Source organism: Allobosea robiniae, assembly GCF_900102525.1.
GTDB lineage: Bacteria > Pseudomonadota > Alphaproteobacteria > Rhizobiales > Beijerinckiaceae > Allobosea > Allobosea robiniae.
The window spans coordinates 220,291-304,556 of the sequence record NZ_FNBZ01000008.1 but is presented as its reverse complement, the minus strand read 5'-3'; the positions used below and the strand labels follow the sequence as shown (position 1 = coordinate 304,556).

General features: G+C 66.5%; 70 protein-coding genes and 2 tRNA genes (1 of these 72 running past the window's edge). 57 read left to right on the top strand and 15 right to left on the bottom strand.

The genetic code is table 11. From position 1 onward, the window contains the following. A partial coding sequence (locus tag BLQ70_RS22205) for a cyclic nucleotide-binding domain-containing protein (RefSeq protein ID WP_091861476.1) occupies positions 1–609 on the bottom strand: 609 nt, incomplete at its 3' end. 347 nt (positions 610–956) lie between these two features. Here BLQ70_RS22205 and napE point away from each other — a divergent pair. From napE to BLQ70_RS25745, 16 genes are all read left to right on the top strand, one after another. Then, on the top strand, positions 957–1,151 hold the full coding sequence (gene napE, locus BLQ70_RS22200; protein WP_061967144.1) for a periplasmic nitrate reductase, NapE protein: 195 nt from the start codon (positions 957–959) through the stop codon (positions 1,149–1,151). 10 nt (positions 1,152–1,161) lie between these two features. Continuing rightward, positions 1,162–1,674, top strand: a complete 513-nt coding sequence (gene napF / locus BLQ70_RS22195; protein WP_091861418.1) for a ferredoxin-type protein NapF — start codon at positions 1,162–1,164, stop codon at positions 1,672–1,674. Then, positions 1,667–1,954: a chaperone NapD gene (locus tag BLQ70_RS22190; RefSeq protein WP_091861415.1), complete on the top strand. Its 288-nt coding sequence runs from the start codon at positions 1,667–1,669 to the stop codon at positions 1,952–1,954. The genes napF and BLQ70_RS22190 overlap by 8 nt, the downstream gene beginning before the upstream one ends. Continuing rightward, positions 1,951–4,452 carry a periplasmic nitrate reductase subunit alpha gene (napA, locus tag BLQ70_RS22185; RefSeq protein WP_061967149.1) on the top strand — a complete coding sequence of 834 codons (2,502 nt, stop codon included), beginning with the start codon at positions 1,951–1,953 and terminating at the stop codon, positions 4,450–4,452. Before BLQ70_RS22190 ends, napA begins: the two co-directional genes overlap by 4 nt. Continuing rightward, positions 4,419–4,922 carry a nitrate reductase cytochrome c-type subunit gene (locus tag BLQ70_RS22180; RefSeq protein ID WP_091861412.1) on the top strand — a complete coding sequence of 168 codons (504 nt, stop codon included), beginning with the start codon at positions 4,419–4,421 and terminating at the stop codon, positions 4,920–4,922. Before napA ends, BLQ70_RS22180 begins: the two co-directional genes overlap by 34 nt. Before the next feature lie 9 nt (positions 4,923–4,931). Next, a complete protein-coding gene (locus BLQ70_RS22175; RefSeq protein ID WP_061967153.1) occupies positions 4,932–5,645 on the top strand; it encodes a NapC/NirT family cytochrome c in 714 nt (237 codons plus the stop codon). A 169-nt stretch (positions 5,646–5,814) separates the two neighbouring features. Beyond that, positions 5,815–7,470 carry a cytochrome-c oxidase, cbb3-type subunit I gene (gene ccoN / locus BLQ70_RS22170; protein ID WP_091861409.1) on the top strand — a complete coding sequence of 552 codons (1,656 nt, stop codon included), beginning with the start codon at positions 5,815–5,817 and terminating at the stop codon, positions 7,468–7,470. Positions 7,471–7,474: 4 nt separating this feature from the next. Continuing rightward, a complete protein-coding gene (gene ccoO / locus BLQ70_RS22165; RefSeq protein WP_091861406.1) occupies positions 7,475–8,209 on the top strand; it encodes a cytochrome-c oxidase, cbb3-type subunit II in 735 nt (244 codons plus the stop codon). A 4-nt stretch (positions 8,210–8,213) separates the two neighbouring features. Further along, entirely contained in the window at positions 8,214–8,384 is a 171-nt protein-coding gene (locus tag BLQ70_RS22160; RefSeq protein WP_061967157.1) for a cbb3-type cytochrome c oxidase subunit 3, read from the top strand. A gap of 3 nt (positions 8,385–8,387) precedes the next feature. Further along, the gene (ccoP, locus tag BLQ70_RS22155) at positions 8,388–9,266 is read left to right on the top strand and encodes a cytochrome-c oxidase, cbb3-type subunit III (RefSeq protein WP_091861403.1); all 879 of its coding nucleotides are present in this window, start codon (positions 8,388–8,390) and stop codon (positions 9,264–9,266) included. Continuing rightward, a complete protein-coding gene (locus tag BLQ70_RS22150) occupies positions 9,263–9,469 on the top strand; it encodes a hypothetical protein (RefSeq protein ID WP_091861400.1) in 207 nt (68 codons plus the stop codon). Before ccoP ends, BLQ70_RS22150 begins: the two co-directional genes overlap by 4 nt. A 14-nt stretch (positions 9,470–9,483) precedes the next feature. Beyond that, positions 9,484–10,269, top strand: coding sequence for a DUF2189 domain-containing protein (locus BLQ70_RS22145; protein ID WP_210184337.1), 786 nt, complete (start codon positions 9,484–9,486; stop codon positions 10,267–10,269). Continuing rightward, a complete protein-coding gene (locus BLQ70_RS22140; RefSeq protein ID WP_091861398.1) occupies positions 10,266–12,524 on the top strand; it encodes a heavy metal translocating P-type ATPase in 2,259 nt (752 codons plus the stop codon). The genes BLQ70_RS22145 and BLQ70_RS22140 overlap by 4 nt, the downstream gene beginning before the upstream one ends. Then, complete coding sequence (gene ccoS / locus BLQ70_RS22135) at positions 12,521–12,736, top strand: cbb3-type cytochrome oxidase assembly protein CcoS (RefSeq protein WP_061967166.1); 216 nt, start codon at positions 12,521–12,523, stop codon at positions 12,734–12,736. The genes BLQ70_RS22140 and ccoS overlap by 4 nt, the downstream gene beginning before the upstream one ends. Further along, positions 12,733–13,035, top strand: a complete 303-nt coding sequence (locus BLQ70_RS22130) for a DUF6522 family protein (RefSeq protein WP_091861396.1) — start codon at positions 12,733–12,735, stop codon at positions 13,033–13,035. Before ccoS ends, BLQ70_RS22130 begins: the two co-directional genes overlap by 4 nt. A gap of 163 nt (positions 13,036–13,198) precedes the next feature. Next, complete coding sequence (locus BLQ70_RS25745) at positions 13,199–13,450, top strand: hypothetical protein (protein ID WP_162260089.1); 252 nt, start codon at positions 13,199–13,201, stop codon at positions 13,448–13,450. A 54-nt stretch (positions 13,451–13,504) separates the two neighbouring features. On the opposite strand, the gene BLQ70_RS22120 is transcribed toward BLQ70_RS25745, so the two are convergent. Beyond that, entirely contained in the window at positions 13,505–14,368 is an 864-nt protein-coding gene (locus BLQ70_RS22120; protein WP_061967170.1) for a LysR family transcriptional regulator, read from the bottom strand. Between the two features lie 121 nt (positions 14,369–14,489). Here BLQ70_RS22120 and BLQ70_RS22115 point away from each other — a divergent pair, with 121 nt between their 5' ends. The 7 genes from BLQ70_RS22115 (at position 14,490) to BLQ70_RS26160 (ending at position 21,513) form a co-directional block, all read left to right on the top strand. After that, positions 14,490–14,963 carry a formate dehydrogenase subunit gamma gene (locus BLQ70_RS22115; protein WP_091861393.1) on the top strand — a complete coding sequence of 158 codons (474 nt, stop codon included), beginning with the start codon at positions 14,490–14,492 and terminating at the stop codon, positions 14,961–14,963. Beyond that, positions 14,960–16,516: a formate dehydrogenase beta subunit gene (locus BLQ70_RS22110; RefSeq protein ID WP_091861390.1), complete on the top strand. Its 1,557-nt coding sequence runs from the start codon at positions 14,960–14,962 to the stop codon at positions 16,514–16,516. Before BLQ70_RS22115 ends, BLQ70_RS22110 begins: the two co-directional genes overlap by 4 nt. Positions 16,517–16,527: 11 nt before the next feature. Then, positions 16,528–19,368 (top strand): formate dehydrogenase subunit alpha, encoded by a 2,841-nt coding sequence (gene fdhF / locus BLQ70_RS22105; protein ID WP_091861471.1) that lies wholly within the window; start codon positions 16,528–16,530, stop codon positions 19,366–19,368. A gap of 5 nt (positions 19,369–19,373) precedes the next feature. Then, entirely contained in the window at positions 19,374–19,601 is a 228-nt protein-coding gene (locus BLQ70_RS22100; RefSeq protein WP_061967178.1) for a formate dehydrogenase subunit delta, read from the top strand. Between the two features lie 58 nt (positions 19,602–19,659). Beyond that, on the top strand, positions 19,660–21,105 hold the full coding sequence (locus tag BLQ70_RS22095; protein ID WP_091861387.1) for an L-lactate MFS transporter: 1,446 nt from the start codon (positions 19,660–19,662) through the stop codon (positions 21,103–21,105). Between the two features lie 10 nt (positions 21,106–21,115). Further along, positions 21,116–21,274 (top strand): hypothetical protein, encoded by a 159-nt coding sequence (locus BLQ70_RS25740; RefSeq protein ID WP_170843496.1) that lies wholly within the window; start codon positions 21,116–21,118, stop codon positions 21,272–21,274. Positions 21,275–21,387: 113 nt separating this feature from the next. Next, a complete protein-coding gene (locus BLQ70_RS26160; protein ID WP_274532868.1) occupies positions 21,388–21,513 on the top strand; it encodes an MFS transporter small subunit in 126 nt (41 codons plus the stop codon). Positions 21,514–21,666: 153 nt separating this feature from the next. On the opposite strand, the gene BLQ70_RS22090 is transcribed toward BLQ70_RS26160, so the two are convergent. Continuing rightward, positions 21,667–21,987, bottom strand: coding sequence for a hypothetical protein (locus BLQ70_RS22090; protein ID WP_091861384.1), 321 nt, complete (start codon positions 21,985–21,987; stop codon positions 21,667–21,669). 525 nt (positions 21,988–22,512) lie between these two features. Here BLQ70_RS22090 and BLQ70_RS22085 point away from each other — a divergent pair. Together BLQ70_RS22085 and BLQ70_RS22080 are read left to right on the top strand one after the other, a co-directional pair. Next, positions 22,513–23,613 carry a TRAP transporter substrate-binding protein gene (locus tag BLQ70_RS22085; protein WP_091861381.1) on the top strand — a complete coding sequence of 367 codons (1,101 nt, stop codon included), beginning with the start codon at positions 22,513–22,515 and terminating at the stop codon, positions 23,611–23,613. 25 nt (positions 23,614–23,638) lie between these two features. Beyond that, entirely contained in the window at positions 23,639–26,356 is a 2,718-nt protein-coding gene (locus tag BLQ70_RS22080) for a bifunctional diguanylate cyclase/phosphodiesterase (RefSeq protein WP_091861378.1), read from the top strand. 106 nt (positions 26,357–26,462) lie between these two features. Here the strand turns inward: BLQ70_RS22080 and BLQ70_RS22075 are convergent. Together BLQ70_RS22075 and BLQ70_RS22070 are read right to left on the bottom strand one after the other, a co-directional pair. Then, positions 26,463–26,536, bottom strand: a tRNA-Gly gene (locus BLQ70_RS22075). Positions 26,537–26,598: 62 nt separating this feature from the next. Beyond that, entirely contained in the window at positions 26,599–28,752 is a 2,154-nt protein-coding gene (locus BLQ70_RS22070; protein WP_091861375.1) for a caspase family protein, read from the bottom strand. A gap of 374 nt (positions 28,753–29,126) precedes the next feature. Here BLQ70_RS22070 and BLQ70_RS22065 point away from each other — a divergent pair, with 374 nt between their 5' ends. The 3 genes from BLQ70_RS22065 to BLQ70_RS22055 all read left to right on the top strand — a co-directional run bounded on the left by BLQ70_RS22065 (position 29,127) and on the right by BLQ70_RS22055 (position 32,868). Then, a complete protein-coding gene (locus tag BLQ70_RS22065) occupies positions 29,127–30,683 on the top strand; it encodes a methyltransferase regulatory domain-containing protein (RefSeq protein WP_091861372.1) in 1,557 nt (518 codons plus the stop codon). A gap of 65 nt (positions 30,684–30,748) precedes the next feature. After that, positions 30,749–32,521, top strand: coding sequence for a transglycosylase SLT domain-containing protein (locus BLQ70_RS22060; RefSeq protein WP_091861369.1), 1,773 nt, complete (start codon positions 30,749–30,751; stop codon positions 32,519–32,521). Between the two features lie 68 nt (positions 32,522–32,589). Then, entirely contained in the window at positions 32,590–32,868 is a 279-nt protein-coding gene (locus BLQ70_RS22055; RefSeq protein ID WP_061967191.1) for a hypothetical protein, read from the top strand. A 51-nt stretch (positions 32,869–32,919) separates the two neighbouring features. Here the strand turns inward: BLQ70_RS22055 and BLQ70_RS25855 are convergent, their stop codons facing one another. From BLQ70_RS25855 to tssK, 6 genes are read right to left on the bottom strand one after another with little or no spacing between them, the layout of a single operon-like run. After that, the gene (locus BLQ70_RS25855; RefSeq protein ID WP_210184336.1) at positions 32,920–35,052 is read right to left on the bottom strand and encodes a serine/threonine protein kinase; all 2,133 of its coding nucleotides are present in this window, start codon (positions 35,050–35,052) and stop codon (positions 32,920–32,922) included. Next, on the bottom strand, positions 35,049–35,843 hold the full coding sequence (locus BLQ70_RS22045; protein ID WP_091861366.1) for a PP2C family protein-serine/threonine phosphatase: 795 nt from the start codon (positions 35,841–35,843) through the stop codon (positions 35,049–35,051). The genes BLQ70_RS25855 and BLQ70_RS22045 overlap by 4 nt, the downstream gene beginning before the upstream one ends. Before the next feature lie 10 nt (positions 35,844–35,853). Next, on the bottom strand, positions 35,854–36,561 hold the full coding sequence (tagF, locus tag BLQ70_RS22040) for a type VI secretion system-associated protein TagF (protein WP_091861363.1): 708 nt from the start codon (positions 36,559–36,561) through the stop codon (positions 35,854–35,856). 4 nt (positions 36,562–36,565) lie between these two features. After that, on the bottom strand, positions 36,566–40,204 hold the full coding sequence (tssM, locus tag BLQ70_RS22035) for a type VI secretion system membrane subunit TssM (RefSeq protein WP_091861360.1): 3,639 nt from the start codon (positions 40,202–40,204) through the stop codon (positions 36,566–36,568). Positions 40,205–40,216: 12 nt separating this feature from the next. After that, positions 40,217–41,662 carry a type VI secretion system protein TssL, long form gene (tssL, locus tag BLQ70_RS22030; protein WP_091861357.1) on the bottom strand — a complete coding sequence of 482 codons (1,446 nt, stop codon included), beginning with the start codon at positions 41,660–41,662 and terminating at the stop codon, positions 40,217–40,219. Further along, the gene (gene tssK / locus BLQ70_RS22025) at positions 41,659–42,996 is read right to left on the bottom strand and encodes a type VI secretion system baseplate subunit TssK (RefSeq protein WP_091861354.1); all 1,338 of its coding nucleotides are present in this window, start codon (positions 42,994–42,996) and stop codon (positions 41,659–41,661) included. The genes tssL and tssK overlap by 4 nt, the downstream gene beginning before the upstream one ends. Positions 42,997–43,175: 179 nt before the next feature. Here tssK and BLQ70_RS22020 point away from each other — a divergent pair, with 179 nt between their 5' ends. The 3 genes from BLQ70_RS22020 to BLQ70_RS22010 all read left to right on the top strand — a co-directional run bounded on the left by BLQ70_RS22020 (position 43,176) and on the right by BLQ70_RS22010 (position 44,951). Next, positions 43,176–43,685: a PAAR domain-containing protein gene (locus BLQ70_RS22020; protein ID WP_091861348.1), complete on the top strand. Its 510-nt coding sequence runs from the start codon at positions 43,176–43,178 to the stop codon at positions 43,683–43,685. Between the two features lie 133 nt (positions 43,686–43,818). Further along, on the top strand, positions 43,819–44,535 hold the full coding sequence (locus tag BLQ70_RS22015; RefSeq protein WP_139163617.1) for a hypothetical protein: 717 nt from the start codon (positions 43,819–43,821) through the stop codon (positions 44,533–44,535). A gap of 62 nt (positions 44,536–44,597) precedes the next feature. Then, on the top strand, positions 44,598–44,951 hold the full coding sequence (locus BLQ70_RS22010; RefSeq protein ID WP_091861342.1) for a RidA family protein: 354 nt from the start codon (positions 44,598–44,600) through the stop codon (positions 44,949–44,951). Positions 44,952–45,076: 125 nt separating this feature from the next. Here the strand turns inward: BLQ70_RS22010 and tagH are convergent, their stop codons facing one another. The 3 genes from tagH to BLQ70_RS21995 all read right to left on the bottom strand — a co-directional run bounded on the left by tagH (position 45,077) and on the right by BLQ70_RS21995 (position 49,043). Then, positions 45,077–46,462 carry a type VI secretion system-associated FHA domain protein TagH gene (gene tagH, locus BLQ70_RS22005; protein WP_091861339.1) on the bottom strand — a complete coding sequence of 462 codons (1,386 nt, stop codon included), beginning with the start codon at positions 46,460–46,462 and terminating at the stop codon, positions 45,077–45,079. 135 nt (positions 46,463–46,597) lie between these two features. Beyond that, complete coding sequence (locus BLQ70_RS22000) at positions 46,598–47,146, bottom strand: DUF6931 family protein (RefSeq protein ID WP_091861336.1); 549 nt, start codon at positions 47,144–47,146, stop codon at positions 46,598–46,600. Positions 47,147–47,183: 37 nt separating this feature from the next. Continuing rightward, the gene (locus BLQ70_RS21995; RefSeq protein ID WP_091861333.1) at positions 47,184–49,043 is read right to left on the bottom strand and encodes a type VI secretion system Vgr family protein; all 1,860 of its coding nucleotides are present in this window, start codon (positions 49,041–49,043) and stop codon (positions 47,184–47,186) included. A gap of 118 nt (positions 49,044–49,161) precedes the next feature. On the opposite strand from BLQ70_RS21995, the gene BLQ70_RS21990 reads away from it, so the two are divergent. The 9 genes from BLQ70_RS21990 (at position 49,162) to tssH (ending at position 60,523) form a co-directional block, all read left to right on the top strand. Next, positions 49,162–49,719 carry an OmpA family protein gene (locus BLQ70_RS21990; RefSeq protein ID WP_091861329.1) on the top strand — a complete coding sequence of 186 codons (558 nt, stop codon included), beginning with the start codon at positions 49,162–49,164 and terminating at the stop codon, positions 49,717–49,719. A gap of 70 nt (positions 49,720–49,789) precedes the next feature. Next, a complete protein-coding gene (locus tag BLQ70_RS21985; RefSeq protein WP_091861327.1) occupies positions 49,790–51,211 on the top strand; it encodes a type VI secretion system protein TssA in 1,422 nt (473 codons plus the stop codon). 122 nt (positions 51,212–51,333) lie between these two features. Beyond that, positions 51,334–51,864: a type VI secretion system contractile sheath small subunit gene (gene tssB, locus BLQ70_RS21980; RefSeq protein ID WP_082617389.1), complete on the top strand. Its 531-nt coding sequence runs from the start codon at positions 51,334–51,336 to the stop codon at positions 51,862–51,864. A 149-nt stretch (positions 51,865–52,013) separates the two neighbouring features. After that, positions 52,014–53,519 carry a type VI secretion system contractile sheath large subunit gene (gene tssC, locus BLQ70_RS21975; RefSeq protein ID WP_061967218.1) on the top strand — a complete coding sequence of 502 codons (1,506 nt, stop codon included), beginning with the start codon at positions 52,014–52,016 and terminating at the stop codon, positions 53,517–53,519. 138 nt (positions 53,520–53,657) lie between these two features. After that, positions 53,658–54,140, top strand: a complete 483-nt coding sequence (locus BLQ70_RS21970) for an Hcp family type VI secretion system effector (RefSeq protein WP_061967219.1) — start codon at positions 53,658–53,660, stop codon at positions 54,138–54,140. Positions 54,141–54,202: 62 nt separating this feature from the next. Then, complete coding sequence (locus tag BLQ70_RS21965; RefSeq protein ID WP_244512119.1) at positions 54,203–54,751, top strand: type VI secretion system baseplate subunit TssE; 549 nt, start codon at positions 54,203–54,205, stop codon at positions 54,749–54,751. Positions 54,752–54,753: 2 nt separating this feature from the next. Next, the gene (gene tssF / locus BLQ70_RS21960; RefSeq protein WP_091861325.1) at positions 54,754–56,715 is read left to right on the top strand and encodes a type VI secretion system baseplate subunit TssF; all 1,962 of its coding nucleotides are present in this window, start codon (positions 54,754–54,756) and stop codon (positions 56,713–56,715) included. Beyond that, entirely contained in the window at positions 56,712–57,776 is a 1,065-nt protein-coding gene (gene tssG, locus BLQ70_RS21955) for a type VI secretion system baseplate subunit TssG (protein WP_425284626.1), read from the top strand. Before tssF ends, tssG begins: the two co-directional genes overlap by 4 nt. Before the next feature lie 11 nt (positions 57,777–57,787). Further along, positions 57,788–60,523, top strand: coding sequence for a type VI secretion system ATPase TssH (gene tssH / locus BLQ70_RS21950; protein WP_091861322.1), 2,736 nt, complete (start codon positions 57,788–57,790; stop codon positions 60,521–60,523). An 8-nt stretch (positions 60,524–60,531) separates the two neighbouring features. Here the strand turns inward: tssH and glpD are convergent, their stop codons facing one another. Next, positions 60,532–62,067, bottom strand: coding sequence for a glycerol-3-phosphate dehydrogenase (gene glpD, locus BLQ70_RS21945; RefSeq protein WP_091861320.1), 1,536 nt, complete (start codon positions 62,065–62,067; stop codon positions 60,532–60,534). Positions 62,068–62,238: 171 nt separating this feature from the next. Here glpD and BLQ70_RS21940 point away from each other — a divergent pair, with 171 nt between their 5' ends. The 17 genes from BLQ70_RS21940 to fusA form a co-directional block, all read left to right on the top strand. Continuing rightward, positions 62,239–64,089: a TRAP transporter large permease subunit gene (locus BLQ70_RS21940; RefSeq protein ID WP_091861317.1), complete on the top strand. Its 1,851-nt coding sequence runs from the start codon at positions 62,239–62,241 to the stop codon at positions 64,087–64,089. 68 nt (positions 64,090–64,157) lie between these two features. After that, positions 64,158–65,432, top strand: a complete 1,275-nt coding sequence (pncB, locus tag BLQ70_RS21935; RefSeq protein WP_091861314.1) for a nicotinate phosphoribosyltransferase — start codon at positions 64,158–64,160, stop codon at positions 65,430–65,432. A gap of 100 nt (positions 65,433–65,532) precedes the next feature. After that, a complete protein-coding gene (tuf, locus tag BLQ70_RS21930) occupies positions 65,533–66,723 on the top strand; it encodes an elongation factor Tu (protein ID WP_091861302.1) in 1,191 nt (396 codons plus the stop codon). A 193-nt stretch (positions 66,724–66,916) separates the two neighbouring features. Further along, positions 66,917–67,816 carry a dihydrodipicolinate synthase family protein gene (locus BLQ70_RS21925; RefSeq protein WP_091861311.1) on the top strand — a complete coding sequence of 300 codons (900 nt, stop codon included), beginning with the start codon at positions 66,917–66,919 and terminating at the stop codon, positions 67,814–67,816. A 61-nt stretch (positions 67,817–67,877) separates the two neighbouring features. Next, positions 67,878–67,953: transfer RNA gene (locus BLQ70_RS21920), tRNA-Trp, on the top strand. A 55-nt stretch (positions 67,954–68,008) separates the two neighbouring features. Beyond that, positions 68,009–68,740, top strand: a complete 732-nt coding sequence (locus BLQ70_RS21915; protein WP_091861308.1) for a class I SAM-dependent methyltransferase — start codon at positions 68,009–68,011, stop codon at positions 68,738–68,740. Positions 68,741–68,901: 161 nt separating this feature from the next. Next, the gene (gene secE, locus BLQ70_RS21910; RefSeq protein ID WP_061966725.1) at positions 68,902–69,096 is read left to right on the top strand and encodes a preprotein translocase subunit SecE; all 195 of its coding nucleotides are present in this window, start codon (positions 68,902–68,904) and stop codon (positions 69,094–69,096) included. 14 nt (positions 69,097–69,110) lie between these two features. Continuing rightward, the gene (nusG, locus tag BLQ70_RS21905) at positions 69,111–69,644 is read left to right on the top strand and encodes a transcription termination/antitermination protein NusG (protein WP_061966724.1); all 534 of its coding nucleotides are present in this window, start codon (positions 69,111–69,113) and stop codon (positions 69,642–69,644) included. Between the two features lie 210 nt (positions 69,645–69,854). Next, positions 69,855–70,286 carry a 50S ribosomal protein L11 gene (gene rplK, locus BLQ70_RS21900; protein ID WP_061966723.1) on the top strand — a complete coding sequence of 144 codons (432 nt, stop codon included), beginning with the start codon at positions 69,855–69,857 and terminating at the stop codon, positions 70,284–70,286. A gap of 11 nt (positions 70,287–70,297) precedes the next feature. Beyond that, positions 70,298–70,996, top strand: a complete 699-nt coding sequence (gene rplA, locus BLQ70_RS21895) for a 50S ribosomal protein L1 (protein ID WP_061966722.1) — start codon at positions 70,298–70,300, stop codon at positions 70,994–70,996. A gap of 571 nt (positions 70,997–71,567) precedes the next feature. Then, complete coding sequence (gene rplJ, locus BLQ70_RS21890; protein WP_061966721.1) at positions 71,568–72,083, top strand: 50S ribosomal protein L10; 516 nt, start codon at positions 71,568–71,570, stop codon at positions 72,081–72,083. Positions 72,084–72,133: 50 nt separating this feature from the next. Further along, complete coding sequence (rplL, locus tag BLQ70_RS21885) at positions 72,134–72,514, top strand: 50S ribosomal protein L7/L12 (RefSeq protein WP_061966720.1); 381 nt, start codon at positions 72,134–72,136, stop codon at positions 72,512–72,514. Positions 72,515–72,795: 281 nt separating this feature from the next. Next, positions 72,796–76,947, top strand: coding sequence for a DNA-directed RNA polymerase subunit beta (rpoB, locus tag BLQ70_RS21880; RefSeq protein ID WP_061966719.1), 4,152 nt, complete (start codon positions 72,796–72,798; stop codon positions 76,945–76,947). Between the two features lie 109 nt (positions 76,948–77,056). Continuing rightward, positions 77,057–81,241: a DNA-directed RNA polymerase subunit beta' gene (gene rpoC, locus BLQ70_RS21875; protein WP_091861305.1), complete on the top strand. Its 4,185-nt coding sequence runs from the start codon at positions 77,057–77,059 to the stop codon at positions 81,239–81,241. A 597-nt stretch (positions 81,242–81,838) separates the two neighbouring features. Next, positions 81,839–82,210: a 30S ribosomal protein S12 gene (rpsL, locus tag BLQ70_RS21870; RefSeq protein ID WP_057189964.1), complete on the top strand. Its 372-nt coding sequence runs from the start codon at positions 81,839–81,841 to the stop codon at positions 82,208–82,210. Between the two features lie 73 nt (positions 82,211–82,283). Beyond that, positions 82,284–82,754, top strand: coding sequence for a 30S ribosomal protein S7 (gene rpsG / locus BLQ70_RS21865; protein WP_061966717.1), 471 nt, complete (start codon positions 82,284–82,286; stop codon positions 82,752–82,754). 33 nt (positions 82,755–82,787) lie between these two features. Continuing rightward, positions 82,788–84,266, top strand: partial view of an elongation factor G gene (gene fusA / locus BLQ70_RS21860; protein WP_061966716.1) — the 5' portion only. It continues 597 nt past the right edge of the window; 1,479 of the gene's 2,076 nt are visible here — the first part of the coding sequence; the start codon lies at positions 82,788–82,790; the stop codon falls past the right edge of the window.

The window sequence follows — 84,266 nt, the reverse complement described above, 5'->3', positions numbered from 1 at the left end:
CACCTCCCAGGCGCTGAGGATGCGGGAGACCGTGTGCAGCGTCGTGCCGGTCATCTCGGCGATGTCGCGCCGCGAGATCGGGAAATCGACGCGCAGGCCGGCCTCGACGGGCTTGCCGGCCTGCTCGACCAGCCGCAGCACGGCATGAGCCACGCGCCGCTCGACCTCCTCGGTGGACATCTCGCGGATGCGGGTATGGGCCTCGTCCAGACGCTGGCCGATGGTGCGGATCGCGTTCATCGCCAGATGCGGGTTGTCGGCGACGAAGACGTCCCAGGATTCGGTTGGCCAGCTCGCGACGAGGCTGTCGACCGCCGCTGTCGCGGTGCCCGGATAGTCGCTGCGGCCCAATGCCCGCGTGAAGCCGAACAGGTCGCCGGGATGGACGATGCGCACGATGATCTGCTGGCCGTCGCGCGTGACCTGCGTCACCTTCAGCCGGCCATTCAGCAGAAGGTAGAAGGCCTTGGCTGTCTCGCCCTGCTCGAAGACGGCCTCGCCCTGCGGGACCCGCCGTGCGCTGGCCTGCGCCGTCATGCGGTCGAGCTGGTCGTCGCTCATCGCGGCGAACAGCGGGACGCTGCGCAGCACGCTGCGGTCCATTCCCACGTGACAGCCTTTCCTTCGGACGGGTTCAGGGGCGCCCGCGATGTCCCGATCCGTCGGCGCGCGGCGCCGGATAAGACTGCAATCGATGGCCGCGTTCAAGTGCGGCACGGTGGCCCGCAGGGGAAAGGCGATGCCCATTCGAGAGCGTTGTAAGAAGGGCAATATCCGGGCCACCAGGACCGGATAGGTCGCATTCGGCGGACCTTGTTTGCGTTATGTCAAAGACGGCTGCGAAAGGGCAGCGCAGTGTGGCCCTTGACATGGACAGCACCCGGGAATCCATATTCTCTTTAGTCAATCTCTCAACACGAGCCGGTGCGATATGCGGCCGGCCGAAAGGGGTGGAGATGACGATCGAGACCGCGAAGACGGGCGGCCCGGAGGCCGCGCCCGAGAAGCCGACACGTCGCGCCGAACTCCTCGCCTTCCTGACGCTGGCTGTGCTGATCTGGCCGGTCGTGGCGGTCGGCGTCGTCGGCGGTTACGGCTTCCTCGTCTGGATGTCGCAAATCGTCCTCGGCCCGCCCGGGCCTCCGCGTTGAGGAGGCGGGCATGGGCGAGAATGCCATCGATCTCGGGCGGCGACGTTTCCTGACAGGCCGCTCCGCGCAGCCGCAGCCTCAAGGCGTGCGGCCGCCGTGGTCGCGCGCGGCTTCGGTCGCGGCGGCCTGCACCAGCTGCGGTGCCTGCGTGCCGGCCTGTCCGCAGCACATCATAGCGCAGGATGCCGGAGGCCGGCCGATCCTGAGCTTCGCCGAGAGCGAGTGCAGCTTCTGCGGCGCCTGTGCGGAAGCTTGCCCCGAGCCGGTCTTCGATCGCCTGCTGCCCGCCTTCGAGCACGTTGCGGCGGTCGGCGCCGATTGCTTCGCCGGACGGGGCATCGTCTGCCAGAGCTGCGGCGATGCCTGCCCGGAGAGCGCGATCCGTTTCCGGCCGCGGCTCGGCGGCCCGGCCTTGCCGGAGATCGCGGCCGATCGTTGCAATGGTTGCGGCGCTTGCATCGCCGCCTGTCCGGCACAGGCCATCGCGGTCAGTGCGCATTCGGCGGAGGCCGCCCATGCCTGAGCGTCCGCGCCAGCGCTTCCATCACATTTCGAGCGCCGTCGTCTCGGCCCTGCCGGCCAAGGTCGAGGTCGTGCTCGCCAGCATCGCAGAGCTTCCCGAGACCGAGATCCATCGGGTCGAGAACGGCAAGATCGTCATCGTGCTGGAAGGCTCCAGCACCGGCGTGATCGGCGACCGGCTGGCCGCCATCAGCCTGATCGACGGCGTGCTCTCGGCCAACATGGTGTTCGAGCAGATCGAAGACCTCGAAACCCTCGACGACCCCGGAGTGACCCCATGACCCTGTCCCGTCGCGAGATGCTGAAGGCGCAGGCGGCCGGCGTCGCCGCGCTCGCCGCCAATATGAGCGTGCCCGCCGAGGCCCAGCCGGTTGCGGGCGGCGTCGGCAGCCTGCAGATCAAATGGTCGAAGGCGCCGTGCCGCTTCTGCGGCACCGGCTGCGGCGTCATGGTCGGCGTCAAGGAAGGCAAGGTCATCGCCACCCATGGCGACATGAAGGCCGAGGTCAATCGCGGCCTCAACTGCATCAAGGGCTATTTCCTCTCCAAGATCATGTACGGCAACGACCGGCTGACCCAGCCGCTGCTGCGCAAGAAGAACGGCGTCTACGCCAAGGACGGCGAGTTCACGCCGGTGTCCTGGGAGGAGGCGTTCGACACCATGGCCGCCAAGGCCAAGGAAACGCTCAAGGCGAAGGGGCCGACCGCGCTCGGCATGTTCGGCTCCGGCCAGTGGACGATCTTCGAGGGCTATGCCGCGACCAAGCTGATGCGGGCCGGCTTCCGCTCCAACAATCTCGACCCGAACGCCCGCCACTGCATGGCCTCGGCGGCCTATGCCTTCATGCGCACCTTCGGCATGGACGAGCCGATGGGCTGCTACGACGATTTCGAGCATGCCGACGCCTTCGTGCTCTGGGGCTCGAACATGGCGGAGATGCACCCGATCCTGTGGACGCGGGTGACGGACCGCCGGCTCGGCCAGCCGCATGTCAAGGTTGCGGTGCTCTCGACCTATACCCACCGCAGCTCGGACCTCGCCGACATCCCGATCGTGTTCAAGCCGGGCACGGACCTGGCGATCCTGAATTACATCGCCAACCACATCATCTCGACCGGGCGGGTGAACACCGATTTCGTCGAGAAGCACACCACCTTCGTCAAAGGCGCGACCGAGATCGGCTACGGCCTGCGCCCCGATGATCCGCGCGAGGTCAAGGCACGCAAGGCGGAGGATGTCACGGCGACGACGCCGATCGACTTCGCGGCCTTCGCGGCCTCGGTCAAGGACTACACGCTGGAGAAGGTCTCTGCGCTGACCGGGGTCGAGCCCGGCTTCCTGCAGCAGCTCGCCGAGCTCTATGCCGACCCCAAGCGCAAGGTCATGTCGCTCTGGACCATGGGCTTCAACCAGCATGTGCGCGGCGTCTGGGCCAACCAGATGGTCTACAACCTGCATCTGCTGACGGGGAAGATCTCGGAGCCGGGCAACAGCCCGTTCTCGCTGACCGGCCAGCCCTCGGCCTGCGGCACGGCGCGCGAGGTCGGCACCTTCGCCCATCGGCTGCCGGCCGACATGACGGTGACCAATCCCGAGCATCGCAAGCATGCCGAGGAGATCTGGCGCGTCCCGCACGGGATCATCCCGGAGAAGCCCGGCTACCACGCCGTCGAGCAGGACCGGATGCTCAAGGACGGCAAGCTCAATTTCTACTGGATCCAGGTCAACAACAACCTGCAAGCCTCGCCGAACAGCAGCAACGAGGCCTATCCGGGCTATCGCAACCCCGACAACTTCATCGTCGTCTCCGATGCCTATCCGACGGTGACGGCGATGGCCGCCGACCTGATCCTGCCCGCCGCGATGTGGGTCGAGAAGGAGGGCGCCTACGGCAATGCCGAGCGGCGCACCCATGTCTGGCACCAGCTCGTCAATGCGCCGGGCGAGGCGCGCTCGGACCTCTGGCAATTGATGGAGTTCTCGAAGCGCTTCACCACCGACGAGGTCTGGCCGGCGGAGATCCTCGACGCCAACCCGAACTACAAGGGCAAGACGCTCTTCGACGTGCTCTATCGCAACGGCAATGTCGACAAGTTCGATGTCTCCGAGATCGATCCGGGCTATGAGAACCGGGAGGCGAAGGCCTTCGGCTTCTACGCGCAAAAGGGGCTTTTCGAGGAATATGCCGCCTTCGGCCGCGGTCATGGCCACGATCTCGGGCCCTATGACCTCTACCATCAGGTCCGCGGCCTGCGCTGGCCGGTGGTCGACGGCAAGGAGACGCTCTGGCGCTATCGCGAGGGGCTCGACCCCTATGTGAAGCCGGGCAAGGGCGTCGAGTTCTACGGCAACAAGGACGGCAAGGCCCGGATCATTGCGGTGCCCTACGAGCCGCCGGCGGAATCGCCCGACACCGAATACGATCTCTGGCTCGTCACCGGCCGCGTGCTGGAGCACTGGCATTCCGGCTCGATGACGATGCGGGTGCCGGAACTCTACAAGGCCTTCCCCGGCGCGCGCTGCTTCATGCATCCGGAAGATGCCCGCAAGCGCGGGCTCAACCAGGGCGCCGAGATCCGATTGATCTCGCGCCGCGGCGAGATGCGCACCCGCGTCGAGACGCGCGGGCGCAACCGCATGCCGCCCGGCGTGGTCTTCGTGCCCTGGTTCGATGCCAGCCAGCTCATCAACAAGACGACGCTCGACGCCACCGATCCCATCTCCAAGCAGACGGATTTCAAGAAATGCGCGGTCAAGATCGTTCCGGTCTCGGGCTGATGCGCTCGCGGACCTTGCTCGGGGCGGCCCTCGCGGCCGGCCTCGTCCTCGCCTTCGGTGCCGCCGTCTCGCAGGAGGGCGGTCCGATCAAGATCGTGCCGCGCCTGACCGGCACCGCTGATCCGATGGCGCTCGAACGCGTACCGGCGCTCGGCCGCCCGGTCGTCGACGATGTCCGGCGCATGCGCAACTATCCCGAGCAGCCGCCGGTGATCCCGCATGCGATCGACGGCTACCAGCTCACCCTGAACACCAATCGCTGCATGGACTGCCACAAGCGCGAGTTCACGGAAGGCTCGGGCGCGCCGATGATCAGCGTCACCCATTTCCAGGACCGCGACGGGCAGGTGCTCTCGGACGTGACGCCGCGGCGCTATTTCTGCACGGCCTGCCATGTCCAGCAGACCGATGTCCCGCCCCTGGTCCAGAATCGGTTCCAGGACGCCAAAGACATCGGCCGGAAGCCATAGGCGCGCATCATGGCCAGGCTCAAATCCTTCATTCTCTGGTGCTGGGGCGTCGTCGTCAGCTTCTGGCGCATCATCAGCCGGCCGAGCGCCTATCTGCCGCTCGGCCTGCTGACGCTCGGCGGCTTCGTCGGCGGCGTGCTGTTCTGGGGCGGCTTCAACACGGCGCTGGAGGTCACCAACACCGAGAAGTTCTGCACCTCCTGTCACGAGATGCGCGACAACGTCTATCAGGAGCTGCAGTCGACGGTGCATTTCTCGAATCGATCCGGCGTGCGCGCGACCTGCCCGGACTGCCATGTCCCGCATAACTGGACCGACAAGATCGCCCGCAAGATGCAGGCCTCTAAGGAGGTCTGGGGCAAGATCTTCGGCACGATCTCGACGCGCGAGAAATTCCTCAACATGCGCCTCGAACTCGCCAAGCACGAATGGTCGCGGTTGAAGGCGAACGACTCGCTGGAATGCCGCAACTGCCACTCCTCCGTCGCGATGGACTTCACCAAGCAGACCCGCCGCGCCGCCGAGATCCACAGCCGCTTCCTGACCACCGGCGAGAAGACCTGCATCGACTGCCACAAGGGCATCGCGCATCTGCTGCCGGACATGACGGGAATCGAACCCGGCTGGAAGGACGCGCCCGAGCTGCAGGGCAAGGGCAGCGCCTCCTGGCATGGGCCGGAGCGCGCCGTCCGCACCTATCTCGCGGAGATCGAGACGCGGTGAGATTCCGTTCCGCTGACGACCGCGTGGCGTGCCCTGCGTCAATCTTGCCTAGGGCATTATGTCCGATCTCCAGATCGGCAAATCAGGTATCTGAGATGATTCTTTTATGCGATATCCGTCGCGAAGGCGCGGGGCCGTCGGCGCGCGCCAGTCATGGAGAAGGTGAGCGATGATTGCGGCACTCACTGTCGCGGAGCGGCAGCGCGCCATATCGATCTCGGCGCTTCTGGCGCTGTGCGGGTTTGCCATGGCGATCGCCGGCCGTGACGACCTGTTCGCCGTGCATGGCGCGATCATCCTGCTGTTCGGGCTCGGCTGCATCGGCCTTGTCATGTCGAGCTATTTCGCGCCGGAGCCGTCCGACGAGCGCCTGACGCGCTATTACGACGATCCGACGCGGGTCGGCATCTTGCTCTCGCTCGGCTGGGCCGTGGCCGGCATGTTCTTCGGCGTCTGGGTCGCGGCGCTCCTGGCCTGGCCGGATCTCACCTTCGATGCGGGATGGGCGAGCTTCGGCCGCCTGCGGCCGGTCCATACCTCGGGCGTGATCTTCGGCTTCGGCGGCAATGCGCTGATCGCGACCTCCTTCCACGTCCTGCAGCGGACAACGCGGGCGCGCCTGCCGGACCAGTTCAGCCCCTGGTTCGTGCTGATCGGCTACAACCTGTTCTGCGTGCTGGCGGCCACCGGCTACCTGATGGGCATCACCCAGTCGAAGGAATATGCCGAGCCGGAATGGTATGCCGATATCTGGCTGGTCATCGTCTGGGTCACCTATTTCCTGATCTACATCCGCACGCTGCAGCGGCGGAAGGAGCCGCATATCTACGTCGCCAACTGGTACTACATGGCCTTCATCCTGGTCGTGGCGGTGCTGCACATCGTCAACAACCTGGCGGTGCCGATCTCCTTCGGCGAGGCCAAGAGCTATTCGCTGTTCTCCGGCGTCCAGGATGCGATGACGCAGTGGTGGTACGGCCACAACGCGGTCGCCTTCTTCCTGACCTCCGGCTTCCTCGGGATGATGTACTACTACCTGCCGAAGCGGGCAGGGCGGCCGATCTACTCCTACAGGCTGTCGATCATCAGCTTCTGGGGCATCACCTTCATGTATATGTGGGCGGGCTCGCACCACCTGCACTACACGGCGCTGCCGCAATGGGTGCAGACGCTGGGCATGACCTTCTCGGTCGTCCTGCTGGTGCCGTCCTGGGCCTCGGCCGGCAATGCGCTGGCGACGCTCAACGGCGCCTGGGGCAAGGTGCGCGACGACGCGACGCTGCGCTTCATGATGGTCGCCGCGGTGTTCTACGGGCTCTCGACCTTCGAAGGCTCGTTCATGGCGATCCGGGCGGTCAACTCGCTCTCGCATTATACCGACTGGACGGTCGGCCATGTCCATGCCGGCGCGCTCGGCTGGGTGGCGATGATCACCTTCGGCTCGCTCTACGCGCTGGTGCCGTGGATGTGGAAGGTCGAGCGGATGTATTCGCCCAAGCTGATCGAGGTCCATTTCTGGCTCGCTCTGGCCGGGACCGTCATCTACGTCTTCGCGATGTGGAACTCGGGCATCATCCAGGGCCTGATGTGGCGCACCTATAACGACAGCGGCACGCTGGCCTATTCCTTCATCGACAGCCTGGTCGCGATGCATCCCTATTACATCGCGCGCACCGTCGGCGGGCTGCTGTTCCTGATCGGTGCGATCGTGGCCTCCTACAATGTCTGGATGACGATCCGGATGTCCCGTTCGCAGGCTGCGGCGGGCGCCGGCGACAGCGACCTGCCGGCGCTCCAGGGCGCTGCGCTTCAGGCGGGGGAGTAAGCCGATGCGCGAGTTCTTTCATCGCAAGCTCGAACGCAGCGCGATCGGCTTCGTCCTCGCCATCATCGGCGTCTCCGCGATCGGCGGCTTCGTCGAGATCGCGCCGCTCTTCACCATCGGCGAGACCGTCGAGAAGGCGCCGGACATGCGCGTCTACACGCCGCTCGAACTGGCGGGGCGCAACATCTACATCCGCGAGGGCTGCTATGCCTGCCACAGCCAGATGATCCGGACGCTGCGCGACGAGGTCGAGCGCTACGGACCTTATTCGCTGGCGGTCGAGTCGAAATACGACCATCCGATGCTCTGGGGCTCCAAGCGCACGGGGCCGGATATCGCCCGGCTCGGCGGCAAGTATTCCGATGCCTGGCATGTCGCGCATCTGATCAACCCGCGCGATGTCGTGCCGCAATCGGTGATGCCGAAATACGGCTGGCTGATGCGCAACGAGCTGAAGACCGAGGATCTCGGCCGGCATCTCAAGGCGCAGCGCGCGGTCGGCGTGCCCTATACCGATGCGCAGATCGCCAATGCCGGCACGGATGCCTATGGCCAGGCGAGCCCCGACAGCGCCTATGCGGGCGGCGTCAGCGAGCGCTATGGCGAGGCGACGAACGTGCGCGCCTTCGACGGCGAGCCGGGGCGCCTGACCGAGATGGATGCGGTGGTCGCCTATCTCCAGGTGCTGGGCCGCCTGACCGATGCTGCGCAGAAGCAGACCGCCGCGGCGGAGAAGTGAGACGATGGATGTCGATCACCACACGCTTGTCGGTTTCGCCAAGAGCTGGGGGCTGTTCTACCTCGTGGCCATGGCGATCGGCGTGCTGATCTACGCGCTGTGGCCGTCGAACCGGAAGCGCTTCGATCGGGCCAAGAAGAGCATTTTCGACAAGGACGATAGGCCGGGGGACTGAGCGATGGCAGATGCGAGGCGCGACCCCGCCACGGGGACAATCACGACGGGCCATGAGTGGAACGGCATCGAGGAACTCGACACGCCGATTCCGCGCGTGGTGCTGTTCTTCCTGGCCGTCACGACCCTGTTCTCGATCGGCTACTGGCTGCTGATGCCGGCCTGGCCGCTGGGCGTGACCTATACCAAGGGCTTGCTCGGCATCGACCAGCGCCAGGTCGTGGCCGAGCAGGTGCGCGATGCCGCCACTGAGCGGGCGAGCTGGACCGCAAAGCTCGACAAGGCCTCCTTCGCCGAGATCGCCGCCGATCCTCAGCTGATGCGCCATGTCCGCGATACCGGCCGCACGCTCTTCGAGGATAACTGCGCCGTCTGTCATGGCGTGCAGGGGAAGGGAGGCCCGGGCTTCCCCAATCTCGCCGCCGGCTCCTGGCTCTGGGGCGGCAGCCCGGAGGCGATCGCCGAGACGATCCGCGTCGGCATCAACGGCACGGCGAAGGATACGCGCACCGGGCAGATGATGGCTTTCGGCCGCGACGGCATTCTCCAGCGCGAGCAGGTCCTGGCCGTCGCCTCTTATGTCCGCTCGCTGTCGGGCCAGAAGCTCGACGCGGCCGAGCAGGCGCGCGTGCCGGCGGGCAAGGAGGTCTTCGCGGCGAATTGCGTCGCCTGCCATGGCGAGAACGCCAAGGGCCAGCATGATCTCGGCGCCCCGGACCTCACCGACGCCAACTGGATCTATGGTGGCGACCTGCAATCGGTCGTGAACAGCATCCATGGCGGGCGGCAGGGCCATATGCCGAGCTGGGAAGGCCGGCTCTCGCCGACCGATATCAAGCTGCTGGCGCTCTATGTCGGCACGCTCGGTGAGGCGAAGCGATGAGCGCTTCAGCGGACGGCGAAACACGGCGGCGCGGTGGGCGGAAGGCCTTCTGGCTCGCGCTCGCCGGCGTGCTGGCGGGCGGGCTGATCCTCGCCAACGCCCATCTGGTCTATGTCGCCATAGGCTCGCAGCCGGACTGCGTGCCGCATGCAAAATCGGTGGGCGAGGCGGGCGGGTTCCGCGCCGCGCGCCCGTCCTGCTGAGGGAGGAGAAGCACATGGCTGCGATCGGGAACGGCCAGGAGATGCCGCTGCCACTCTCCGCCCAGCGACGGCGCAACCTGCCGGCGGGCGCGGCTCTGTCCTGGCTCGGCGCGGGCTGGCGCGATCTCTGGCGCAATCCGGGGCCGAGCCTGCTCTACGGGCTCGCGGTCTTCGCGGTCTCCGCCGTGATCGTCTGGGGGCTGTTCCGGCTCGGGCTCGACTACATCCTGTTCCCGGCGCTGGCGGGCTTCATGGTGATGGGGCCGCTCTTGGCGATCGGGCTCTACCAGAAGAGCCGCGCGATCGAGCAGGGCGAGCCGGTCAGCCTGTCCCGGATGATCTTCGTCAAGGCGGCCTCGGGCGGGCAGGTCTGGTACACGGGCGCGATCCTCTCGCTGCTGATGCTGGTCTGGATGCGGGCGGCCGTGATCATCTACGCGCTGTTCTTCGGGCTCAGGCCATTCCCCGGCCTCCACGAGGTCGCGGCGATGCTGTTCGGCACGCCGATCGGCTGGGCGATGCTGCTCGTCGGCACCGTGGTCGGCGGGCTGTTCGCGGCCTTCTCCTTCGCGATCAGCGCCTTCGCGATCCCGATGCTGCTGGACGAGCGGGTCGATGCCTTCACCGCGATGGGCACCAGCATCTCGATGGTCTGGCGCAACCTGCCGGTGATGATCGCCTGGGGAGCCATCGTGCTCGCCCTGTTCCTTGTCTCGGTCGCGACCGGGCTTCTCGGCCTGATCGTGGTCTTCCCGCTGCTCGGTCACGCGACCTGGCACAGCTACCGGGCGCTCAGGTGAGCTGCTGCGCGCCGCCGCTGGCTCTGGACGGCGCGTCCGACCCGTCGGCGGCGCGGCAGGAAATCCGCCTCGCCAGTCGCGATCTCGGCAATGGCCTGCGCCAGAGCGACCTCTCGGTGCCCGGCCTGCATTGTGCCGCCTGCATCCGAGCGGTCGAGACCGGCCTTGCCCGGCTGCCGGGCGTGGCGCAGGTCAGGGTCAATCTCTCGACCCGTCGCGCAGCGGTGCAATGGCGGGGCGAGGAGGCGCCGGAGCTGCTGACGGCGCTGGCCGGGCTCGGCTATCCCGGCCATCTCTTCGAGAGCGACGCGGAGGGCACGGACCCCGAGCGCGACCGGCTGATCCGGGCGCTGGCGGTCGCCGGCTTCTGCGCCATGAACATCATGCTGCTCTCGGTCTCGGTCTGGTCGGGGGCGGAGCCCGAGACGCGGCAGGCCTTCCACTGGATTTCGGGCGCGCTGGCCTTGCCCTGTCTGCTCTATTCCGGCCGCATCTTCTTCGCCTCGGCCTGGGCGGTGCTGCGGCGCGGCCGCACCAACATGGACGTGCCGATCTCGATCGGCATCTGTCTCGCCTTTGCTCTCAGCCTCTACGACACGATCCATGACGGGCCGCATGCCTATTTCGACGCGGCGACCTCGCTGATCTTCTTCCTGCTGATCGGCCGCACGCTCGACCACCTGATGCATGAGAAGGCGCGCGCTGCCGTGCGCGGGCTGATGCGGCTGGCGCCGCGCGGCGCGACCGTGCTCGATACCGATGGCGGGCGGAGCTATCTGCCGCTGGCCGAGGTGGCGCCGGGCATGCGGATCGCGCTCACGGCCGGCGAGCGCGTCCCCGTCGACGGCATCGTGGAGGAGGGCGCTTCCGAGCTCGATTGCGCCATCGCCACTGGCGAGAGCGCTCCGCAATCCGTGTCGTCGGGCATGGCGGTGCAAGCCGGGACGCTTAATCTCTCGGGGCCACTGACGATCCTCGCCACGGCCAAAGCCGAGAGCTCCTTCTTGGCCGAGATGGTCCGGTTGATGGAGGCCGCGGAAGGTGGCCGCGCCCGCTATCGCCGCATCGCCGACCGGGCGGCGGCGCTCTATTCGCCGGTGGTCCATGCGACCGCGCTGATCGCCTTTCTCGGCTGGATGATGGCGACCGGCGACTGGCATCGCGCGATCACCATCGCGATCGCCGTGCTGATCATCACCTGCCCCTGCGCGCTGGGGCTGGCCGTGCCGATCGTCCAGGTCGTGGCCTCGCGACGCCTGTTCGAGGCCGGGATCATGGTCAAGGACGGCTCGGCGATCGAGCGCATCGCCGAGATCGACACGGTCGCCTTCGACAAGACGGGCACGCTGACCTTCGGCCGGCCGCAACTGGTCGATCCCGCATCGATTCCCGCTGTCGATCTGGCCATCGCGGCGGCGATCGCCCGGCGTTCGAGCCACCCACTCTCCCGCGCGATCGCGGCTGCAGCGCCGGAAGCAGGCTTGGCGCTGACGGACATCCGGGAGCATCCCGGCTTCGGCGTCGAGGCCGAGCTGGAAGGGCATTGCTATCGCCTCGGGCGGGCGGAATGGGCCCTTGCGGAAGCGGGCGGTCAGCCGGAAAGCGGGACGATGCTGAGCCGCGACGGCGCGCTCGTCGCCCGCTTCGCCTTTGCCGAGACTTTGCGCCCGCAGGCGCGGGCCGCTGTCGATGCCTTGCGGGCCGATGGCCTTTCCATCGTGCTGTTGTCCGGCGACAGACCTGTAGCGGTGCAGCCGATCGCCGGCAGGCTTGGCATCGACGCTGTCTCAGCCGGTCTGCTGCCGGCTGGAAAGGTTGAGCGTCTCGCCGCACTGGCTGCCGAGGATCGCAAGGTGCTGATGGTCGGTGACGGCCTCAACGATGCGCCGGCACTGGCTGCGGCGCATGCCTCGATGGCGCCGGCTTCGGCCGCCGATATCGGTCGCAACGCCGCGGATTTCGTCTTCCTGCATGACGGGCTCGATGCGGTTCCCACGGCGATTGCCGTCGCGCGGGCGGCGGGGCGGCTGATCAGGCAGAATTTCGCCCTGGCGATCCTCTACAACGCGCTGGCCCTGCCAGTTGCCATCGCGGGTTACGTGACGCCGCTGATCGCGGCGCTCGCCATGTCGCTGTCCTCGATCCTCGTCGTGGCCAATGCCTTGCGCCTCGATGCGGGCAAGGCGCAGGTTCGTGCCGGGACCGATACGCGGCAGGCCGGAAAGCTTGCCCCGGCCTGCGAACCCGGCGAATGAGCAGCCTGGTCTTCCTTGTTCCGTTGGCACTGGTGCTCGGCGGGGCGGCGCTCGCCGCCTTCCTGTGGTCGCTGCGTAGCGGCCAGTATGACGATCTCGACGGCGCCGCCGAGCGGATCCTGCTCGATGAGGACGAAGGCGCTCTGGATGCGGCCGGCCCTTCGGTGCAGAAGGAGCCGGAACGATCGACGCGCCGGAGCGACATGTCATGACCACCGGTGAAGCCTCGCCCGAACCTCCCTTCGTCCGGGATGCGGACGGCTCCTTCGTGCTCGATGCTGCGCGCTTGGCGAAGCGCTTCGGCTGGTCGGCGGAGGAATTGCGAGACCTGATGCGCCGCGGGCTGGTGACGAGCCGGGTCGAGCGCGGCGAGGCGGAGGACGAGGGGCGCTGGCGCCTCTCGGTCCGCTGCGGCAACCGCTGCTGGCAAGCCGTCGTCCAGCCCGATGGCACGGTTGCGGACGAGCAGCTTGATTTCGTTCCGCCGCAGGGCCGCCGCGAGCGGCGCTGACTGAAAGCCTGCGACCCGGCTTATGCCCGGCGCGCGGGTCGGCTGACCGGAGCCTTGCTATACATTTCAGGCCGCGATCCCGATAATGACCGCTCAGCAGGGTGAATCGCATCGGCAGTCGCCGGTCTTCGCTGTCCTCCTGCGCTTTCTCGACGAGGGAACGATGCGTCTTCTCCACCTTGCCCCGGCCACGGCCCTCCTTGCGGCACTCGGCGGTTGCGTCTCCAGCGAGCCGGTCGCTTATTCGGAACCCCCCGTGGTGCAAAGCATGACCTTCCAGCCGCAGCAGCGCAGCTATCTCGATGCCGGCCCGGCTCCGGCACGCCTGAGCGGGCCCGGCAATACGCGCGATAGCCAGACGGGCTTCGCCGGACGTTCCGACAGCTTCGGCGGCGGCGTGCTGCCCTCGTTCTGAGGCGGCGGGCGAGCCAAGCTCCACCGCGATCAGCCTGCCTCCTGCTTCGACGGCTCAGGGCGAGCCGATCGAGAGCAGGGTGCCCGCCATCTCCCTGATCATCGCGAGAGCTTCGGCCTGGGGCCCGTCCTGCGTGCCCGCGCGGGAGATCGCGTAGGCCGGCATGATGAAATGAGGCGCGTCCTCGACGAGATGCAGCGTTCCGGCCGCGAGATGCGGGGCGATGATGCGTGCAGGAAAATAGCCGGAGCCGCCATGCTCCAGGATATGCTGCAGCCCCAGCCAGCCGACATTGGCGCTGAGCAGCGCGCCGCCGAAATCGGGGAAGCTCGCGCTGTGGCGCGCCTGGAATTCCGAGCCCCAGTCGACGAGGACATAGCCGGACTGCGGCTCGGGCGCGGATTGCGCATCCGTCGCAATCATGACCAGGCGGTCGTCGAATAGATGCTCGACCTTCAGGCCCGGGCGGCTCTGCGGTGTGTACATCACGCCGATATCGAGGCGCCCCTCGATCAGCCCGTGCATCAGCTCCGGCTCGAGCGCACTCTCAATCCGGATCGACACGTCGGGCCGGGCCCGCTGCATCGACGGTAGCCAGCGCAGCAGAAACTCCTCCCAAAGGCCGATCCGGCCGCCGACTGCCAGCGTTCCGGCCGCGCCCTCGGGCAGCCCGATATCGTGATGCGCCTGCACCACCGTCTGGACCAGCGTCGCGGCATGACGCTGGAAGCGGTGCCCGGCCGCCGTCAAGGTCGTTCCGGCCTTGTTGCGGACGAACAGCCGGCAGCGCAATTGCTCCTCCAGCACGTTGATCCGCGTGCTCACCGTCGACTGGCTGACATGGAGCCGGTCCGCCGCGCCGCTGAAATTGCCGGCCGAGACCACCGTCAGAAAGGTTCGTGCCAGTTCCGTATCCATATCGGCCGTCTTTTAAATCTATAAATCCGATACGTAAGTTTATAATTATTCGTTTGTCAAAATCATCCGCCTGCATGAGCCTGCGATTCAAGCAGATCGCAGAGATCGCAGGGGAAAAGCGTTGGAGCGGCATCTGGCCTGGGATGGCGATATCGCCGCCCGCATCATCTCGGAATGGAAATCCCGCGAGGGCGCCTTGCTGCCGATCCTGCACGCGCTGCAGGAGGAGTTCGGCTATATCCATCCGGCAGCGACGGCCCTCGTGGCGGATGCGCTGAATATCGGGCGCGCCGAAATCCATGGCGTCATCACCTTCTATCCGGATTTCCGGCAGGCACCGCCTGCGGCCCATAGCCTGAAGCTGTGCCGGGCCGAGGCCTGCCAGTCCCAAGGCGCGGACAGGCTGGCACGACAGGCCCAGGATGCGCTGGGCATCGGCTTCGGCGGCACCAGCGCGGACGGCAAGGTCCAGCTCGATGCGGTCTATTGCCTGGGACTCTGCTCTGTCGCCCCATCCGCGATGCTCGACGGCCGGATCGTCGGACGGCTCGACGACGGCAAGCTCGCCTCGCTGCTGACGGAGGCCGGGCAATGACGCCGCGGTTCTTCATCCCCTGCGACGCGGCGGCCATTGCGGTCGATGCCGATCGCGTGGCGGAGGCCTTGCAGGTGGCGGCGGGTGCGCGCGGGGTCGCCATCGACATCGTCCGCACCGGCTCGCGCGGGCTGCACTGGCTGGAGCCGCTGGTCGAATACGCCACCCGCGACGGCCGCATCGGCTATGGTCCGGTCTCTCCGGGCGATGCCGCCGGCGTGCTCGATGCTGCCCTGGCCGGCACGAGCCATCCGCTGTGCCATGGCCTGACGGAGGCGCTGCCCTTCTTCGCGAAGCAGACCCGGCTGACCTTCGCGCGCTGCGGCATCGTCGATCCCCGTTCCCTGGAGGACTATATCGCCCATGGCGGCTATCGCGGGCTGGCCGCTGCGCTCGATGCCGGCCCGGCGGCGACCGTCGCGGCCGTCACGGAGTCCGGCCTGCGCGGACGCGGCGGCGCCGGCTTTCCGACCGGAATCAAATGGGACACTGTCGCCAAGGCGCAGGGCGATCGGAAATACATCGTCTGCAACGCCGACGAAGGCGATAGCGGCACCTTCGCCGACCGCATGATCATGGAAGGGGATCCCTTCGTCCTGATCGAGGGCATGACGATCGCGGCCATCGCCGTCGGCGCGACCTATGGCTATATTTATGTCCGCTCGGAATATCCGCACGCGATCGCCGCGCTGGAGCATGCGCTGGGCGAGGCGCGCCGGAAGGGCATGCTGGGCGCGGCGATCGCGGGCTCGTCCCATGGCTTCGACATGGAGGTCCGGGTCGGCGCCGGTGCCTATGTTTGCGGCGAGGAGACCGCTCTTCTCGACAGTTTGGAGGGGCGCCGCGGCGTCGTTCGGGCCAAGCCGCCGCTGCCGGCGCATAAGGGGCTCTTCGGCTACCCCACCGTCATCAACAACGTGCTCTCGCTCGCAAGCGTGCCGATCATCCTCGACAAGGGCGCGGCGTTCTATCGCGATTTCGGCATGGGTCGCTCGCGCGGCACGATGCCGATCCAGCTCGCCGGCAATATCCGCCATCCCGGATTGTTCGAGGTCGGCTTCGGCATCACGCTCGGCGAACTCGTCGACGAGATCGGCGGCGGCACGGCCAGCGGCCGGCAGGTGCGCGCGGTCCAGGTCGGCGGGCCACTCGGAGCCTATTTCCCGCGAGAGCTGTTCGACACGCCGTTCGACTACGAGGCCTTCGCGGCGCGCGACGGCCTGATCGGCCATGGCGGCATCGTCGTCTTCGACGACAGCGTCGACATGGCCCGGCAGGCGCGTTTCGCGATGGAGTTCTGCGCGGTCGAATCCTGCGGGAAATGCACGCCCTGCCGTGTCGGTTCGACCCGTGGCGTCGAGGTGATCGACCGCGTCATCGCCGGCGAGCAGCGCGCCGCCAACCTGGCGGTGCTCGAAGACCTCTGCCACACCATGAAGCTCGGTTCGCTCTGCGCGCTCGGCGGGTTCACGCCCTATCCGGTGATGAGCGCGCTCACCCATTTTCCGGAAGATTTCGGCGTCACGCCGCCCAGCCGCCAGGCGGCGGAGTGAAGGAGGTCGCCATGCAGCTCGTCCAGGAAACCGACTATGGCACGCCGGCTTCCAAGGCGAGCGCCATGGTCACCCTCACCATCGACGGCCGCAGCGCGACGGTGCCGGCCGGCACCTCGATCATGCGCGCGGCGATGGAGATCGGCACCGAGATTCCCAAGCTCTGCGCCACCGACATGCTCGACGCCTTCGGCTCCTGCCGGCTCTGCCTGATCGAGATCGAGGGCCGCAACGGCACGCCGGCCTCCTGCACGACGCCGGTCGCCGAGGGGCTGGTGGTGCATACGCGTTCGGAACGGCTCGACCGTTTGCGCAAGGGCATCATGGAGCTTTATGTCTCCGACCATCCGGTCGCGGCGCTCGACCCGGCCGGTGAGGGCGATATCGAACTGCTCGACAAGGCCGCCGAGGTCGGGTTGACGGAAGTTCGCTACGGCTTCGACGGCGCCCGCCACCGCGATACCGGGCTCGACGAATCCAATCCCTATTTCAGCTACGACCCCGCCAAATGCATCGTCTGCTCGCGCTGCGTGCGGGCCTGCGAGGATGTACAGGGCACCTTCGCGCTGACCATTACCGGCCGCGGCTTCGAATCCGTGATGGCGGCGGGCACCGACCAGTCCTTCCTGGAGTCGGACTGCGTCTCCTGCGGTGCCTGCGTACAGGCCTGCCCGACAGGCTCGCTGATCGAGAAGGCGGTCATCGCCAAGGGCAAGCCGGAATGGTCGACGGTCACGACCTGCGCCTATTGCGGCGTCGGCTGCTCGTTCAAGGCCGAGATGCGCGGCGACGAGGTCGTCCGCATGATCCCCTACAAGGACGGCAAGGCCAATCACGGCCACTCTTGCGTCAAGGGTCGCTTCGCCTGGGGCTATGCCAATCACAAGGAGCGCATCCTCAACCCGATGATCCGGGAGAAGATCACCGACCCCTGGCGCGAGGTGTCCTGGGAGGAGGCGATCGCCCATACGGCGAGCGAGTTCAAGCGCATCCAGGCCAAATACGGCACGGGCTCGATCGGCGGCCTGACCTCGTCGCGCTGCACTGATGAGGAGACCTTCCTCGTCCAGAAGCTGGTGCGCGCCGGCTTCGGCAACAACAATGTCGATACCTGCGCCCGCGTCTGCCATTCGCCGACCGGTTACGGCCTGAGCACCACCTTCGGCACCTCGGCCGGCACGCAGGATTTCGATTCCGTCGAGCAGACCGACGTGATGCTCCTGATGGGCGCCAACCCGACCGATGCGCATCCCGTCTTCGGCTCGCGGATGAAGCAGCGCCTGCGCGAGGGCGCCAAGCTCATCGTCATCGATCCGCGCCGGATCGAGCTGGTGCGTGCGCCCCATGTCGAGGCGGCCTATCACCTGCCGGTGCTGCCCGGCACCAATGTCGCGATCCTGACGGCGCTCGCCCATGTCGTCGTCACCGAAGGGCTGGTCGACGAGGCCTTCGTGCGCGAGCGCTGCGAATGGGATGCCTTCCAGGACTGGGCCGCCTTCGTCGCCGAGGAGCGCAACAGCCCAGAGGCCTTGTCGAAGGTCACCGGCGTCGCGGCCGCCGATATCCGCGGCGCGGCGCGCCTGTTCGCCACCGGCGGCAACGGCGCGATCTATTACGGGCTCGGCGTCACCGAGCACAGCCAGGGCTCGACCGCGGTCATGGCGATCGCCAATCTCGCGATGGCCACCGGCAATATCGGCCGGCCCGGCGTCGGCGTGAACCCGATGCGCGGGCAGAACAACGTCCAGGGCTCCTGCGACATGGGCTCCTTCCCGCACGAGTTCTCGGGCTATCGCCATGTCTCGAACGATGCGGTGCGCGGCCTGTTCGAGGATGCGTGGGGCACCTGGCTCGACAAGGAGCCGGGCCTGCGCATCAACAACATGCTCGACGCGGCCCTGGATGGCTCCTTCATGGGGCTCTACGTCCAGGGCGAGGACATCATGCAGTCCGACCCCGACACGCGCCATGTCGCAGCGGGCCTGTCGGCGATGGAATGCGTCGTCATGCAGGACCTGTTCCTGAACGAGACGGCGAACTACGCCCATGTCTTCCTGCCCGGCAGCACCTTCCTGGAGAAGGACGGCACCTTCATCAATGCCGAGCGGCGCATCCAGCTCGTGCGCAAGGTGATGGAGCCGAAATCCGGTCTGGCCGACTGGGAGATCACCGCCGCGCTCAGCAATGCGCTGGGCTACCCGATGCATTACGACCATCCCTCCGAGATCATGGATGAGATCGCGCGATTGACACCGACCTTCGCCGGCGTCTCCTTCGAGCGTCTTGCCGAGCTCGGCTCGATCCAGTGGCCCTGCAACGAGCAGGCGCCGACCGGCACGCCGGTGATGCACATCGACAAATTCGTGCGTGGCAAGGGCCATTTCGTCATCACCGAGTATCTCGCGACCGACGAGCGCGTCGGCCCGCGCTACCCGCTGCTGCTGACGACCGGGCGCATCCTCTCGCAATACAATGTCGGCGCCCAGACGCGGCGCACCGACAATGTCGTCTGGCACAAGGAAGACCTGCTCGAGATCCATCCGCATGACGCGGAGGAGCGCGGCATCGCCGACGGCTCCTGGGTCAGGCTGGCTAGCCGCTCCGGCGAGACCGCCTTGCGGGCGCTGGTGACCGAGCGCGTCGCGCCCGGCGTCGTCTATACGACCTTCCACCACCCGGACACGCAGGCCAACGTCGTCACCACCGATTATTCGGACTGGGCGACCAACTGCCCGGAATACAAATGCACGGCCGTGCAGGTCTCGCCTTCCAATGGACGCTCGGACTGGCAGGAGCGCTATTCCGCCTTCGCCGACAACAGCCGGCGGATCATGCCGCCGGCGGCGGAGTGAGCGCGATGCAGCTCGACCGGCTCATCCACATGGCCAACCAGATCGGCAGCTTCTTCGCGAGCCAGCCCCGGGCCGAAGTGGCCGAGGCGGTTGCGACCCATCTCCGGAAATTCTGGGACCCACGCATGCGCAGCGCCATCTGCGCGCATTTCGACGACGGCGGCAGCGGGCTCGACCCGCTGGTTCGCGATGCCGTCGCGCTGATCGCCACTGAGCGGACGAAAACCGGCTGAAACTCGCCAAAGCGCGAAGCCGAAAACAGGGCAACGACCCGGCTGGAGGAGGAAACGCATGACGACGATCGACCGACGAAACGAATACGCCAAATCGATGATCCCCTTCCTGGATCGCGAGCGAACCATCGCCAAGCCCGGTTACAGCCGCTGGCTGGTGCCGCCGGCTGCACTCTGCGTCCATCTGTGCATCGGCCAGGCCTATGCCTTCAGCGTCTTCAACCTGCCGATGACGCGCCTGATCGGCGTCTCGCAATCGGCCCCGGACGACTGGAAGCTGACCGAGCTCGGCTGGATCTTCTCGATTGCGATGGTGTTCCTCGGGGTGTCGGCCGCCGTCTTCGGGCGCTGGGTCGAGGAGGGCGGGCCGCGCAAGGCGATGTTCACCGCTGCGATCTGCTGGGCGAGCGGCTTCCTCATCTCGGCGCTCGGCGTGAAGCTGCACAATCTCTGGCTGATCTATCTCGGCTACGGCGTGATCGGTGGCTGCGCGCTCGGCATCGGCTATATCTCGCCGGTCTCGACATTGATGAAGTGGTTTCCCGATCGGCCCGGCATGGCCACGGGTATGGCGATCATGGGCTTCGGCGGCGGCGCACTGATCGCCTCGCCGCTCTCGGTCTGGCTGATGAGCAAGTTCCAGACGGCGACCGATGTCGGCGTGCTCTGGAGCTTCATCACGCTGGGCTGCGTCTATTTCCTGTTCATGATGTTCGGTGCGCTGACCGTCCGCGTGCCGGCGCCGGGCTGGAAGCCGGAAGGCTATGTGCCGCCGGCGACGGCGAGCAAGCTGATCACCAAGAACGACGTCTTCGTCTACCAGGCGATCAAGACCCCGCAATTCTGGCTGATCTGGACCGTCCTCTTCGTCAACACGACGGCAGGTATCGGCGTGCTCGGGCAGGCCTCGGCGATGAGCCAGGAGATGTTCCCCGGCCGGATCACCCCGGTCGCGGCTGCAGGTCTCGTCGGGCTGATGAGCCTGTTCAACATGGGCGGGCGCTTCAGCTGGGCCTCGCTCTCCGACTATATCGGGCGCAAGAACACCTATTTCTGCTACATGGTGCTGGGCTTCATCCTCTACATCGCGGTGCCCTATGCCGGTGGCAGCGGCAATGTCGTGCTGTTCGTCATCTGCTTCCTGATCATCGTCAGCATGTATGGCGGCGGCTTCTCGACCGTACCGGCCTATCTGCGCGACATGTTCGGCACCCGCTATGTCGGTGCCATCCACGGCATCCTGCTGACGGCATGGTCGGCGGCGGGCATCGCCGGGCCGGTGCTGATCAACTACATCCGCGAATACAATCTCGCGCATGGCGTGCCCAAGGCGCAGGCTTACAACGTTACCATGTACATCATGGCGGGACTGCTCGTGATCGGCTTCATCGCCAATCTCTGCGTCAGGGCGGTCGACAAGCGCCATCACATGGTGAGCGAGGCCGAGCCGTCACGTGGTCTCGATCTGCCGGGCGGTGCCCAGGCCGCGCCCGCACAGGCGTGAGGAGCGGGCCATGCCGATCATAGCACCTCAGGAGCCGTCATTGCGGCTCCTGCTGCTGGCCTGGCTTCGCTATTGGCTCCGGCACGCCATGGCATCGCTTCAGCCGCAGCACAGCGCCACCGGCATCGCTGCCCTGGTTGCAGGTAGCGGCCACCCATCGGGCTTCTAAGGCGTTTTCTGGATATCCTGAATCCGGAAAACGATCCAAGCCATTGTTCTTGCTGCATTTCATTCTACGAAGCCAACGTCTGCTTCGCTCGAAAATGTTCCGAGGAGATCATCATGCAGAGTAACGATAGCGCTCCGACCAGCACCCTTCGCCTCGTCGTGGCCTGGAGCATCGCGGGCATTCCGCTGCTGGGCGGCGTAGCCCAGACGCTGGTCAACGCGATGAAGCTCTTTCAGTAATCCCAACGGTCGGAGCTGCACATCGTCGCTGCTCCGGCCAAGAACCAAAGCATCGGACTGAATGCCGTATTCAGTCCGATGCTCCAGGCTTTTGATTTGGCATCGGCATTCTCCGAAAACCGCGCTCCACCTTTTGGGCCGATGCTCTCGGCGCTACTCCGGCAGCCGAAGCCCGGCCAGGAAGGTCGCGACGGTCAAAGTCTTGGTCGGCTGAGCCCGGCATTGGCGTTCGACGGCATCCAGCACTTCGCCATCCCCATATCGCGACAATCGCGATGGAGAGCCGTGGCGCAGGGCGTCGATCACCCAGCGGCCGATCAGGCCGTGCATTTCAGCATCCGCGGCTTCGCGCTTCATCCAGGCTTCGCAGGTAATGTAGTCCTGCAGGAATTCGCCCTGGCGCAGCACCTCGCTCGTTGCTGCTGCCGGGCAGGCCAGAATCCAAAGAGCCGCCACCGTCGCCAGACGCACCATCCCCCACCCCTTCCGCTCTCCCCAACACTGCTTCCGACCTTCGTGTGTCGCCGGCTCCGGACCGACAGGCTTCCTTGCTTCGCGCGCTGCCACCTGACGCGCGCGACGGGGAGCCTCGATGCCTGACGATACGACCTGGGACGGGAGCAGTAGATCAGCGAGCATAGCAAGCTTCGCTTGCGCTGCAACAGCCGACACCTTCCACGGACGTTGTTACAGGTCGCTCCGGCTTTATCTCGCGTTTGCAATATAGTCTCGACCGTACCGGCAACGAGTATTCAAAATCAGCTTCGACAAGCTTGCCGCGCACGGGCAAGGCCGGCCTTGCAGATCCATGCTCGAAAGGCCGAAGCCACAACGGCGCTGCGACCGCGCGATCAACCGCACATGGCGGGCTTCGCGCCTTGCGTGCGGAATGCGGTGGAAAGATCGGGCCATCGGCGCAAGCGTCGGCTTCCGGTTTAACCGCGGTTAACCGCCACGGCTGAATATCATCGGATTGGACACCGCTACCACGGGGGGGAGATGGCCAAGGCCCGCGACAACGCCATCACCCGCCGCCCGCTCCGGCGCGTGCAGCCTATGATTGCAGTTGTTGCCGCGGCGCTCGCCTTCGCAGGTTGCGCGGCCCTGGCCCAGACACGCCCCGAGGAGCCGGTCAAACTGCAGATCATCGGCGGGCTCGCCGGCATCACCCAATACACCAAGATCGAGCAACCCTTCTGGCAATCGGAGATCAATGCGCTGTCGAAGGGGCGCATCACCGCGACGATCCGGCCGCTCGATGCGGGGAGCTTGCGCAATCAGGAGATGCTCCAGCTCCTGCGGCTCGGTGTGGTCTCGTTCGGCACGGCCCAGCTGAGTGCCGTCGCGGGCGACGAGCCGGAGCTGAGTGCCGTCGACCTGCCCCTGTTGAACCCCGATGTCGCGACGCTGCGCCGGACCGTCGCTGCGTTCCGGGAGCATCTGCGCAGCCTGCTGCGTGAGCGCTACGAGATCGAGCTCCTCGGCATCTATGCCTATCCGGCGCAGGTCCTGTTCTGCACCCGGTCCTTCAAGGGGCTCGACGATCTCGCCGGGCGGAAGGTGCGGACTTCCTCCGTCGGGCAATCCGAGCTGATGGCGTCGATGGGCGCCGTGCCGGTGATCCTGCCCTTTGCCGAAATCGTGGCGGCTCTGCGCGACGGGGTCGTCGATTGTGCGATCACCGGCACGTTGAGCGGCTACGAGATCGGCCTGCCGCGCGTCGCCGTGGCGGTGCACGCCCTCGCGCTCAATTGGGGCGTCTCGATCTTCGGCGCGAACGCAACTTATTTCGATGGTCTGCCCGCGGATGCGCGCGACACCATCCGGCAAGGCGTGGGGCAGCTCGAGCAGCGGATCTGGTCCCAGGCGGAAGCCGATACGCAACGCGGCCTCGCCTGCAATGCCGGGACGGAAATCTGCTCCGGCAAGCCCGGGCGGCCGATGACCGTCGTGCCGGCCCTGCCAGCGGACGCGACGCGCCGGCGCCTCCTTGCCGAGGTCGTCCTGCCGCGCTGGTTCGAGCGTTGCGGGGAGGACTGCGTCGTGGCCTGGAACACCTATCTCAAGCCGCTTCACGCCATCGAGCCTCGGACGCCGTGAACTCGCCGCCCCTCGACGAGGACCAATGATCAAGCGCCTTAAACTCATGGTGGTAGCGGGGGCGGCCGTCATCCTGACGGTGGCTGCGATCGGCGCCTCCAATCTGGTTCGCCAGAGGGAGGTGACCGCCTGGCGGGCTGCCGAGCAATCGCTGGAAGGCCAGGCCGTTGCCGCCGAGAATGCGCTCGACCGGCAACTCCTGCAGGTCGATGGCGCGCTGGCGAGCTTTGCAACCCTGTTCGATGTCGCTCAGATCGGCCCCGGCCAAAGGGAGCCCGCCAGCCGCCTGCTTCGGGGCCTCAATTTCCAGACGATGGCGTTTCGCGACCTGCTGCTCGTCGGGCCCGATGGCAGCATCATTGCTTCCGCCAGGTCGAGCGGCGCACGCCATAGCCTGCCGCTGGATGTCGCCATGGTCTCGCGCGCGCCGACGAATCTGATTGGCCCGATTCGAAACGCCGTCACCGGGGACTGGTCGCTTTACGTCGCACGCCGGATTCCCGCGTGGCACGGCGTCGTCCCGGTTGCCGAGGTGCCCCTGCACACGATGATGAAACTCCTGGCGGAGGCCGGTGTCGGCTCCGACACGCGGATTTCGCTCGAACGCGCCGACGGCCAGATCGTCGCGATGCTGCCGCATGACGAATTGCTGATCGGCAAGCCCCGCGTTCCCGCCTTGCCCACGCGATTGGCGAAGGGCAAGGCTTTCCTGATCGGCGAGAGGGGCAGCGAAACCGCGACCCTGAACGTGGTCAGAGGCTCGCTCTATGGCGATATCCGGCTCGTCTTGAGCGTGAAGAGCACCGAGGCTCTCGCGGATTGGCGCCAGGATCGCGACCGGACGATCACGGCGGCCGTCATCGGGGCGCTGCTTCTGTCGGCCTTTGCCGGAGCGATCCTGCTGGCCATCCACCAGCGCGAACGGGCGGATGCCGAGCGCGGGCGGGCGGCAGTCCTCCTCGACAACGCGATCGAGGCCATGTCCGACGGCTTCGTGATGTGGGACGAGGGCGACCGGCTGGTGACGTGCAACCAGCGCTATCGCGACCTCTATGCGCTGAGCGCGCCCTTCATGACCGCCGGTGCGCATTTCGAGGATATCATCCGCAAAGGGGTCGAGCTCGGCCAATATCCCCAGGCGACCGGCGAGATCGAGGAATTCGTCAGGGATGTCGCGACCTGGCATCGCCAGGGCAGTGGCTCGATCGAGCGCCTGCTGCCGGACGGGCGCTGGCTGCTCATCACGGAAAGGCGGATGAGGAATGGCGGGACGGTCGGCATCCGCACCGATATCACGGCACTCAGGGGGGCGCTCGCGGAGCTGGCTGCCGCCAACACGCGGGCCAACGAGGCGGCCGAAGAGGCGCGGCAGCAGAACGCGGCTCTCGTCGAGCAGGAACATCGCATCCGCTTCCTGGCCCATCATGACGACCTGACGAGCCTGCAGAACCGCTTCGCCTTCCGCAGCCAGATCACGAAGTCGCTGCTGCGGAAGGAGGGCGGTTCCGCGGTGGCGGCCCTGCTGTTCCTCGACCTCGATCGCTTCAAGGACGTCAACGATACGCTCGGGCATCCCGTCGGCGACCTGCTGCTCCTCTCGGTCGCGGAGCGCCTGAAGACCTGCGTACGGGATACCGAATGCGTCGCGCGCCTGGGTGGAGACGAGTTCGCGGTTCTCAGCCTCGATCCGGGGCAACCGCAGCAGGCCGTGGCGCTCGCGACCCGCATCATCGAGGTTCTCAGCGAGCCTTATGTCCTCAAGGATCGGACGATTTCCATCTCGGCGAGCGTCGGCATCGCCATTGCCGAGAGCTCGGGGTTCGATGCGGATCTGCTCCTGAAACAGGCCGACCTCGCGCTTTACCAGGCCAAGGCCCGGGGACGCGGGGTCTGCTGCGTGTTCACGGCGGAAATGGACGAGCAGTTGCGCGCCCGTCTCGCCCTGGAAATGGATCTGCGCCAGGCTGTCGAGGAGCGGCAGTTCGAGCTGTCCTACCAGCCGATCTTCGATCTGAAATCCAGCAAGCTCTGCGGCTTCGAGGCGTTGCTGCGCTGGCACCACCCGGAACGGGGACTGGTCGGGCCGGCGGAGTTCGTGCCGCTGGCGGAGGAGACGCGACTGATCGTCGATCTCGGAGAATGGGTCCTTCGCCAGGCCTGCATGGACGCGGTCCAGTTGCCGGGCGATCTTCGCATCGCCGTCAACCTGTCGCCGGTGCAATTGATCTTCGGCGATGCGGTGGCGACCGTCCGCGATATCCTCGCCGAGACGGGGCTCGACCCGAGGCGGCTCGAACTCGAGATCACCGAGACTGCGCTGCTCGCCAATGACAATCGCAACCTCGGAACGCTGAGGAGTCTCAAGGAACTCGGCGTCCGAATCGTGCTCGACGATTTCGGCACGGGCTATTCGAGCCTGAGCCACCTGCGGCTCTTCCCACTGGACAAGGTGAAGATCGACCGTTCCTTCGTGCGCGACATGACCGCCCATTCCGACAGCGCGGCCATCGTCGCGGCCGTCGCGGCGCTGGCGGCCGAACTCGGCATGACCACCACGGCAGAGGGCATCGAGACGCAAGATCAGCTCGATGCGGTCGACCGGGCGGGCTGCACGGAAGCGCAAGGGTATCTGCTGGGGAAACCGCAGCCGATCCTGAAAGCCGTTCATACGACCCTGTTCAGGCGCTCGCCGCGCAACCGCAACCAGGGCAGCCGCGCACGCGACACCTCCGATACGCCGTAGTCCGCTTGAGGCGGCGCTATGGGAGCTTCCTCGCCGGCCTGAGCGGCCCGGCCGGCGGGTGCGATGCCGACGGGAATGATCCCGGATATTCAGGATGGCAGGGGAATGGAGCGGGTACCGGGAATCGAACCCGGGTATTCAGCTTGGAAGGCTGCTGCTCTACCATTGAGCTACACCCGCATCGGGCGCCAAATTCCCCATCGGACCCGTCGGTGTCAAGGGGCGCGGCGTCGTTGTCGGCGTCAGAAGCCGAAGTTGAAGCCGGCCTTGACGATATCGCCTGCGGTACGCGCACGCATGGTCGCATACTGGGTGGGGGCGAGCCCGGTATAATCCTGCAAGGTCAGCTTCTGGTTGCCGAGATCGTAATGCGTGTAGTCGAGCCGGAGCGTCATGCCCGGCATGATCGCATATTCGATGCCGCCGCCGAGCGCCCAGCCGCTGGCGATACCGGAACGGGAGGCCGTGGCGCCGGAGGTCGTCGCCGGATTGTCGGGCGTGATCGAGCCCTTCTGGTCGACGAGGCCGTAGGCATAGCCACCGCTGCCATAGATCATGAAATCGCCGAGCACGAAGCCGGCGCGGGCGCGGACCGTTCCCAGCATCGAGACCTCGTTCTCGGCGCGCGTGGTGAAGCGGGTCCCGCCGGGATTGGCGGAAATCGTCTGGCTGCCGCCGAGCCGCGTCGCGGACAGGTCGGTTTCGGCGCCGATGACGACTGCGCCGATCTGATAGTTGAAGCCGAACTGCGCGCCGCCGACCATGCCGCTGCCGTCGGGCGACAGGCTGCGCGGCACGGCCGCGGCATTGATCGCGCTGGCGGCGAGGACCGAGGTGCCGGCCACGGTCGCGGTTGTCACGACGGTCGTTGTCGTTGGGAAAGGCGTCGAGTTGGTGGTCGTGGTGGTGCTCGTCGTCGTCGTGGTCGTCGGCGTGAAGGTTGGGCTGCCGAAGGGGCCAGCTACGGTCGTACGGTCACTCTGCCGGCCGCCGCCGAGCGAGCCGCCGACATAGAAGCCGGTCCAGCGTGGGCGTTCCGGAAACAGGGCGGGCAGGTCGGGCGCCATCGCCTGTGGCGCCATCGGAGGCGGTGGCGGGGTGACGGGGGCCTGGCGCGGCATTCCCGTCCGCGCGGGGGAGACGCCGCGCGGCGTATAATCGGCACGGCGCGAGCGGGGCTGCTGGACGGCCGGGCAGACCGGGCAGGTCTGTGCGACCTGGACGCGGTTGCGGCTCGGCGCAGTCGCCGCCAGCCGCAGGGCGGCAGCCGTGTGGTCCGACACCGGGTAGAGCCGGGCGTAGAGCCTGAAGGATTCGGCATCGCCGGCGAGCACGGCCTCGGCCCAGGCTCGCTCATCCGTCCGCTGGGCGAGGATGCGATTCAGCCGCAGTGCGTTCTGATCTTCGGGATTGATCGCCAGCGCGTTGCCGTAGATGTCGCTGCGGTCCCAGGCGATCGCGGTGCGGGCGGCGTCGGCCGGGGACATGCCGCGCAGCGAGGCCAGCGTCGGGCGTGCCGCCAGGGGTACGTTGCCGGCCGTGGCTGCTTGCGCCGCAGGGGCGCCGGCCGGGCGCTGGAAGAAGCTGAACTCCGTGATCAGCGAAGACGTGTCCCAGGGGATCTGGGTGCCGTTGGTGGAATCGTAGACGGCGAGACGGATGCGCCGGAAGATCTGCTCAACGGCCAGACCCGGCTCGCGGGCCTCGCGCAGGAAGGCGGTGGTGAAGGGGCTGTTGGCACCGGTGCCGTCCGCGGCGGTGGAGCCCGGAGAGGTCGCGAAGGCGACGAAGGTGCCGCTGCCGGAATCGATGCGGGCGAGGCCGGCTTCGTTGCTGATGCCTTCATTGGCGCCGTCGACGATCTGCAGGGCAAGGCCGCGGGCGACCTGACGGCCGGCAAAGGGGTTGTCGCGACAGGCGTCGAGAATCGCGATCTTGGACTTGGCGCCAGCCCCGTCGAGGCGGCGCAGGATGTCGCTCAGCGACAGGGATTGCTCAGCGATATTGGTGCCGATCTGCGGGCGGATATCGGTCGGCAGGATGTAGTTGGCGCCGTCGAGCTGCACGGCATGGCCGGCATAATAGACCAGCGCCGTCGCATCGGGACCGCCGCGGCGCACCTTGTCGACGAAGACGTCGAGCGCGCTGCGCAGACCGGCGAGCGAGAGATCGAGCGCCGGCGTGATGTCGAAGCCCGCTTCCTGCAGCATGCTGCGCGTGGCGTTGGCGTCGTTCAGCGCGTTGGGCAGCTTGGTGACATTGGCATAGCCGCCATTGCCAACGACGAAGGCGAAGCGCTTCTGGGCAAAGGCGGGTGTGGCGCCGAGGCTGAACGTGACGAAGACCGCCGCGAGGGCGATGACGAGATACGCATAGGCCCGGGCTTGAATCCGCATGCTGCTTCCCCTGCGCGCGAGAAGAACGACTCGCTGGACCTGTCTGACGCCCACGATTCGAGCAGGCGTCCGCCATATGATGGAGATTCCCAGAAAGCCGGGGGATCAAGCAACATCAAATCGACACGGAAAAAACACGGTTCGGACGTGAGGCGAGGGCCCGATTCATCAGTATCTGCTTCGCGTTAGCAGCGTCAGTCGTAGCGATTCTTCATGTATAATCGCGCCGGTGTGACTTAATTGCCAGCGTATCGGCGGCCTTGTTGGACCTGCGCTGGAGGCTCAATGTCAGGCGTGGCGCTCCTTCAAATGAATGAGGCGCCGGGACGACGCTTCGGCTCGAATGACGGGGACGGAGCCCGGCGGGAGCGGCCATGACCAGCGATCCAGCCATCAATCCCTATGACGTCGTGGCCTATCCCGGCCACTCCTTCTCGCAGACCCACCCATCGCGATTGGCAACCATCGCGCATTTCCATGGCATGGACCCGGCGCTGCCGATGGCCATGCGCGTGCTCGAACTCGGCTGCGGGCGTGGCGGCAACCTCATCCCGATGGCCGCGCAATATCCCGGCAGCCACTTTCTCGGCATCGACCTCAGCGGCGACTCGATCCGGCAGGCGCATACCAACGCGTCGGAACTGGGCCTGACCAATCTCGCCTTCGAGCAGCGCAACATCCTCGCTGTGGGCGGGGAGATCGGGACCTTCGACTACATCATCGTCCATGGCGTCTATTCCTGGGTGCCGGATGTCGTGCGCGAGCGGATCGTCGCCCTGTTCGGGCAATTGCTGGCGCCGCAGGGCGTCGCTTATGTCAGCTACAATGCGCTGCCCGGCTGCCGGCTGCGTGATCTCGCGCGCGACGTCATGTTGTTCGCGGTGCGCGATATCGACGATCCGCGCGAGCGGGTCAGGGTCGCCCGCGCCGCCCTGAAGGAGATCGCCGAGGCCAGCGATCCCGATAGCTTTCACGGCGCGGCGCTGCGGCAACGACTGAAGCAGATCGACGAACTGCCCGACAACGTCCTCTATCACGACGATCTCAACCCTGGCGCACGCGCCTTCGCGCTGCATGAGGTGCTGTCGTCGGCCGAGCGGCACGGGCTGCAATTCCTGGCCGAGGCCTCGTTCCCCAACCTCTACGGTGCCGCCAAGGGGCCGGCCCAGCAGATGCTCGACCGGATGCCGCTGGAGCAGATGGCGCTGCGCGAGCAGACGCTCGACCTGCTGATCGGACGGGCCTTCCGCGAGACGCTGCTGTGCCGGGCGGATATCCCGCTCAGGCGCGGCGTTCGGCCGGGGTCGCTCAAGCCCTATCATCTCGCCGCCAACGCGCGGCTGGCGCCCCCGGTCGAGAAGGAGACCAAGCCGGGCGTCCAGCGCTTCAGCTTTGACGAAGGCGTGCAACTTGCCGTCGACCTGCCGGTGGGCAAGGCCGCGCTCGCCATCCTGAGCACGATCTGGCCGGCGAGCATCGCCTGGGACGAACTGGTGGAGCGCGCATGCCGCGACGCTGCGGGCGAACTCGGGCCAGACCGCGCGCATGAGATCGCCCGGCTCGACGAAGCCCTGATCGCGATCTTCAAAGCAGGATTGCTGGATATCAGGTTGGAGGCGCCGCCGCTGACGACGGCAATCAGCGAGAAACCCGCAGCCAGCGAGATCGCGCGCTGGCAGGCCTCGAGCTCGGCCGAGGTCACCGACCTGCGCCACCGGACCGTTCAGCTCGACGGCGTCGTCGTGCGCAAATTCGTCAGCCTGCTCGACGGTTCGCGTGACCAGCGCATGTTGCTCGACGCGATGAACGCCTTCCTCGACGAGGCCCGCGCCGCCGGCGCGGCCGTGCCAGGCCTGCCGGAGCGGGCGACGGCGGAGGAGGTGGCGATGCATCTGAAGGATGTCGCGCGCCTCGGGCTGCTGCGGGCGTGACGATTGTGAAGCGCCCCACTGAGGGGTAACCTTGCGGCAGGGGCGATGGAGCGCAGGCCAGCGGAATGAGCGAGCGCTTCCGGCAATTCCAGGCGCTGTTTCCGGAGGAGGCTTGCCTCGCCGCGCTGATGCGGCTGCGCCATGGCGGAACGAGCCTGAAATGCCCCGCCTGCGGCCGGCCGGCACAGTTCGAGCCGCGCCCGAAATTGCGCGGTTTCGCCTGCCAGTATTGCAACTACATGATCCATCCGGCGGCCGGGACGCCGCTGGAAAGCCGACGTACGCCGCTGCAGCTCTGGTTCTACGCGCTGAAGGTGGTGTCGGAACAACCGGGCAAGGCTGCCGTCAGTGCGATCGCGCGCGATGCAGGCGTGCCGCAAGTCATGGCGCAGCGCCTTGCCGACGATCTGGCAGGGCTCGCCGGGCGAGGCGACGCGGGTTGGCTGGAGAAGCTGCGGAGCCTGGTGATGGGGAAGCCGGAAGCGGTCCCCACGCCGTCGCCCCCTGCACCCCCATCGCTCGCCGTGGTTCCCGGTGCTGCCGCTGCTGCGCGGAAGGGGAGCATGGAGCCGCCGCGATCGGCCCCGGCCCGGCCCGTTGCCGCCATGCCAGCTCCGTCTCCCGCTCAAGCCCCAGCTGCTGCTCCGCCAACGCCGTCCGCGAAGCCTGCGGACACTGCCGGATCACCCACGACGTCGCCGAAGAAGGCCGCCTCCGGGCGCAAGGCGATCGCTGCCGTGGCAGCCGGCGCTGCCTGCGTGACCGCGGCTGTGCTCGGCCTTGCCTATGCCCGGCTTCAGCAGCAGGAGCGGCCGGAGCCGGAGCGGGGCATCGAGATCGCGGCCGTCGAGGCTCCGGCGCTCAAGGACGCGCCGGCCCGGCCCTCGCTGATCCTGTCCTCGGTCGAGCAGGACCTGGAGGGCGCGCGGCAGGCCGCCCAGTTCGCCCTCGACAACGATCCGTCGCTGGCGGCGATCAAGCCACAGGAGGATGCGCCGACCCAGCAGGTTCCGGTCAACCAGTTGCAATTGCCGTCCAACATCCTGCTGGTGCCGCCGAAGATGCAGAGCGGGCCGCCGCCGGGGCCTGTCTCGCCAAGCGGTGCGCCGCAGCCGCCGCCGCAGATCTCCAGTGGCGACCCCGATCAGGTGCTGACCTTCGGGCCGATCAAGATCCGCCGCCACCTCGTCGACCTGATCGTGCGCGCGAGCAAGGTCGTCGGCGCCGACCCGACCCTGCTGATGGCGGTGGCCGACAAGGAGTCCTCGTTCTCGACGGCGGTGAAGGCGCAGACCTCCTCGGCGACCGGGCTCTACCAGTTCATCGAGCAGACCTGGCTTGGCGTGATCTACGAATTCGGGACGAAGCACGGGCTCGCCGCCGACGTGAAACTGATCGGCAGGTCCGGCCGGCAATTCGTTGTGACCGATGGTTCCCAGCGCCAGCGCATCCTCGACATGCGGCGCGAGCCTTATATCTCGGCGCTGCTGGCGGCCGAGATGCTGAAGCGCGACACACTCAGGCTGGAGCGGGCGCTCGGGCGCCATCTCACCGGCGGCGAGATCTACCTGATCCACTTCCTCGGTCCCGACGCGGCGCAGACCTTCATCGAGACGATGGAGGAGCAGCCCGGCGTCAAGGCGGCCGAATTGCTGCCCCGGCCGGCGCAGGCCAACCGGCCGATCTTCTATGCGGGTTCCGGCGGCGAGACGAAGGTGCTCACCGTTTCCGAGGTCCACAAGAAGTTCAACGACATGATCAAGATCAGGCTCGATCGCTACAGCGCGGTCAGGCCCGGCGGGGGCGGGGGCATCGCCCGGCCGCAACCGAAGAAATGACCTGCTGACGCCGCGCGCGCGCCCGCTCGCGGCCACCGCTCTCCGAGAGCAGCGAAAGGAGAAAACCCATGCCGGCCAACCGTTTCGAGCAAGTCGACGAACCGCCGACCGATGCGATCACGCTCAGGCTGTCGGAGCGCGGCGGGGAGGCCTTCGGGCATGTGCTCTGTCCGGCCGATCTCGCCGGCGGGCATCTGGTCAATGATTTCGTCAGCGATGAACTGGCGGCGAAGGATGCCTTCCGCACCGCGATCCGCCTCGCCAACGAGATCCAGGCGCCGATCGTGGTCGAGGACAAGGCCGGAATCTGGCAGGACGAATGGGGCGTGCTTTATCGGGAGGATTGAGCGGACTTCCCTTCTCCCCTTGCGGGAGAAGGGAAGAGGCCGATCGCCGCTTCACTCGATCCGGAAATACTTGATCCCCAGGCCGAGCTTGCCGCTCTGGCGGGCGAGGTCGAGCTTGAGGTTGGCGAAGAATTCGCTCGCGGGAGACGGATTGGGGCCGGAGAGTGCCGGCAGGGCCTCCTTGGTGACCAGCGCGAGCACGGTCTGCGGGCGGGCCGAGCCGCCGGTCGATTCAAGCTTGAGGTTGAAGATCACCTTGCCGCCCTCGCGTTTCGCGAAGCTGGAGAGGTTGTAGACGAGCCCGTCATCGCCGATCAGCACGACGTCGAGGTTCTGGCCGCCGCCGGCCTCGACCGAGCCGTTGAGGATCTCGCCGCTCTTCATGTTGAAGGCGCCGATCTGGATTTTCGGGCTGCGGTCGATGGCGATGCCGGGCCGGCGCAGGAAATCGACCATCGGGCACTGGGCCTCGGTCATTGGCCGCAGGTGGATCTGCGCCTCGAAACCCTGCGCCGCCTTGAAGGCCCCGTCGAAGGCGACGAAAGGCGCCGAGTTGCTGCCGAAGCCTTCCAGCGTCGCCTTGCGGTCTCCGATTTCGAGCGGCCAGAGGAAGAAGCAGGAGCCGCCATCATAGTCGCGGACATAGCGCTCGATCCGCTCGGCCGGCGTGCGCGGCTCGGGTTCGGGCGCCATCGCGGCGACCTGCGGCGGCGCGACGCTTTGGCTGGCGGGAGGCGGGGCGACCACCACGGTGACGGGTGGCGGCTCCGGCGGCTTGATCTCGATGGCGACGGGCGGCTTGACGGCGGGCTCGGCCACGGGCGGACGCACCGGCGCCTGCTGTTGCGGCGGCTCGGTATTGACGGCGACCTGCGATCCCGACGGGCCGGATGGAGGCCGCTGCGGCCGCTGCGTCTGAGGCGGAGGCGTTTGCGCCGCGGGAGGCTGCGTCACCGGGGGCGGCGCGGGAGGGGGCGTCTCGACGGCGGGGTTCGGTGTCGCGGATGCGGATGGCTGCGCCGGCGCTTCGGTGAGCGCGGGTGGAGCGCTTGTCGCAGGGGGCTGTGCCGCGGGGACTTCGGTCAAGGCGGGCGGCGCGTTCGTTGTCGGGGCCGGCGCGCTGGTCGAAGGCTGCTCCGCAAGCGGCGGCGGATCGTTGTTCGCGACCCGCGCCGCCTGTCCGCCATCGAGCGTCGTCCAGGCATAGAAGCCGCCGCCCGCCAGCACGGCGAGCGCCGCAATGCCGGCGACGAGCGGCAGGGGCGAGCGCCCCGGCTTGCCCGTAGTCGTATGGCCGGCCGCTGCCTTGGCAGCGGCCTTCCTGCCCGGCGCGGGCGCCTGCCAGGCTGCGACCTCGGCCATGTCGGCAGGGCGGTCCTTCGGGTCTGGCGCCAGCATGCGCGCAAGCAGAGGCCGGATGCGCGCATCGACCCCCGAAAGATCGGGCAGGCGGCGGCGCTTGTCGATGATGTCGACCTGGGACCCGCCCATGTCGATGGCGCGGCCGGTCAGGGCCTGGGCCAGCACCAGCGCGAAGGAATACATGTCCGAGCGGCCGCTGACCTCGCCGCCGAAGAGGCCGAGCTGCTCGGGCGAGACGTAGTTGTATTTGCCGGCGAAGCCGGAACCGATCACCGTGCCCTCGCCGAGGATGCTGGAGCGGGCGATGCCGAAATCGATGATCTTGGCGCGGGAGGGATCGCCGCCCGGCAGGATGATGTTGTCGGGCGAGATGTCGCGATGGATGATGCCGAGCCGGTGCGCGGCATGCAGGCCTGGGCCCACGCGCTGGCGCAGGATGTCGGCTTCCTCGACGCTGAGCGGGCCTTGCTGGATACGCTCGGAGAGCGGCTGGCCGTCGACGAATTCCATCGCGAGATAGGGCGTCTCGCTCACCGGATCGATGGCGAAGACGTAGTAGCGGACGATGGCCTCGTTGTAGAGGTTGTGCAGGGCTGCCGCCTCGCGCCGGAACAGGGCGAGCACGGCGTCATCGCGCGCCATGTCGGGGCGGATCATCTTGATCGCCACAGCGTCGCCGGTCTGGATCGCGCGGCCCTTGTAGACCTCGCCCATGCCGCCGACGGCGATCAGGCTCTCGATCTCATAGATGCCGTTGAGCTTCGTGCCGATGCGGGCATTGGCGCGGGGCACGAAGACGGTGCGCTCGGAGTCGTCGCTCATGGCGTATTGCCTCCTCGCCCGGACCGGTTCGGCATCCAGCGTGTCCTTTCGCTCGCCCCCTGTCGATAGCGCACGATGACGACGGTAACGTTGTCGCGCGCGCCGCGCTCCAGCGTGAGCGCCAGCAGGGCGTCGCAGGCCTCCTGTGCGCCGCCGGCCTCGACGGCGGCCAGCATCTCCGCGTCGGCAACATGCTCGGTCAGCCCATCCGAGCAGAGCAGGAAGACGTCGCCATCGGCGATCTCGCCGTTCTCGAGGTCGAGTTCCGGCGTGTCGTGCACGCCGATCGCATGGGTGATGATGTGCCGGCGCGGCGAGCGCTTCGCCTCGTCGCTGGTGAGGAGACCGCGATCGACCATGTCCTGGACCTCGGTGTGATCGCGCGAGACCTGCGCGATGCGGCCGCTGCGAACGAGGTAGATGCGGCTGTCGCCGGACCAGAGGCAGGCGAAATGGCGCTGATGGATGAGCAGGCAGACCAGCGTCGCGCCCATGGTCGCGCCGCGGCGGCCGATCTCTTCGCGCAATTCGTCATTGGCCTTGAGGATGCCGGCTTCGAGCATCGCGAGCAGGTCGGGCGCCGAGCCGGCGGCACCGACCGCCTCCAGCGCCGCGACCACGGTCGCGCTGGCGAGCGCGCCGTTCTCGTGCCCGCCCATGCCGTCGGCGACGGCCCAGAGGCCGATTTCCGGGCGCAGGATGAAATTGTCCTCGTTGGCCTTGCGGACCTTGCCGGTGTGGCTGATGCAGCCGGTCTCGAAATCCGGATTCCGGCGCTGGGCGTCGTTCATGGCATCGCCCTCATGATCCGGCGCGCTCGGGCGCGAGATGGCCGTCGAAACGGCCGGTGAGCAGGCCGGCGAAGAGATAGGGATCGGGCAAGGCGTGGCCGGTCAGCGCCAGCGGTTCGAAGTTCGCGCCGCCCACCGTCCAGAGATAGCAGGCATGGGCATAGGACCGCGCGTGGTCCTCGACGCGCAAGGCCGCCAATCGCTCCGGGAAGCCGGAGGCGATCGCCGCACTGACGATGGTGCCGTCGGCGAGGCGGACCATGTCCTGCGGCGGCGCTGCGAGGTGATGGTCGTTGGGGACGGGCAGGGCGGAGAGGCGCTGCGCGACGGCCTCATAGCTTGCCTGCGGCTCCAGCGCCTGAAGCAGGAAATCCTCCATCGCCTCGAACCAAATGTCCTGCGGGTCGAGCTCCGGCGGCGGGATCGCGGCGCCCGGGCCGGCGGTGGCGAAGACCGTCAGCGGGAAATAGCGGCCGACTCCGTCGACAGAGGGCATGAAGGCGCCCGCAACCGTCTGCCCGCCATGGGCGCCGCCCAGCCAGAAGCGCCAGATCGGGGCGTTGAGATAAGCCTCCTGCCAGCGATTGCCGAGTTCGAGCCGGCTCGCGGTCAGCCCGCCCTGCAGCCACTTTTCGTAAGCCCCGAGGAAGCCGGAGGGAGCGTTCAGCGCGATGAAGTCGCGCTTGGCGGGGAGCTTGCCGAAGAGGCCGCAGGGCACGGGGTCATATTCCCGAGGGGCAGCGGATTTCCCGCAGCGCCGGCAGGATCAAGGGATTCTTGAGCGAGCCGACGCCGAAGGAATAGCCGACCTGCCGGCCGCCGGCATTCAGGTTGAACCCGACATTGTCGCCCTGCTTGAGCACCGAGCCGGCATCGAGCAGGCGGAAGAAGGACCAGGTGCCTTCCTTCTCGAAGAGCTTGGCCTCGCCGCCCTGCGCGGCGCCGCCTTGCTGGCCGGAGGAGAAGAAGCCGCCGCTGAACATGCCGCCGGAAGTGTTGCCGCTACCGCCGCCGAGCGTCAGCGTCACAGCCGTCTTGCCGACGCCCCCGCCCGGCCACATCACCGGGGTCGGCGTATTGACGCCCTGCTGGCTCGTCACCGTGAAGCCGTTGATCTCCAGCTTGGCATTGGCGGCGTCGGCCGAGAGCGCGGTCGGCGTCACCACCATCTGGAAGGAGGGCAGGTTGCCGCCGGTCGGGAAGAAGGCCTCCTTGATCTCGCTGGCGCGCTGGAACTCGCGCAGCGTCGTCGGCGAGAGCGCGCGGGCGACGCGGCTGTCGACGCGCCAGCCCCATTGCGGCTTGGACGTGTCGACGAAAGGCTCCAGCCGTTCCTTGTAGAATTTGTCCATGATCTGGCCGGGCGCGAAGAGCCGGGCGAAATCGGCGAGCGGCACGTCGCGGGTGCTCGCCTTGGTGAAGGGATAGCGGTTGTTCATCACCTCGGTGCAGACGCGCGTGACTTGCTCGGCCAGGGCCTGCCGCAGCAGGGCGACGGTCGCGCCGGTGGCGTCGCCCTCGAAATCGTTGACCGCCTGGATGACCATGCCATCGAAGGGCGCGGGATAGCGCGAGGAGTTGGCACGCAGCGTCGCGATCAGCGGCACGAGCGCGGCATTGGCCGCCGCCGATTGTGCCGGATTCGTTGCGGCCGTGGCGAGGTTCTGGTTGATCTCCGCGAAAGTCTGGAGGAGCTGGTCCACCGGCCGGCGGCCGAGATCGCCATCGACGAGGACGTGGAACGGCTTGAACTGGGATTCGATATCGGCACCGAGCGCGGTGTCGGCGCCGCCACCCGCGAGAATACGGTCAACGCCGGGCGCCGCCAGCGGGAGATTGGCGCCGAGACGGCTCAGTGCATTGCTCGCGCGCCGCGCGAGCGTATCGGCGGCGGCCTGCGCCGCGGCCTGTGCAACCGCCTTCTTGGCGTTGGGCCGCTCCTTGGTGAGCTGCGTCTCGTCGCGCAGGGATTCCAGCACCTGCTTGAAGGGCGAGGTCGCGGCGCTAATGGCACTGAGCGCGACATAGCGCGGCTTGTCGGCGTTGAGCGGCCGGAGCTTCAGGCGCTTCAGCATGCGCTGCCAGCTCGCGATATAGTCGCGGCTGTAGAGCTTCATCAGGTCAGGGAAGAGCGTGGCGTACTGAGCCGTGATCGCCTGCTGGTCGAGGTTTTCGCCGAGCACCCAGCGCTCCCGCTCGATCTGGTCGCCGATATCGCCGAGTCGGGCGATGAAGGCGTCCTGGAAGCCGTCATAGGTGTAGAAATAGGGCACGCGGATCTGGTCGAGATCTTCCCCGGTGATGCCTTCGAAGACCAGGCGCACATCCGAGCCGCCGCGCTGCGAGACGACCCAGTCCTTCTGGCTCTCGCTGCGGGATTGCGTGCGCAGCAGTTCGTAGGCGCGCTCGGCGATGCTGAGGCGGCGCAGCGTGCGCTGGCTCTGCTCGATCAGCGACTGGTTGAGCTTGACGATCGGCTCGCCCGTGCCCTCGTCGAGATCGAGCATGGCGGCGAGGTGTTCTTCCAGTGCCTCGCGCCCCTTGGCGTTGGCCGGGCCGGGGAAGAGGTTCTCGGCCCAGTCGAGCCGCATCCAGGACGTGACGAGCTCGCGGTCCAGCTTCGCCTGGCCGCCGACCATCATGTAGACCTTCAGCGCCTCATAGACGAAGCCGGGATTGTTGGCGTTGGCCTCGAGCTGCTCCTCCAGCCGGAAGATGATGCGCGAGCGCAGCATCCGCTCCAGCGCCTGCTGATAGGTGATCTCGGTCGCGTTCTGCAGGCGATCGCGCTGGCTGAGGCCGAAGGTCGCCAGCGTTGGCGTCGGCTCGGATTTCGTCGCATAGCCTGCCGGCATGTTCCGCAGCTTGTGCAGCAGTGGCAGGACGCGGCTGAAATTGCGGTCGGAGATCGTGGTCTCCTGCAGCACCGGCGCTGCGGCGCTGCGATAATCCGAGAGCCCGTAATTGGTGGCGGTGATCAGATCGCTGTTGCGCGAAAAACTCGTCCACCACAGGCCGAGCGCGGCGAGCGAGAGCAGCGCGACCGTGGCGAAGCCGGCGATGCGCAAAGCCGTCGTGCGGCGAGCGGCGCCGAGATCGGTCGAGACCCAGCCGGATTCGCCGATCACGACCTTCTGGACCAGCTCGGTCAGGAAATAGCTCTTGCCCTTGCCGGAGAAGGAGGCCGCGCCGGCGTGGTCCGAGCCGAAATTGCGCGAGAGCGCGCCGATCAACTGGTCGATCGGTGTTCCCTCTTGCGTGCCCGAGGTGAAGTAGAAGCCGCGCAAGGTCGCATTGGCGTGGTAGCGCGTCGGCTCGAAGACGGGGGTCAGGAAATCGACGATGGAGCGCTTCAGCGTCGCCATCTGGCTCGGGAAGCCGAAGATCTGGGCGCGCGCGGTCGGGTTGTGTTCGTCCTGGAGCCGATCGGGCAGGCGCTCGTTCAGCCGCTCGATCAGCGCGTCATATTCCGGCGGCACGTCGCCGATCATGTTGCGGGTCTTGTCGGCGGTCTGGAAGGTGTGGCCCCAGACCATGCGCCGCTGGGGCTCGGTCAACTGGCCGAAGAACTCGTTGAAGCCGGCGATCAGGTCGGCCTTGGTGAAGATGGCATAGACCGGGAAATCGACCTTCAGCCGCTCGTGCAGTTCGAGCAGGCGGGCGCGGATCGCGTCGGCATGGGCGGCGATCTCTTCGGGCGAGGAGGTCAGCAGGTCCTCGACACTGATGGCGACGAGGACACCGTTGATCGGCTGGCGCGGGCGATTGGTCTTGAGCAGGTCGAGGAAGGAAAACCAGCTCGACTTCTCGGCTTTCGTGTCGGTGTCCTGCGTGGTGTAGCGGCCGGCGGTGTCGATCAGCACCGCGTCCTCGGCGAACCACCAGTCGCAATAGCGCGTGCCGCCGGAGCCGGCGACGGCGGCCGGCGTCGCGCCGCGCGCCAGCGGGAATTTCAGGCCTGAATTGATCAGCGCGGTGGTCTTGCCGGCGCCGGGCGGGCCGATGATCACGTACCAGGGCAGGTCGTAGAGATAGTCACTGCCCTTGCCGCGCGCACTCTTCAAGGTCGCCAGCGCATCCTTCATCGCGCTGGAGAGGGCGGCGCCGTCGCCGGTCGTCTCCTCCTTTTCCAGCGCCTCGGTGAGCGCGGCGGTGGCCTTGCGGCGGCGGATGACGATGAAGCCGATCCAGACGAGCGCACCGAGCAGAAGCAGCACGGCGATGGGCAGGCGCACCCAGAAAGACTCGAACGGCCGGACATCGCCGAAGGCGACGAAGGGGCCGCCGAACCAGATCAGCGCGGCGAGCGCGAGCGCGCCGATCAGGATCGCTACGATACGCAGCCAGGTGGCGAGGTTCATAAGATCGCCCTCCTAGTTCTGACGCTGGATCAGGATCTCGACGCGCCGGTTCTGGGCGCGTCCATCGGCGGTGTTGTTGGGTGCGATGGGGGCGTCGGCACCCTTGCCCTCGGTGGTGATCCGGTCCGGCTTGCTGAGCTTGGTCTTGAGCACGTCGCCGACGGCCTTCGCGCGGGCCTGCGACAAGACGAGGTTCGACGGGAAACGGGCGGTGCGGATCGGCACGTTGTCGCTATGGCCGACGACCTTGATGGCGCCGCCCTCCTGCTCCAGCACGGCGGCGATGCGCTCGATCAGGGGCTGGAATTCCGTGCGCACGCCCGCCTGGCCCGGCTCGAACAGGGTGATGCCGACGAGGCGAACGATGACGATGTTGGGCGTCACCAGGCAGACGATCGGCGGCTGCACCGCGGCGCAGACCTTGGGCGGCTGCGCCGGCGGCGGGGGAGGTGGCGGCGGGGCCGAGAAGACCTTGCGCATGATGCCGATCTCGCCCTTGGGATGGACCGAGAGCAGGGCTGTCGAGGCCGCCTCGGCATTGCCGGCGAGCAGGGCGCGGAAGACGAAATAGACGCCGAGCAGGGCTATGGCTGCGATCGCCGCCACCGACCAGACCGGCACCTTGAAGCCGGCGACGGCCTGCGCGATCGCCTGCCCGCGCCAGCGTGGCGAGAGCTCGGGGTCGGGCTGCTTCACCCGCCGCAGCGTCTCGAACAGGTTGCGCTGGATCGTCTGGAGATTGTTGGCGCCGCCCGCGGACGTCCGGTGGATGCCCTGGAAGCCCAAGGCCAGGCAGGCATGCATCAGCTCCAACAGGTCGTAATTGACCGATGGATCGGCCTTGGCCTTGTCGAGCATCTCGAAGAAGCGGACGCCGCCGATGCGCTCGCCGAAGAAGCGCGAGAGCATGCTGTACTGCGTCCAGACATGGCGGTCGTCGCCTGGGATATTCTGGACAATGTCGTCGGCGCTGGCGGCGATGACGTATTTCGCGGTCTGCGCGGTCTCGGCCGAGACCCCGGCGGCGCGGACCTCATGCTCGAAAGCTTCGATGGACTCGCCGACCTGCCCGAGAAGCTGGGCGAAGGGCGCGTTGGAGAGATTGGCGCGCATCCGCCCGAGCAGGAGCAGGAGCGGGCCTGCTGCGCGCAGCAGCGGGTTGGCGTTCGGCGTCAGGAGCTGGTCGCGGCGGGGCAGGGACTGGCCGCCGCCGACCGGAGGCGGAGGCGCCTGCCGCTGCGGGATCGGCGCCGGCTGCGACATCCATTCGTCGCCGGTGCCGGGCACGCCAGGTGAGGGCACCTGCGGCGGCTGATAGGGCTGGGGCGCCTGCGGAGCGGCGGGTGCCGGCGCGGCGGGAGCGGGTGGCAGGGGCGCGCGGCGCCCGCCGGGGTTCGGCCTGATGATCGTGCGCTCGGAGCGGCCGAACGGATCTGAAGGCGAACCCGGATCGCTCATCGCCTGCCCTCCAGAACGGCCCAGAGCTCGAGTTCGAGATCGGGCCAGTCACCGGAAAAATGCATGCCGATCGAACTCGCCGTCGAGAATTCCGGCCAGAGCGGCGAGGTGCGGTCGAGATAGAAATAGACATGATCCGTCAGCGCGCGGATCTGCGGCGGCGGCGTCGGCAGATGAACGAGATTGATGCCCGGCAGATGGGCATGGACGATCTCGTTCATCTTGGTGTTCGGGCCGATCTTGAAGAGCTGCGGGAACTGCGCCTGGATCTCGGTCAGCGGGCGGCGGGCCGCCACTTCCAGCACCAGCGTCGCGTTGCGCACCAGGCTGCGGTCGCGGATCGTCGACATGAAGGCGTTCTGCGCGCGCTCGACGATCTCCAGCCGGATCGCGCGGCGGCCGAGATTGGCGGAGAGGAAGTCCTGGATGTCGCGCACCACCGGGGCGAAGCAGTTCTCCAGGTCGTCATGGTCGTAAGGAGGATAGTCGCGGGCGCGGCGCTCGGCCGTCGTGAAGGTCGCGAGTTCGCCGGCGAGCGCGAGGAAGGTCGAGAACAGCCGCTCGGGATGGACAAAGCGCGAGCGGCGCATGTGCTTCAGCACGGGGATGCTGCGGTTGAGGAGCTGGAGCACGAAATAATCGGCGCTCTGCAGGCCGCCGCCGGCCGTCGGATCGGCGGCATAGCGGGCGAGTTCCTCCAACTTGTTGTCGATCCAGCCGATGACGCGGTCGAGCCAGCCCTCGATCACCGGATAGGCCGAGCAGACCAGCACGGGCGGGGCGAATTTCTCGTCGAAGAGGATGGCGCGGTCGCGCACTTCGAGGATGCGGCCGAGCGCGAGGCCGACATAGCCGGCCTTCGAGGTCTTGCGCAGCTCCAGCGTCAGGCGCGGATGGGCGACGTCGATCTCTTCTTCCGTCCGCAGCGAGGCGGTGGAGTCGATCAGCATCTCGTTCGCGGGAACGTAGCGGCTGGCCGAGCCGTTCAGCGTGTCCTCGACCTCCCGCGTATTGGCGGCGGCGAGCGGCAGCGAGAGCCAGACGATCTGGCCGGCGGCGTTCTCGGGAACCTCGATCGCGGCCGGGAGCGGGCTGTTGTCAGGCAATGCGAAAGGCGTGCCGTCCGGCATCACGCCGACGGCGCGGCGCAGGCCGATGCGGCTCTGCTGGGCGAGGTCGCGGTCGATCTCCAGCACCGAGAAGCCCCATGGATAGGGCGTGACGTTCCTGACGCGGCTTTCCAGCAGGTTTTCGAGATAGCGGTCGCTTTGCTGGAAGTGGTGCGGCCTGAGAAACAGTCCTTCCGACCAGACGACCTTGCTGTACCACGACATTCCGGTCTCGCTCACTCGAAGGCAGGCTGGGCGAGCTTACTACGGGTCCTACCCAAGCGTCACCAAACGAATGCTAGCGCGTCGCGCGCGTGTCGCCGTCATTGACTTGAAGGATGCGGCGGAGCGATTTTCAAGGCAGTGCTCGGAAGTACGAATCCGTTCGAGCAGGGGAGGCCCGCATGCCCAAGGGACCGGCCGCACGCGTCATGGACCCGGTGCTGCATCCGCTGCCGGGCATGCTCCAGCCCGGCCCGGGCAGCACGAACGTGATCATCGGCGGGATGCTGGCCTGGCGCGGTGTGCCGGCTGCGGCGGCTGCTGCGATCCAGGGGGCCAAGGCGACTTCCGATGCGGCGCTGCAGGCGGCTCAGGCTGCCACCGTCGCCGCCGCCGGGACGCCGGGAGCGCCGGCCGCCATTGCCGCCGAGGAAACCGCCAAGAACACGGCCGCCGCCAGCATGGGCTCGATGATCACAGGCGCGGCAGGCGGCGCCGATATCCATATCTGCCTGACGCCGCTCGGCCCGTTGCCGCTGCCGACGCATGGGCCCGGGGTCGTCATCGACGGCTCGCAGACCGTGCTGATCAACAACCTGCCGGCTTGCCGGATGGGCGACACGGTCCTCGAGGCGCTGGGCCCGCCCAACAAGATCATGATGGGGTTGCCGACGGTGATCATCGGCGGCTGATGACAGATTGATTCAAGGCGGCGGCGCAAGCCGTTGAAGCGGAATCGTTTTCTCGCTGCGGGGTGCGATGGCGAAGAACAGGCGGACGGTCCCGGATCGCGCGGAAGCCAGGTACGAGCGCTTCCGCCACAAGATGGTACAGCGTCTGTCCTCCGACCAGAGGCGGGCGAAGAACCATGGGCTCGCCCGCAACGGGCGCGTCGCTGAAACTCTTTGCTTCATGGCACTGATCCGCGATCCCGCCCGGCGCAAGCGCCCGATCCTGCCGGTGCCCAACGTGAGCTGCACGGCGGCGGTGCGCCAGTTCTTCCGGGCCGATGATGGCGAGCAGGCGGCGCATCTCCTGCCCGGCCAGATCTCGATCGACGGCGCCTTTCCCTGGCTGTTCCTGGCAGGGCCGGCGGCGCGGCAGCTCGAGAACCTGTTCGGCTATGTCGAGCCGTTGCGGGTCGACTACAACAAGGCCGATTCCGCTGCCGAGGCGAACGGGCTGACCGATGCCTTCGCCGATGCCTGCCGGCGGGTGCTGACGAGCAAGGGCGAGGCCGTGGCCGATATCGTCGCGGCCTATGAGCAGGTCTGGCGGCCGGGCGCGCTCGCCGCCTTCGCTGCGGCCGAAGCGCAGAAGCGCAGCAAGCCGACCCCGCCCCCGATCGAGCGCGGTGTCGGCATGGAATACGGCATGATCCTGAATTTCGAGGAGCGGATGGCCGCCTTCGAGGACGATTCGATCTGGGCGACCTATGAGCAGCTCAGCATCCTCGGCTATTACAAGGTCGCGATGGAAGATGCGCCGCGTCAGCTCCAGCCGCGCGCCATTCGCGAGATCCTGGCACTGCCGCCGGCTTGACCGGGCAGGGCTGGCGGGCCAAGCGGGCTTCTCCATTTCTCCCGCGACAGGATGCAAAGCCCATGACCATCGAACGCATCGGACTGGCCGCCCGCTACTGCGACGCCGCCATCTTCAACGGCATCGTCTTCCTCGCCGGCCATGTCGCCGAGAAGACCGAGGGCGCTTCGCTGACCGAGCAGACCGAGGAGGTTCTCGCTCTGCTGGAGGATACGCTGGCGCAGGCCGGAAGCCGCAAGGAGCGCATCCTCAGCGTCCAGATCTTCCTCACCGATATCAGCAAGATCGGCGAGATGAACGCGGTCTGGGACAAGTGGGTGGCGAAGGGCCATTCCCCGGCGCGCGCGACCGTCGAGGCGAAGCTGGCCTCGCCCGGCTACGCCATCGAGATTACCGCGGTCGCGGCGAAGGGCTGATCCTCGCGCGTTCCCCGGTAGCGTCATGGTCGGGCTTGTCCCGACCATCCACGTCTTCGCTGGTCGAAGCTCGCGTTCAAGACGTGGATGCTCGCCACGAGGGCGAGCATGACGACGAGGCGCCGTCACTTCCCGCCGCGGTCGTAGCACTCGGCGAAATAGATCATGAAGGCGTCGACGAGACCGTTCTCGTAAGGAGCGGTCTTGGCGTCCCAGCGCGCGACATAGGCCTCCCACATCTTCGCCTTGCGCGAGCCGATCAGCCCGCCGATGCCGCCATCCTGTGCCGTCGCTTCGGTGATCGCCTGCGGGTCGAGATCCTCGACCAGCATTTTCAGCGCGTGCTGCATGGCCGAGTAGGTCTTGATCTGGTGAGCCTTGAGGTCGCGAAAACTCTCGTCGAAGGCGCGCCTGGCATCGAGATAGCCGCTGCGCGGCTGGCCGAAGATCAGTTGCAGGGCGTCGTCGACCGTAGGCGAGAATTTCAGCGGGTTGTTGTCCTGTGCCTGGATCATCGTCTGGCTGGTGCTGCGGGCGATGCGCTTGGTCTCGGCACGGGCGGCGAGCAGGCCCTTCAGCTCCTCGGCGATCAGACGCATCAGGCCGCCGAGCTGCTCGGCGAAGGCGCCGGGGTCCTGCGTCGCCAGCGCCTGCGGCGAGACGCCGGCACCCTTCGCGAAGCGCTGCATGAACTCGCCCATCGAGATCGGTGCGGCTGCGCCCGGCTGCGCCGCGGGCTCGGCCGGGAAGGCCGGGGCGGGGGGAGGCGGGATGGCGGGCACCGGAGGCGGCTCGGCCGGGGTCTCGGGCGGAACCGGATCCTCGACGGGCTCGTCCCAGGGGTTGGCGTCCGCAGCGCGGCTTGCCGGAGGCCGGCGCGGGGTCGGCATCGCCACCACCGGCTCCTGCGCCGGTGCGGGTGGCGGCTGGAGCGGCGCCCAGGCGAAATCGTCGGTCCGCGCGACGGGGGGCGACCAATCCTGCGCAGGTGGTGGTGCCGGTTCGGCGCTCGGGGCCGGGATGTCGGTTGCCCAGTCGATGAAACCGGCATGGACCGGCCTGGCATGGCTCGGCGGCATCAGGTCGCGGCGCGGAATCGGTGGGGCGGCTTCCTCGCTCGGCGCCCAGAGCGAGTCGGGCTGCGCGGCATAAGGTGGGGGTGGGGCGGCCGTTTCCGAGGCCTGTCCGGCCTCCTCGTCGATGGCGACGGCGATCAGGTAATGGCCGATCTCGAGCCGGTCGCCGTTCTGGAGCCGGTAGGGCGACTGGACGCGATGCTCGCCGCCATTGACGAAGGTGCCGTTGGTCGAGATGTCGCGCAGCCACCAGCCGCCGTCCCGGAAGCGGATCTCGCAATGGCGGCCGGAGACGGCGCGCGAGGGATCGGGCAGGGCCCAGTCGAGATGCTGGTCGCGGCCGATATCGAGGCCGCGTCCGCCGCTGGTGGTCACGCTGAGCGGGCCGCCATCGGGCAGCGAGGTCTCGTTCTCGATCGTCAGTGTCAGCGCCATCGCGGACGTCCCGTTACGGCCTCAGATCATCGAGCCGAATATCATACTCGGCCCGATGATCTAAGTCTTTGGTTTGTCGCATTTTCTTCACGCGAACCGGTGTCCACTTCGCTTGAAAATGCTCTCGTCCGCAGATCAGCGCTTGCCGGCATCGTCTTCAGCCAAACGAATGCATGCTTCGACGCAGGCGCGCAATGCACCGTCGCGCTCGCGCGCCGGCAGGCGGTTGATCGCGTTGAGCACCGCGATCCGCGCCATCTTGGCCGTCAGGTCGGGCGGCGTCGGGATAGGGTGGCTTTCCGACATGCTGCCGCCGGAATAGCCGGCCGCCCAGGCGGCGAAGGTGCCCGGCCTTGCGCTGTCGCCGGCTTGCGCCTGCCGCAATGCCTCGAAACGTGTCTTGTCGCCGGGCTCGCGCACCCAGGCCTCGGCCGCCGCGAGGCCGGGGTCCTGCGTGCCGGGCGGCTGCATGGAACGGACGGCCTGCACGGCCCACCACACCGTCTCGCGCCGCGGCAGCAGGAAGGCGCAGAAGCCGGCCGCCTCCATCGGCGCCGGCCCCCTGACGAGGCGGCCGAGGAAAGCCAGCGGTGGCTCGGTGGTCGGCGCCATCGTCACGGCCTGATGGGCGGACGGATAGGTCTCGAACACTTCGCGGGCGGTGCTGAAGCGCAGGCGTGACATGGAAGCTCCGGCCGTTCTGTCGTTATCGGTATTCCGATCAGTTGATGTTCACCATCGGTGCCTTGACGACGAGCATGCCGTCGCTCTTCACCTCGGTCAGCGCCTGGCTATGGATCGTGATGGTCGGCGATTTGATCTCGATGCTGCCGGGCGTCATCTTGATCGTGCTTCCGCCGACCTTCAGATTGATCTCCGTCAGCGCTTCGATGTCGAGCTTGCCGTTCTGGACGTCGAGCTTGTCGTCGCCCTTCTTGAGCGTGGTCTCGCGCGAATAGCCGCCGCCGTCGTAGCGCTCGCCGATATCGCGGGTCTCGATGTTGTTGACCGTGATCTTGTGATCCTTCTCGGTCCTGATCTCCAGGACCTCCTGATCCTTGCGGTCCTCGAACTTGATCTCGTTATAGGTGTCGGAAAAGCCGGCTCCATCCGTCGATTCCGACTTGAGGCCGGACTGCGTCTTGTTCGCCGGCAGTTCATAGGGCGGCTTGTGCTGGTCGTTGACGACGGCGCCGACGACCAGCGGCAGGTCCGGATTGCCCTCGATATATTCGACGATCACCTCCTGGCCGATGCGCGGGATGATCTGCCCGCCCCAGCCCTTGCCGGCCCACATCTGCGCGACGCGGGTGCGGCAGGAGGTCGAGCTATCCTCGCGGTCCCAATGGAAGCGCAGCCAGATGCGGCCGTATTCGTCGACGTCGATATCGCCTTCCTCGCCCTTGTTCTTCTCGCCGACGACCTTGGCGGTATGCGGCCCGTAGACGGTGGGGCGGGGCGTCGCGATCGGCGCACGGAAGCGCTTGTCGCTTTTCTGGAGCTCGTAGGAGCCGTGATAGAGCGCCTCGTCCCGGCGCCCCGACGAGCGATAGCTCTGGATGCCGAAGGCATGGGTCGCGCGGACGACGACATATTCGCTGTTCTCGGCGCCGGTCGGGTGGTCGGAGAGCTTCATCAGCGCGCCGGGATAGAGGCTCGCGGCATCGCCGGCGGCATAGCGGCGTTCGTCTTGCGCCTGCTCGGCCTGCGCCATCACGCGGGCGAAATGCTCGCCCTGGTCACGCTTGGTGTAGGCCGCCGGATAGTCATAGGCCTCGTAGGACTTGGCCTTGGGAAAGCCTTCCTCGGCGCGGGCGGTGAGATCGGACTCGGATTTCTCGAAATCATAGTCCTTGAGCTCGAACTTGCCGGTGCGCAGGCGGCGGATCGTCGACCAGCTCGTCAGATGCTCGACGGCGCTGCGCGGGAAGCGGCTGCCCTGCGGAACGAAGGCGTAAGCCGAGGCATCGCCCTGGAAGCTCGGCTCGGCCGCCGCCTGGACCTGGTCATGGGCGGAGCGGGAATCGCAGAGGACCAGCTTGTGGTCGCCGTCGCTGTGCTTGAAATAGTAGTAGATGCCGTACTGCTCCATCAGCCGCAGCACGAAATCGAGGTCGGTCTCGCGATACTGGACGCAGTAGTCGATCGGCTGGAGCGTCTCGCTGGTGCGGTCGTCGAAGCTCGCCGAGCCTTCTTTCTTGAAAATCTCCTTGATGATGTCGAGGGCGGTCTTGTTCTTGAAGATCCGGCAATCCGCCCGCTGCGAGAGCAGCCAGAGCCACGGCTTGAGCGTGAAGCGGTAGATGTAGAGATCATCCTGCTTGCCGAGCCATTGCGCATCGACCAGCGTGCCGTTCAGCACACGCTCGTTCTTGTTCTTGAGCGTGAATTTGATCGAGCATTTCTCGCTCATGATACTTTGCAGGTCAGCGTTGTCGGTCTTGCTGGCTGTTTCGATATTATAAGTGAACAATTCGCTCAAAGCCTCGCTGGCTTCGAACTTGATAAGTGTAAATTCGTCTTTTCCCGTCGGCGTTGAGAAAGACGCAGTTCTTTGATCTTGCCCAAGAGCAGAAGACATCAACTGAACCTTTCGATTCGCGCTTTTATTTTTATCTTGACGTAGGTGATTTCTGGAGTCATCCTTCCATCCCTAAGTCCTTATCTGCCAGACGGCGAAACTCAGCGGGAGTGTTCCCATGCGCAAGCAGCCCGGCTTCACTGCCTTTGTCGCTCTGACCGGCGCTATGGTTCTGTCCATGGCGAACGGGGCCGGGGCGCAGACCTACAAGGCCGATGACATCGTCAAGCATTTCGGGCCGGGCATCGCGCCCAAGCCCGGCATCTCGCGGGGGCTGTGCGTCGGCACGGAAGCCGAATGCGCCAGGGCCGGGCAGGTGGTCGAGCCGGCCAAGCCGGTCAGCGCCTTCGATCTCGTCGTGAAGTTCAAATACAATTCCGACGAGCTGGAGCCCGAGGCCAAGCTCAATCTCGACGAGTTCGCCAAGGCGCTGAAGACGCCGCAGCTCTCGCAGCGGACCTTCATGGTCGAAGGCCATACCGACGCCGCCGGGAGTGCCTCCTACAATCTCAACCTGTCGCAGCGCCGGGCGCAGGCCGTCGTCCGTTATCTCGGCGGGCACGGGGTGAATGCCGCCAAGCTGGTGGCCAAGGGCTACGGGCAGAGCAAGCCTATCGCGGCCGATCCCTTGTCCGGCGACAACCGCCGGGTCGAGACCCGCCTGCGCGGCGAATAAAACACGATACGGAACGGCCGCGGCGATCCCGGCCGTGACCGGGCCGCCGCTCCTGTGAGCGGGGAAAGCGATGGCGGGCCTGAATTTCGCCGACCTGACGAAACCGGTTTCGGCTGACGAGCCCTGCGGCCCGGATCTCGAGGACGATCCCGATTTCATGAACGCCACGGCGCGGCTCGAGGTCGCGCTGCCGGTCTCGTATTTCCGCCGTGACGACGACGGGCGCCAGATCGCCTTCGATCGGGCGAACATCGAGTTTCCGCCGGCCTTTGCCGAGCTCGGCAAGCTGCTGGAGCGTTCGCGCGACCTCAGGATCCTCGTGCTCGCGGCCAAGCTCACGATCCTCAACCGCGACGTGCCGGGATTCACCGCCAGCCTGTCAGCCATGGCCGATCTCCTCGGCAGCTACTGGGAGGAGGTGCATCCCAGGGCGATGGACGGCGATTTCGTGATGCGCGAGGTCGCCCTGCAGGGGCTCGACGAGCTGGCGACAGTGGTCCTGCCGCTGCAGCACGCGCCGCTCTTCGTCAGTCGGCGGATCGGACCGTTCATGTTCCGCAGCCAGCTCGTTGCGAGCGGCGAGACGAAGCTTGTCGACGGCGAGCAGCATCCCGATGCCGGAACGATCCAGGCGGTGCTGGGCGAGGTCGAAGCGGACGACCTCGTCGCGATTCTCGGCCAAGTGAATGCCGGGCGCGACGCGCTCACGCGCCTGCGGACGATCTGGCTGGAGAAGGTCGGTGTCGATCATCCCCTCGGCTTTCCGCGCCTGGCGACGCTGCTGGACCAGATCGCCGCCTTTCTCGACGCCGCGGTCGTACGGCGTGTCCCGGGCCATCAGGCGTCGGGGCCGGAGCCCGTGGCGGCCGGCCCGCAAGGGTCGGCAGCAAACACCGCAACCTTCGGTCCTGGCAGCGTTTCGAGCATCCTTCATGTGGAGGATACGCTGGGAGCCTGCCTCGGCTACTTTCGCAGAACCGAGCCTTCGAGCCCGGCCGTCCTGCTGATCGGGCAGGCGCAGCAGCTGATCGGAAAGTCGTTGATCGAGGTCATCCAGATCATGTTCCCCGACCAGGTCGACAAGGCGGTCTTCGAGATCGGCGACCAGCGCCGGTTCCGGTTGCCGCTGGAGCGCCTGCCGGTGCCGGACGGCACCGAAGCGGAGAGCGAATACGAAGCGGGGGACGGCTACGACAGCGATGCCGAAGCCGGTGAGGATGTTTCCGAGGCAGGTGGCGACGGGGAGAGCGTGACGGAGGCGGCCGAGGCCGTTGCCACGCCGAACCCGGTGCCGTCCGCGATCGTGATCGGCAGCCGCGCGGATGCGGTCGGCGCGATGAAGGCGGTCGCCGCCTTCTACCGCCAGGTCGAGCCCTCGCACCCGACGCCGCTCCTGATGGACAAGGCCTGTGCTCTGGCGCAGCATGATTTCATGTCGCTTCTCGGCAGCATCCTGCCAGATGTCGTGCCGGTTCCGGAGGCTGACAGCTAGGGAAGTTTTTCGTCATTGCCTTGAACCTCCCGTCACAGTCGCGAGACTATATCGATGACGGGTGAAAACGGATAGGATGTCACGTTACGTCGGCGTGGCACGAATGCAGAGGGGCACGTCACATGGCCGGAGATTCTGGACAGAAGTTCATCCGCCGCAACAGGCCGCCTCGGGTGCATATCACCTACGAGGACCCCTACAATGCGGAGCAGAAGGTCGAGCTGCCCTTCGTCATGGGCGTGATGGCCGATCTGTCGGGCAACGCCTCGGCGATCGAGAAGCCGGAGATCTCGCAGCGCAAGTTCCTCGACTTCGACATGGATAATTTCGATCAGCGCATGGCCGCGATCGAGCCGGCCGTGTCCTTCAACGTGTCCAACAAGCTCGGCGAGGATAGCAGTGAGAAGCTCTCGGTGGCGTTGAAGTTCTCGAAGTTCGAGGATTTCAGCCCGGCCGCCATCGCCCGCCAGATCCCGGCGACGGCGAAGCTGCTGGAGGCGCGCGAGCAGCTCGCCAACCTGCTGCGCTACATGGACGGCAAGATGGCCGCCAGCGACCAGATCAAGGCGCTGCTGGCCGATCCCCAGCTGATGGCGGCGCTGAAGGACCAGCTCGGCAAGGGCGAACCTTCGGAAGACAAGACGGCGAACTGAGGGCAGGGCGCGGGCTCAGCCCCCGGGGAGCTGCGCGAAGGAGCGGGAGCCGCTCTTTCACAGGAGCGATGCTCCGGATTGTGTGAAGCGATCCCGTCCGCATCAGGTGGGATCGGGGGCCTGCAGGCGGTTAAGCGAGCGAGGCGGCAATGGCAGCGGAAGCACAAACCCAACAGCCCGGCGGGGCAGCAGTCGAAACGCGCGAGATCGACGATTTCTCGGCGATCCTGAAACAGAGTTTCAAGCCCAAGACCGAGCGTGCGGCGACCGAAGTCGAGAATGCGGTCGCGACCCTGGTCAACCAGGCGCTGGCGGACCAGACCCTGATCAAGGGCGACGTCATCGACACCATCGAGGAGATGATCGCCCGGCTCGACGCCAAGCTGACCGAGCAGATGAACGCGGTGCTGCACGCACCGGAGTTCCAGAAGATCGAAAGCGCCTGGCGCGGCCTCAACTACCTCGTCTTCAATTCCGAGACGGACGCGCAGTTGAAGATCAAGGTGATGAACGTCTCGAAGGGCGAGCTCTACCGCAATCTCAAGACCTATCCCGGCGCGCGCTGGGACCAGAGCCCGCTGTTCAAGCAGGTCTACGAGCAGGAATTCGGCCAGCTCGGCGGCCAGCCCTTCGGCTGCCTGGTCGGCGACTATCATTTCAGCCATGTCCCGACCGACGTACAGCTCCTGCGCGATCTGTCGAAGGTGGCGGCGGCGGCGCATGCGCCTTTCTTCGCAGGGGCCGAGCCGACCCTGATGGGCATGGATGCCTGGACCGAGCTGTCCAATCCGCGCGATCTCAGCAAGGTCTTCGACACGCCCGACTATGCGGCCTGGAAGGGCCTGCGCGACGCGGCCGATTCCCGTTATGTGGGCCTGTGCCTGCCGCGGGTGCTGTCTCGGGTGCCGTATGGCGCCAAGTCCGAGCCGGTCGAGGAGTTCGCCTTCGAGGAGGATACCGACGGGCACAAGGGCGAGAACTACGCCTGGATGAACGCGGCCTATGCGATGGCGGTCAACGTCAACCGCGCGTTCAAGGAATATGGCTGGTGCACACGCATCCGCGGCGTCCAGTCGGGCGGCGAGGTCCTGAACCTGCCGACCCATACCTTCCCGACGGATGACGGCGGCATCGACCTGAAATGCCCGACCGAGATCGCGATCAGCGACCGGCGCGAGGCGGAGCTGGCGAAATCCGGCCTGATCCCGCTGATCCATCGCAAGAACACCGACAAGGCCGCCTTCATCGGCGCCCAGTCGCTCTACAAGCCGAAGGCCTATTCGGGGCCGGACGGCGTCGCGGCCACCGCGTCGGACAACCTGTCCTCGCGGCTGCCCTACATGTTCGCAGTCTCGCGCTTCGCGCACTACCTGAAGTGCATGGTTCGCGACAAGATCGGCTCCTACAAGGAAAAGGAGCCGCTGCGCCGCTGGCTGCAGGAGTGGATCACCGACTATGTCGATGGCGATCCGGTCAATTCCAGCGAAGAAACGAAGGCGCGGCGCCCGCTCTCCGATGCGCGCATCGACGTTTTCGAGGACGAGGAGAACCCCGGCTACTACTCGGCCAAGTTCTATCTGCGGCCGCACTTCCAGCTCGAAGGCATGGATATCGGTCTGAGCCTGGTCTCGCGACTGCCAGCTCCCAAGCAGTGACCGTCACCTGAATACCAGGTGACGGCGACAACGAGAATCTTCGACGCGCCGACCGCTTGAGGGCGGCGCGACAGGAGAAGTGCGTCCACAGCGGGCCCGCATCCGCGAGCCCACAGCAATCCTACTCTGGAGGTAAAAATGGCTAGCGACTTCCTGCTCGAGATCGACGGCATCAAGGGCGAAAGCAAGGATTCCAAGCACAAGGACACGATCGAGGTCGATTCATTCTCCTGGGGCATCAGCAATGCGGGCTCGCATGCGTCCAACGCCGGCGGCGGCGCCGGCAAGGCGAGCTTCCAGGACATCCACTTCACCTGCTCGGTCGGCAAGGCCTCGACGAACCTGGCGCTGTCCTGCGCCGGCGGCAAGCACATCAAGAAAGCGGTGCTCTTCGTCCGCAAGCAGGGCGAGACGCAGCAGGACTATTACGTGCTGACGCTGGAGGACCTGATCGTGTCGAGCTACCAATCCGGCGACGCCGCCGGCGGCTCCAGCATTCCGACCGACCAGTTCTCGCTGAACTACGCCAAGATCAAATACGAGTACAAGGCGCAGAAGGCCGATGGTTCGCTCGAGGCGCCGAGCACCATGACCTGGGACATCAAGACCCACACCAAGTGAGTTGAAGATCACCGGCTCCGGCATTCGCCGGGGCCGGTGCCTTGCCGACGGTGCGATAGGCCATGGCAGATCCGATCTCGAAGAAGCGGCTGCGGCCGCCTTTGATGTTCGCATTCCGGGAGGCGCATCTTGAAAAGGATGCGAGGATCGCGCTCGACCTTCGGGACGAGGGCGGCGAACGCGTGATCGCCCCGCGCCGCGCCGCGCCGCGAGCCGCGATCACCGAACAGAAGCTGCGCCGCGAGATCGCGCTGGATCTCGACGCGCTGGTCAACACCATCAATCTGGGCTCGTCCCTCGATCTCTCCGAGCTGGAGCATGTGCGTCGCTCGGTGCTCAACCACGGCTTCCCAGACATGACGCGGCTGTCGATCGACGAGCATCGCGTCGATGCCATCCGGGACGATCTGGCCAATGTGCTGGTCGGTTACGAGCCGCGCCTGATCCGCAAGTCGGTCGTCGTCGAGCGCGACGACACGCTGGACCCGGCCGAGCTCAAGATTCGCTTCCTCGTGCGCGCCGACTTGAATTGCGAACCGCTCAATATTCCGGTCCAATTCGTCGCCGATCTCGAGCTCGACACCGGCAAGATCGCCATCAAGGGCCGATGACGATGAACCAGGAGTTTCTCGATCTCTACAACCAGGAACTCCGGCTCTTCATGGAGCACAGCAAGGAGTTCGCGGAGGAGTATCCGGGCATCGCCGAGCGGCTCGGCGGGCTCGCCGGCGAGCGCATGGACCCGATGGTCGGCGGCCTGCTGGAAGGCGCGGCCTTTCTCGCCGCCCGCGTCCAGCTCAAGCTCCGGCACGAGTTTCCCGAGTTCACCAACAACCTGATCGAGCAGCTTCTGCCGAACTATCTCGCGCCGACGCCCTCGGCGCTGCTGGCCGGCGTGGTGCCGACCTATTCCGATCCGGCCCTGCGCGAGGGCGTGAGGATCGCGCGCGGCTCCTATATCGACGCGACCTATCTGGAGCGCGAGCGCCGGGTGGCCTGCCGCTACCGGCTGGGTGGTGACGTCACGCTCTGGCCCTTCGAGATCACGGGGGCCGAATACATTCCGGCGCCGGGACCGCTGCAGGCGCTGGGCCTGCGCACCGGGCCGCGGGCGCTATCGGGCCTACGCATCTCCCTGAACCATCGGGTCATGGCTGACCCCGAACAGGAGCCTTCTGCGGCGCAGGCGCTGAAGAATCCGGCGAGCTGGTTTGCGGGTTGCCGCACCCGCGATCTGCCCTTCCATCTGCTCGGGGGCGAGGGTGACGCCGTCGCGCTCTACGAGCAGTTGTTCTCGAACTGCATCGGCATCCATTTCCGCCATCTCGACGCGTTCGGTGATCCGGTGGTGACGCCGGGCGACGGCTGCCGGCTCGAACAGATCGGTTTCGACGAGGACGAGGCGCTGCTGCCGGCCGATACCCGCGTCTTCCGCGGCTTCGACCTGTTGCGCGAACTCTTCTGGTTCCCGCGCAAATTCCTCGGCTTCCGGCTGGAAGGGCTCAGCCGCATCATGCCGAAGCTCCAGGCCAAGGCGGTCGACGTGATCTTCGTCTTCGACGAGGTCAATACGCGGCTTCCGGGCGCCGTCCGCAAGGAGATGTTCGCGCTCTATGCGGCGCCGGCGATCAACCTGTTCGAGAAGACGACGGATCGCATCCCGGTCAAGACGAACCAGCACGAATTCCATGTCGTGCCGGACCGCAGCCGCGCGCTCGACTATGAGCCGCACAGCATCCTCTCGGTCCATGCGCATTATGCCGGCGGGCGCGAGAAGCAGCCGGTCCACCCGCTTTATTCCTCGCCGGAAGGGGCCTCGCCGACGCAAGGGCTGCACTATACGCAGCGGCGCCTGCCGCGGCGCCGTTCTTCGGCCGAGCGCCGGCAGGGCAAGGCTTCCGATTATACGGGCACGGAGATGTTCATCTCGCTGGTCGAGCCGGCGGGCGTCACCGACACCGCTTCGGTGGCGGAGCTCAGCGTGCGCGCGCTCTGCTCCAACCGGCACCTGACCGAGCATTTGCCGACCGGTCAGGGTGGCGCCGATTTCCGCCTGATCGACAATGTCTCGCTCGACATCGCCTGCCTCGCCGGGCCGACGCCGCCGCGCGAACCGGTCGTTTCCCAGCTCAAGCTGCGCTCGGAGACCGCGAGCACCGGGGTCGTGACCTGGCGGCTGGTCAACCTGATCAGCCTGAACCATCTCGGCCTCGTCCAGCGCGGAGCCGGGGAGAACGGCGAGGCGCTGCGCGAACTGCTCTCGCTCTTCGCGGATCTCGCCGACAGCGCCACCGAGCGGCGCATCCGCGGCATCAAGAGCGTCGACAGCCGCGCCGTCGTGCGCCGTTTCCCGCAGCGGGCGGGGACCGGTGCGGCACGCGGGCTTGAGATCACGGTGCTGCTCGACGAGAAGGCGTTCGAGGGCTCCGGCGTCTTCCTGCTCGGGGCGGTGCTTGACCGCTTCTTCGCGGAATACGCGGCGATGAACCATTTCACCCAGACGGTGATCCGCACCGTCGAGCGTGGCGAGGTGATGCGCTTTCCGCCGCGCGCCGGTGCGAGGCGCATCCTGTGAGCGAGGACGCCGCCACCCCGCTGGAAAAGGCGCCGAACTACCAGGTGCAGCTCGAGGCCGAGCCCTGGCGCTTCGATTTCTACGCGGTGATGCGCCGGCTGGAGCGCAGCTTTCCCGACCGGCCGCGCGTGGGCGACGTCGCCTCGCGGCGCGACGAATATGTCGCGCTGGGCGAGCAGCCTTATCTCGACTTCCCGGCATCGAGCCTGGCCGAGGCTGGTCGCGATGGGCAGGGGCGGCTGCGGCTCTTCGTCAAGTTCCTCGGCCTGCTCGGACCGCAAGGGCCGTTGCCGCTGGCGACGACCGAGGAAAGCTACCACTGGACGCTGGTGCGCGACGACGCCTTCCCACGCTTCCTCGACATCTTCAACCACCGCTTCCTGCAGCTCTTCTATCGCGCCTGGGCCGATTCACGCCCGATAGCCCAGCATGACCGGCCCGATCTCGACCGGTTCGCCGCCTATATCGGCAGCATGATCGGGATGGGCTCGAAGCCCTATCTCAAGCGCGACAGCGTGCCCGATGCCGAAAAGCTCGCCCATGCCGGGCTGATCGGCGCGCAGGCGAAATCGGCCTCGCGGCTGCGGCGCTTTCTGGCCGGCTTGTTCAAAACGGAAGTCGAGATCGAGCAGTTCACCGGCATGTGGCTGGTCTTCGACCCGGCCGACCGGACGCGGCTCGGCGGCTCGCATTGCTCGCTCGGCAGCGACGCGCTGCTTGGCGGCAGCGTCTACAGCGTCGAGGACAAGTTCCGGGTCAAGATCATCGCTGCCGACCTCCAACAGTTCGAGCGCTTCCTGCCGAACGGCGACCGCTGCGAGCCCCTGGCGGATGTAGTGTTCTTCCATCTCGGCGAGCAGTTCGAATGGGATGTCGAGCTCGCCTTGCCGGTCGGCGAGGTCAAGCCGGTCCGGCTCGGCCAGTCCGGCCATCTCGGCTGGACGAGCTGGATGGCACCGAACTGGGATGTCGAGGAGGGCGCCCTGCGCCGCGACGCCCGCTTCCATCCCGCCGAAAGCCTGCGCCTGAAACGAAGCCGCACTGCCGCCACCGGACATTGAAGGGGACGATCATGGCCGATATCAGCCTCGAAGCCGTCACAGGCAAGCTCAACCGGGTCGGCTACGACACCTTCCTGCAGGCGCTCCGGCAGGCGAAGGGGGCGGGCAACCGCAATGTCGAGCTGGCGCATTGGCTGCTCCAGATCCTGCAGGGCACCAGCAACGACCTGACCCTGACCGCCGATCACTACAAGCTGGACCGCGCCAGGATGTTGATGGAGCTCGGCAGCGTGGTCGAGGGCTTCCGCCGCAACGAGACGGAGATGCCGGGCATCGCCAACCACATCGTCGATATCCTCGACCGTGGCTGGCATTACGCCACCTTGTTCTTCGGCGAGACGCAGATCAGGACCGGCCATCTTCTGGTCGCGGCGTTGAAATCGACCGAATTGCGCCGCGTGCTGACGGGCCTTTCCAAGGAGTTCTCCAAGATCCCGGTCGAGGAGCTGGCCGCAGGCTACGGCAAGATATGGGAAAGCTCGGAAGAAGAGAACCTGCGGCCGATGGACGGTTCGGGCCTGCGCGCGGCGGGAACGCCCGGCGCCGAGCAGGCCGAGGGGGCGAAGGGCACGACCGCGCTCGACCGCTTCTCGCAGGACCTCACCGTCAAGGCCCGCTCCGGCACGATGGACCCGATCCTCGGCCGCGACGACGAAATCCGGCAGGTCATCGACGTGCTGATGCGCCGGCGCCAGAACAACCCGATCCTCACGGGCGAGGCCGGCGTCGGCAAGACCGCCATCGCCGAGGGCTTCGCCCAGCGCGTCGCGGCGGGCGACGTGCCGCCGCCGCTCAAGGGCGTGCGCGTCTGCGCGCTCGATATCGGCCTGATGCAGGCCGGTGCCTCGATGAAGGGCGAGTTCGAGCAGCGGCTGCGCTCGGTGATCGACGAGGTGCAGTCCTCGCCGACGCCGGTGATCCTGTTCATCGACGAGGCGCATACTCTGATCGGCGCCGGTGGGCAGGCCGGCACGGGCGATGCTGCGAACCTGCTGAAGCCGGCGCTGGCGCGCGGCACGCTGCGCACGATCGCCGCGACGACATGGTCGGAATATCGCCAGTATTTCGAGAAGGATCCGGCGCTGACCCGGCGCTTCCAGCCGGTGCAGGTCGACGAACCCGACGTGGCGCGCTGCTGCACGATGCTGCGCGGCCTGATCGGCCCGATGGAAAAGCACCACAAGGTCCGCATCTCGGACGCGGCCATCGTTGCGGCGGTCTCGCTCTCCTCGCGCTACATCCCGGCCCGCCAGCTCCCCGACAAGGCGGTGAGCCTGCTCGATACCGCCTGCGCCCGCGTCGCCATCAGCCAGAACGCAACGCCGGCCGCGATCGAGGATGCGCGCGTCGCGATTTCCTCGCTGGAGCAGGAGAAGGCCGCGCTGACGGCGGATGCCGATCTGGGCACCGATGCCACCAAGCGGCTCAGTGAGATCGCGGGGGAGATGGCGGAGAAGCAGGAGAAGCTTGCGGCACTCGAAGGCGCCTGGGCGGGCGAGCTCGCCATCGTCGAGGAGATCAAGGCGCTGCGTGCCAAGCTCGGCGAAAAGGCGCCGGGCGGCGAGGCGCAGGCTAACGCCGCCCAGCACGAGGCGAATGAGAATGTCGCGCCTGCACCGGCCGAAGGGGAGGCTCCCGCTCCGGAGACGGCAGCCGGTCCCGAGGATGCCCGCGCGGTCCTCAACGCCAAATTCGCGATGCTCGGCGAGATCGATCCGGCCAACCGGATGATCTATGCCCATGTCGACGAGCAGTCGGTGGCCTCGGTCGTCTCGGACTGGACCGGCATCCCGGTCGGCCGGATGGTCAAGGACGAGATTGAGACCGTGCTCAACCTCGCGGAGACGCTGAACAAGCGCGTCGTCGGGCAGGGCCACGGCATCGGCATGATCGCCAAGCGCATCGAGACCAACCGCGCCAGGCTCGACAATCCCAACAAGCCGATCGGCGTGTTCATGCTCTGTGGCCCCTCGGGCGTCGGCAAGACCGAGACGGCGCTGGCGCTCGCGGAATCGCTCTATGGCGGCGAACAGAACGTCATCACCATCAACATGAGCGAGTTCCAGGAGGCGCATACCGTCTCGACGCTCAAGGGCGCGCCTCCCGGCTATGTCGGCTATGGCGAGGGCGGGCGCCTGACTGAGGCTGTCAGGCGCAAGCCTTATTCGGTGGTGCTGCTCGACGAGGTCGAGAAGGCGCATCCCGATGTGCATGAGCTGTTCTTCCAGGTCTTCGACAAGGGCCAGATGGAGGACGGCACCGGCCGGCGCATCGACTTCAAGAACACGCTGATCATCCTGACTTCGAATGTCGGCACCGACGAGATCATGAGCATGTCGGCGAACGGCGCGGCAAAGCCCGATCCGGAGGCGATGGCGGTGAGCCTGCGTCCGGCGCTGCTCAAAGTCTTCCCCCCGGCGCTGATCGGGCGGCTCGTGACCATCCCCTATTACCCGCTGTCCTCGGATATGCTGGCCGGGATCGTGCGGCTCCAGCTCGGGCGCATCGGCAAGCGGCTCAGCGAGAACCACAAGGCGGCCTTCGTCTATGACGACGCGGTGGTCGAGCACATCGTCGGGCAGTGCAACGATCCGGATTCGGGCGGGCGCATGATCGACAACATCATCACCAACTCGATGCTGCCGGCGCTCTCGCGGGCGATCCTCAACCTGCAACTGGAGAAGAAGCCGCTGACCGAGGCGAAGGTCTCGGTCGAGGAGGGCCAGTTCGCCTATCAGGTGGCGTGAGCTGACGCTCAGGCCTGCTGCATGAAGTCGTCGAGCGCCTCGCTCTCGGCTTTCGACAGTCGCAGGCCGAGCTTGCCGCGGCGCCAGAGCACGTCCTGCGCCCGGCGCGCCCATTCAGCCTTCATCAGATAGCGAACCTCGCGTTCGTAGAGATCGGCACCGAAATGCCGGCCGAGATTGGCGAGGCTCTTCGCGTCGCCGAGGATGTCGCGAGCGCGGGTGCCGTAGGCGCGGGCGAGCCGCGTCGCGCTGCGGCGTTCCAGCCAGGGATAGGTGGCTGCGATCTCACCGACCAGCTTGTCGAAACTGCCAACCGGGAAATCGCCGCCGGGCAGGGCGCCGGTCACCGTCCATTCGGCGCGGGCGGCCCAGGGCGCGAGCGGCGCGAGCTTCGCGATCGCGGCCTCGGCGAGGCGACGATAGGTCGTGATCTTGCCGCCGAAGACGGAGAGCAGCGGTGCCTCGCCTTCGGGCGCGTCGAGCGTCAGCACGTAATCGCGCGTCGCCTCCTGCGCTTTGGAGGCGCCGTCGTCATAGAGCGGGCGCACGCCCGAATAGGTCCAGACCACCGATTCCGGCGTGACGGGCTGGCGGAAATACTCGCTCGCCGCGGCGCAGAGATAGGCGATCTCGTCCGGCGTCGCGACGACTTCGGCGGGGTCGCCGTGATAGTCGCGGTCGGTCGTGCCGATCAGCGTGAAATCCTGCTCGTAGGGGATGGCGAAGATGATGCGCCCGTCGGCGTTCTGGAAGATGTAGCAGCGGTCGTGCTCGTAGAGCCGGGGCACGACGATATGGCTGCCCTGCACCATGCGAACGCCGGCCTTGGCATTGGTGTGGATGACGCCGTTCAGGACCTCGCCGACCCAGGGGCCGGCGGCGTTGACGAGCGTGCGCGCCCAGATCGTCTGCCGGCCTTCGGGGCCGTCTGTCTCAAGTTGCCAGAGGCCGTTCTCGCGCCGCGCAGCGGTGACGCGGGTGCGGGTGTGGATCGCGGCGCCGCGCACGGCGGCGTCCATCGCGTTCAGCACGACGAGGCGGGCATCCTCGACCCAGCAATCGGAATATTCGAAGGCCTTGGCCTGGTCGTCCTTCAGCGGCTTGCCGACCGCATCATGGGCGAGGTCGAGCGTGCGCGTCGCGGGCAGGAGCTTGCGGCCGCCGATATGGTCGTAGAGGAACAGGCCGAGCCGGAGCAGCCAGGCCGGGCGCAGGCCCTTGTGATGCGGTAGCACGAAGCGCAGCGGGCGGATGATATGCGGCGCGATGGCCCAGAGCCGCTCGCGCTCCATCAGCGCCTCGCGCACCAGCCGGAACTTGTAGTGCTCGAGATAGCGCAGGCCGCCATGGATCAGCTTGGTCGAGCGCGAGGAGGTGGCGCTGGCGAGATCGTCCTTCTCGAACAGCACGAGGGAGGCACCGCGCCCGGCCGCATCGCGGGCGATGCCGCAGCCATTGATGCCGCCACCGATGACGGCGAGGTCGTAAGGCGTGGCGGGGTCGGTGCCGAAGCCGGCTAAGGGCGGGGTCGTTTCGGAAGCCATGCGCATCTTCTGGAAGGCTGGAAAGGCTGATCGGGGACGCCATCCAATCCCGGCTGGGGCGGCGCCACAAGCCCGCTCCTGCGGTCAATTCAGGGATGATGTCAATTCGAGTGGCTTGACGCGACGGGCGCGAGGCCGGAACAGGGCATCCGGGCAGGGCATAGCGGCAGGATGAGCCAGTCGGACGATCAAGCGCGCGGGAAGCCGTTCCCGGAACGGGTCGAGGCGACCTTCCGCACGGCACTGGAACTCGCCGGCGCCGCGATCCTGGCGGCGCTGTTCCTCGTGGTCATGGCGGCCGTCCTGCAGCGTTATCTCTTCGGTGGTGGCTTCGTCTGGTCGGACGAGCTCGCGATCTGGCTGCATCTGGCGCTGATCGCGGTCGGCGCGCCGCTTGCGGTCACTGGAACGCTGGCGATGCGGCTCGATGTGCTGGTGCGACTGTTGCCGGCGCTGCTGCGCAGGCTCGCCGCCGTGCTCGCCGATGCGATCGCCTTTCATGGCGCGTTGGTGCTGGCGGCCGGCGGGGCGAATGTCGCCGCGCTCGTCGGCGGGCATTCCACCGTGCTCGATCTGCCGGAATCCTTGCGCTTCGCCGTCTTCGCCTGCGGCGGCGGGCTGACGATGCTGGCGTTGTTCCTGCGTGCCGGGATCGAGAGAGGCTGGGCCGGCGCGCTCGCGGCGCTCGCGCTCGGCGGCAGCTTCTACGGGCTGGCGCAGCTCTCCTTCGATCTCTTTCCGACGCCGAGCCTCGTCGCTGCGCTGGTCGCGGGGGCGGGGCTCCTGCTCGGTGCGCCATTGCCCTTTGCGCTGCTGGCCGGCGTCTCGCTGACGGGGCCGTTCGGCGGGCTGATGCCGGAGCCGGCGATCGTGCAGACGATGGTCGGCGGCGTCGGCAAGTTCCTGCTGCTGGCGATTCCCTTCTTCCTGCTGGCCGGCGAACTCCTGACCGCGGGCGGGCTGGCCGAGCGGCTGATCCGCTTCTCCGCGACGCTGGTCGGACATTGGCGGGCGGGGCTGGCGCAGACCGCTCTGGTCGCGAGCGTGCTGTTCTCCGGCGCCTCCGGCTCTTCGGTAGCCAATGCCGCCTTCGGGGCCAAGGTGATGGCGCCGACACTGGTGGCGCGGGGTTATCCGCCGGCCAATGCGGCGGCGATCGTCGCGGGCGTCTCGATGCTCGACAACATCATCCCGCCCTCGATCGCCTTCCTGATCCTGGCGAGCGCGACCAATCTCTCGGTCGGCTCGCTATTGGTCGGCGGTTTCGTCGCCGGCGGTGTCTTGGCGCTGGCGCTCGCGATCGGCATCCATCTCAGCGTTCGTGGCGTCGTCGATGCCGCGCCGAAGGCCAGCGCGGCCGAGCGGGGCAGGGCGCTGATCGGCGCCATTCCCGCCATCGGGCTCGGCATCGTCGTGGTCGTCGGCATCCGCTTTGGCGTGGTGACGGTGACGGAGGCCTCGGCGCTCGCTGTCGCCTATGCCGTGATCGCCTGCCTCGCGCTGCGCAGCCTGAACGCGCATGGCGTGCTGGCGGCCCTACGGAAATCGGCGACCGAGGCTGCGGCGATCGGCTTGCTGATCGGCGCTTCCGCGCCTTTCGCCTTCCTGCTCGCGGTCGACCGGGTCTCCGAGCAGATGGCCGGGCTCGTCACCGCGTTCGGTGCCGGTCCCTATGCGGTGATGCTGCTCGCCAATCTCGTGCTGCTGGTCGCCGGGCTCTTCCTCGATATCGGCGCGGCGATCCTGCTGCTGGCGCCGCTGCTCCTGCCGGTCGCGGTGGCAGCGGGGCTCGATCCGATCCAGTTCGGCGTGGTGCTGGTCGTCAACCTGATGATCCATGGGTTGACGCCGCCGCTGGGCATTCTCGTCTATGTCGTCAGTGGCATCATGAGGGTACCGGCGGGAGCGGTTTTCCGGGCGGTGCTGCCGCTGCTTGGTGTGCTGCTGGCCGCCCTCATGGTGCTGTCGCTGGGCATGGCTGCGTGGCCCGCGCTTGCGCCGGGGCTCAAGGCGCTGTTCTGATGCGCCTTCCTTCGCCCGGCGCCCGCGCCGTTCCACCGCCTACGCCGTGAGCCGGCCCGGATTTCGATATGATCTTCACCGACATCGCGACGCGGACCTATAACCACGGCTGGCGGCTCGACCCGATCATCCGCAGCCTGCTCGACACCGATTTCTACAAGCTGCTGATGCTGCAGATGATCCGGGCTTTCCACCCGGAGGTGCAGGTCACCTTCTCCCTGATCAACCGCTCCAAGCATATCCGCCTCGGCGACATCGTCGACGAGGGCGAGCTCAGGGCGCAGCTCGACCATGCCCGCTCGCTGCGCTTCACCAAGAACGAGCTGATCTGGCTGTCCGGCAACAGCTTCTACGGCAAGACCCAGATGTTCTCGCCGGAGTTCATGGGCTGGCTCGCCGAGTTCCAGTTGCCTGAATACGATCTGCGCAAGGTCGACGGTCAGTACGAACTGCATTTCGAGGGGCCCTGGACCCACACGACGATGTGGGAGGTGCCGGCGCTGGCGATCATCAACGAGCTCAGGGCGCGGCGCGTGATGGTCGGCCAGAAGCGTTTCTCGCTGGACGTGCTCTATGCCCGCGCCAAGGCCAAGATGTGGGACAAGGTCGAGCGGCTGCAGAAGCTGCCGAATCTCAAGCTCTCCGATTTCGGCACGCGCCGCCGCCATGGCCATCTCTGGCAGCGCTGGTGCGTCGAGGCCTTGAAGGAAGGCTTGGGCTCGGCCTTCACCGGCACCTCGAACGTGCTGCTGGCGATGGATGCCGATCTCGAGGCGATCGGGACCAACGCCCATGAATTGCCGATGGTGCTGGCAGCGCTGGCCGAAACGGATGAGGAATTGCTGGGCGCGCCCTATCGCGTGCTCGACGAGTGGCGCCAGGTCTATGGCGGCAACCTCTTGATCGCGCTGCCGGACGCCTTCGGCTCGCAGAGCTTCCTGCGGCATGCGCCGGACTGGGTCGCCGAATGGACCGGCTTCCGCCCCGACAGCGCACCGCCGATCCCGGCCGGCGAGACCATCATGGCCTGGTGGCGCGAGCGCGGGCGCGACCCGCGCGACAAGATGCTGGTCTTCTCCGACGGGCTCGATGTCGAGGCGATCGAGCGCGTCTACCATCATTTCGACGGCAAGGTCCGCATGGCCTTCGGCTGGGGTACCGACCTCACCAACGATCTCGTCGGCTGCTCGCCGGATGGCTCGCGCGCGCTCGATCCGATCTCGCTGGTCTGCAAGGTCACCAGGGCGAACGGCAGGCCCGCGGTGAAGCTCTCTGACAATCCCGAGAAGGTCTCCGGCGATCCGCAAGCCGTGAAGCGCTACCGGCGGGTGTTTGGGAGCTGATATCGGGCTCTGACGCTACCGCCTTGCATCCCCGCTCAAAAACCCCTAATGCGACCCCCGTTTCTGGGCCCGAAGGGCCGCCTTCGAGGACAAGGGTGTCATGGCCAAAGAGAAATTTGCGCGCAACAAGCCGCACTGCAACATTGGAACGATTGGTCACGTTGACCATGGCAAGACGTCTTTGACGGCTGCGATCACGAAGGTGCTTGCGGAGTCGGGCGGCGCGTCGTTCACGGCGTATGACCAGATCGACAAGGCTCCGGAAGAGAAGGCCCGCGGCATCACGATCTCGACCGCTCACGTCGAGTACGAGACCCCGGCGCGTCACTACGCCCACGTCGACTGCCCCGGCCACGCCGACTACGTGAAGAACATGATCACGGGTGCGGCGCAGATGGACGGCGCGATCCTGGTGGTTTCGGCCGCCGACGGCCCGATGCCGCAGACCCGCGAGCACATCCTGCTGGCGCGCCAGGTCGGCGTTCCCGCGCTGGTGGTGTTCATGAACAAGGTCGATCTCGTCGACGACGCCGAGCTGCTCGAGCTGGTCGAGATGGAGATCCGCGAGCTTCTGTCGAAGTACGACTTCCCGGGCGACGACATCCCGATCACCAAGGGCTCGGCGAAGGCTGCGCTGGACAACGTCACGCCGGAGATCGGTCATGACGCGGTGATCGCGCTGATGAAGACGGTGGACGACTACATCCCGCAGCCGGAGCGCCCGATCGACCAGCCGTTCCTGATGCCGGTCGAGGACGTGTTCTCGATCTCGGGCCGTGGCACGGTGGTGACCGGCCGCGTCGAGCGCGGCATCGTCAAGGTCGGCGAGGAAATCGAGATCGTCGGCCTGAAGGACACCGTGAAGACGACGGTGACGGGCGTCGAGATGTTCCGCAAGCTGCTCGACCAGGGCCAGGCCGGCGACAACATCGGCGCGCTGCTGCGCGGCACGAAGCGTGAGGACGTCGAGCGCGGGCAGATCCTGTGCAAGCCGGGCTCTGTCAAGCCGCACACGAAGTTCAAGGCCGAGGCCTACATCCTGACGAAGGAAGAGGGTGGCCGTCACACGCCGTTCTTCACCAACTACCGCCCGCAGTTCTACTTCCGCACGACGGACGTGACCGGCGTGGTCTCGCTGCCGGAAGGCACGGAGATGGTGATGCCGGGCGACAACATCTCGATGGAGGTGACGCTGATCGCCCCGATCGCGATGGAAGAGAAGCTGCGCTTCGCCATCCGCGAAGGCGGCCGCACCGTCGGCGCCGGCGTCGTCGCATCGATCATCGCCTGATCGATTGCACGCAAAGTGATTTGGGAAAGGGCGGTGGCGACACCGCCCTTTTTCTTTTGCTTCTGTCTGGTCGCGCCCATGCCTTGCACGCAAGGGCGGCTCCAGCCGCTTGGGCTGCGCGGGCTTGCCGTTCCGTGCTCTCAATGGCTGGGAGAGAGCGGGCCAGCCGCTCCCGTCGCGGAGGAGCCAGCCCATGTCATTCAAGCCGCCGTTTCCGGGTATCCATTCGATCGTCTTCGCTCTGTTCGACGAGCACGAGCGGCTCGACCGGGCGGCGATGCGCAAGCAGGCGCAGATCAGCCTCGATCTCGACGTGCAGGGCATGGCGGCGCTCGGGCTCGCGACCGAAGTCTCCAAGCTCAGCTTCACCGAGCGCTGCACCGTGATGGAGTGGATGGCGGAGGATGTGGCGGGCAGGAAGCCGCTCGCCTTCACGATCTTCGGCTCCTCGGTGGCCGAGCAGGTCGCGCTGGTGAAGGTCGCGGAGCAGAACGGCGCCGACTGGGTGATTCTCCAGCCGCCGATGGTCGGCAGCTTCGGCGCCGCCGAATATATCAGTTTCTTCGGACGCATCGCCGAGACGACGACGCTCCCTGTCGCGATCCAGAATGCTCCGGCCTATATGGGCCGCGGCCTGTCGGCCGAGGATATCCGCGAGCTGACGCGGCGCTATCCGAATATCAGCCTGATCAAGGGCGAGGGCTCGGTCGTGGAGATCGAGCGGCTGATCGCGGTGACCGAAGGCCACCTGCCGATTCTCAACGGGCGGGGCGGGCTGGAGCTCATCGACAATTTCCGCGCGGGCTGCGCCGGGATGATCCTGGCGCCGGACACGATCGACTACGCACTGCGCGCCTATAACCGCTACAAGGCCGGCGACGAGGCGGGGGCGGATGCCGCCTATCGCGAGGTTTTGCCGGCGATCACCTTCATCATGCAGTCGATCGAGACGCTGCTCTGCTATGGCAAGCGCATCTTCGGCGCACGCGCCGACATCCAGATCCATGATCGCGGCCCGGCGCTGCGGCCGACCGAATTCGGCCTGAAGCTGGTCGAGCGCTACGCGCGCGAGCTCGGCCCCTACAGCAAATGAGGATGATCAACGATTTCGACTTGAAATGCACCGCGCCTTGGGGCACATGACGCCCACCTGCAGGGGTATAGCTCAGTTGGTAGAGCGGCGGTCTCCAAAACCGCAGGTCGCGGGTTCGAGCCCTGCTGCCCCTGCCAGTCGTCCCGCTGGCGACGTCTAGCCCGGATGCCCAAGCAGGTTGGCGAGGCATCCATGACCCAGAACATCTACGACGACGAGACCTTCTTCGCGGGCTACAGCCAGCTAGCGCGTTCCGTCCATGGATTGGACGGCGCGCCGGAATGGCCGGTGCTCTGCGCGATGCTGCCGGAGTTGGTCGGCAGGAGCGTGCTCGATCTCGGCTGCGGCTTCGGCTGGTTCAGCCGCTTCGCGGCGGGCGAGGGCGCTGCGAGCGTGCTCGGCGTCGACGTCTCCGCGAAGATGCTGGAGCGGGCGCGCCGCGAGACGGATGATTCCCGCGTCGCCTACGAGCGCGCCGACCTCGAAGATTACGCGCCGCCGGTCGATGCCTTCGACCTCGCCTATAGCTCGCTCGCCTACCACTATATCGACGATCTCGCCGGGCTGTACGGGCGCGTGCATGCGGCACTGAAGCCGGGCGGCGCGTTGGTCTGCTCGGTCGAGCATCCGATCATGACGGCGCCCGTGCGGCAGGAATGGCTGGTCGATGCCGATGGCCGCGCGGCCTGGCCGGTCAACGGCTACCATGACGAGGGCAGGCGGGTCAGCAACTGGCTGGCGGAAGGCGTGGTCAAGCGCCATCGCACCATCGCGACCTATCTCGACCTGCTGCTGGGGGCCGGCTTTCGGCTGGACAAGCTGGTCGAATGGGCGCCGAGCCCGGAGCAGGTCGCGAACGAGCCGGGCTGGGTGAAGGAGCGTGAACGGCCCTTCTTCCTCCTCATCGCTGCGAGCCGGGCCTGAGCGGGGCTAGCCGAAAGGGTCTTGGCTAAAGGCCTCAAGCGATGTAAGAGGCTTGCAACGACGGCGCGCGACCCTCCCCGGGTTCCGCGCCGCGAATGTTTCAGGACGGCCGAATCGGCGTCGCGCGGGATCGCGGGCCGGCTCGGAACCCGAGGTGGTTCATGGCGAAATCCAATCCCTTCCAGTTCCTGCAGGACGTGCGCTCGGAGGCGACCAAGGTCACCTGGCCGTCGCGCCGCGAGACGCTGATCACCACGGGCCTCGTGCTCGCCATGGTGGTCCTGTCCAGCCTGTTCTTCCTCTTCACCGACACCGTCATCCGCTGGGTGCTCGGCCTCGTCCTCGGCGCCCGTTGAACGGAATTACGAACGTGAGCACCCGCTGGTATATCGTCCACGCCTATTCGAACTTCGAGAACAAGGTCGCCCAGTCGATCCGCGACCAGGCCGCGCAGCGCAACCTTGCCGACAAGTTCGAAGAGGTTCTGGTTCCGACCGAGAAGGTCGTCGAGGTTCGCCGCGGCCGCAAGGTCGAGGCCGAGCGCAAGTTCTTCCCCGGCTATGTGCTGGTGAAGTGCGAGATGACCGACGAGGTCTACCACCTCATCAAGAACACGCCGAAGGTCACCGGCTTCCTGGGCGCCGACAAGGCCAAGCCCATGCCGATCCCCGAGAGCGAGGCGATGCGGATCAAGGGCCAGGTGGCCGAGGGCGTCGAGCGGCCGAAGCCGACGATCGTTTTCGAGGTCGGCGAGCAGGTCAAGGTCGCGGACGGGCCGTTCGCTTCGTTCAACGGCGTCGTCGAGGATGTCGATCACGCCCGTGCCCGCCTCAAGGTCGCGGTCTCGATCTTCGGTCGTGCGACCCCCGTGGAACTCGAATACGGTCAGGTCGAGAAGCTCTGATCCTGATCGGGAAGCCTTTCGGGGCTTCCCTTCGGCGCCGCCCTGTGTCATAGGGCGCGCCTCAACCGCGTGGGAGGCGTGCCGGTCGCCAGCCGGATCACAGGCGCCGCACCACGCACTGCAACCACCCCGGCCCCGATGAAGAGCATCGGCAGGCGGGGTCGTCGTCGTTCCGGATAGGCATCGGGGCGGACGGCAGGAGCAGCCATCATGGCGAAGAAGATCACGGGTTACGTGAAGCTTCAGGTTCCGGCGGGCGCGGCCAATCCGTCGCCGCCGATCGGTCCGGCGCTGGGTCAGCGCGGCCTCAACATCATGGAATTCTGCAAGGCCTTCAACGCGAAGACCCAGCAGATGGAAAAGGGCATGCCCATCCCGGTGATCATCACCGCGTATGCGGATCGTTCCTTCACCTTCGAGATGAAGCAGCCGCCGGTCTCGTACTGGCTGAAGAAGGCCGCTGGCCTGACCTCCGGCTCGAAGACGCCGGGCCGCGGCGGCAACGTCGGCAAGGTCAGCGCTGCGCAGATCAACGAGATCGCCGAGAAGAAGATGGCCGATCTCAACTGCGACACCGTCGAATCGGCTTCGGCCATGATCCGTGGCTCGGCCCGCTCGATGGGCCTGGAAGTCGTGGGCTGAGGGGGGCGATCATGGCACATACCGGAAAGCGCGTCGTCAAGGGCCGTGAAGGCATTGACCGCACCAAGCTGTACTCGCTCGACCAGGCTGTCACGTTCATCAAGGAACGCGCCAACGCCAAGTTCGACGAGACTGTCGAGATCGCGATGAATCTCGGCGTCGATCCGCGCCACGCCGACCAGATGGTCCGCGGCGTCTGCAACCTGCCGAACGGCTCGGGCCGCACGCTGCGCGTCGCCGTCTTCGCCCGCGGCGCCAAGGCCGACGAGGCCAAGGCTGCCGGTGCCGACATCGTCGGCGCCGAGGAGCTGGTCGAGAGCGTCCAGAAGGGCGAGATCAACTTCGATCGCTGCATCGCGACCCCGGACATGATGGGTCTGGTCGGCCGTCTCGGCAAGGTGCTCGGCCCGCGCGGCCTGATGCCGAACCCGCGCGTCGGCACCGTCACCATGGACGTGACCTCCGCCGTCGCCGCCTCGAAGGGCGGTTCGGTCGAGTTCCGCGTCGAGAAGGCCGGTATCGTCCACGCGGCTGTCGGCAAGGCCTCGTTCTCGGCCGAGAAGCTCTCGGAGAACATCAAGGCGTTCGTCGACTCCGTCGCCAAGGCGAAGCCCGCCGGCGCCAAGGGCACCTATATCCAGCGCGTCGCTCTGTCGTCGACCATGGGTCCCGGCGTCAAGATCGAGCCGAACACCGTCACCGGCGCCTGATCGGCTGATCGATCAGGCCATCGGATTTATCCGAAAAGTGGAATCCACTTTTCGGTCCGATGCCAGGGGAGGGCGGCCGGATTGCCGGCCGCTCGCCTGCTCTTGATTTCGTGATGTCAAGAGCCTACTTGGCAGAAGCAGGCGAAGGCGCTATGACGCAGGCCTGTTTCCATGAGTGAAGGGGCTCCGGCGTGCCTGGCACGAAGGGGTCTGTTTCGCGTTTTTCGGCGGTTTTCGCCGAAGAATGGGTGATTTGAGCGGCGGAAAGCGATTTCCAAGGCTTGGAATCATCCAGTCCTGTCTGAGACTGCAGGTGCGCTCCGGATTCGTCCGGGGGCATAATTTCGCCAAGAGGCCTGCATAGACGGTGCAAGAGCTTAGTCCCGGATCGCGAGATCCGGACAAGACGGTTCGAACCATCTCGCCCGATCGTGACCCTCAGGGGTCGGGAGCGGGGACAGGGCACCAAGCGTCGCTTTGCGGGGCGCCGGTGTCAACCGGGGTTCTGAAGAGCGGCATTTGCAACCGGCGGCGAGCCTTCGAAAGCTTGTCGCCTACCGGAGAGAGCCCAGTGGATAAAGCGGCAAAGAAAGATGCCGTCGCGTCGCTGAACGATGTGTTTGCGAACACGTCGGTCGTCGTCGTGGCCCACTATGCGGGTTTGACCGTGGCCCAGTTCCAGAAGCTTCGTCGCGAGATGAAGGCGAATGGCGCCACTGTTAAGGTCGCAAAGAACCGCTTGGCCAAGATCGCTCTTGAAGGCACCGACGTCGCGTCCATCAGCAACCTGCTGACGGGTCCCACCCTGATCGCTTATTCAAACGATCCGGTCGCGGCGCCGAAGGTCGCCACCGCTTTCGCCAAGGAGAACGACAAGCTCGTCATCCTGGGCGGCGCGATGGGCACGACCGCCCTGAACCCCGATGGTGTCAAGGCCCTGGCCACGATGCCCTCGCTCGACGATATGCGCGCCAAGCTCATCGGCCTTATCCAGGCCCCGGCTACGAAGCTCGCGCAGCTCACGAACGCGCCCGCCGGCAAGCTGGCTCGCGTGGTTCAGGCTTATGCCGACAAGAATGCGGCTTGATAGCCAGCAAACCCTTATCGTTCGAACCTCTTAAGACAGGAAGTTAAACCATGGCCGATCTCGCCAAGCTCGTCGACGATCTCTCGTCGCTCACCGTTCTCGAGGCTGCTGACCTCGCCAAGATGCTCGAAGAGAAGTGGGGCGTTTCCGCTGCCGCCGCCGTCGCCGTTGCGGCTGGCCCGGCTGCCGGCGGTGGCGCTGCCGCCGCTGCTGAAGAGCAGACCGAGTTCACCGTCGTTCTTGCCGCCGCCGGCGACAAGAAGATCGAGGTGATCAAGGAAGTCCGCGCCATCACCGGCCTGGGCCTCAAGGAAGCCAAGGACCTGGTCGAAGGTGCTCCGAAGCCGGTCAAGGAGTCGGTTGCCAAGGACGAGGCCGAGAAGCTCAAGAAGCAGCTCGAGGCCGTCGGCGCCAAGGTCGAGCTCAAGTGAGCTTGGGCCGGCTGACGCCGGTCCATCTCTAATACTACAGGCAGTCCCGGGGCGCTCCACGCCTCCGGGGCTGTCGCGTCGTTTCCGCAAGGGGCGGCGAATCGATGAGGCAGATCGGTGCGATTTGTCTCGAACGGCTGACCCGGCGGCCTTGCCGTCGGCTCGGTGGGACCTCCGGGTCAGCCGTCTGCAACAGCGGTTCATCGTCGGATGAACGCGCGCGGATGTGTCAAGGTTGGGCATGGCGTTCTCCGCCGGGCCCGAAGAACGCGAGGAACAACATGGTCAATTCGCTCCAGGGCCGCAGGCGCGTCCGCAAGTTCTTCGGCAAGCTCAAGGAAGTGGCGGAGATGCCGAACCTCATCGAGGTTCAGAAGGCGTCCTACGATCAGTTCCTGATGGTCGACGAGCCCAAGGGCGGTCGCGGCGACGAGGGCCTGCAGTCCGTCTTCAAGTCCGTCTTCCCGATCGGCGATTTCTCCGGCGCCTCGCTGCTGGAATTCGTGAAGTACACCTTCGAGCCGCCGAAATACGATGTCGACGAGTGCCGTCAGCGCGGCATGACCTTCTCGGCGCCGCTCAAGGTGACGCTGCGCCTGATCGTGTTCGATATCGATCCCGACACCCAGGCCAAGTCGGTCAAGGACATCAAGGAGCAGGATGTCTACATGGGCGACATGCCGCTCATGACCGACAACGGCACCTTCATCGTCAACGGCACCGAGCGCGTCATCGTCTCGCAGATGCACCGTTCGCCGGGCGTGTTCTTCGACCACGACAAGGGCAAGACCCATTCCTCGGGCAAGCTGCTCTTCGCCGCGCGCATCATCCCCTATCGCGGTTCCTGGCTCGACATCGAGTTCGACGCCAAGGACATCGTCTATGCCCGTATCGACCGGAAGCGTAAGATTCCGGTCACGTCGCTGCTGTTCGCGCTCGGCATGGACGGCGAGGAGATCCTCAGCCGCTTCTACAACACCATCACCTACACCAAGGATGCCAAGGGCTGGCGCGTTCCCTACGATGCGGAGCGCATGAAGGGCTTCAAGGCGACCGAGGACCTGATCGACGCCGACACCGGCGAGGTCGTGGTCGAGGCCGGCAAGAAGCTCGTCGCCCGCACCGCCCGCCAGCTCGCCGAGAAGGGTCTGAAGTTCCTGCGCGCCTCGGACGAGGATCTCGTCGGCCAGTATGTCGCCGAGGACATCGTCGATCCGGAAACGGGTGAGGTCCACGCCGAGGCCGGCGAAGAACTGGCTATGGCGGCCGAGGCCAAGACCGGCGAGATGAAGGGCAACCTCGTCGACCTGATCGCCAAGGGCTATACCGAGATTCCGGTGCTCGACATCGACCACATCACGGTCGGCCCCTATATCCGCAACACGCTGAACGTCGACAAGAACTCGCGCCGCGAGGAAGCCCTGTTCGACATCTACCGCGTGATGCGTCCGGGCGAGCCGCCGACCCTCGAGACCGCCGAGAACATGTTCCAGTCGCTGTTCTTCGACTCGGAGCGCTACGACTTGTCGGCCGTCGGCCGCGTCAAGATGAACATGCGCCTCGACCTCGACGCCGAGGACACCGTGCGCATCCTGCGCAAGGAGGACATCTTCGCGGTCGTCAAGGCGCTGGTCGACCTGCGCGACGGCAAGGGCGAGATCGACGACATCGACCATCTCGGCAACCGCCGCGTGCGCTCGGTCGGCGAGCTCATGGAGAACCAGTATCGCCTGGGTCTGCTCCGCATGGAGCGCGCCATCAAGGAGCGCATGTCCTCGGTCGATATCGACACGGTCATGCCGCAGGACCTGATCAACGCCAAGCCGGCGGCTGCCGCCGTGCGCGAGTTCTTCGGTTCCTCGCAGCTCTCGCAGTTCATGGACCAGACGAATCCGCTCTCGGAAGTTACCCACAAGCGCCGCCTCTCGGCGCTTGGCCCGGGCGGTCTGACCCGTGAGCGCGCCGGCTTCGAGGTGCGCGACGTGCACCCGACCCATTACGGCCGCATCTGCCCGATCGAAACGCCGGAAGGCCCGAATATCGGCCTGATCAACTCGCTCGCTACCTTCGCTCGGGTGAACAAGTACGGCTTCATCGAGAGCCCCTACCGCCGCATCCGCGACGGCAAGGTCACCGACGAGGTGATCTATCTCTCGGCGATGGAAGAGGCGAAGTACAACGTCGCCCAGGCGAATGCCGCCGTCGATGCCGAAGGGCGCCTGACGGACGACCTGATCGTCTGCCGCCGCGCCGGCGAGGTCATCGTCACGCCGGTCGACAAGGTCGACTTCCAGGATGTGTCGCCGAAGCAGCTCGTTTCGGTCGCCGCGGCGCTGATCCCGTTCCTCGAGAACGACGACGCGAACCGCGCGCTGATGGGCTCGAACATGCAGCGCCAGGCGGTGCCGCTGGTTCGCGCCGACGCGCCCTTCGTCGGCACCGGCATGGAAGCGGTCGTGGCCCGTGACTCGGGCGCTGCGATCGCGGCCCGCCGCGGCGGTATCGTCGACCAGGTCGACGCGACCCGTATCGTCATCCGCGCGTCGGACGAGATGGACCCGACCAAGCCGGGCGTCGACATCTACCGTCTGCAGAAGTTCCAGCGCTCCAACCAGTCGACCTGCATCACGCAGCGCCCGCTGGTCCGCGTCGGCGACATCATCAAGAAGGGTGACATCGTCGCCGACGGCCCGTCGACCGAGTTCGGCGAGCTCGCGCTCGGCCGCAACGTGCTCGTCGCGTTCATGCCGTGGAACGGCTACAACTTCGAGGATTCGATCCTTCTCTCCGAGAACATCGTGTCCCAGGACATCTTCACCTCGATCCATATCGAGGAGTTCGAGGTCATGGCGCGCGACACCAAGCTCGGCCCGGAGGAGATCACGCGCGACATTCCGAACGTTTCGGAAGAGGCGCTGAAGAACCTCGACGAAGCCGGCATCGTCTATATCGGCGCCGAAGTGGCGGCCGGCGACATCCTCTGCGGCAAGATCACGCCGAAGGGCGAGAGCCCGATGACGCCGGAAGAGAAGCTGCTTCGCGCCATCTTCGGCGAGAAGGCTTCGGACGTGCGCGACACCTCGCTGCGGGTTCCGCCCGGCGTGCAGGGCACGATCGTCGAGGTCCGCGTGTTCAATCGCCACGGCGTCGACAAGGACGAGCGCGCCCAGGCGATCGAGCGCGAGGAGATCGAGCGTCTCGCCAAGGACCGTGACGACGAGCAGGCGATCCTGGACCGCAACACCTTCGCGCGTCTGGCCGAGATCCTGACCGGCAAGACCGGTCTCGCCGGCCCGAAGGGCTTCAAGAAGGACACGGTCATCACCCGTGAGGTGATGAGCGAGTTCCCGCGTTCGCAATGGTGGCTGTTCGCCACCGCCGAAGACTCGCTGATGACCGAGATCGAGGCGATGCGGAAGCAGTACGACGAGTCGAAGAAGCGCCTCGAGCAGCGCTTCCTCGACAAGGTCGAGAAGCTGCAGCGCGGCGACGAATTGCCTCCGGGCGTGATGAAGATGGTCAAGGTCTTCGTCGCGGTGAAGCGCAAGATCCAGCCGGGCGACAAGATGGCCGGCCGCCACGGCAACAAGGGCGTGGTTTCGCGCATCGTGCCGGTGGAGGACATGCCGTTCCTCGAGGACGGCACCCATGCCGACATCGTGCTGAACCCGCTGGGCGTGCCTTCGCGCATGAATGTCGGCCAGATCCTGGAGACCCATCTGGGCTGGGCGGCTGCGGGCCTCGGCAAGCAGATCGGGCAGGCGCTGGATGCCTACAAGAAGTCGAGCGACTACAAGGCGCTGAAGGCCTCCTTCGACGCCGTCTACGAGGATAACGAGATCATCGCCTCGATGGACGAGAACGAGCTCGTCGAGATGGGCCAGAACCTGCGCCGCGGCGTGCCGGTGGCGACGCCGGTCTTCAACGGCGCCAAGGAAGCCGATATCGAGCGGCTGCTGGAGCAGGCCGGCCTGCATTCGTCGGGCCAGTCGACGCTCTATGACGGGCGTACGGGCGAGCCCTTCGATCGTAAGGTCACGATGGGCTACATCTACATGCTCAAGCTGCACCACTTGGTCGACGACAAGATCCACGCGCGTTCGATCGGTCCGTACTCGCTCGTCACCCAGCAGCCGCTGGGCGGCAAGGCGCAGTTCGGCGGCCAGCGCTTCGGCGAAATGGAGGTCTGGGCGCTCGAAGCCTACGGCGCCGCCTACACCCTGCAGGAGATGCTGACGGTGAAGTCGGACGACGTCGCGGGCCGCACCAAGGTCTACGAGTCGATCGTGCGCGGCGAGGACAATTTCGAGGCGGGCATCCCCGAGAGCTTTAACGTTCTCGTCAAGGAAATGCGCTCGCTCGGCCTCAACGTCGAGCTGATTAACAACAAGGTGAAGCCTGGCGAGTTGCCGCCGGCCGAAGCGGCTGAATAAGCCGTTAACCAAACCTTGGGTACATGCCGGCGGCGCTGATGCCGCCGGCCACGGATTTCAGAAGCCGGGCAGGGTGGCCTTCGTCCCCGCCGGCTAGAGGAGACAGGCGATGAAGCAAGAGGTCATGAACCTTTTCGGCCAGCAGCCGGTCCAGCAGGCCTTCGACGCGATCAAGATCTCGATCGCGAGCCCGGAGAAGATCCTGTCCTGGTCCTTCGGCGAGATCAAAAAGCCGGAAACCATCAACTACCGCACATTCAAGCCGGAGCGTGACGGCCTGTTCTGCGCGCGCATCTTCGGGCCGATCAAGGACTACGAGTGCCTGTGCGGCAAATACAAGCGCATGAAGTTCAAGGGCGTCATCTGCGAGAAGTGCGGCGTCGAAGTCACGCTCGCCCGCGTCCGGCGCGAGCGCATGGGCCATATCGAGCTCGCCGCTCCGGTCGCGCATATCTGGTTCCTGAAGTCGCTGCCCTCGCGCATCGGCCTCCTGATGGATATGCCGCTCAAGGACCTCGAGCGCATCCTCTACTTCGAAAGCTACGTCGTCATCGAGCCGGGCCTGACCCCGCTCAAGGACCGTCAGCTTCTGTCGGAGGAGGAGTATGTCCGCTGCCAGGAAGAGTACGGCGCGGACACCTTCACCGCCATGATCGGCGCGGAAGCCATCCGCGAGATGCTGCGCGCGCTCGACCTCGACCAGATCAACGCCGATCTCAAGCATGAGATCGCGACGACGACGTCGGAGCTGAAGCCCAAGAAGCTGATGAAGCGCCTCAAGATCATCGAGGCCTTCCAGGAGTCGGGCAACAAGCCGGAATGGATGGTGATGACCCAGATCCCGGTCATCCCGCCGGATCTGCGCCCGCTCGTGCCGCTCGACGGCGGCCGCTTCGCGACCTCCGACCTGAACGACCTCTATCGCCGCGTCATCAACCGCAACAACCGCCTGAAGCGCCTGATCGAGCTGCGTGCGCCGGACATCATCATCCGCAACGAGAAGCGGATGCTACAGGAGTCGGTCGACGCGCTGTTCGATAACGGCCGCCGCGGCCGCGTCATCACGGGTGCCAACAAGCGCCCGCTGAAGTCGCTCGCCGACATGCTGAAGGGCAAGCAGGGCCGCTTCCGCCAGAACCTGCTCGGCAAGCGCGTCGACTATTCCGGCCGCTCGGTCATCGTCGTCGGCCCGGAGATGAAGCTGCACCAGTGCGGCCTGCCGAAGAAGATGGCGCTCGAGCTGTTCAAGCCGTTCATCTATGCGCGCCTCGACGCCAAGGGCTACTCGACCACGGTCAAGCAGGCCAAGAAGCTGGTCGAGAAGGAGAAGCCTGAGGTCTGGGATATCCTGGACGAGGTCATCCGCGAGCATCCGGTGATGCTGAACCGCGCGCCGACGCTGCACCGTCTCGGCATCCAGGCGTTCGAGCCCGTGCTGATCGAGGGCAAGGCGATCCAGCTGCATCCGCTGGTCTGCGCCGCCTTCAACGCGGACTTCGACGGCGACCAGATGGCCGTGCACGTCCCGCTGTCGCTCGAAGCGCAGCTGGAAGCGCGCGTGCTGATGATGTCGACCAACAACATCCTGCACCCGGCGAACGGCATGCCGATCATCGTGCCCTCGCAGGACATCGTGCTCGGCCTGTACTATCTCTCGATCGTCTCGGACGGCGAGCCGGGCCAGGGCAAGATCTTCGGCGATTTCGGCGAACTCGAGCACGCGCTGCACGAGAAGGTCGTGACGCTGCATTCGAAGATCAAATATCGCTGGACCGGCACCGGCAAGGACGGCAAGCCGTACACGAAGATCTACGACACCACGCCGGGCCGCGTGATCCTCTCGACCGCGCTGCCGGACCATCCGGCCGTGTCCTTCGACGTCAGCAATCGCCTGATGACCAAGAAGGAAATCTCCGGAATGATCGACGCCGTGTATCGCGGCTGCGGTCAGAAGGAATCGGTGATCTTCTGCGACCGCGTCATGGCGCTGGGCTTCCGCCACGCGTTCAAGGCCGGCATCTCCTTCGGCAAGGACGACATGGTCGTGCCGGAGAACAAGTGGGAGATCGTCGACACGACCCGCGCGCTCGCCAAGGATTACGAGCAGCAGTACCAGGACGGCCTGATCACCCAGGGCGAGAAGTACAACAAGGTCGTCGACGCCTGGGCGAAGTGCTCCGACAAGCTCGCCCAGGAGATGATGGCCCGCATCTCGACCGTCCAGAAGGACGAGACCGGCCGCGACAAGCAGATCAACTCGATCTACATGATGTCGCACTCGGGCGCCCGTGGTTCGCCGGCGCAGATGCGCCAGCTCGCCGCCATGCGCGGCCTGATGGCCAAGCCGTCGGGCGAGATCATCGAGTCGCCGATCATCTCGAACTTCAAGGAAGGCCTCGACGTTCTCGAGTACTTCAACTCGACCCACGGCGCCCGCAAGGGTCTCGCCGACACGGCGCTCAAGACGGCCAACTCGGGCTATCTCACTCGTCGTCTCGTCGACGTGGCGCAGGATGCGATCATCTCCGAGGTGGATTGCGGTTCGGATAACGGCATCAAGATGCGCGCCATCGTCGATGCCGGCCAGATCGTGGCCTCGCTCGGCATGCGTATCCTGGGTCGCGCCACGGCCGAGGACATCGTCGACGTCGAGGGCAAGGTCATTGTCGCCAAGGGCATCGTCATCGAAGAGAGCGATATCGCCAAGATCAACGCCGCCGGCGTCCAGGAGGTGAAGATCCGTTCGGTTCTCACCTGCGAGACCAAGAACGGCGTCTGCGCCACCTGCTACGGGCGCGATCTGGCCCGCGGCACGCCCGTCAACATGGGTGAGGCCGTCGGCGTCATCGCGGCGCAGTCGATCGGCGAGCCGGGCACGCAGCTCACCATGCGTACCTTCCATATCGGCGGCGCGGCCACCATCGCCGACCAGTCCTTCGTCGAGTCGAACTTCGAAGGCACGGTCAAGATGCGCAACCGCAACGTCGCGCGGAACTCGGACGGTGACCTCATCGCCATGGCGCGCAACATCGCCATCGTGATCGTCGGCCCGGACGGCGCCGAGCGCGCGGTCCATCGCGTCCAGTTCGGCTCGAAGCTGCGGGTCGACGAGGGCGACAAGGTCAAGCGCGGCCAGCGCCTGATCGAGTGGGACCCCTATTCCCGCCCGATCCTGGCGGAGCTGGACGGCAAGGTCGGCTACGAGGACCTCGTGGACGGCATGTCGATCACCGAGACGACCGACGAAGCGACCGGCATCTCCAAGCGCGTCGTCATCGACTGGCGCGGCTCGGCCCGTACGGCCGATCTCAAGCCGGCGATGGTGATCTTTGGCGCGGACGGCAAGGTTGCGAAGCTCGCCCGTGGTGGCGAAGCCCGCTACATCCTGCCGGTCGACGGCATCATCTCGGTGGAGCCGGGCCATTCGATCAAGGCCGGCGACGTGCTGGCGCGTGTCTCGACCGACTCGGCCAAGACCCGCGACATCACCGGCGGTCTGCCGCGCGTCGCGGAGCTGTTCGAGGCGCGTCGTCCGAAGGATGCGGCGATCATCGCCGAGAAGTCGGGCGTGATCGGCTTCGGCAAGGACTACAAGAACAAGCGGCGCGTCACGCTGACGCCGCATGACGGTTCCGACGGGGTCGAGTACCTGATCCCGAAGGGCAAGCACATCCATCTCCAGGACGGCGACGTCGTGGAGGTCGGCGACTACATCCTCGACGGCAACCCGGCTCCGCACGACATCCTTGCGATCAAGGGCGTCGAGGAGCTGGCGGCTTATCTGGTCAACGAAATCCAGGAGGTCTATCGCCTCCAGGGCGTGACCATCAACGATAAGCACATCGAGGTCATCGTCCGGCAGATGCTGCAGAAGGTCGAGATCACCGAGTCCGGCGACAGCGACATCCTGACCGGCGACCAGATCGACAGGATCGAGCTGGAAGAGGTCAACGCGAAGCTGCGCGAAGAGGGCAAGAAGCCGGCTTCCGGCGTTCCGGTCCTGCTCGGCATCACCAAGGCCTCGCTGCAGACCCGCTCCTTCATCTCGGCGGCGTCCTTCCAGGAGACCACCCGCGTCCTCACCGAGGCGGCGGTCAACGGCAAGTCGGACATGCTCGAGGGCCTCAAGGAGAACGTCATCGTCGGCTCGCTCATCCCGGCCGGCACCGGCGCCCAGGTCGCCCGCATCAAGCAGGTGGCCACGCGTCGCGACGATCTCATCGTCGGCCAGAAGGCGGATGCGGCGGCGAAGGCCGCCAAGGCAGCCGCGGCGGTTCTCCCGGCCGCTGAATAACCGGTCCGGCGAAAGCCTCACGTCATCGAACGGCCGCCCTCGGGCGGCCGTTTCTTTTTGGTCGGGCCAACGCCAGTCAGCGGCGGCGCTGTTCAAGCCGGGCGCGTCCTCTCCGGCTGATGATTCTTTTCCGGGGATCGTGCGGTCGGCGAGATCGAAGGAACTTTACGCCCTGTTTCGGGCGGCTATGCTGTCGATCGGCGCTGGGCAGCGCGGCCGCATGCGGCTTGCAGCCGTCATTCGCTTAATGGATGGCGGAAATGCAGGCGTGAACGCGCCTGGAGCCGCAATCCGGGGTTGACGCGAATCTCCGTTCGAGTCATAAGCGCGCCACTGTCGACGGTTGTCGGACACGTTTGTCGCTCGCGCATGGTTCGCGAGCGAGTTTCGCGACCGAAACTCCGTCGGAATTCCAGCGTCGATTGACGACATGGCAGGATGCATGAACGCGGGACTTGTTCCGTGTTCCTCTGCTGGCGAACGCGCCTGAGGCCCCTGTATGGGCGCCGATGGCGCGGCTTCGTTTATGCCATGGCTTTGCTCGACCTGGGAGATTGACCAGGAATTTCCAAACGCTCAGTGGGGCGAGAGGCCAGAATGCCGACAATCAGCCAGCTCATTCGCAAGCCGCGGTCGCCCGTGAAGGCGCGTAACACCGCCCCGGCGCTTGAGAATTGCCCGCAGAAGCGCGGCGTTTGCACGCGCGTCTATACGACGACCCCGAAGAAGCCGAACTCGGCGCTCCGCAAGGTTGCCAAGGTTCGTCTGACCAATGGCTTCGAGGTGATCGGCTACATCCCCGGCGAGGGTCACAACCTCCAGGAGCACTCGGTCGTCATGATCCGTGGCGGCCGCGTCAAGGATCTTCCCGGCGTGCGCTATCACATCCTGCGCGGTGTGCTCGACACGCAGGGCGTCAAGAACCGCAAGCAGCGCCGTTCGAAGTACGGCGCCAAGCGTCCCAAGTAATTTTCTGCCAGGCCGGCGGGGTCGTTCGATCCGAGCCGGTCCGCAGCGTTCCAGATTGACCGGAGACTAGACGATGTCCCGCCGCCACAGTGCCGAAAAGCGCGAAGTTATCCCGGACCCGAAGTTCGGCGATATCGTCGTGACCAAGTTCATGAACTCGGTCATGTACGAAGGTAAGAAGTCGACCGCTGAGCGGATCGTCTACGGTGCCTTCGACATCATCGAGGCGAAGACCAAGAGCGAGCCGCTCGGCGTCTTCAAGTCGGCGCTCGAGAACGTCGCTCCGGCGATCGAGGTCCGCTCCCGCCGCGTCGGTGGCGCGACCTATCAGGTTCCGGTCGAAGTCCGCACCGAGCGCCGCCAGGCGCTCGCTATCCGCTGGCTGATCACGGCTGCCCGCGGCCGCAACGACAAGACCATGGTGGAGCGCCTGTCGGCCGAGCTGATGGACGCCGCCAACAACCGCGGCAACGCCGTCAAGAAGCGTGAAGACACGCACCGGATGGCGGAAGCCAACCGCGCCTTCTCGCACTACCGCTGGTAAGCGGCGCGCTGCCCCGAGACATAGAGCACGATCATGGCCCGTTCCCATCCCATCGACCGTTATCGCAACTTCGGCATCATGGCCCACATTGATGCCGGCAAGACGACGACGACCGAGCGCATCCTTTTCTACACCGGCAAGTCGCATAAGATCGGCGAAGTCCATGACGGCGCCGCGACCATGGACTGGATGACGCAGGAGCAGGAGCGTGGCATCACGATCACCTCCGCCGCGACGACCTGCCTGTGGCGCGACCATCGCCTGAACATCATCGACACCCCCGGCCACGTCGACTTCACCATCGAAGTCGAGCGTTCGCTGCGCGTGCTCGACGGCGCCGTCTGCGTTCTCGACGGTAACCAGGGCGTCGAGCCCCAGACCGAGACCGTCTGGCGCCAGGCCGACAAGTACGACGTGCCGCGCGTCGTGTTCGTCAACAAGATGGACAAGATCGGCGCTGATTTCTATCGCTGCGTCCAGGACATCATCGACCGCGTCGCCGGCAAGCCCGTCTGCCTGCAGATCCCGATCGGTTCCGAGGCCAACTTTGCCGGCGTCGTCGACCTGATCAAGATGAAGGCGATCGTCTGGAACGGCGAAGCGCTGGGCGCTTCCTTCGAAGAGAAGGAGATCCCCGCCGATCTGCTCGACAAGGCCACTGAATATCGTGGCAAGCTCGTCGAGGCCGCCGTCGACATGGACGACGCCGCGATGGAAGCCTATCTCGACGGCACCGAGCCGGACGCCGAGACGCTGCGCCGCCTCGTGCGCACCGCCGTGCAGCGCCGCGCCTTCCACCCCGTGCTCTGCGGTTCGTCCTTCAAGAACAAGGGCGTGCAGCCCCTGCTCGACGCCGTCGTCGACTTCCTGCCGTCGCCCGTCGATCGCGGCGCGGTCGAAGGCATCGACTTCAAGACCGAAGAGCCCGTCGTCCGCAATCCGACGGACGAGGATCCCTTCGCGATGCTCGCCTTCAAGATCATGGACGACCCCTTCGTCGGCACGATCACCTTCTGCCGCATCTATTCGGGCAAGGTCGACGCCGGCCAGGGCGTCATCAACTCGACCCGCGACAAGAAGGAGCGCGTCGGTCGCATGCTGCTGATGCATGCGAACAACCGCGAGGACATCAAGGAGGCTTATGCCGGCGACATCGTCGCCCTGGCCGGTCTCAAGGACGTCCGCACCGGCGACACGCTCTGCGATCCCGTCAACGCGGTCATCCTGGAGCGCATGGAGTTCCCCGAGCCGGTCATCACGATCGCGATCGAGCCGAAGTCCAAGGCCGACCAGGAGAAGCTGGGCCTCGCCCTGTCGAAGCTCGCGAACGAGGATCCGTCCTTCCGCGTGTCGACCGACCAGGAGAGCGGCCAGACCATCCTGAAGGGCATGGGCGAGCTCCATCTCGACATCAAGGTCGACATCCTGAAGCGCACCTACAAGGTCGATGCCAATATCGGCGCGCCGCAGGTTGCGTATCGCGAGACGCTGACCAAGAAGGCCGAGATCGAC

Excerpts from the sequence above, each read along its gene's own strand:
- napE (WP_061967144.1), top strand. The coding sequence starts at position 957 with ATGACGATCGAGACCGCGAAGACGGGCGGCCCGGAGGCCGCGCCCGAG.
- napF (WP_091861418.1), top strand. The coding sequence starts at position 1,162 with ATGGGCGAGAATGCCATCGATCTCGGGCGGCGACGTTTCCTGACAGGC.
- BLQ70_RS22190 (WP_091861415.1), top strand. The coding sequence starts at position 1,667 with ATGCCTGAGCGTCCGCGCCAGCGCTTCCATCACATTTCGAGCGCCGTC.
- napA (WP_061967149.1), top strand. The coding sequence starts at position 1,951 with ATGACCCTGTCCCGTCGCGAGATGCTGAAGGCGCAGGCGGCCGGCGTC.
- BLQ70_RS22180 (WP_091861412.1), top strand. The coding sequence starts at position 4,419 with ATGCGCGGTCAAGATCGTTCCGGTCTCGGGCTGATGCGCTCGCGGACC.
- BLQ70_RS22175 (WP_061967153.1), top strand. The coding sequence starts at position 4,932 with ATGGCCAGGCTCAAATCCTTCATTCTCTGGTGCTGGGGCGTCGTCGTC.
- ccoN (WP_091861409.1), top strand. The coding sequence starts at position 5,815 with ATGATTGCGGCACTCACTGTCGCGGAGCGGCAGCGCGCCATATCGATC.
- ccoO (WP_091861406.1), top strand. The coding sequence starts at position 7,475 with ATGCGCGAGTTCTTTCATCGCAAGCTCGAACGCAGCGCGATCGGCTTC.
- BLQ70_RS22160 (WP_061967157.1), top strand. The coding sequence starts at position 8,214 with ATGGATGTCGATCACCACACGCTTGTCGGTTTCGCCAAGAGCTGGGGG.
- ccoP (WP_091861403.1), top strand. The coding sequence starts at position 8,388 with ATGGCAGATGCGAGGCGCGACCCCGCCACGGGGACAATCACGACGGGC.
- BLQ70_RS22150 (WP_091861400.1), top strand. The coding sequence starts at position 9,263 with ATGAGCGCTTCAGCGGACGGCGAAACACGGCGGCGCGGTGGGCGGAAG.
- BLQ70_RS22145 (WP_210184337.1), top strand. The coding sequence starts at position 9,484 with ATGGCTGCGATCGGGAACGGCCAGGAGATGCCGCTGCCACTCTCCGCC.
- ccoS (WP_061967166.1), top strand. The coding sequence starts at position 12,521 with ATGAGCAGCCTGGTCTTCCTTGTTCCGTTGGCACTGGTGCTCGGCGGG.
- BLQ70_RS22130 (WP_091861396.1), top strand. The coding sequence starts at position 12,733 with ATGACCACCGGTGAAGCCTCGCCCGAACCTCCCTTCGTCCGGGATGCG.
- BLQ70_RS25745 (WP_162260089.1), top strand. The coding sequence starts at position 13,199 with ATGCGTCTTCTCCACCTTGCCCCGGCCACGGCCCTCCTTGCGGCACTC.
- BLQ70_RS22120 (WP_061967170.1), bottom strand. The coding sequence starts at position 14,368 with ATGGATACGGAACTGGCACGAACCTTTCTGACGGTGGTCTCGGCCGGC.
- BLQ70_RS22110 (WP_091861390.1), top strand. The coding sequence starts at position 14,960 with ATGACGCCGCGGTTCTTCATCCCCTGCGACGCGGCGGCCATTGCGGTC.
- fdhF (WP_091861471.1), top strand. The coding sequence starts at position 16,528 with ATGCAGCTCGTCCAGGAAACCGACTATGGCACGCCGGCTTCCAAGGCG.
- BLQ70_RS22100 (WP_061967178.1), top strand. The coding sequence starts at position 19,374 with ATGCAGCTCGACCGGCTCATCCACATGGCCAACCAGATCGGCAGCTTC.
- BLQ70_RS22095 (WP_091861387.1), top strand. The coding sequence starts at position 19,660 with ATGACGACGATCGACCGACGAAACGAATACGCCAAATCGATGATCCCC.
- BLQ70_RS25740 (WP_170843496.1), top strand. The coding sequence starts at position 21,116 with ATGCCGATCATAGCACCTCAGGAGCCGTCATTGCGGCTCCTGCTGCTG.
- BLQ70_RS26160 (WP_274532868.1), top strand. The coding sequence starts at position 21,388 with ATGCAGAGTAACGATAGCGCTCCGACCAGCACCCTTCGCCTCGTCGTG.
- BLQ70_RS22090 (WP_091861384.1), bottom strand. The coding sequence starts at position 21,987 with ATGGTGCGTCTGGCGACGGTGGCGGCTCTTTGGATTCTGGCCTGCCCG.
- BLQ70_RS22085 (WP_091861381.1), top strand. The coding sequence starts at position 22,513 with ATGGCCAAGGCCCGCGACAACGCCATCACCCGCCGCCCGCTCCGGCGC.
- BLQ70_RS22080 (WP_091861378.1), top strand. The coding sequence starts at position 23,639 with ATGATCAAGCGCCTTAAACTCATGGTGGTAGCGGGGGCGGCCGTCATC.
- BLQ70_RS22070 (WP_091861375.1), bottom strand. The coding sequence starts at position 28,752 with ATGCGGATTCAAGCCCGGGCCTATGCGTATCTCGTCATCGCCCTCGCG.
- BLQ70_RS22065 (WP_091861372.1), top strand. The coding sequence starts at position 29,127 with ATGACCAGCGATCCAGCCATCAATCCCTATGACGTCGTGGCCTATCCC.
- BLQ70_RS22060 (WP_091861369.1), top strand. The coding sequence starts at position 30,749 with ATGAGCGAGCGCTTCCGGCAATTCCAGGCGCTGTTTCCGGAGGAGGCT.
- BLQ70_RS22055 (WP_061967191.1), top strand. The coding sequence starts at position 32,590 with ATGCCGGCCAACCGTTTCGAGCAAGTCGACGAACCGCCGACCGATGCG.
- BLQ70_RS25855 (WP_210184336.1), bottom strand. The coding sequence starts at position 35,052 with ATGAGCGACGACTCCGAGCGCACCGTCTTCGTGCCCCGCGCCAATGCC.
- BLQ70_RS22045 (WP_091861366.1), bottom strand. The coding sequence starts at position 35,843 with ATGAACGACGCCCAGCGCCGGAATCCGGATTTCGAGACCGGCTGCATC.
- tssM (WP_091861360.1), bottom strand. The coding sequence starts at position 40,204 with ATGAACCTCGCCACCTGGCTGCGTATCGTAGCGATCCTGATCGGCGCG.
- tssL (WP_091861357.1), bottom strand. The coding sequence starts at position 41,662 with ATGAGCGATCCGGGTTCGCCTTCAGATCCGTTCGGCCGCTCCGAGCGC.
- tssK (WP_091861354.1), bottom strand. The coding sequence starts at position 42,996 with ATGTCGTGGTACAGCAAGGTCGTCTGGTCGGAAGGACTGTTTCTCAGG.
- BLQ70_RS22020 (WP_091861348.1), top strand. The coding sequence starts at position 43,176 with ATGCCCAAGGGACCGGCCGCACGCGTCATGGACCCGGTGCTGCATCCG.
- BLQ70_RS22015 (WP_139163617.1), top strand. The coding sequence starts at position 43,819 with ATGGTACAGCGTCTGTCCTCCGACCAGAGGCGGGCGAAGAACCATGGG.
- BLQ70_RS22010 (WP_091861342.1), top strand. The coding sequence starts at position 44,598 with ATGACCATCGAACGCATCGGACTGGCCGCCCGCTACTGCGACGCCGCC.
- tagH (WP_091861339.1), bottom strand. The coding sequence starts at position 46,462 with ATGGCGCTGACACTGACGATCGAGAACGAGACCTCGCTGCCCGATGGC.
- BLQ70_RS22000 (WP_091861336.1), bottom strand. The coding sequence starts at position 47,146 with ATGTCACGCCTGCGCTTCAGCACCGCCCGCGAAGTGTTCGAGACCTAT.
- BLQ70_RS21995 (WP_091861333.1), bottom strand. The coding sequence starts at position 49,043 with ATGTCTTCTGCTCTTGGGCAAGATCAAAGAACTGCGTCTTTCTCAACG.
- BLQ70_RS21990 (WP_091861329.1), top strand. The coding sequence starts at position 49,162 with ATGCGCAAGCAGCCCGGCTTCACTGCCTTTGTCGCTCTGACCGGCGCT.
- BLQ70_RS21985 (WP_091861327.1), top strand. The coding sequence starts at position 49,790 with ATGGCGGGCCTGAATTTCGCCGACCTGACGAAACCGGTTTCGGCTGAC.
- tssB (WP_082617389.1), top strand. The coding sequence starts at position 51,334 with ATGGCCGGAGATTCTGGACAGAAGTTCATCCGCCGCAACAGGCCGCCT.
- tssC (WP_061967218.1), top strand. The coding sequence starts at position 52,014 with ATGGCAGCGGAAGCACAAACCCAACAGCCCGGCGGGGCAGCAGTCGAA.
- BLQ70_RS21970 (WP_061967219.1), top strand. The coding sequence starts at position 53,658 with ATGGCTAGCGACTTCCTGCTCGAGATCGACGGCATCAAGGGCGAAAGC.
- BLQ70_RS21965 (WP_244512119.1), top strand. The coding sequence starts at position 54,203 with ATGGCAGATCCGATCTCGAAGAAGCGGCTGCGGCCGCCTTTGATGTTC.
- tssF (WP_091861325.1), top strand. The coding sequence starts at position 54,754 with ATGAACCAGGAGTTTCTCGATCTCTACAACCAGGAACTCCGGCTCTTC.
- tssH (WP_091861322.1), top strand. The coding sequence starts at position 57,788 with ATGGCCGATATCAGCCTCGAAGCCGTCACAGGCAAGCTCAACCGGGTC.
- glpD (WP_091861320.1), bottom strand. The coding sequence starts at position 62,067 with ATGGCTTCCGAAACGACCCCGCCCTTAGCCGGCTTCGGCACCGACCCC.
- BLQ70_RS21940 (WP_091861317.1), top strand. The coding sequence starts at position 62,239 with ATGAGCCAGTCGGACGATCAAGCGCGCGGGAAGCCGTTCCCGGAACGG.
- pncB (WP_091861314.1), top strand. The coding sequence starts at position 64,158 with ATGATCTTCACCGACATCGCGACGCGGACCTATAACCACGGCTGGCGG.
- tuf (WP_091861302.1), top strand. The coding sequence starts at position 65,533 with ATGGCCAAAGAGAAATTTGCGCGCAACAAGCCGCACTGCAACATTGGA.
- BLQ70_RS21925 (WP_091861311.1), top strand. The coding sequence starts at position 66,917 with ATGTCATTCAAGCCGCCGTTTCCGGGTATCCATTCGATCGTCTTCGCT.
- BLQ70_RS21915 (WP_091861308.1), top strand. The coding sequence starts at position 68,009 with ATGACCCAGAACATCTACGACGACGAGACCTTCTTCGCGGGCTACAGC.
- secE (WP_061966725.1), top strand. The coding sequence starts at position 68,902 with ATGGCGAAATCCAATCCCTTCCAGTTCCTGCAGGACGTGCGCTCGGAG.
- rplK (WP_061966723.1), top strand. The coding sequence starts at position 69,855 with ATGGCGAAGAAGATCACGGGTTACGTGAAGCTTCAGGTTCCGGCGGGC.
- rplA (WP_061966722.1), top strand. The coding sequence starts at position 70,298 with ATGGCACATACCGGAAAGCGCGTCGTCAAGGGCCGTGAAGGCATTGAC.
- rplL (WP_061966720.1), top strand. The coding sequence starts at position 72,134 with ATGGCCGATCTCGCCAAGCTCGTCGACGATCTCTCGTCGCTCACCGTT.
- rpoB (WP_061966719.1), top strand. The coding sequence starts at position 72,796 with ATGGTCAATTCGCTCCAGGGCCGCAGGCGCGTCCGCAAGTTCTTCGGC.
- rpoC (WP_091861305.1), top strand. The coding sequence starts at position 77,057 with ATGAAGCAAGAGGTCATGAACCTTTTCGGCCAGCAGCCGGTCCAGCAG.
- rpsL (WP_057189964.1), top strand. The coding sequence starts at position 81,839 with ATGCCGACAATCAGCCAGCTCATTCGCAAGCCGCGGTCGCCCGTGAAG.
- rpsG (WP_061966717.1), top strand. The coding sequence starts at position 82,284 with ATGTCCCGCCGCCACAGTGCCGAAAAGCGCGAAGTTATCCCGGACCCG.